The sequence below is a fragment of the Bradyrhizobium sp. SPXBL-02 genome, assembly GCF_051853065.1.
In the GTDB taxonomy this organism is placed as follows: domain Bacteria; phylum Pseudomonadota; class Alphaproteobacteria; order Rhizobiales; family Xanthobacteraceae; genus Bradyrhizobium.
In genome coordinates this window covers 57,068-168,428 of sequence record NZ_CP182474.1, presented here as the reverse complement: position 1 = coordinate 168,428, position 111,361 = coordinate 57,068, and the positions used below count along the sequence as shown (strand labels likewise).

Annotated in this window: 103 protein-coding genes, 3 tRNA genes, 1 pseudogene and 1 riboswitch (2 of these 108 cut by a window edge); of the genes and pseudogenes, 52 read left to right on the top strand and 55 right to left on the bottom strand. The window is 65.1% G+C overall.

What is annotated here, in order from left to right:
* A protein-coding gene (gene leuS, locus ACNJYD_RS00775) for a leucine--tRNA ligase (RefSeq protein ID WP_439365074.1) crosses the window boundary here: on the bottom strand, window positions 1-1,957 show its 5' portion. It extends 683 nt beyond the left edge of the window; only the first 1,957 of its 2,640 coding nucleotides appear in the window; its start codon is at window positions 1,955-1,957; the stop codon falls past the left edge of the window.
* Window positions 1,958-2,145: 188 nt separating this feature from the next.
* Between leuS and ACNJYD_RS00770 the strand changes: the two genes are divergently transcribed.
* The gene (locus tag ACNJYD_RS00770; protein ID WP_172787834.1) at window positions 2,146-3,192 is read left to right on the top strand and encodes a GGDEF domain-containing protein; all 1,047 of its coding nucleotides are present in this window, start codon (window positions 2,146-2,148) and stop codon (window positions 3,190-3,192) included.
* A gap of 84 nt (window positions 3,193-3,276) precedes the next feature.
* On the opposite strand, the gene ACNJYD_RS00765 is transcribed toward ACNJYD_RS00770, so the two are convergent.
* A complete protein-coding gene (locus tag ACNJYD_RS00765) occupies window positions 3,277-4,980 on the bottom strand; it encodes a diguanylate cyclase domain-containing protein (RefSeq protein ID WP_439365073.1) in 1,704 nt (567 codons plus the stop codon).
* Between the two features lie 108 nt (window positions 4,981-5,088).
* Here ACNJYD_RS00765 and ACNJYD_RS00760 point away from each other — a divergent pair, with 108 nt between their 5' ends.
* A complete protein-coding gene (locus ACNJYD_RS00760; RefSeq protein WP_212257859.1) occupies window positions 5,089-5,778 on the top strand; it encodes a YggS family pyridoxal phosphate-dependent enzyme in 690 nt (229 codons plus the stop codon).
* A 169-nt stretch (window positions 5,779-5,947) separates the two neighbouring features.
* On the opposite strand, the gene ACNJYD_RS00755 is transcribed toward ACNJYD_RS00760, so the two are convergent.
* A complete protein-coding gene (locus ACNJYD_RS00755; protein WP_439365072.1) occupies window positions 5,948-6,517 on the bottom strand; it encodes a L,D-transpeptidase family protein in 570 nt (189 codons plus the stop codon).
* Between the two features lie 201 nt (window positions 6,518-6,718).
* Here ACNJYD_RS00755 and ACNJYD_RS00750 point away from each other — a divergent pair, with 201 nt between their 5' ends.
* Both ACNJYD_RS00750 and ACNJYD_RS00745 read left to right on the top strand, forming a co-directional pair.
* Window positions 6,719-7,405, top strand: coding sequence for a response regulator transcription factor (locus tag ACNJYD_RS00750; protein WP_008142830.1), 687 nt, complete (start codon window positions 6,719-6,721; stop codon window positions 7,403-7,405).
* Window positions 7,406-7,463: 58 nt separating this feature from the next.
* Window positions 7,464-7,907 (top strand): cyclic nucleotide-binding domain-containing protein, encoded by a 444-nt coding sequence (locus tag ACNJYD_RS00745; protein ID WP_018646009.1) that lies wholly within the window; start codon window positions 7,464-7,466, stop codon window positions 7,905-7,907.
* Between the two features lie 124 nt (window positions 7,908-8,031).
* On the opposite strand, the gene xth is transcribed toward ACNJYD_RS00745, so the two are convergent.
* The 9 genes from xth to ACNJYD_RS00700 form a co-directional block, all read right to left on the bottom strand.
* Complete coding sequence (xth, locus tag ACNJYD_RS00740) at window positions 8,032-8,847, bottom strand: exodeoxyribonuclease III (protein ID WP_439365071.1); 816 nt, start codon at window positions 8,845-8,847, stop codon at window positions 8,032-8,034.
* Between the two features lie 164 nt (window positions 8,848-9,011).
* Window positions 9,012-9,770 carry an outer membrane lipoprotein carrier protein LolA gene (locus ACNJYD_RS00735; RefSeq protein WP_172787899.1) on the bottom strand — a complete coding sequence of 253 codons (759 nt, stop codon included), beginning with the start codon at window positions 9,768-9,770 and terminating at the stop codon, window positions 9,012-9,014.
* Window positions 9,771-9,922: 152 nt separating this feature from the next.
* The gene (locus tag ACNJYD_RS00730) at window positions 9,923-12,403 is read right to left on the bottom strand and encodes a DNA translocase FtsK (protein ID WP_439365070.1); all 2,481 of its coding nucleotides are present in this window, start codon (window positions 12,401-12,403) and stop codon (window positions 9,923-9,925) included.
* 9 nt (window positions 12,404-12,412) lie between these two features.
* A complete protein-coding gene (locus tag ACNJYD_RS00725) occupies window positions 12,413-13,627 on the bottom strand; it encodes an aminotransferase class I/II-fold pyridoxal phosphate-dependent enzyme (RefSeq protein ID WP_212257863.1) in 1,215 nt (404 codons plus the stop codon).
* A gap of 232 nt (window positions 13,628-13,859) precedes the next feature.
* Window positions 13,860-14,264 carry a GFA family protein gene (locus ACNJYD_RS00720; protein WP_172787841.1) on the bottom strand — a complete coding sequence of 135 codons (405 nt, stop codon included), beginning with the start codon at window positions 14,262-14,264 and terminating at the stop codon, window positions 13,860-13,862.
* A 204-nt stretch (window positions 14,265-14,468) separates the two neighbouring features.
* Window positions 14,469-15,917, bottom strand: coding sequence for an ammonium transporter (locus ACNJYD_RS00715; RefSeq protein WP_212257864.1), 1,449 nt, complete (start codon window positions 15,915-15,917; stop codon window positions 14,469-14,471).
* Window positions 15,918-15,954: 37 nt separating this feature from the next.
* A complete protein-coding gene (locus tag ACNJYD_RS00710) occupies window positions 15,955-16,293 on the bottom strand; it encodes a P-II family nitrogen regulator (protein ID WP_008142813.1) in 339 nt (112 codons plus the stop codon).
* Window positions 16,294-16,603: 310 nt separating this feature from the next.
* Entirely contained in the window at window positions 16,604-17,905 is a 1,302-nt protein-coding gene (locus tag ACNJYD_RS00705) for an ammonium transporter (RefSeq protein ID WP_172787843.1), read from the bottom strand.
* A gap of 134 nt (window positions 17,906-18,039) precedes the next feature.
* On the bottom strand, window positions 18,040-18,378 hold the full coding sequence (locus tag ACNJYD_RS00700; RefSeq protein WP_008142802.1) for a P-II family nitrogen regulator: 339 nt from the start codon (window positions 18,376-18,378) through the stop codon (window positions 18,040-18,042).
* A 248-nt stretch (window positions 18,379-18,626) separates the two neighbouring features.
* Between ACNJYD_RS00700 and ACNJYD_RS00695 the strand changes: the two genes are divergently transcribed.
* Window positions 18,627-19,517 (top strand): DUF4339 domain-containing protein, encoded by an 891-nt coding sequence (locus ACNJYD_RS00695; RefSeq protein WP_439365069.1) that lies wholly within the window; start codon window positions 18,627-18,629, stop codon window positions 19,515-19,517.
* Window positions 19,518-19,548: 31 nt separating this feature from the next.
* Window positions 19,549-20,412 (top strand): DUF4339 domain-containing protein, encoded by an 864-nt coding sequence (locus ACNJYD_RS00690; RefSeq protein ID WP_439365068.1) that lies wholly within the window; start codon window positions 19,549-19,551, stop codon window positions 20,410-20,412.
* On the opposite strand, the gene tesB is transcribed toward ACNJYD_RS00690, so the two are convergent.
* Window positions 20,409-21,272 (bottom strand): acyl-CoA thioesterase II, encoded by an 864-nt coding sequence (gene tesB / locus ACNJYD_RS00685; RefSeq protein WP_439365067.1) that lies wholly within the window; start codon window positions 21,270-21,272, stop codon window positions 20,409-20,411. The two genes, ACNJYD_RS00690 and tesB, sit on opposite strands and share 4 nt — an antisense overlap.
* A 149-nt stretch (window positions 21,273-21,421) precedes the next feature.
* Between tesB and ACNJYD_RS00680 the strand changes: the two genes are divergently transcribed.
* Window positions 21,422-22,642, top strand: a complete 1,221-nt coding sequence (locus tag ACNJYD_RS00680) for a ubiquinone biosynthesis hydroxylase (protein ID WP_439365066.1) — start codon at window positions 21,422-21,424, stop codon at window positions 22,640-22,642.
* Window positions 22,643-22,838: 196 nt separating this feature from the next.
* On the opposite strand, the gene ACNJYD_RS00675 is transcribed toward ACNJYD_RS00680, so the two are convergent.
* The gene (locus tag ACNJYD_RS00675) at window positions 22,839-23,036 is read right to left on the bottom strand and encodes a Trm112 family protein (RefSeq protein ID WP_027535355.1); all 198 of its coding nucleotides are present in this window, start codon (window positions 23,034-23,036) and stop codon (window positions 22,839-22,841) included.
* Between the two features lie 120 nt (window positions 23,037-23,156).
* The gene (locus ACNJYD_RS00670; RefSeq protein ID WP_212257866.1) at window positions 23,157-23,687 is read right to left on the bottom strand and encodes a TetR/AcrR family transcriptional regulator; all 531 of its coding nucleotides are present in this window, start codon (window positions 23,685-23,687) and stop codon (window positions 23,157-23,159) included.
* A 90-nt stretch (window positions 23,688-23,777) separates the two neighbouring features.
* On the opposite strand from ACNJYD_RS00670, the gene ACNJYD_RS00665 reads away from it, so the two are divergent.
* The 4 genes from ACNJYD_RS00665 to ACNJYD_RS00650 all read left to right on the top strand — a co-directional run bounded on the left by ACNJYD_RS00665 (window position 23,778) and on the right by ACNJYD_RS00650 (window position 27,976).
* Window positions 23,778-24,128 (top strand): hypothetical protein, encoded by a 351-nt coding sequence (locus tag ACNJYD_RS00665; protein ID WP_172787848.1) that lies wholly within the window; start codon window positions 23,778-23,780, stop codon window positions 24,126-24,128.
* A 223-nt stretch (window positions 24,129-24,351) separates the two neighbouring features.
* The gene (locus ACNJYD_RS00660) at window positions 24,352-24,630 is read left to right on the top strand and encodes a PepSY domain-containing protein (protein ID WP_197953526.1); all 279 of its coding nucleotides are present in this window, start codon (window positions 24,352-24,354) and stop codon (window positions 24,628-24,630) included.
* 62 nt (window positions 24,631-24,692) lie between these two features.
* Entirely contained in the window at window positions 24,693-25,286 is a 594-nt protein-coding gene (locus tag ACNJYD_RS00655) for a cytochrome b/b6 domain-containing protein (protein ID WP_172787849.1), read from the top strand.
* A 188-nt stretch (window positions 25,287-25,474) separates the two neighbouring features.
* Window positions 25,475-27,976 carry an EAL domain-containing protein gene (locus ACNJYD_RS00650; RefSeq protein ID WP_439365065.1) on the top strand — a complete coding sequence of 834 codons (2,502 nt, stop codon included), beginning with the start codon at window positions 25,475-25,477 and terminating at the stop codon, window positions 27,974-27,976.
* Window positions 27,977-27,989: 13 nt separating this feature from the next.
* Here the strand turns inward: ACNJYD_RS00650 and ACNJYD_RS00645 are convergent, their stop codons facing one another.
* Together ACNJYD_RS00645 and trxA are read right to left on the bottom strand one after the other, a co-directional pair.
* Window positions 27,990-28,667 (bottom strand): LON peptidase substrate-binding domain-containing protein, encoded by a 678-nt coding sequence (locus ACNJYD_RS00645; RefSeq protein ID WP_439365064.1) that lies wholly within the window; start codon window positions 28,665-28,667, stop codon window positions 27,990-27,992.
* Between the two features lie 81 nt (window positions 28,668-28,748).
* A complete protein-coding gene (gene trxA, locus ACNJYD_RS00640; protein WP_172787852.1) occupies window positions 28,749-29,672 on the bottom strand; it encodes a thioredoxin in 924 nt (307 codons plus the stop codon).
* 271 nt (window positions 29,673-29,943) lie between these two features.
* Between trxA and ACNJYD_RS00635 the strand changes: the two genes are divergently transcribed.
* From ACNJYD_RS00635 to ACNJYD_RS00620, 4 genes are all read left to right on the top strand, one after another.
* A tRNA-Gly gene (locus ACNJYD_RS00635) sits at window positions 29,944-30,018 on the top strand.
* Window positions 30,019-30,094: 76 nt separating this feature from the next.
* Window positions 30,095-31,081, top strand: a complete 987-nt coding sequence (locus ACNJYD_RS00630; protein ID WP_212257873.1) for an NAD-dependent epimerase/dehydratase family protein — start codon at window positions 30,095-30,097, stop codon at window positions 31,079-31,081.
* 384 nt (window positions 31,082-31,465) lie between these two features.
* A complete protein-coding gene (locus ACNJYD_RS00625; RefSeq protein ID WP_172787854.1) occupies window positions 31,466-32,740 on the top strand; it encodes a PQQ-dependent sugar dehydrogenase in 1,275 nt (424 codons plus the stop codon).
* A gap of 190 nt (window positions 32,741-32,930) precedes the next feature.
* The gene (locus tag ACNJYD_RS00620) at window positions 32,931-33,524 is read left to right on the top strand and encodes a c-type cytochrome (protein ID WP_439365063.1); all 594 of its coding nucleotides are present in this window, start codon (window positions 32,931-32,933) and stop codon (window positions 33,522-33,524) included.
* A 62-nt stretch (window positions 33,525-33,586) separates the two neighbouring features.
* Here the strand turns inward: ACNJYD_RS00620 and panE are convergent, their stop codons facing one another.
* The 4 genes from panE to ACNJYD_RS00600 all read right to left on the bottom strand — a co-directional run bounded on the left by panE (window position 33,587) and on the right by ACNJYD_RS00600 (window position 37,355).
* Complete coding sequence (gene panE, locus ACNJYD_RS00615) at window positions 33,587-34,510, bottom strand: 2-dehydropantoate 2-reductase (RefSeq protein ID WP_439365062.1); 924 nt, start codon at window positions 34,508-34,510, stop codon at window positions 33,587-33,589.
* Between the two features lie 113 nt (window positions 34,511-34,623).
* Entirely contained in the window at window positions 34,624-35,232 is a 609-nt protein-coding gene (locus ACNJYD_RS00610) for a 2-hydroxychromene-2-carboxylate isomerase (RefSeq protein ID WP_172787857.1), read from the bottom strand.
* Between the two features lie 102 nt (window positions 35,233-35,334).
* Window positions 35,335-36,684: an MATE family efflux transporter gene (locus ACNJYD_RS00605; protein WP_439365061.1), complete on the bottom strand. Its 1,350-nt coding sequence runs from the start codon at window positions 36,682-36,684 to the stop codon at window positions 35,335-35,337.
* A gap of 89 nt (window positions 36,685-36,773) precedes the next feature.
* The gene (locus tag ACNJYD_RS00600) at window positions 36,774-37,355 is read right to left on the bottom strand and encodes a DUF2239 family protein (protein WP_439365060.1); all 582 of its coding nucleotides are present in this window, start codon (window positions 37,353-37,355) and stop codon (window positions 36,774-36,776) included.
* A 184-nt stretch (window positions 37,356-37,539) separates the two neighbouring features.
* Here ACNJYD_RS00600 and ACNJYD_RS00595 point away from each other — a divergent pair, with 184 nt between their 5' ends.
* The gene (locus tag ACNJYD_RS00595; RefSeq protein WP_439365059.1) at window positions 37,540-38,205 is read left to right on the top strand and encodes a glutathione S-transferase family protein; all 666 of its coding nucleotides are present in this window, start codon (window positions 37,540-37,542) and stop codon (window positions 38,203-38,205) included.
* Between the two features lie 29 nt (window positions 38,206-38,234).
* On the opposite strand, the gene ggt is transcribed toward ACNJYD_RS00595, so the two are convergent.
* Window positions 38,235-39,986 carry a gamma-glutamyltransferase gene (gene ggt, locus ACNJYD_RS00590; protein ID WP_439365058.1) on the bottom strand — a complete coding sequence of 584 codons (1,752 nt, stop codon included), beginning with the start codon at window positions 39,984-39,986 and terminating at the stop codon, window positions 38,235-38,237.
* A 101-nt stretch (window positions 39,987-40,087) separates the two neighbouring features.
* Here ggt and ACNJYD_RS00585 point away from each other — a divergent pair, with 101 nt between their 5' ends.
* Window positions 40,088-41,473 carry an MFS transporter gene (locus ACNJYD_RS00585; protein WP_439365057.1) on the top strand — a complete coding sequence of 462 codons (1,386 nt, stop codon included), beginning with the start codon at window positions 40,088-40,090 and terminating at the stop codon, window positions 41,471-41,473.
* A gap of 193 nt (window positions 41,474-41,666) precedes the next feature.
* Here ACNJYD_RS00585 and purH read toward each other — a convergent pair whose 3' ends face one another.
* The 3 genes from purH to ACNJYD_RS00570 form a co-directional block, all read right to left on the bottom strand.
* Complete coding sequence (purH, locus tag ACNJYD_RS00580) at window positions 41,667-43,259, bottom strand: bifunctional phosphoribosylaminoimidazolecarboxamide formyltransferase/IMP cyclohydrolase (RefSeq protein ID WP_439365056.1); 1,593 nt, start codon at window positions 43,257-43,259, stop codon at window positions 41,667-41,669.
* A gap of 24 nt (window positions 43,260-43,283) precedes the next feature.
* Window positions 43,284-43,365: riboswitch (ZMP/ZTP riboswitch) on the bottom strand.
* Between the two features lie 59 nt (window positions 43,366-43,424).
* A complete protein-coding gene (locus ACNJYD_RS00575) occupies window positions 43,425-45,143 on the bottom strand; it encodes a heparinase II/III family protein (RefSeq protein WP_212257894.1) in 1,719 nt (572 codons plus the stop codon).
* Between the two features lie 157 nt (window positions 45,144-45,300).
* A complete protein-coding gene (locus ACNJYD_RS00570) occupies window positions 45,301-46,647 on the bottom strand; it encodes an RsmB/NOP family class I SAM-dependent RNA methyltransferase (RefSeq protein ID WP_439365055.1) in 1,347 nt (448 codons plus the stop codon).
* Between the two features lie 188 nt (window positions 46,648-46,835).
* Between ACNJYD_RS00570 and ACNJYD_RS00565 the strand changes: the two genes are divergently transcribed.
* Window positions 46,836-47,039 carry a DUF1674 domain-containing protein gene (locus tag ACNJYD_RS00565; protein ID WP_172787866.1) on the top strand — a complete coding sequence of 68 codons (204 nt, stop codon included), beginning with the start codon at window positions 46,836-46,838 and terminating at the stop codon, window positions 47,037-47,039.
* A 40-nt stretch (window positions 47,040-47,079) separates the two neighbouring features.
* On the opposite strand, the gene cysN is transcribed toward ACNJYD_RS00565, so the two are convergent.
* From cysN to ACNJYD_RS00545, 4 genes are all read right to left on the bottom strand, one after another.
* Window positions 47,080-48,975, bottom strand: a complete 1,896-nt coding sequence (gene cysN, locus ACNJYD_RS00560; RefSeq protein WP_439365054.1) for a sulfate adenylyltransferase subunit CysN — start codon at window positions 48,973-48,975, stop codon at window positions 47,080-47,082.
* Entirely contained in the window at window positions 48,975-49,937 is a 963-nt protein-coding gene (gene cysD, locus ACNJYD_RS00555; protein ID WP_439367561.1) for a sulfate adenylyltransferase subunit CysD, read from the bottom strand. The genes cysN and cysD overlap by 1 nt, the downstream gene beginning before the upstream one ends.
* A 5-nt stretch (window positions 49,938-49,942) precedes the next feature.
* Entirely contained in the window at window positions 49,943-50,962 is a 1,020-nt protein-coding gene (locus ACNJYD_RS00550) for a sulfotransferase family protein (protein WP_439365053.1), read from the bottom strand.
* A 153-nt stretch (window positions 50,963-51,115) separates the two neighbouring features.
* On the bottom strand, window positions 51,116-52,834 hold the full coding sequence (locus ACNJYD_RS00545) for a methyl-accepting chemotaxis protein (RefSeq protein ID WP_212257904.1): 1,719 nt from the start codon (window positions 52,832-52,834) through the stop codon (window positions 51,116-51,118).
* 226 nt (window positions 52,835-53,060) lie between these two features.
* On the opposite strand from ACNJYD_RS00545, the gene ACNJYD_RS00540 reads away from it, so the two are divergent.
* Complete coding sequence (locus tag ACNJYD_RS00540) at window positions 53,061-53,648, top strand: thermonuclease family protein (protein WP_212257906.1); 588 nt, start codon at window positions 53,061-53,063, stop codon at window positions 53,646-53,648.
* A gap of 54 nt (window positions 53,649-53,702) precedes the next feature.
* Here the strand turns inward: ACNJYD_RS00540 and ACNJYD_RS00535 are convergent, their stop codons facing one another.
* Entirely contained in the window at window positions 53,703-54,218 is a 516-nt protein-coding gene (locus tag ACNJYD_RS00535) for a L,D-transpeptidase (RefSeq protein ID WP_212257908.1), read from the bottom strand.
* 440 nt (window positions 54,219-54,658) lie between these two features.
* Window positions 54,659-56,605, bottom strand: a complete 1,947-nt coding sequence (gene acs / locus ACNJYD_RS00530) for an acetate--CoA ligase (protein WP_439365052.1) — start codon at window positions 56,603-56,605, stop codon at window positions 54,659-54,661.
* A 389-nt stretch (window positions 56,606-56,994) separates the two neighbouring features.
* On the opposite strand from acs, the gene ACNJYD_RS00525 reads away from it, so the two are divergent.
* Window positions 56,995-58,164 carry a DNA topoisomerase IB gene (locus ACNJYD_RS00525; RefSeq protein ID WP_172787874.1) on the top strand — a complete coding sequence of 390 codons (1,170 nt, stop codon included), beginning with the start codon at window positions 56,995-56,997 and terminating at the stop codon, window positions 58,162-58,164.
* A gap of 113 nt (window positions 58,165-58,277) precedes the next feature.
* Here the strand turns inward: ACNJYD_RS00525 and ACNJYD_RS00520 are convergent, their stop codons facing one another.
* Window positions 58,278-58,733 carry an SRPBCC family protein gene (locus ACNJYD_RS00520; RefSeq protein ID WP_172787875.1) on the bottom strand — a complete coding sequence of 152 codons (456 nt, stop codon included), beginning with the start codon at window positions 58,731-58,733 and terminating at the stop codon, window positions 58,278-58,280.
* A 101-nt stretch (window positions 58,734-58,834) separates the two neighbouring features.
* On the opposite strand from ACNJYD_RS00520, the pseudogene ACNJYD_RS00515 reads away from it, so the two are divergent.
* Window positions 58,835-59,913: pseudogene (locus ACNJYD_RS00515) on the top strand (adenylate/guanylate cyclase domain-containing protein).
* Between the two features lie 115 nt (window positions 59,914-60,028).
* Here the strand turns inward: ACNJYD_RS00515 and ACNJYD_RS00510 are convergent.
* Genes ACNJYD_RS00510 through tsaD form a run of 3 tightly spaced genes read right to left on the bottom strand, consistent with a single transcriptional unit; the run spans window position 60,029 to window position 62,501 of the window.
* Complete coding sequence (locus ACNJYD_RS00510; RefSeq protein ID WP_439365051.1) at window positions 60,029-60,442, bottom strand: EVE domain-containing protein; 414 nt, start codon at window positions 60,440-60,442, stop codon at window positions 60,029-60,031.
* A gap of 2 nt (window positions 60,443-60,444) precedes the next feature.
* Entirely contained in the window at window positions 60,445-61,425 is a 981-nt protein-coding gene (locus tag ACNJYD_RS00505) for an NAD(P)H-dependent glycerol-3-phosphate dehydrogenase (RefSeq protein ID WP_439365050.1), read from the bottom strand.
* A gap of 2 nt (window positions 61,426-61,427) precedes the next feature.
* The gene (tsaD, locus tag ACNJYD_RS00500; protein ID WP_439365049.1) at window positions 61,428-62,501 is read right to left on the bottom strand and encodes a tRNA (adenosine(37)-N6)-threonylcarbamoyltransferase complex transferase subunit TsaD; all 1,074 of its coding nucleotides are present in this window, start codon (window positions 62,499-62,501) and stop codon (window positions 61,428-61,430) included.
* Window positions 62,502-62,652: 151 nt separating this feature from the next.
* On the opposite strand from tsaD, the gene ACNJYD_RS00495 reads away from it, so the two are divergent.
* The 4 genes from ACNJYD_RS00495 (at window position 62,653) to ACNJYD_RS00480 (ending at window position 66,730) form a co-directional block, all read left to right on the top strand.
* Window positions 62,653-63,399, top strand: coding sequence for a uroporphyrinogen-III synthase (locus tag ACNJYD_RS00495; RefSeq protein WP_439365048.1), 747 nt, complete (start codon window positions 62,653-62,655; stop codon window positions 63,397-63,399).
* Window positions 63,400-63,462: 63 nt separating this feature from the next.
* Window positions 63,463-64,683: a COG4223 family protein gene (locus tag ACNJYD_RS00490; protein WP_439365047.1), complete on the top strand. Its 1,221-nt coding sequence runs from the start codon at window positions 63,463-63,465 to the stop codon at window positions 64,681-64,683.
* 36 nt (window positions 64,684-64,719) lie between these two features.
* Window positions 64,720-66,555, top strand: a complete 1,836-nt coding sequence (locus tag ACNJYD_RS00485) for a heme biosynthesis protein HemY (protein WP_439365046.1) — start codon at window positions 64,720-64,722, stop codon at window positions 66,553-66,555.
* A gap of 99 nt (window positions 66,556-66,654) precedes the next feature.
* A tRNA-Thr gene (locus ACNJYD_RS00480) sits at window positions 66,655-66,730 on the top strand.
* 128 nt (window positions 66,731-66,858) lie between these two features.
* On the opposite strand, the gene ACNJYD_RS00475 is transcribed toward ACNJYD_RS00480, so the two are convergent.
* Window positions 66,859-67,902: a polysaccharide deacetylase family protein gene (locus ACNJYD_RS00475; protein WP_439365045.1), complete on the bottom strand. Its 1,044-nt coding sequence runs from the start codon at window positions 67,900-67,902 to the stop codon at window positions 66,859-66,861.
* Between the two features lie 252 nt (window positions 67,903-68,154).
* Here ACNJYD_RS00475 and ACNJYD_RS00470 point away from each other — a divergent pair, with 252 nt between their 5' ends.
* A complete protein-coding gene (locus ACNJYD_RS00470; RefSeq protein ID WP_439365044.1) occupies window positions 68,155-68,448 on the top strand; it encodes a hypothetical protein in 294 nt (97 codons plus the stop codon).
* Between the two features lie 172 nt (window positions 68,449-68,620).
* Window positions 68,621-68,836: a cysteine rich repeat-containing protein gene (locus ACNJYD_RS00465; protein WP_172787883.1), complete on the top strand. Its 216-nt coding sequence runs from the start codon at window positions 68,621-68,623 to the stop codon at window positions 68,834-68,836.
* A gap of 118 nt (window positions 68,837-68,954) precedes the next feature.
* Here the strand turns inward: ACNJYD_RS00465 and ACNJYD_RS00460 are convergent, their stop codons facing one another.
* The gene (locus tag ACNJYD_RS00460) at window positions 68,955-70,637 is read right to left on the bottom strand and encodes an MFS transporter (RefSeq protein WP_172787884.1); all 1,683 of its coding nucleotides are present in this window, start codon (window positions 70,635-70,637) and stop codon (window positions 68,955-68,957) included.
* A gap of 135 nt (window positions 70,638-70,772) precedes the next feature.
* On the opposite strand from ACNJYD_RS00460, the gene ACNJYD_RS00455 reads away from it, so the two are divergent.
* The 7 genes from ACNJYD_RS00455 (at window position 70,773) to ACNJYD_RS00425 (ending at window position 78,675) form a co-directional block, all read left to right on the top strand.
* Window positions 70,773-72,146 carry a hydrolase gene (locus ACNJYD_RS00455; RefSeq protein ID WP_439365043.1) on the top strand — a complete coding sequence of 458 codons (1,374 nt, stop codon included), beginning with the start codon at window positions 70,773-70,775 and terminating at the stop codon, window positions 72,144-72,146.
* Between the two features lie 35 nt (window positions 72,147-72,181).
* On the top strand, window positions 72,182-73,552 hold the full coding sequence (locus ACNJYD_RS00450) for a cytochrome P450 (protein ID WP_439365042.1): 1,371 nt from the start codon (window positions 72,182-72,184) through the stop codon (window positions 73,550-73,552).
* A 50-nt stretch (window positions 73,553-73,602) separates the two neighbouring features.
* Window positions 73,603-75,012, top strand: a complete 1,410-nt coding sequence (locus ACNJYD_RS00445) for an adenylate/guanylate cyclase domain-containing protein (RefSeq protein ID WP_172787887.1) — start codon at window positions 73,603-73,605, stop codon at window positions 75,010-75,012.
* Window positions 75,013-75,353: 341 nt separating this feature from the next.
* Complete coding sequence (locus tag ACNJYD_RS00440; RefSeq protein ID WP_439365041.1) at window positions 75,354-75,875, top strand: TerB family tellurite resistance protein; 522 nt, start codon at window positions 75,354-75,356, stop codon at window positions 75,873-75,875.
* 185 nt (window positions 75,876-76,060) lie between these two features.
* Entirely contained in the window at window positions 76,061-76,840 is a 780-nt protein-coding gene (locus tag ACNJYD_RS00435) for an SDR family NAD(P)-dependent oxidoreductase (protein ID WP_260381426.1), read from the top strand.
* 129 nt (window positions 76,841-76,969) lie between these two features.
* The gene (locus ACNJYD_RS00430) at window positions 76,970-77,764 is read left to right on the top strand and encodes a glutamine amidotransferase (protein ID WP_439365040.1); all 795 of its coding nucleotides are present in this window, start codon (window positions 76,970-76,972) and stop codon (window positions 77,762-77,764) included.
* Window positions 77,765-77,862: 98 nt separating this feature from the next.
* Window positions 77,863-78,675, top strand: a complete 813-nt coding sequence (locus tag ACNJYD_RS00425) for an enoyl-CoA hydratase (RefSeq protein WP_212260385.1) — start codon at window positions 77,863-77,865, stop codon at window positions 78,673-78,675.
* A 110-nt stretch (window positions 78,676-78,785) separates the two neighbouring features.
* Here ACNJYD_RS00425 and ACNJYD_RS00420 read toward each other — a convergent pair.
* Window positions 78,786-78,861: transfer RNA gene (locus tag ACNJYD_RS00420), tRNA-Ala, on the bottom strand.
* Window positions 78,862-79,065: 204 nt separating this feature from the next.
* Between ACNJYD_RS00420 and ACNJYD_RS00415 the strand changes: the two genes are divergently transcribed.
* The 3 genes from ACNJYD_RS00415 to folD are packed head-to-tail and all read left to right on the top strand — an operon-like array spanning window position 79,066 to window position 80,602.
* On the top strand, window positions 79,066-79,356 hold the full coding sequence (locus tag ACNJYD_RS00415) for a YggT family protein (protein ID WP_018645113.1): 291 nt from the start codon (window positions 79,066-79,068) through the stop codon (window positions 79,354-79,356).
* Between the two features lie 15 nt (window positions 79,357-79,371).
* Entirely contained in the window at window positions 79,372-79,707 is a 336-nt protein-coding gene (locus ACNJYD_RS00410) for a DUF167 domain-containing protein (protein WP_439365039.1), read from the top strand.
* A gap of 10 nt (window positions 79,708-79,717) precedes the next feature.
* Window positions 79,718-80,602 (top strand): bifunctional methylenetetrahydrofolate dehydrogenase/methenyltetrahydrofolate cyclohydrolase FolD, encoded by an 885-nt coding sequence (gene folD, locus ACNJYD_RS00405; RefSeq protein ID WP_260381424.1) that lies wholly within the window; start codon window positions 79,718-79,720, stop codon window positions 80,600-80,602.
* Between the two features lie 134 nt (window positions 80,603-80,736).
* Here the strand turns inward: folD and ppa are convergent, their stop codons facing one another.
* The gene (gene ppa / locus ACNJYD_RS00400; protein WP_027573074.1) at window positions 80,737-81,273 is read right to left on the bottom strand and encodes an inorganic diphosphatase; all 537 of its coding nucleotides are present in this window, start codon (window positions 81,271-81,273) and stop codon (window positions 80,737-80,739) included.
* Between the two features lie 179 nt (window positions 81,274-81,452).
* Window positions 81,453-81,962, bottom strand: coding sequence for a GNAT family N-acetyltransferase (locus ACNJYD_RS00395; protein WP_024338772.1), 510 nt, complete (start codon window positions 81,960-81,962; stop codon window positions 81,453-81,455).
* A gap of 266 nt (window positions 81,963-82,228) precedes the next feature.
* Between ACNJYD_RS00395 and ACNJYD_RS00390 the strand changes: the two genes are divergently transcribed.
* Genes ACNJYD_RS00390 through ACNJYD_RS00375 form a run of 4 tightly spaced genes read left to right on the top strand, consistent with a single transcriptional unit; the run spans window position 82,229 to window position 85,388 of the window.
* Window positions 82,229-83,128 carry an alpha/beta hydrolase family protein gene (locus ACNJYD_RS00390; protein WP_439365038.1) on the top strand — a complete coding sequence of 300 codons (900 nt, stop codon included), beginning with the start codon at window positions 82,229-82,231 and terminating at the stop codon, window positions 83,126-83,128.
* Window positions 83,125-83,592 carry a DUF2269 family protein gene (locus tag ACNJYD_RS00385; protein WP_439365037.1) on the top strand — a complete coding sequence of 156 codons (468 nt, stop codon included), beginning with the start codon at window positions 83,125-83,127 and terminating at the stop codon, window positions 83,590-83,592. Before ACNJYD_RS00390 ends, ACNJYD_RS00385 begins: the two co-directional genes overlap by 4 nt.
* An 8-nt stretch (window positions 83,593-83,600) precedes the next feature.
* Window positions 83,601-84,920, top strand: coding sequence for an SDR family oxidoreductase (locus tag ACNJYD_RS00380; protein ID WP_439365036.1), 1,320 nt, complete (start codon window positions 83,601-83,603; stop codon window positions 84,918-84,920).
* 60 nt (window positions 84,921-84,980) lie between these two features.
* Window positions 84,981-85,388 (top strand): thiol-disulfide oxidoreductase DCC family protein, encoded by a 408-nt coding sequence (locus tag ACNJYD_RS00375; RefSeq protein ID WP_439365035.1) that lies wholly within the window; start codon window positions 84,981-84,983, stop codon window positions 85,386-85,388.
* A gap of 93 nt (window positions 85,389-85,481) precedes the next feature.
* On the opposite strand, the gene ACNJYD_RS00370 is transcribed toward ACNJYD_RS00375, so the two are convergent.
* From ACNJYD_RS00370 to ACNJYD_RS00340, 7 genes are all read right to left on the bottom strand, one after another.
* A complete protein-coding gene (locus tag ACNJYD_RS00370; protein ID WP_212260392.1) occupies window positions 85,482-86,729 on the bottom strand; it encodes a flavin monoamine oxidase family protein in 1,248 nt (415 codons plus the stop codon).
* A 307-nt stretch (window positions 86,730-87,036) separates the two neighbouring features.
* Window positions 87,037-88,863 carry a translational GTPase TypA gene (gene typA, locus ACNJYD_RS00365; RefSeq protein ID WP_212260393.1) on the bottom strand — a complete coding sequence of 609 codons (1,827 nt, stop codon included), beginning with the start codon at window positions 88,861-88,863 and terminating at the stop codon, window positions 87,037-87,039.
* A gap of 237 nt (window positions 88,864-89,100) precedes the next feature.
* Window positions 89,101-89,385 carry a hypothetical protein gene (locus ACNJYD_RS00360; protein WP_212260394.1) on the bottom strand — a complete coding sequence of 95 codons (285 nt, stop codon included), beginning with the start codon at window positions 89,383-89,385 and terminating at the stop codon, window positions 89,101-89,103.
* Window positions 89,382-89,603, bottom strand: coding sequence for a hypothetical protein (locus ACNJYD_RS00355; RefSeq protein ID WP_212260395.1), 222 nt, complete (start codon window positions 89,601-89,603; stop codon window positions 89,382-89,384). The genes ACNJYD_RS00360 and ACNJYD_RS00355 overlap by 4 nt, the downstream gene beginning before the upstream one ends.
* Window positions 89,600-91,045, bottom strand: a complete 1,446-nt coding sequence (locus ACNJYD_RS00350) for a radical SAM protein (protein ID WP_212260396.1) — start codon at window positions 91,043-91,045, stop codon at window positions 89,600-89,602. Before ACNJYD_RS00350 ends, ACNJYD_RS00355 begins: the two co-directional genes overlap by 4 nt.
* On the bottom strand, window positions 91,026-91,742 hold the full coding sequence (locus ACNJYD_RS00345) for a prolipoprotein diacylglyceryl transferase family protein (protein ID WP_212260397.1): 717 nt from the start codon (window positions 91,740-91,742) through the stop codon (window positions 91,026-91,028). The genes ACNJYD_RS00350 and ACNJYD_RS00345 overlap by 20 nt, the downstream gene beginning before the upstream one ends.
* A 75-nt stretch (window positions 91,743-91,817) precedes the next feature.
* A complete protein-coding gene (locus ACNJYD_RS00340) occupies window positions 91,818-92,582 on the bottom strand; it encodes a Crp/Fnr family transcriptional regulator (protein ID WP_212260398.1) in 765 nt (254 codons plus the stop codon).
* Window positions 92,583-92,761: 179 nt separating this feature from the next.
* Between ACNJYD_RS00340 and ACNJYD_RS00335 the strand changes: the two genes are divergently transcribed.
* The gene (locus ACNJYD_RS00335; protein WP_212260399.1) at window positions 92,762-93,145 is read left to right on the top strand and encodes a response regulator; all 384 of its coding nucleotides are present in this window, start codon (window positions 92,762-92,764) and stop codon (window positions 93,143-93,145) included.
* A gap of 3 nt (window positions 93,146-93,148) precedes the next feature.
* On the opposite strand, the gene ACNJYD_RS00330 is transcribed toward ACNJYD_RS00335, so the two are convergent.
* Window positions 93,149-94,690, bottom strand: a complete 1,542-nt coding sequence (locus ACNJYD_RS00330; protein ID WP_212260400.1) for an alkaline phosphatase D family protein — start codon at window positions 94,688-94,690, stop codon at window positions 93,149-93,151.
* A gap of 127 nt (window positions 94,691-94,817) precedes the next feature.
* Window positions 94,818-96,263 (bottom strand): TAXI family TRAP transporter solute-binding subunit, encoded by a 1,446-nt coding sequence (locus ACNJYD_RS00325; RefSeq protein ID WP_212260401.1) that lies wholly within the window; start codon window positions 96,261-96,263, stop codon window positions 94,818-94,820.
* 152 nt (window positions 96,264-96,415) lie between these two features.
* Here ACNJYD_RS00325 and ACNJYD_RS00320 point away from each other — a divergent pair, with 152 nt between their 5' ends.
* Together ACNJYD_RS00320 and ACNJYD_RS00315 are read left to right on the top strand one after the other, a co-directional pair.
* Window positions 96,416-96,715 (top strand): 4a-hydroxytetrahydrobiopterin dehydratase, encoded by a 300-nt coding sequence (locus ACNJYD_RS00320; RefSeq protein ID WP_172789510.1) that lies wholly within the window; start codon window positions 96,416-96,418, stop codon window positions 96,713-96,715.
* A gap of 103 nt (window positions 96,716-96,818) precedes the next feature.
* Window positions 96,819-97,205: a YkvA family protein gene (locus ACNJYD_RS00315; RefSeq protein WP_172789509.1), complete on the top strand. Its 387-nt coding sequence runs from the start codon at window positions 96,819-96,821 to the stop codon at window positions 97,203-97,205.
* A gap of 253 nt (window positions 97,206-97,458) precedes the next feature.
* Here ACNJYD_RS00315 and ACNJYD_RS00310 read toward each other — a convergent pair whose 3' ends face one another.
* The 4 genes from ACNJYD_RS00310 to ACNJYD_RS00295 form a co-directional block, all read right to left on the bottom strand.
* Window positions 97,459-98,613: a TAXI family TRAP transporter solute-binding subunit gene (locus ACNJYD_RS00310; RefSeq protein WP_212260402.1), complete on the bottom strand. Its 1,155-nt coding sequence runs from the start codon at window positions 98,611-98,613 to the stop codon at window positions 97,459-97,461.
* 20 nt (window positions 98,614-98,633) lie between these two features.
* The gene (locus ACNJYD_RS00305) at window positions 98,634-99,485 is read right to left on the bottom strand and encodes a hypothetical protein (RefSeq protein WP_212260403.1); all 852 of its coding nucleotides are present in this window, start codon (window positions 99,483-99,485) and stop codon (window positions 98,634-98,636) included.
* 162 nt (window positions 99,486-99,647) lie between these two features.
* Window positions 99,648-99,776: a hypothetical protein gene (locus ACNJYD_RS00300; protein ID WP_283813647.1), complete on the bottom strand. Its 129-nt coding sequence runs from the start codon at window positions 99,774-99,776 to the stop codon at window positions 99,648-99,650.
* A 202-nt stretch (window positions 99,777-99,978) separates the two neighbouring features.
* Window positions 99,979-100,953 (bottom strand): NADPH:quinone oxidoreductase family protein, encoded by a 975-nt coding sequence (locus tag ACNJYD_RS00295; protein WP_260381408.1) that lies wholly within the window; start codon window positions 100,951-100,953, stop codon window positions 99,979-99,981.
* 221 nt (window positions 100,954-101,174) lie between these two features.
* Here ACNJYD_RS00295 and ACNJYD_RS00290 point away from each other — a divergent pair, with 221 nt between their 5' ends.
* From ACNJYD_RS00290 to ACNJYD_RS00260, 7 genes are all read left to right on the top strand, one after another.
* On the top strand, window positions 101,175-102,014 hold the full coding sequence (locus ACNJYD_RS00290) for an SDR family oxidoreductase (RefSeq protein WP_172789505.1): 840 nt from the start codon (window positions 101,175-101,177) through the stop codon (window positions 102,012-102,014).
* 116 nt (window positions 102,015-102,130) lie between these two features.
* Window positions 102,131-102,799 carry an invasion associated locus B family protein gene (locus ACNJYD_RS00285; protein ID WP_172789504.1) on the top strand — a complete coding sequence of 223 codons (669 nt, stop codon included), beginning with the start codon at window positions 102,131-102,133 and terminating at the stop codon, window positions 102,797-102,799.
* A 192-nt stretch (window positions 102,800-102,991) separates the two neighbouring features.
* Entirely contained in the window at window positions 102,992-104,185 is a 1,194-nt protein-coding gene (rlmN, locus tag ACNJYD_RS00280; RefSeq protein WP_212260405.1) for a 23S rRNA (adenine(2503)-C(2))-methyltransferase RlmN, read from the top strand.
* 134 nt (window positions 104,186-104,319) lie between these two features.
* Window positions 104,320-104,808 (top strand): hypothetical protein, encoded by a 489-nt coding sequence (locus ACNJYD_RS00275; RefSeq protein WP_439365034.1) that lies wholly within the window; start codon window positions 104,320-104,322, stop codon window positions 104,806-104,808.
* A gap of 169 nt (window positions 104,809-104,977) precedes the next feature.
* Window positions 104,978-105,754, top strand: a complete 777-nt coding sequence (locus ACNJYD_RS00270) for a phosphatase PAP2 family protein (RefSeq protein WP_172789501.1) — start codon at window positions 104,978-104,980, stop codon at window positions 105,752-105,754.
* Window positions 105,755-105,845: 91 nt separating this feature from the next.
* Complete coding sequence (gene argG, locus ACNJYD_RS00265) at window positions 105,846-107,183, top strand: argininosuccinate synthase (RefSeq protein ID WP_212260407.1); 1,338 nt, start codon at window positions 105,846-105,848, stop codon at window positions 107,181-107,183.
* A gap of 275 nt (window positions 107,184-107,458) precedes the next feature.
* Window positions 107,459-109,216 carry an alkaline phosphatase gene (locus ACNJYD_RS00260; protein ID WP_212260408.1) on the top strand — a complete coding sequence of 586 codons (1,758 nt, stop codon included), beginning with the start codon at window positions 107,459-107,461 and terminating at the stop codon, window positions 109,214-109,216.
* A 93-nt stretch (window positions 109,217-109,309) separates the two neighbouring features.
* On the opposite strand, the gene ACNJYD_RS00255 is transcribed toward ACNJYD_RS00260, so the two are convergent.
* A complete protein-coding gene (locus tag ACNJYD_RS00255; protein WP_212260409.1) occupies window positions 109,310-109,930 on the bottom strand; it encodes a TetR/AcrR family transcriptional regulator in 621 nt (206 codons plus the stop codon).
* A gap of 231 nt (window positions 109,931-110,161) precedes the next feature.
* Here ACNJYD_RS00255 and ACNJYD_RS00250 point away from each other — a divergent pair, with 231 nt between their 5' ends.
* Window positions 110,162-111,118, top strand: a complete 957-nt coding sequence (locus ACNJYD_RS00250) for a homocysteine S-methyltransferase family protein (protein ID WP_212260410.1) — start codon at window positions 110,162-110,164, stop codon at window positions 111,116-111,118.
* 50 nt (window positions 111,119-111,168) lie between these two features.
* Here the strand turns inward: ACNJYD_RS00250 and ACNJYD_RS00245 are convergent, their stop codons facing one another.
* On the bottom strand, window positions 111,169-111,361 hold the 3' portion of the coding sequence (locus ACNJYD_RS00245; protein WP_439365030.1) for an OmpA family protein. Its footprint extends 1,985 nt past the window's final position; the window shows 193 of its 2,178 coding nt (coding positions 1,986-2,178); its start codon lies beyond the right edge, outside the window; it ends in the stop codon at window positions 111,169-111,171.

Genomic DNA, 111,361 nt, shown 5'->3' with positions numbered 1-111,361 from the left:
CGACGTCGGCGCCGTAGGTCTCGATGATGTCGTCGGGGTCGACCGTGTTCTTCTTCGACTTGGACATCTTCTCGATCGGGCCGATCGCGATGTCTTCGCCCGTCGTCAGCAGCGTGGCGCGCCGTCCGTTGCCGCCGACCTCGACCTTCACCTCGGCCGGCTGCACATAGGTGCCGTCGGCCTTCTGGTAGGTCTCGTGCACCACCATGCCTTGCGTGAACATCCCGGCGAACGGCTCGTCCAGCGCGATGTGCCCCGTCGCCTTCATCGCGCGGGTGAAGAAGCGGCTGTAGAGCAGATGCAGGATCGCGTGCTCGACGCCGCCGATATATTGGTCGACCGGCAGCATCCGGTTGGCGACATCCGGCGTCGTCGGCGAAGCCTCGTTCCAGGGATCGGTGAAGCGCGCGAAGTACCAGGACGAATCCACGAAGGTGTCCATGGTGTCGGTTTCGCGTTGGGCCTTGCCTCCGCATTGCGGGCAGGTGACGTGCTTCCAGGTCGGATGATGATCGAGCGCGTTGCCCGGTCTGTCGAAGGTCGCATCGTCGGGCAGCTTCACGGGCAGGTCGGCATCCGGCACCGGCACCACGTCGCACTTCGGACAGTGAATGATCGGAATCGGGCAGCCCCAATAGCGCTGGCGTGAAATGCCCCAGTCGCGCAGGCGGAAATTGACCTGACGCTCGCCGACCGGCGCGTTGCCGCGCAGCTCCGTCTCGAGACGCTTCGCCACCTCTTCCTTCGCCTGCTCGATGGTCATGCCGTCGAGGAAGCGCGAATTGATCATGCGGCCGTCACCGTCATAGGCGGTGTCGGTGATGACGAAGCTCTTCGGGTCCTGGCCTTCCGGGCATACGACGGGCGTGTTGCCGAGATTGTACTTGTTGACGAAGTCGAGGTCGCGCTGGTCGTGCGCGGGGCAGCCGAAGATGGCGCCGGTGCCGTATTCCATCAGCACGAAGTTGGCGACATAGACCGGCAGCTTCCAGGAGGGATCGAACGGGTGCACCGCGCGGATGCCGGTATCAAAACCCTGCTTCTCCGCGGTGTCGATGATCTCCTGCGCGGTGCCGATCTTCTTGATCTCGGCGATGAACTCGGCAAGCTTCGGGTTCTTGGCCGCTGCTGCCTGCGCCAGCGGATGATCCGCCGAGATCGCCATGAACTTGGCGCCGAACAGCGTGTCGGGGCGCGTCGTGAAGATCTTCAGCTCGCTCTCGCCCGCCGGCGTCGTTGCCGCATCCAGCGCGAAGCGGATCAGGAGGCCCTCCGAGCGGCCGATCCAGTTGCGCTGCATCAGCCGCACCTTGTCGGGCCAGCGGTCCAGCCCGTCGAGCGCCGACAGCAGCTCCTGCGAGTACTTCGTGATCTTGAAGACCCACTGGTTCATCTCGCGCTGCTCGACCACGGCGCCCGAACGCCAGCCGCGGCCGTCGATCACCTGCTCGTTGGCGAGCACGGTCATGTCGACGGGATCCCAGTTCACCTTGCGCTTCTCGCGCTCGGCAAGGCCGGCGCGCAGGAAGTCCAGAAACATCTTCTGCTGGTGCTTGTAATAGGAGGGATCGCAGGTCGCGATCTCCCTGGACCAGTCCAGCGACAGCCCGATCGAGCGGAGCTGCTTCTTCATCGCGGCGATGTTGTCGTAGGTCCAGGCCTTCGGCGCCACCTTGCGCTCGATCGCGGCGTTCTCGGCCGGCAGGCCGAAAGCGTCCCAACCCATCGGGTGCAGCACGTTGAACCCCTTGGCGCGCATGAAGCGGGCCAGCACGTCGCCGAGCGTGTAGTTCCGGACATGGCCGATATGGATGCGCCCGGACGGGTAGGGGAACATCTCGAGCACGTAATATTTCGGCCGCGGATCGTCGTTCTTGGAGACGAAGATCGCCTGCTCGTCCCAGAGGCGTTGCCAGCGCGGTTCGGCATCGCGGGCGTTATAGCGTTCGGAGGTCATGGAATCGTTGGGTTTTCGTGGGTTCGGCCGTCAAGACGGCGGACTAGGCCATAGAAGACCTCGGGGGGTCAATGGGTTGCCGCGTTTTGGAACTTTGACCACGCCTCCGCATAACTACGAGGGCCCGCGTTGGGGTGTGATTAAGGGGTCAATGCCAATTTGCGGCTCGACAAGGCCGCGTACCGCAAATGGATTCCAGCTTCGACGATCCCGATTACGACTATGCCGCGTCCATTGCTGGGCGGGCGATGCGGAGCATGGCCGAACAGCGGGTTGCGCCGACCCCGGCCAATTTTGCGGTCTGGTACCAATATTTCGCAGGCGGCCACGACGATCTGCGCAACGCAATCGATCTCCTGATCGATCACAATCGCCCGTTCGACGCCCAAACCAATCAGGATCTGTTCGAGACCTACGTCGCGCCCCAGGTGAGTGCCGTCGTGGTCGACACGTCCGAGCGGCTGCAGGCGCTGATGGGGACGGCGAAGGAGTTTCTGGCGACAGCGATCGCTGACAATCATTCGCAGATGCAGGTCATCAGCCAGGTGGCCGACCAGGGCAAGGCCGGCGTCGATCCAAAGCTGCTGGTCGCCCAGCTCATGAACGAGCTGGCGCGGGCCGCCACGCGGGCGACGCGGCTGGAGGCAGGCTTTGCGGAAAAGACCCGCGAGCTCGACGTGATCCGCGATTCGCTGTCGCGATCCGAGCAGCGCGCCCGGACCGACACGCTGACGGGGCTGGCGAACCGGCGGGCGCTCGATGAATTCCTGCGCAAGGCGCAGACGACGGCGGAATGGGGCGAGCCGCTCAGCGTGCTGCTGCTCGACATCGATCACTTCAAGTCCTTCAACGACAATTTCGGCCACGGTGTCGGCGACCAGGTGCTGCGCCTGATGGCCAAGGTGCTGCGCGAGAAGGTTCGCGCGCAGGATCTGCCGGCCCGCTATGGCGGCGAGGAGCTGATCGCGGTGCTGCCGGACGCCGATCTGGCCGCCTGCGCCGAGATCGCCGAACGCATCAGGCGCGCAATCGCCGAAGCCACCATCACGCGTCGTTCGACCGGCGAGATCCTGCCCGGCATCAGCGTGTCGATCGGCGTGGCGCAATACCGGGTCGGCGAGACGATCGCGGATCTGATCGAGCGTTGCGACCGCGCGCTCTATCTCGCCAAGGGCGGCGGTCGTAATCGTGTGGTGACGGAGAGCGAGCTCGAGCGGGCCGGGGCTGCGGGGTAAAGCACGATCAGGACAAGTGCGAAGCGGTTTTCCGGAAGGATCATGCGTAGACAACAAAAGGCGCGATGAATCTCGCCGCGATTTTTAGGCGCTCGCCACCATCATCATGCCGGCCGCGCTGGTCTCGATCGCCTGCACGCCGTGCTCGACGACGTTGTTGCGGCCGCGGTGCTTGGCGGCGTAGAGCGCGGCGTCGGCGGCTTCGATCAGGTCGCCTGGGCGCAGGGTCTCGTTCGGCTTGGTCGCAGCGACGCCGATCGAGACGGTGACGATCATGTGGTGCGAGGTGATGTGCGGCAGACAGAGCCTCAGCACGGCCGAACGCACCTGCTCGCCGATCTCGACGGCGCGCGTCACGTCGGTGTTCGGCAGCAGCAGGCAGAACTCCTCGCCGCCGTAACGGGCCGCGAAGCCCATCGTGTCGGCGGCGATGCCGGACAGCGATTCGCCGAGCCGCGTCAGGCAGGAATCGCCTTCGAGATGGCCGTAGGTGTCGTTGAACAGCTTGAAATGGTCGACGTCGATCATCAGAAGCGCGAGCTCGCTGCCATATTGCTGCGCGCGCATCCATTCGAAATCCAGCCGGCTCTGGAAACCGCGGCGATTGGCGAGGCCGGACAGCATGTCGATCGAAGCCATCACCGTCAGGCGGTCGTTGCTTGCGATCAGCTCGCGCTCGCGCTGGCTCAGCTGCGCGGCCATCGCGTTGAACGCGCGGGCCAGCGGCACGAACTCGGCGGGCAGGCGATTGCGCGCGGCGCGGGCCGAGAGATCGCCCTCGCCGAGACGCTTGGCCATGTCGGCGAGCATCTCGATTGGCTTGATCACGAGCTTTTCGGCGGCGATCAGCGCGCCGAGCAGGACGAACATGAGCACGAAGGCGAGCTGCAGATAGGCGGTGCGGATGTCGCGGCTGACCGCTGCGGACACCTTGTCCTCGTCGATGCTGGCGATCAGACGGGCATTGGTGCCGGCGATGCGGATATAGCTGACCGCGCGGCGGGAGCCGTCGGCGGCGAGGAAGGACAGCGAACCCTCATCCTGATCGGAGCGCAGCGCCTTGTCGGCGATCGCGGACATCAGCGGCATGTGGTCGAGCGGACGGCCGACCGCGCTGTGCTGATCGGCCGGCGCCGCCAGCACGGTGCCCGCGCTGTCGACCAGCACCGCGGTGATGCCGGCGCGACCGCCCAGATTGTTCATGACCTTCGACATCCAGTCGAGATTGACGGTGGCGAGCACGACGGCATCGGCCACACCGCTGAAGGCGGACACCGGATAAACCGCCATCACCGTCGGCGTGGGCACCGGCCGCGACATGATGAAGTCGCTCAGCACGAAGCGGCCGGTTTCCTGGGCCTGCTGGAAGTACGGCCGGTCGCTGAGATCGAGGCCGACATACATGTTGTTGGTGGCGCATTGGATGCGGCCGTCCTGGCCGGCGATCAGAAGCGTGCGGATCCAGGGGAGGCTCGACGGCAGGCTCGCCCGCAGCACGTCGCAGCTCTTGGTGATTCCGCCGGCGGAGGCGCGGATGAAGGCCTCCGATTTCAGGATGGTCTCGACCGACGAGATCACCTCGCGCTGTGCATCGGCGCTGTGCCTTGCCACAATGGTGAATTCAGCCGCAGCCTGCGCGATCTGCCGCGCGCGCGTGTCTTCGAGGGACCGGATGCGCTCGATCATCAGGGGCGTCACGAGAATCACCGCGAGCAACGCAAGCCGCGCCCGGATTCCGAGAACCTGCTTGAGTTTCGCGCGCTTGCGGTTGAGACTGACGCTTGCCATTTTCGCTACCCACCCCGCGGGCTAAGGTAAAGCGAAGGGTTCAAAAACTGTTTCTTGAACTCGGTAAAATTGGACCTAACGCGGGTTCGGTCACAGCCAAGAGACGTCATGACAGAAGCCAACGCCGCGCCGGTAACCGGCGATTCACCAAATGCGCTCGCCACAGTCGAAGCCGAAATTGCACGCGCCTGCAGGGACGCGCAGCGTGACCGCGCCTCGGTCACGCTGATCGCCGTGTCCAAGACTTTCGCGGCGGACGCAATTACTCCGGTTATCGCCGCCGGACAGCGCGTATTTGGCGAGAATCGGGTGCAGGAAGCCAAAGCCAAGTGGCCGGCATTAACGTCTGCTTACCCCGGTATCGCGCTGCATCTGATCGGGCCGCTGCAATCCAACAAGGCGAAAGAGGCGGTCGCGCTGTTCGACGCCATCCATTCGGTCGACCGTCCGAGCATTTGCCAAGCGTTAGCCAAGGAAATCGAATCCCAGAACAAGCACCCGCAGCTGTTCGTCCAGATCAACACCGGCGAGGAGCCGCAGAAGGCCGGCGTTGCGCCTGGCGAGGCCGATGCCTTCATTGCGAGCTGCCGCGACACCTACGGGCTGACGATCTCCGGGTTGATGTGCATCCCGCCGGTCGACGAGCCCCCTGCCGCGCACTTTGCGCTCACCGCCAAGATCGCCGCGCGCAATGGCTTGACGAATCTCTCGATGGGCATGAGCGCCGATTTCGCGACCGCGATCATGTTGGGCGCCACCCATGTGCGCGTCGGGAGCGCGATCTTCGGGCATCGGTGATAGCCGTAAGCCGGGTCAGGGAGCCATACACGTCCTCGATTTCGTCATTGCGAGCGAAGCGACTTGTCCGCCGAAGCCTTGGCGAAGGCGGAAGCAATCCAGAGTCCCTCCGCAGAAAGATTCTGGATTGCTTCGTCGCAAGGGCTCCTCGCAATGACGGCGGCGTGCCTCACCCGATGATGATCTTTGTTCGCGGGCCCAGGCGCCGCAGCAATTGCAGCATCGCGGATTTCGTCATGGAAACGCAGCCGGCGGTCGGGCCGAAATTGTCGCGGGCGAGGTGCAGGAACACCGCGCTGCCGCGGCCGGCGATGCGGGGGCGCGTGTTGTGGTCGATCTCGATGATGAAGTCGTAGAGATGATCGCCGCGCTCGAGGCGGTCGCCGCCCTGCCCCTCGCCGAGCCGGATGCTCTGGTTGTAATGGCGATCCCGCGGATCCTCGCACCAGGCGTCCTCGCCGGTGATGATCCGGGCCGGCAGGAATGTCCGGGGACGGCTGTGCCGGTCGCCCCGCCACCACAATTGCCTGGGCCGGAAGCTGCCTCTGGGGGTGCCGCCATCGCCCTCGCGCTTGTTGGCGAGGATGCCGCCTCGCCCCAGCGCAACCGGAATGGTCAGCGCTCCCATCGTCAGCCAACCCCGCCGCGGATTACCGGCAGCAGGCTTAACGCGGATCGCCGACAGCGGACCGGCGCTTCGATTCCTGGTGTAACCGACTGAAGCTGCTTTATTTTTCATGTGAACGCGCAATGTCGAATTCATTACAGGACATTCATCAAAACGGCCTGCTATTCTGAGTTAGAGTGCTTCTGGCTTGTGAATCGGTAACAGCCCACTACTTCAACACGAACAACAATAATAACGGCGACCTTAAACTTCCCTCGCGGCTGGGTGCGGCATGGATGCGCGCCGAGCCGGACCCTAAAAGGATGACCCCCCATGGCCAATGCCCGCAAGATCCTGATCGTGGATGACGATACCGATCTGCGCGATACGTTGGTGGAGCAATTATCGCTACACGAAGAATTCGAGGCCTCCGCCGTCGATACCGGCGCCAAGGGCGCCAGCGCCGCGAAGGCCAACTCCCCCGATCTGGTCCTGATGGATGTCGGCCTGCCCGACACCGATGGCCGCGAGGTCGTCCGCTCCCTGCGCAAGGGCGGCTTCAAGGCCCCGATCATCATGCTGACCGGGCACGACACCGATTCCGACACGATCTTGGGCCTGGAATCCGGCGCCAACGACTATGTGGCAAAGCCCTTCCGCTTCGCCGTGCTGCTGGCCCGCATCCGCGCCCAGCTCCGCCAGCACGAAGCCAGCGAGGACGCGGTGTTCTCGGTTGGCCCCTACTCCTTCCGTCCCGGCTCGAAGATGCTGACCGCGGCCAATGCCCGCAAGGTGCGGCTCACCGAGAAGGAAACCGCCATCCTCCGCTTCCTCTATCGGGCCGGCCAGATGCCGGTGTCGCGCGAGACCCTGCTCCAGGAGGTCTGGGGCTACAATTCCGGCGTCACCACCCACACGCTGGAAACCCACATCTACCGCCTGCGCCAGAAGATCGAGAAGGACGCGGCCAACCCGGAGATCCTGGTCACGGAAGCCGGTGGCTACAAGCTGGTGCCGTGATACGCTTCGACGGCCTGCGAATCGTTTTAGATCGCATGCCTTCGAGCCTCGGACCTGAATGTCAATCGACGATGATGTAGCGCTTCTCGAGCGTGTCCCGACACTGCGCCTGTTGGGAGACGCCTCGTTGCGCATGCTGGCGATCGGCTCCGAGCAGCGTGACTTCGTACGCGGCGACGTGCTGTTCAATCTCGGCGACGACGCCGATGCCGGTTTCGTGGTCCAGCGCGGCGCCTTCCGGGTCGAGGACGGCGCCGGCGCCGAAATGATCGCCGGCCCCGGTGCGCTGATCGGCGAGCTCGCGCTGGTGGTGCCGATGAAGCGGCCGTCGAGCGCGATCGCGCTGGAGCATTCCTCCGTCATCCGCGTCGCACGCAGCCTGTTCCAGCGCGTGCTCGAAAGCGATCCCGCCGCGGCGGTGCGCCTGCGCGACGAATTCGCGGTGCGCTCCAGCCAGATCGCGAGCGATATCCTGATGGCGGGTGCGAAGCTGACGAGCTGAGCTCTCTCCGCTCGTCATTCCGGGGCGCGACGAAGTCGCGAGCCCGGAATCCATTCATCCACCGTCTGTGTTGCAAGATGGATTCCGGGCTCGCGCTGCGCGCGCCCCGGAATGACAGGCGGGGCTAAACCTCCAGCGTCACCGTCACGGGGACATGGTCCGACGGACGCTCCCAGCTGCGGGCATCGCGCAGAATCCTGAAATCCTGCACCGCGTCCTTCAGCGCGCGCGAGACCCAGATATGGTCGAGCCTGCGGCCGCGATCGCCGACGGTCCAGTCGGCGGAGCGATAGCTCCACCACGTATAGACCTTCTCCGACATCGGAATGCGATCGCGCGCGACGTCGATCCATTCGCCGGCTTCGAGCGCCGCCTTCAGCTTCTCGGTTTCGATGGGCGTGTGCGAGACGACTTTCAGCAGCTGCTTGTGCGACCACACGTCGTTCTCGTGCGGGGCGACGTTGAGATCGCCGACCAGGATGTGGCGATCCTCACCGCGCGGATGCAGCGGCTCGCACGCCTTCAACTCGTCGAGGAAGCGGAGCTTGTGATCGAACTTCTCGTTCACAAGGGGATCGGGAACGTCGCCGCCCGCGGGCACGTAGAAATTATGCAGCACCAGCGGTCTTGCGATGCCCGCCTTGTCGCCGAACGACACCGAGATGTGGCGCGAATCCACCTTGTCGCAGAAGGTGCGGATGTCCTTTGATTCGAACGGGATCTTCGAGACGATGGCGACGCCGTGATAGCCCTTCTGCCCGTTCAGCGCGACGTGCTCGTAGCCGAGCCGCTTGAAGCGCTTCAGCGGAAAGGCATCGTCGATGCACTTGGTCTCCTGCAGGCAGAGCACCTCCGGCCGCGCGCTCTTGAGAAACTTCGCGACCAAATCGATGCGCAGCCGCACCGAATTGATGTTCCAGGTTGTCAGGGAAAGACGCATGGGGAATGCGTCTTAGCATGGATCGGCTTGGGCGAAATGCTTGTCCACAGGGACGGTGCCGTAGGGTGGGCAAAGCGAAAGCGTGCCCACCATATCTACCCCAAGGAGGAAAGGTCGTGGGCACGGCGCTTCGCGCCTTTGCCCACCCTACGGCAGCGGAGCGCTCAACCCGGCGACGGCGTGCTGTAATTGGTGAAATCGATCTTGAACATGTTGGGGTCGAGCCTCTTGCTCGAATCCAGATTGTAGACCGCGATCGTGGTGTCGTAGCCCTGCGGATCGGTGACGGTCCACTGCTTGAGCTGGCCGTCCTTGGCGCCGAACATCAGCAGGAGGCGGCTGGTGCCGACCAGGGCCTGCTTCTCCTCGATGGTGACGCTGACGAAGACGTCGTCCGCCGAGACGTTGACGACGTTGGTGTCCTTCATCAAGTCGATGCGATCGGAGAGCAGGAAACGCAGCGGCGTCTGCGACAGCGGATAGACGTCCTGGGTCGCGAGCTTGCGGTCGCGCACCACGAGCGAGGATCCGTCGGCGACGATGTCGATCGGGCTCGGCGCGTCATATTCGAAGCGCACCTTGCCGGGTTTCTGGATGTAGAAATCGCCCTGCGTCTTGCTGCCGTCGGGGCCGACCTGGACAAAATTCCCGACCAATGTCTGCAGCGACGACAGATAGGCGCTGACCTTGGCCGCCTGCGCCTTCTGGTTGGCGTCGAACGTCTGGAAGATGCTGCTCGGCACGTTGCGCCGCGGATCCGGGATCACCGGATTGGGCGGCGCCTGCGTCGCGCCGGTGACGGCCGGCCCGCCGGCGGACGCGCCACCGTCACGCCCCTTCGGCGCGGGTTTCGGCACCGGCACGGTCTGCGCGAACGACGCGGCGGTCACCATCGCGGCGGTGACGAGAAGCACGCCGGCCATGCGCGCGCTTCGTGCGGCGATGGTGGCAGTGAATCGAATGTCCGGATGTCTGATCAACGCGTCGTCCTGTATGGCTGGGCGCCCTTTTACCGTGATTTCGGGCAAAAGCAGATATCGAATTTGCGTGAAATGATGTTCAGAGGCTCCTCGCCTCACATATGGCTGTCTTCTTCCTCGACCAGAATCTCGCGCTTGCCGGCATGGTTGGCGGGACCGACGATGCCCTCCAGTTCCATGCGCTCCATCAACGATGCGGCGCGGTTATAGCCGATCTGCAGACGACGCTGGATGTAGCTGGTCGAGGCCTTGCGGTCGCGCTTGACGATCGCAACCGCCTGCTGGAAGAGATCGCCGCCGCCATCGCCGCCCATGCCGGTGGCGTCGAACACGGCACCGTCCTCGTCCTCGGTCGGCTCTTCGGCGGTGACGGCTTCGAGATATTCCGGCTGTCCCTGCGTCTTGAGGTGACGCACCACCTTCTCGACCTCCTCGTCGGAGGCGAAAGGTCCGTGCACGCGGCTGATCCGGCCACCGCCCGCCATGTAGAGCATGTCGCCCTGGCCGAGCAGCTGCTCGGCGCCCATCTCGCCCAGAATGGTGCGGCTGTCGATCTTGGACGTGACCTGGAAGGCGATGCGGGTCGGGAAGTTCGCCTTGATGGTGCCGGTGATGACGTCGACCGACGGACGCTGCGTCGCCAGGATCACGTGCAGGCCTGCGGCGCGTGCCATCTGCGCGAGACGCTGCACCGCGCCTTCGATGTCCTTGCCGGCGACCATCATCAGGTCGGCCATTTCGTCGACGATGATGACGATGTAGGGCAGCGGGTCGAGCGAGAGCTTCTCTTCCTCGTAGATCGCCTTGCCGGTTTCTTTGTCGAAGCCGGTGTGCACGGTCCGCGTCGGCTCCTCGCCCTTGGCCTTCAATTCGAGCAGGCGCGTGTTGTAGCCGTCAATGTTGCGCACACCGAGCTTGGCCATGTTCTTGTAGCGCTCCTCCATCTCGCGCACGGCCCATTTCAGCGCGACCACCGCCTTCTTCGGGTCGGTCACGACAGGCGTGAGCAGATGGGGAATGCCGTCATAGACGGAGAGCTCGAGCATCTTCGGATCGACCATGATCAGGCGGCACTGATCGGGGCGCAGCCTGTAGACGAGGCTGAGGATCATGGTGTTGATCGCGACCGACTTGCCCGAACCGGTGGTGCCGGCGATCAGCATATGCGGCGTGCGCGCGAGGTCGATGATGACAGGGTCGCCGCCGATGGTCTTGCCGAGGCAGAGCGGCAGCTTTGCCACCGTATCGGTCGCCTCCTTCGCCACCAGCAATTCGCGCAGGTAAACCTTTTCGCGATGCGCGTTCGGCAATTCGATGCCGATGGCGTTGCGGCCGGGCACGACCGCGACGCGCGCCGAGAGCGCGCTCATCGAGCGGGCGATGTCGTCGGCAAGGCCGATCACGCGCGAGGACTTGATGCCGGGCGCCGGTTCCAGCTCGTACAGCGTGACAACAGGGCCGGGATTGGCCTTCACGATCTCGCCGCGCACGCCGAAATCCTGCAATACGCCTTCGAGCGAACGGGAATTGTTCTCCAGCTCGGCTTTGCTGAGCGGCTGGCGATCGCCGGCCTTTGGCGCGGCCAGCATGGAGACGGAGGGAAGATCGAACTTGTCGGAGGATTTCTTGGAAGCGGCCTTCGGCGCAGCCTTCTTCTTTGTTGCGCGCGCGGCGGGCTCCTCCTCTTCCTCCTCCTCGTCTTCCACGTCCTCTTCGTGCTCGTCCTCGTCGTCCTCGTCGTGAGACTGCGGCGAGATAGACGGCGCTGAGCGGCCGCCGCCGAGATTGGGCTCCTGGCGGCTGAAGGCGACAGCCTTGGTCTTCGGACCGCTCGAGACCAGCGAGCGATAGGCAGCGCCTAGCAGCCAGATCAGCCGCGCCTTGGTGCTCATCAGCGCATGGAATAGCCAGCCCAGCGAGACCGAGCCGCGATCGCTCTCCTCGTCTTGGTCGAGCGGCTTGTCGTCTTCCTCGATCTCCGCGAGCTCGTCGTCATGCTCGCGTGCGCCGAGGCCGCAGGCGATCAGGAAAGTCGCGGTCATCGCGGCGAACAGGATCGTGCCCAGCACGATGCGATAGATCATGCCGGCCGGCCCGAAGATCACCGCAGGCGCGCGCACCAGGGCATCGCCGACCACGCCGCCGAGGCCGGTCGGCAGCGGCCAGGCGCCGCCGTGCTGAAAGCAACTGACGAAGCCTGCCGCGATCACCGTGCAGAGAACCCAGGAGCCGAGCCGCAACGCCTCTCGATCGAACGGGCGATGCGTCATCATGCGCCAGCCCCAGACCGCAACGGTCAGCACCAGCATGATCGCGCCGAGCCCCAGGATCTGCATCGCGAGATCGGCGCCGATCGCACCGGCATAGCCGAGGATGTTGCGGATCGGCCGCGAGGTCGCGTGGCTGAGGCTGGGATCCTGCACCGACCACGTCATCAGCGCCGCGGCGGCGACGCCCGCCAGCGCGATCAGGCCGAGGCCGGTGAGCTCGCGCACGCGCCGCGCCAGCCCCTCGCGGATCGAGGGCGGCAGATGGCCGACCAGAGGAATGACACGTTCGATTGCCGACATGCTCACGGGCCCCGCCTAACCCAGAGTCTCGACCAGCCGGTGCAGCGCCTGCGCCGTGGTCTCGCCGTCCTGCACCAGCGCAAGGCGGATATAGCCTGCGCCGGGATTGAATCCGTCAGGCTGCCGTCGCGCCAGGAAGCTGCCGGGCACCACGCGCACGCCGGCTTCCCTGAACAGCTTGAGCGTCACCGACACGTCGTCGCCGATCTCGGAGGTGTTGAGCCAGACGCAGAAGCCGGCATCGGGCCGGCGATAGCCGTAACGATTGCCGATGATCTGGTCGGCGAGATCGAACTTGATCCGGTACAGCCGCCGATTCTCCTCGACATGCGCCTCGTCGCCATAGGCGACAGTCGCGACATGCTGGAGCGGCACCGGCACCTGGGGTGCTGCGATGTTGCGCAGCTCGAGGAACATGCCGATGAATTTCTTGTCGCCGGCGGCGAAGCCGACGCGCAGGCCCGGCAGGTTGGAGCGCTTGGACAGCGACTGGAATGCAACCACGCGCGTGAAGTCGGGACCGGCGCATTCCAGTGCGCTGCCGGGAGCCTCGCGGGTGTAGATCTCGGAATAGCACTCGTCGCTGAGGATCACGAAGCCATAGCGGTCGGCGAGCTGCTTCAAGCGCTTGAAATAATCGGGCTTCGCGACCGAGCCCTGCGGATTGGCGGGCGAAGCCAGGTAGAACGCCACCGTGCGCGCCAGCGTCGCTTCGTCGATGGCGTCGAGATCGGGCAGGAAGCCGTTCTCGACGGTCGTCGGCAGATGGATCGGCTCGCAAGCGGCCGCAAGAGCGCCTGCGCCGTAGACCGGATAGAACGGGTTCGGCATCAGGATCGCGGGCTTGCCCGGACGCGGGCCGACATAGCGGGCGGCCGCGATCGCGGCGAGGAACAGCCCCTCGCGGCTGCCATTGAGGACGAGAATCTCGGTTTTGGGGTCGAGCGACCGCGGCAGCTTGAAGCGCGATGACAGCCAGGCGCCGGCGGCGTTGCGGAACGGCTCGGTGCCCTGGTTCATCGGGTAACGGCCGAAATCGGCGATGTGCTTGGCCAGCACCGGCCCGACGAAATCGGGCACGGGATGCTGGGGCTCGCCGACCGCAAGCGAAATCAAAGGCTTGCCCGGCTGGTGCGGGGCCAAGAGCTCATTCAGCCGGACGAAGGGCGAGCGTTCGGAATCGGAGCTTCCACTGGCCTGCGGCGCACGGGATGAAGCGGTCATGACCATTCTGGGCGCCAGTACTCTTGGAACGGCCGGTCGCACCAAGGCGCCGGCGGGAAGCGGTTCAGTTCACCATAGATAGGGCGAGGTTAAGACGCGATTAACCATCGGCCGCCGCCCGCGTCCAGAGCGGGAATAATCGGGCCGGACAACAACAGGATGGGAGCGACCGGGCGGGCTGGTTCCCCCACCTCTCCCGCTTGGCTTGCGGGAGAGGGAGCGCACCGTCATGGCGGCTTCAGCGCCCCGGCAGCTTCTCGAACGTCTTCATGCCCTCGGGGATCGTGTGGAATTCCTGCATGTCGCAGGTGTAGATCGCCATCTGCGGCTGGAACTGCGCCGGCTCGTCGAGCGTGCCGACCTTCAGGATCGCGGCGGGCAGCCCCGGAACCTTGGTCACGAGATGCGTGCCGCACTCGGCGCAGAATTCGCGCGTGACGGGGCGTTCGAGGTCCTTGCGCCGGAACTGCTTGGGTTGACCGGTGATGTAGGTGAAGCCGGCCGCCGGCATCGCGATGAAGGTGTTGGGCGCGCCGCCCGAGATGTACTGGCATTCGCGGCAATGACACTGCGCCTGCATCATCGCATCGCCCTCGGCCACGTAGCGCACCTCGCCGCAATAGCATCCGCCTTCCAAACGCATGACGACCTCCCGTTTGTTATCTTTGTGGTCGATATTTCTGCGCCGCCCGCGCGGAATGGCAATCCTTTTCTTCAACGCCCCGGTCAAAAGAAAGGGGCTCCAGCTTGCGCCGGAGCCCCTCAACGGTCAGGGCATTGCCGGGTATGTGCCCGAACCGTAGTTGTGGACGCGGTCTCCGAAGAGACCGCGCCCGGGAGGAGAGGGTTACATGTTGTAGGCGCGCTCGGTGTGCTCGGTGATGTCGAGCCCTTCACGCTCGCTCTCGACATTGGCGCGGAGGCCAACGATCACATCGACGACCTTGTAGAGGATCGCCGAACCGACGCCCGACCACACCAGCGTGGTGGCGACAGCCTTGAGCTGAGCGAGCACCTGAACCGCGAAGTCGTAGTCGGCGACCTTCGGCGGGATCGCGGTGTAGTCGATGATGCCGGCGCCGCCGAGGGCGGGGTTGACGAGAATGCCGGTGCCGATGGCGCCGACGATGCCGCCGATGCAGTGCACGCCGAACACGTCGAGCGAGTCATCGTAGCCGAGCGCGTTCTTCACGACGGTGCAGAAGAACAGGCAGACCACGCCGACCACGAGGCCGAGGACGATCGCGCCCATGACGCCGGCGAAGCCAGCGGCAGGCGTGACGGCCACGAGGCCCGCGACGGCGCCGGAGATGACGCCGAGCACCGAGGGATGGCCCTTGATGATCCACTCCGCGAACATCCACGACAGCGCAGCGGCCGCGGTGGCGACGAAGGAGTTGGTCATGGCGAGCGCAGCGCCACCGCTGGCCTCGAGGTTGGAGCCGGCGTTGAAGCCGAACCAGCCGACCCAGAGCAGCGAGGCGCCGATCATCGACATGGTCAGCGAGTGCGGAGCCATCAGCTCCTTGCCGTAGCCGACGCGCTTGCCGATCAGGAGAGCGCCGACGAGGCCTGCGATGCCGGCGTTGATGTGCACCACGGTGCCGCCCGCGAAGTCGATGGCGCCCATCTTGAAGATCCAGCCGGCGTCGGCGTTGATCTCGTCGAGCTTGGCCTGTGCCGCGGTCTTCGCCGCCGCATCACCCGCCGCAGCGAGCGCCTTGGCAGCGTCCTGGATCATGTCCGGGCCGGGCCAGTACCAGACCATGTGCGCGATCGGGAAGTAGATCAGCGTGACCCAGAGCGGAATGAAGAGCGCGATCGCCGAGAACTTCATGCGCTCGGCGAAGGCGCCGACGATGAGGGCGGGCGTGATCGCCGCGAAGGTCATCTGGAAGCACATGTAGATGAGCTCCGAGATGTTGGCGTCGACCGAGAAGGTCGCGGCCTTCGAATCGGTGGTGACGCCCATCATGAAGGCCTTGGAGAAGCCGCCGATGAAGTCGGAGCCGCCGGTGAAGGCGAGGCTGTAGCCGTACACGGCCCAGATCACGGTGACGACGCAGACGGTGTAGAACACCTGCATCAGGACCGAGAGCATGTTCTTGGAACGGACGAGACCGCCGTAGAACAGTGCGAGGCCGGGGATCGTCATCAACAGCACGAGCACTGTCGATGTCAGCATCCAGGCGTTGTCTCCCTTGTTGACCGTTGGCTCGGCGTAGGCTGCGGTCGCAGCGAACAGGCCGACTGCGAGAGCCGCCAATCCCGCGCCATGGGGACGCTTGAACGTCATATTATTTACTCCTGCTTGGATAAGGTTGAGCGCGAAATCAGAGGGCCGCGGCATCGGCCTCGCCGGTGCGGATGCGCACGGCGTGGTCGAGGTTGATGACGAAGATCTTGCCGTCGCCGATCTGTCCGGTTTTCGCGGCGGACGTGATGGCGTCGATGGTCTTGTCGACCTGGTCGGAGGCGACAGCGACCTCGATCTTGATCTTGGGCAGGAAGCTCACGGCATATTCAGCGCCGCGATAGATTTCCGTATGGCCCTTCTGGCGGCCATACCCCTTGACTTCCGTCACCGTGAGACCGTGAACGCCGATGGCGGTCAGGGCGTCACGGACTTCTTCAAGCTTGAATGGCTTGATGATCGCCATAACAATTTTCATGGGTCCTATCCCCGCTTGGGCCCGGTCCGGACGTGGCCGGGCGTTCTCGACTGGTTCGCCACGAGGGAGAAGTTTCACTACGCGGGCACAGCCGGGACCCCTAGAATCAAATGCCGTGCCAGATCAGGCGTGTTGCCTAACGGACTATGAAGACGGGCGTTTTCGCGTTTGACGGGTGCTGCAATGTAGTGCGCTATTACGTCGCGCTTAAAAGGTGATCACACCTGCTCAAAATGAGGGCAGGACAGCCTCCCGACACAATGTTGCTCACGTGTCGGGCAGCAGGAAGGTAATTACGTAGTAGCAGCGCCTATTGCAGGGCTTCACCGTGCTGCGAAATATCCAGTCCCTCGAGCTCGTGCTCACGGGATACGCGCAACGGCACGAACAGGCCGACCAGCTTGAGCAGGATGAAGCTGACGCCCGCCGACCAGACGAAGGTCACGGCGACGCCGTAAAACTGGATCAGGAGCTGCTGCGGATGGCCCTCCAGCAGGCCAGCGGTGCCGCCGATGGCGCTGGTGGCGAACACGCCGCCGAGCAGGGTCCCGGTCAGGCCGCCGATGCCGTGGACACCGAAGACGTCGAGCGAATCGTCGTAGTCGAAGCGGTGCTTCAGCCAGGTACAGGCCCAGTAGCAGACCGCACCGGCAATGATGCCGATGACGATGCCGTGCCATGGCGCGACGAAGCCGGAGGCCGGCGTGATGGTGCCGAGACCTGCGACCGCGCCGGAGATCATGCCGAGCACCGAGGGCTTGCGCCGCGTCGACCACTCGATCGCGCCCCAGGTCAGCGCGCCCGCGCAGGCGGCAAGATGGGTCGCGATGATCGCCATCACTGCGCGCGAATTGGCCGCGCCCGCCGAGCCGCCGTTGAAGCCGAACCAGCCGACCCACAACAGGCCGGTGCCCATCACCGCGAGCGACAGATCGAACGGCGAGAGATTCTCGGTGCCGTAGCCGTGACGGCGTCCCATCACCTTGGCCGCAACGAGGCCGCCGGTGCCGGCCGACAGATGCACGACGAGACCGCCGGCGAAATCGAGAACGCCCATGCTGTTGAGGAAGCCGCCGCCCCACACCCAGTGCGCCAGCGGAATGTAGACGAAGATGAACCAGGCGACGGAAAACAGGAGATACGCCGAGAACCGCATGCGGTCGGCGACCGAGCCTGCGACCAGCGCCACCGTGATGATGGCAAATGTCATCTGGTACAGCATGAACAGCGCTTCCGGGATCGTCTTGGCCGCAGGGTTGACGCTGTCCAAGGTCATGCCGGCGAGAAACCAGCGATCGAGCGTGCCGATCCAGGGGCCGTCGCCGACGAAGCACAGCGAATAGCCGAACGCCACCCAGAGAATGGAGATCAGCGTCACCGCGGCGAGGCTCTGCGCCATGGTGGCGAGCACGTTCTTCTTGCGCACCATGCCGGAATAGAACAGCGCGAGCCCGGGGATCGTCATCATCAGCACCAGCGCGGTCGCGACGATCATCCAGGCCGTGTCGGCGGTGTTGATCTCATTGGCCGCCGCGTGCGCCGGCGAAGCTACGACGGACACAAATCCGATTGGCGCAGCCATAGCAGCTGCGCGGCGCAACAATCCCGCCATGTCATTCCCCCCGGCATCAATTGGCGTCGCACGCTGTGGCGTCGTTGCCCGGTGCGATCGAAGCAGTCGTGTCAGAGCGTTTTCGAGCGAAGTGGATACCGGTTCGCGTGAAGAAAACGCGTCAAAACAAAAAGTCAGAGCGCGTCGCTGTCGGTCTCGCCGGTGCGGATGCGCAGCGCGTGGTCGATCGGCGTGACGAAGATCTTGCCGTCGCCGATCTGCCCGGTGCGCGCCGTCGCGGTGATCACGGCGACCGCCTTGTCGGCGACGTCGGAGGCGACCGCGATCTCGATGCGCAGCTTCGGCAGGAAGTTCACGACATATTCGGCGCCGCGATAGATCTCGGTGTGGCCCTTCTGCCGGCCATAGCCCTTCACTTCGGTCACGGTCATGCCGTGCACGCCGATTGCCGTCAGGGCCTGGCGGACCTCATCGAGCTTGAAGGGTTTGATGATCGCGACGACGAGTTTCATGGTCTGGCCTATTCCCCGGGATGCGCCGCGCCGTATGTCCCCGGCGCTGCGTCAATCTGGCATCTTTCCGGGCAAATGGCACAAAAAAGTTGCAGATTGAAGCGGAAAAACGTTTGGCCAAGGGTGGTCATGTGAACGGCCGCCTCTGTACAGGGCAGCTGTTCATCCTTCACAATGCATTTTTGGCATGGATGCGGTGAACCCAGGCGTCCCGGCCGGTACATACGTAAGTTCGAGGGGGACGTTCCATGGCGAGTTGGTTCTACGCATCCGAGGGCAAGCAGCAGGGGCCCTTTCCGGAAGGGCAATTCCGCGATCTCGTCGCCCAGGGCGTGGTGCGTCCGGACACGCTGGTGTGGACCGAGGGCATGGCCGGCTGGCAGAAGGCCGCCGAAATTCCCGGCCTGATTGGTGGCGGCGCGCCGCCGATGGTCCCAGGCGGCGGGCCCCCGATGATGGGTGGCGGTGGTTATGGCGGCGCAGTGCGCGGCGGATCACTCGGCGTCGATTTCGGCATCTGGGACTTCACCTGGCGCACGCTCGTGCTCGCGATCGGCTCGTGCTTCATTATCCCGGTGCCGTGGCTGTTCGTCTGGTACACGAAATGGATCGTGCCCTGCATCAAGGTCCCCGGGCGCCCCAATCTCAGCTTCACCGGCAGCGCGATGACGCTGGTGCCCTGGTTTTTCGGCTTCATCGTTCTGGCGATCGCGCTCGGCTTCGTCGGCAGCCAATTGCTGAGCAATCTGCTGTTCATCGTCCAGATCGTGCTCTACTGGCTGCTGATCAAATGGATGATCGCGAACCTCGCCTCCAACGGGCAGCCGCTGGGCTTGAGCTTCACCGGTTCGGTCTGGGCCTATGTCGGCTGGAATCTGCTGTTCGCGATTTCCATCATCACCATCATCGGCTGGGCCTGGGTGGCCGCGGCCCAGATGCGCTGGTTCTGCCGCAGCATCGAGGGTACGCGGCGCGAGATCGTTTTCAAGGGCTCGGGTCTCGACATTCTCTGGCGCGGCATCGTGGCTGCGATCCTGTGCAGCCTCATCATCCCGATCCCGTGGGTGTATCGCTGGATCATGAACTGGTTCGCCTCGCAGACCGAGCTCGCGCCGCGCGGCTCGCAGGCAGCCATGTGACGCCGCTGGCTTTCGCTAGCGAGCAGACGAGATGTCGAATCGCATCTGGTTTCACGCATCCGGCGGCAAGCAGAATGGTCCGTTTCCGGAGGCGCAATTTCGCGACCTCATCGCCCAGGGCGCAGTGACCGCCGATACGCTGGTCTGGGCTGAAGGGATGGCGGGCTGGCAGAAGGCCGGCGAGGTGCCGGGGCTCATTCCCGGCGCCGCGCCGTCGTCCTTGCCGGTCGATGGCGGTTCGGGCGGTGCCAGCGGTGGTCCGCTATCGGTGGACCTTCCCGTCTGGTCGTTCCTGGGATGGTGGATTCTGCTGATCCTAGGTAGTCTCCTTGTGATCCCGTCGCCCTGGACCGGGACAGGCTATTATCGCTGGCTCTTCCCGCGCATGCACGTTCCGCGGCGGCCGAACCTTGCCTTTACCGGCCAGGTTGGAGACCTCTGGTACGTCTTCATCGGGATGGCGCTGGCGGCCTATTTGGGCCATATCGACAGCACCCTTCAGATCCTGACGCTACCGATTCAGGCGATCTTGTCCTGGGTGCTCATACGCTGGGTGGTCGCCAATATCAGCTCGAACGGTCAGATGCTGCCGATGACGTTCACCGGCAGCGTCTGGAGTTTCCTTGGCTGGCAGATCCTCATGATCCTCGCCGTGTTCACGATCGTCGGCTGGGCCTGGGTCCTGGCCGCGTGGACGCGGTGGATCTGCCGTCACGTCAGCGGAACGCGGCGCGAGATGATCTTCGCCGCCAGCGGTCTTCAGCTGCTTTGGCGCACCCTCGCGCTTTTTCTCGGATGCCTTTTCATCATTCCGATCCCGTGGCTGCTGCGCTGGTATTTTGCCTGGGGCACGACACAGTTCGTGCTCGTCGAGCGCACGAGGGCAACGATCTAAGACTTCCGCTCGCGCACGGAGCCTTCCTGCGCGACGGAGGCGACCAGGGTGCCGTCCGGCTTGAAGATCGAGCCGCGGGTCAGGCCGCGGCCGGATTGCGCGCTCGGCGAATCCTGCGCATAGAGCAGCCATTCGTCGGCACGGAACGGGCGGTGAAACCACATCGCGTGGTCGAGACTCGCCGGCATCATGCGCTTGTCGAACAGCGTGCGGCCATAGCGCGCCATGATCGCATCGAGCAGCGAGAAGTCCGAGGCATAGGCGAGCGCGCACATGTGCAGCGCCGGATCGTCAGGCAGCTTCGCGGCGGTCCTGATCCAGACGTGGATGCGGCCGTCGTCGATCTTCTGGCCGAAATAGCGGCCGAGCTCGACCGGACGCAGCTCGATCGGCCGATCGGATTCGTAGTAGCGGCGGATGAAGTCCGGCATCTCCTTGAACATCGGCTGCTTCGCCACCTCCTCCGCCGTCAGCTTTTCCGGCGGCGGCACATCAGGCATCTTGTCCTGGTGGTCGAACGCAGTCTCCTCCTCGGCGTGGAAGGACACCATGATCGAGAAGATCGCGTTGCCGTGCTGGATCGCGGTGACGCGGCGGGTCGAGTAGCTCTTGCCGTCGCGCAGACGCTCGACCTGGTAGATGATCGGGATCTGCGGATCGCCCGGCAGGATGAAGTAACAATGCAGCGAATGCGGCAGCCGGCCCTCGACGGTGCGGCAGGCCGCGACCATCGCCTGCCCGATCACCTGGCCGCCGAACACCCGCTGCCAGCTCGTCTTCGGGCTGTTGCCGCGGAACAGGTTCACCTCGAGCTGCTCGAGGTCGAGGATCGCGATCAGGTCGATCAGGCCTTTGGACATGAACACAGCTCTCTGAAGTCGTCATTCCGGGCTCGCGACTTTGTCGCGCCCCGGAATGACACAATGGGGCTAGCCGCCCTCGTTTCACCGCACTGTTTCGCCCAGCTCAAGTCTGCTAGCAAGACCGAGAATTGACCGGGAAGCTTGGTATGTCGGTACAGGGTAGCATTGTCATTGGTGGCGGCGCGTTTGCCGGCCTCGCGCTGGCCTTGGCGCTGCGTCAGGGGCTCGGGCCCGAGATCCCCGTCGTCGTCGCCGATCCCGCGCTCGGCACGCGGCCGAGCCGCGACCCACGCGCCACCGCGATCGTCGCCGCCTGCCGCCGCCTGTTCGAGACCATCGGCGCCTGGGGCGACGTCCGGGGCGAGGCCCAGCCGATCCTCGACATGGTCGTCACCGATTCCAAACTGGAGGACGCCACCCGTCCGGTGTTCCTGAACTTTGCCGGCGACGTCGCGCCGGGCGAGCCCTTCGCGCATATGGTCGAGAACCGTCGGCTGATCGATGCGCTGGTGGTGCGTGCGGAGGCCGAAGGCATCGATCTCCGCGCCACCCCGGTCGCGTCTTACGATGCGCGCTCCGACGGCATCGAGGTGACGCTCGGCGACGGCAGCGTGATCGCGGCGAGCCTCTTGGTCGCCGCCGATGGCGCGCGCTCGAAATTGCGCGAGCGCGCCGGCATCGCCACCCATGGCTGGGAGTACGACCAATCCGGCATCGTCGTCACCGTCGGCCATGAGCGCGATCATGAGGGCCGCGCCGAAGAACACTTTCTGCCGGCCGGTCCCTTCGCGATCCTGCCGCTCACCGGCAAACGCTCCTCGCTGGTGTGGACCGAGCGCCGCACGGAGGCCGCGCGCATCATCGCCCTCAGCGACGAGGAATTCCATGCGGAGCTCGAGCAGCGCTTCGGCCTGCATCTCGGGGAGGTCAAGGTGCTCGACAAGCCGCGGGCCTTTCCGCTGTCTTATTTCGTCGCGCGCTCCTTCATCGCCGAGCGCCTTGCGCTGGTCGGCGATGCCGCCCATGTCATCCATCCGATCGCGGGTCAGGGCCTCAACATGGGCCTGAAGGACGTCGCCGCGCTGGCCGAAGTGGTGGTCGATGCCGCGCGGCTGGGTATGGATATCGGCGGGGCGGACGTGCTCGAACGCTACCAGCGCTGGCGCCGCTTCGACACGATGGCGATGGGCGTCGCCACCAACTCGCTGAATTTCCTGTTCTCCAACCAGTCGACGCTGTTGCGCACGGTGCGCGACATCGGCCTCGGCCTCGTCGACCGCGCCCCGCCGCTGAAGAACCTCTTCATCCGCCAGGCCGCCGGCCTCACCGGCGAGGTGCCGCGGCTGTTGAAGGGCGAGGCGTTGTAGCCGCAACCTCTCCTGTCATCCCGGGGCGCGCGTAGCGCGAGCCCGGGATCCATAGCCACAGGATGTAGTTTGGCGAAGACCCGGAGTTACCAGCTCGCGTCATAACCACTCCCTGTGGTTATGGGTCCCGGGCTCGCCTCGCGCCCCGGGACGACAGCGAGAGTGTTGCTGGCCGTCGTGCGATACGGCCATCCCCTCAATCGATCTTGCGCGCCTCTTCCGGCAGCATGATCGGGATGCCGTCCCGGATCGGATAAGCGAGCTTGGCGCTGCGCGAGATCAGCTCCTGCTTTGCGGAATCGAATTCCAGCGGGCCCTTGGTCAGCGGGCAGACCAGGATCTCCAGCAGTTTTGGATCGACGCTGGGTTCGGGACGTTCGGTGGGCGCGTTCATGGGAGTCTCCGGCACTCGCCTGCCTTTACCATAGAAATTCGCACCCGCCATCACGGCCTCAGGTTGTTGTTTACGCATGATCTTTCCGGAGAACCGCTTCGCACTTTTCCGGATCATGCTTTAGGCGCAGACCATCGCCAGGAGCTCGTCGAGCATGGCCTGCAGCCGCGCGGCCGTGATTGACGGGCCCGACAGGGCGAAACCGAGAAATGTCCAGTACAGGATCTGCGCGCGGGCCACCGCCGTTGCCGGGGCCTGCCCACGCTTTTGCAGCAGCTCTTCGATGTAGTCGAGCCTGCGGCGGTCGATTGCGCGCACCGCCCCTTGCGCGCTCGCATCGAACGCCGCCCAATTGCGCACGGCGCGCTCGAGGTCGAGCCGCGCGCCGAAGGATCTCCGCAGCAGCATCCTGAGCGGCTCGTCGCTGGCCGCTTCGACGTCGGCGATGATCTGCTCGGCCGCGATCTCGCGCCAGCGCTTCAGCACCGCGGCGTGAAACGCGGCCAGATCGGCGAAATGCCAATAGAAGCTGCCGCGCGACACCCCCATGGCCTTGGCGAGCGGATCGGCCTTCAGCGCCGTGAAGCCGCTTCTGGCCAGTGCCTTGAGGCCCTGGCTGGTCCAGTCGTCGGCGGAGAGCTGTTGGTTCATGTCACTTCCAGGAATCGTACCATACATTAGTGTATTGACAGGCGACTGGCCAGGCGCTATCGATCCATACATCAGTGTATGGAGGCGTTGATGCGTGATCTGCTGCTCCAGTGCGCCGGCGTCGTGACCATCGCCTCGGCCCTCATCCACGGCTACCTCGGCGAGGCCAAGGTCTTCGCCCGCGTGCGCATCGAGCCGGAGCGGCTCCGCACCCTGATCCGGCTGGTGTGGCAGACCTCGACCGTAGCCTGGATCGGCGGTGGCATGCTGCTGATTGCGGTGCCGTGGATGCAATCGGAGCCGGCTCGCCACTGGATCGTCGCCACCATGGCCTGTGTGCTCGGCCTTTCCGCCCTCGCCAACGCCTGGGCGACGCGCGGCCGGCATTTCGGGTGGATGGCGCTCAGTGCGGTCGTCGTGATGTCGGTTGCCGGGTACTAGCTGCGCTTCCACCGATGAGGCGTAAGGCCGCAGCGGTGGCGCAAGATCCGCATTCTCCGCAGGAAGCCCTCACATTGTGGCTCATGTTAGAACCAGTCTAAACTCTACAATAGAACTTATCTAAAGCGGACCAAGCCCCTCATTGTTGACTTCACCCCCCTCTTTGCTTCCTTCGGTGTGCTCCGCGGCTCCGCGCAGCGCCCACGACAGAGAGGAGAAGTTCGTGAAGGTCATTCGAGTTGTTGCCATTGCACTGACGGTCGGGATTGGCGCGGGATCGACGGCCATGGCCGACGGTTTCAAGAATTGCACCAAGCTCGACAAGGCGTCGTGGAAGCCCGCCAGCGAAGCCGAAGCCAAGGCCAAGGCACTGGGCTATGAGGTGCGGCGCTCCAAGGTCGAAGGCTCCTGCTACGAGGTCTACGGCGTCAAGGAAGGCAAGCTCTACGAGCTGTTCTACAGCCCCGAAGATCTCAGCCTGAAGCACACGATCGCCAAGTAGGTTGCTATAGGTCGGCTGCGCGACGCGTTCTGCGCAAAGCAGGGCTCGAGGATGGTCTTTGCTTGATTGAAGAAGCGATGCCAGAAGCTCGCGGGGTGTCCGACCGGACCCCCGCCGAGCGAGCCGCGCCGCGGACGATCGCTGTCTGGGACCTGCCGCTGCGCCTCTGGCACTGGGCTCTCGCGGCCGGCGTTCTGGCCGCGTGGTTCACGCCGACCGTCTATGACGGCCTTCACCGCATGGTCGGCTATACCGTGCTGGGGCTTCTCGCGTTTCGCCTGGTCTGGGGCGTCTGGGGAAGCCGCTATTCGCGCTTCCGCATGGTCGGCGTCCGGCTGCGCGCCTCGCCCCGCTATCTCTGGAATCTGCGCCGCGGCATCACCGGCCGCTACATCGGGCTCAATCCCGCCGGCACGCTGATGCTGGTCGCGCTGCTGGCCTCGCTCGCCGTTTCGACCATCACGGGAGCGATGTCGGTGACCGTCACGTTCTTCGGCGTGTGGTGGGTCGAAGACGCTCACCATTATTCATCGGATGCCGTCATCGTTCTGGTCGTGCTCCACGTCGTTGGCGTGATGCTGATGGGAATCCTGCAGCGCGAGAACCTGATCCGCGCAATGATCACCGGACGCAAGCGCATCCGCGGCCACCTTTAGAGCATGAGCCGGAAACGCGCATAGCGGTTTCCCCGCGCGACAAGCGCGAAGCGCGTTAGCCCGACAGATCAAATTTTACGGACGACGTTAGCATGCCGCTAAGCGTGCAATCAGGCGCGGCACAAAATTAACGCGAATGGCGATTAGCCGGTCCAGCATCGACAATATCGACGATGAGGCGAGACTGGATGTTCCGCGTTTTCTCCTGCCTTACGACCGAGCACGATTGGCGGCTCGTCGTACTCGCTGCCCTGGTCTGCTTCGTTGCCAGCATCGTCGCGGTCAGCATCTTTCACCGCGCGATCGCGACGCGCGCGAGAACCCGGTGGATCTGGATCGCCATTGCCGGCGCGGCCATCGGATACGGCATCTGGGCCACGCATTTCGTCGCGATGCTCGCCTACGAGCCCGGCGTCACGACGGGCTACGGCATCGTGTTGACCGCGTCCTCTCTCGCAGCGGCAATGCTGCTGACCTCAGTCGGCTTCGGCGTCGCGGTCGTCACGTCCGGCCGCTGGCGCGCGGCGGCTGGCGGCATCATCATCGGCGGCGGCATTGCCAGCATGCACTATATCGGGATGTGGGCTCTTGAAGTGCCGGGCCGAGTCTCCTGGTCCGTCGACCTCGTCCTCCTCTCCATCGTTCTGGGCATGTGCCTCGGCTACGCTGCGCTGGCGGTCGCGCTCACCCGCCAGGGTTATCGGGGCACGCTCGCCGCGGCCGTCCTGCTGACGCTCGCCATCGTCTCGCATCACTTCACGGCCATGGGCGCCGTGCAGATCACACCGGATCCGGCGCGCGCGACCGATACGCTTTCGCTTTCTCCGGCCTTCCTCGCGCTCGCCATCGCCGGTGTCGCATTGTCCGTGCTGGGGATGAGCCTGATCGGCGTGCTTGCCGATCGTCGTCTGGCGACCAGAACCGCCAGGTTCGAGGAGATCATCAGCCAGCTTTCCATCGCACGGCAGCAGCTCGAAGGGTCGCAGAACGACCTCAAGGAACAGAAGCTGAGGCTGGACACGGCCATCAACCACATGGTCGAGGGCCTTTGCATGTTCGACGCCGAGAAGCGGCTCGTCATCTGCAACGAGCGTTACGCCCGGCTGTACCGGCTGCCGTCGGAATTGCTGCGCGCGGGAACTCCGCACCGCGATATCATCAGACATCGCGTCACCAGCGGCATACTCGAAGGCGAGGCCAGCGATTTCGCCGCCGAACGGCAGATCGCCAAGCTCGATGCACTGCCGATCCATGCCGTGTCGAGCCGCATCGACGCGTTCGCCGATGGCCGGCTGATCTGCGTGACGCGGCAGCCGATGGCCGGCGGCGGCTGGGTGGCCACGCACCTGGATGTCACCGAGCAACGCCGGTCCGAAGCCAAGATCACCTACATGGCGCAACATGATGCGCTGACGGAGCTGCCGAACCGCGTGCTGCTCAAGGCGCGTCTGGAGCCCGCTCTTGCCGATACGCGTGGCGGAAACCTCCATTTGGCGGTTCTCTTGCTCGATCTCGACCGCTTCAAGGAGGTCAACGACACGCTCGGACATCCGGCGGGTGACCTGCTGCTGCGTTCGGTCGCCACGCGCTTGCTGGATTGCGTCAGGGAGACGACGTTCGTCGCCCGATTGGGCGGCGACGAATTCGCAATCGTCGATTACGTGACCAATCCGGCCGCGGACGCGGCCTCTCTCGCCGAGGCGATCCATGCCGCGCTCAGCGCGCCGTTCGATCTCGGCGATCATCAGGTCATCGTGGGCACCAGCATCGGCATCGCCCTTGCACCCCAGGACGGCGCCGATTCCGACACGATCCTCAGGAGCGCGGATCTGGCCCTCTACTCGGCGAAGAGCGCCGGACGTGGCGCATTCCGCTTCTTCGAGCCGGAGCTGGACCAGCTCCTGCGTGCGCGCCGCAACCTGGAGCGGGATCTGCGGAAGGCGCTTGCGAGAAGCGAATTCGAGCTCCACTACCAGCCGTTCGTCAATTTGAACAGCGGCGAGACCTGTGGCTTCGAGGCGTTGCTGCGTTGGCATCACCCCGAGCGCGGTCTTGTCTCGCCAGGCGAATTCATTCCGGTCGCGGAGGAAACCGGCTTGATCCTGCCGCTGGGGGAATGGGTCTTGAGAACCGCCTGCGCCGAAGCGGCAAAATGGCGTTCCGACCTGAAGATCGCGGTCAACCTGTCTCCAGCGCAATTCAGGAGCAGGGAGCTCGTGTCGACGATCGTGGGCGCATTGGCGGCTTCGGGGATTGCGTCAGACCGGCTCGAGCTCGAGGTCACCGAAACCGTCATCATGCACGACAGCGGGACCGTATTCGCAGCACTCAGCCAGCTGCGCGAGCTCGGGGTGCGGATTGCCCTCGACGATTTCGGCACCGGCTATTCGTCGCTCAGCTTTCTGCAGAAGTTTCCGTTCGACAAGATCAAGATCGATCGCAGCTTCGTCAGCGAGCTGTCCAGTCCGATGGAGGAGCCTCATCGGATCGCGCGGGCCGTGGTCCAATTCGCCACGAGCCTCGGCAAGACGTCCACCGCCGAAGGCGTCGAAACCGCCGAGCAACTGGACATCCTGCGCCAAGAGGGCTGCGTCGAGGCGCAGGGCTTCTATCTCAGCCCGCCGATGCGGGCCTCGACGATCGCGCGGCTGGTGGACCGAAAGGCCGAGGCGGGCGAGTTTGCCGCTTAGGCGGGCGGGACCTTCACTGCAGCGGCGGATCGCCGCTGGTGCGCTTCTTGGCGAGGTCCATCTCGGTGACGGCGATCAGGATCTCGGCGCGGGTCTTCAGGTCGGGCGCCTCCAGCATCGCCTGCTTCTCCGCGGGGCCATAGGGCGACATCATCGCCAGCGCGTTGACCAGCGCCTCGTTGGGCGCGCTCTCGACGCCTTCCCAGTCGACCTTGAGATTGTTGGCCTTCAGGAAGTCCGCCAGCACCGCCAGCAGCGCCTCGCGGTCGACATCCTCCTCGCCCATGCGCGCGGTGAAGTCGTCGACGAAGGCGAAGAAGTCCACCTTGCACTGCCGATAGGGGGTGAGCACCTCGAGCTCCTCGACCACCTTGAAGCGCGAAACGCCGGTGAGCTCGAGGATGTACCGGCCGTCGCCGGATTCGGCGAGCTGGGTGATGCGGCCGACGCAGCCGACGCGGAACAGCGCCGGCTTGTCGGAATCCTTCCGTGAATGCGCAACGTCGGGCTGGATCATGCCGATCAGGCGATGCCCGTCGCGGAAGGAATCGTCGACCATCGCGAGGTAGCGCGGCTCGAAGATGTTGAGCGGCATCTGGCCGCGGGGCAGCAGCAGCGCGCCCGGCAGCGGAAAGACCGGGATGATCTCCGGGAGGTCGGCGGGCCCGCGATATTCGATGTTGATCGGCATCTGCCCGGTCCCACTGGCGTTGCTAGCGCATGATCCGGAAAAGTGTGGAGCGGTTTTCCGGATCATGCTCAAAAAAGGCCGTTACGAAAACAGGATCGTCGACAAACGTTTGCGGCCTTCGACGGTTGCATCATCCGTGCCGCCCCAGGCCTCGAAGAACTGCACCAGCTGCTTGCGGGCGCCGTCGTCGTTCCATTTGCGGTCGCGCTTGACGATCTCGAGCAGCTGCTCGGTCGCCGCCGCGCGGTTGCCTTGGGCGTTGAGAGCGGTGGCAAGGTCGAAACGGGCCTGATGATCGAGCGGATTTGCGGCGACTTTCTGTTCCAGCTCGGCGACCGGTCCGAGCGATTTCGCCTGCTCGGCGAGATCGATCGCGGTCTGCACGGCCTTCACGGCCGGGTCGTTGCGCTTGGATTCCGGCACCATGGCCAGCGTCTGCTTGGCCTGCTCCATCGCGCCGGAGACGGCGTAGCACTTCGCGAGGCCCGCAAGCGCCGCGATGTTGGTCGAATCATGCTGCAGCGCCTCGGCATAGATCTGCGCGGCCGCCGCCGCGTCGCCCTCGGCGAGCACCGCGTCGGCCTCCTGCACGATCTCGGCGACGTTGACCTCGCCCGGCGCGGTGACGCCCTTGGTCAGCCGCTCGATGAAGGCGTTGACCTGGCTCTCCGGCACCGCGCCCATGAAGCCGTCGGCCGGCTGGCCGTTGACGAAGGCGATCACGGCCGGGATCGACTGGATGCCCATCTGGCCCGGGATCGCCGGATGGTGGTCGATGTTCATCTTGACCAGCTTGACCTTGCCCTTGGCCGCCTTCACCGCCTTCTCCAGGACGGGGGTGAGCTGCTTGCAGGGGCCGCACCATTCCGCCCAGAAATCGATCAGCACGGGCTGGCGCTTCGATTCCTCGATGACATCCTTCACGAAGGTCTGGGTGGTGGTGTCCTTGATCAGGTCGGCCGCAGCCGGGCCCGCCGCTCCGTTACCCTGGTCGATGATCGTCACGGGATTCCCTCGTCATGTCTGGAATGGCGGCTCTTTAGCACGCCGCCGCGTCATATGCTTGTGGTCGGCTCCTAAATTGGGCCGAATGGGCCGAATTTCAATCCAGGCCGCGCAATTCCCCGGTTCCGGGACGTTTCCGGTCGATTCGGCCAGCTTCGGGGCCCACATAGGGCCTCAAATGCGAATTGATGTCGCCGGTAGCTGTTGCATTCCCCTCCCGCTTTTGGCATACGACAGCCGTTGCCGGCGCGTCACGCGACCGACACAGGATGCGGGTGTAGCTCAGTGGTAGAGCACGACCTTGCCAAGGTCGGGGTCGAGGGTTCGAGCCCCTTCGCCCGCTCCAATTTTCTCCAAAGCATCCAGCCGAACCGGATCGGGCCGCGGTTTTCCGCGCGACTGGCGGCTGTTTCGAGTCCCACATGACAATTCTGGTCACCGGCAGCGCGGGTCACCTTGGGGAAGCGATTCTGCGAACCCTCCGCGGGCGCGGCTCATCCGCCCGCGGGCTCGATCTCAAGCCCTCCCCCTTCACCGACGCCGTCGGCTCGATCGTCGATCCCGCCTTCGTACGGGAGCAGATGAACGGCGTCACCGCCGTGATCCACACCGCGACGCTGCACAAGCCGCATGTGGCGACCCATTCCAAGCAGGACTTTGTCGACACCAACGTGTCAGGCACGCTGAACCTGCTCGAAGCGGCAGTCGCGGCCGGCGTGAAGAGTTTTGTCTTCACCAGCACCACCAGCGCGTTCGGCTCGCAGCTGCTGCCCGAGGCGGGACAGGCCGCGGTGTGGGTCACCGAGGAGCTGCCCTCGGTGCCGAAGAACATCTACGGAACGACCAAGCTGATGGCCGAGAACCTCTGCGAGTTGTTCTTTCGCGAGCGCGCCCTGCCCGTCGTTACCTTGCGGACCTCGCGCTTCTTTCCGGAGGACGACGACGATCCGGCGATGCGGTCGGCCTACGCGCTGGAGAACGCGCAGGCCAATGAGCTGCTCTATCGCCGGCTGGATATCGCGGACGCGGTGAGCGCGCATCTGCTGGCCGTCGAGCGCGCGCCCGGCATTGGCTTCGCCCGCTACATCGTCTCGGCGACGAGCCCGTTCGAGCAACGTCATCTCGGATCGCTGGCGCGCGATGCCGCCGCTGTCGTGCGCGAGCTCTATCCGGAGTGTGCGCAGCTCTATGCAGCGCGCGGCTGGCGACTCTTCCCCGCGATCGACAGGGTCTATGTCAACGAGCGCGCGCGGCGGGAGCTCGGCTGGCGGCCCGAATTCGACTTCGCGCATGTGCTGCGCGGCCTGCGCGATGGTCGCGATGTCCGCAGCACGCTGGCACGCGAGGTCGGATCGAAAGGCTATCACGACACGCTGTTTGACGACGGACCCTACCCCGTCGCCTCGTAAGCGCCGCAATTGCTATTTTGCTCGACGCTTCAAATGACTGTCCGGCGCCACCGGGTGCGGATCAACTTGCGTCGTTTCTACGGTGCATGGGGTTGTTTTCGCACTTTTGTATGTCCACCCCGGCGGAGCGCCTGACGACGATGCGCGTGCGCGCTTGATTCCGCGTTGCAGCGGGAACGCGGTCGTCGCAGCGTTCATCCGTTCATTCACATTCCGTCTCAATTTTTGATGGGCGCAGCCGCGCTGCATCCGGCGCGCTTCTCACGATGGGCAGATGTGCTAACCTTTTTGCGTCTGTCGTCCCGACGGGCTCAAAACTTCGCCTCTCGACTAGCAAAACAAAATAACGCGCAGCCCTCACGGCTGCCTTAGGGGAGTGATGCGATGATATCGATGTTCCATCGATCCGTGTTGGCGCTTGCGGCCGTGGCCCTTCTCGCGGGGACCGGTGCCGGCAACGCGCAACAACAGGACAAGAACAAGCCGCTGAAGAAATACGAATCCGGCACCAAGGAATTCTGGACCCATCCGCCGGACGATTGGTTCCTCGGCGACGAGACCGAGGCGCAGAAGGGACTCGCGCCGCCTTCGGGCCCGCCGACCGGCGCCTCCGACGCCGAACTCGCAAACATCGTCAAGAAGATCAAACTGCCGTCGGGTTTCAAAATCGAGGTCTACGCCTCGGGCGTGCTGGCCGCGCGGCAGATGGCCTGGGGTGACAAGGGCACGTTGTTCGTCGGCTCGTTCGGTCTCGGCAACGTCTATGCCATCAAGGACAACAACGGAAAGAAGGAGGTCAAGACCGTCCTCAAGGGCCTGAACATGCCCACCGGTCTCGCCTTCAAGGATGGCGCGCTCTATGTCATCGCGGTCGACAAGCTGATCCGCTACGACGATGCCGAAAACAAGCTCGACAATCTCGGCGAAGGCAAGGTCGTCTATGACGACATGCCGTCCTATGCCGCGCATGGCTGGAAGTACATCGCGGTCGACAAGGAAGGCTGGTTCTTCCTGCCGTTCGGACCGCCCTTCAACATCGGCATTCCGCCGACCAGCGTGTCGCAGATCCGGCGCGTCGATCCCAAGACCGGCAACGCCGAAATCTGGGCGCTCGGCGTCCGCAACTCGGTCGGCGCCGACGTCGACCCGCGCACCGGCAAGCTCTGGTTCACCGAGAATGCCCGCGACTGGATCAGCGATGATCTGCCCTCGGACAAGCTGAACATGATCAACAGGATCGGCGAGCATTTCGGCTATCCCTATTGCCATCAGGGCAATCTTCCCGACGACAAGTTCGCGATGGGCCACAAATGCTCCGAGTTCACGCCGCCCGTGCTGAATCTCGGTGCCCATGTCGCGCCGCTCGGCATGAAGTTCTACACCGGCGACCAATTCCCCGCCGACTACAAGAACAACATCCTGATCGCCGAGCACGGCTCCTGGAATCGCCACAAGTACCAGGGCGCGCGCATCGTGCGCGTGATCGTCGGGCCCGACGGCAAAAACCCGAAGCAGGAGATCTTCGCTTCTGGCTGGCTCGAGGGCGACCAGGGCTATCTCGGCCGTCCCAACGACATCATCCTTGCCAAGGACGGATCGATCCTCGTTGCCGACGATTGGGCCGGCGCGATCTATCGCATCAGCTACAGCAAGAAGTAGCGACCTGAGAGAGGCTGCGACCGGGTAACGGCCGCAGCCTCTTTCATTTTGAAGCCTCACGCTGTCGTTCCGGACTGCGCGCCACTTGCGCGCAAGTCCGGAACCCATAACCACGAACGTGGATTATGGATTCGGGCGCGCGCCAAGTGACGCGCCCTGGAATGACGCAGTACAGAACGGATCTCCAATCATGCGCCGTCAGTTCTCTTGGTCCGCAATCGGCGCGCTATCGCTCGCATTGATCGCCTTCATCCCAGCCGAGGCCGCTGACAATGCCGCGATCAAGGAGAAGGCCGCCGCCTGCGCCGGCTGCCACGGTGAAAACGGCATCTCGCAGACCGAGAACATCCCCTCGCTCGCCGGCCAGCCCGATCAATTCCTGCAATGGCAGCTCGTGTTCTTCCGCGCCGGCTCGCGCAAGAACGATCAGATGCAGCCGATCGTCGAAGAGATCACCAACGAGGACATCCGCAATTTCGGTGCCTACTTCGCCTCGCTGACGCCGCCGAAGGGAGCCGAGGACGGGGATCCCGACCTGTCGAAAAAGGGCGCGCAGGTTGCGACCGGCCGGCGCTGCGCTTCATGCCATACGGACAGCTATGCCGGCACCAAGGCGGTGGCGCGGCTCGCCGGCCAGCGCGAGGAATATCTCGTCAAGGCGCTGCATGACTACAAAGCCGGCCAGCGTGTCGGCGGCGGCGTCGCCGCGATGGCCGACGTCGCCTATCACATGAGCGACGAGGAGATCACCGCCGTCTCGCACTATCTCGCGCATTTGAAATAGCTCGGAGCTGTTTCGGAAAACAATGCTCGTCGCGTCCCGGGACGACGGCGGTGTATGACGCCCTACCCCGCCCGCTGCCTCTCATACGCCTTCAGATGCGTATACGCGATGCGCAGCTTCGGCACCGGCACCTTGGCGGCGTCGGCGCGCGCGATGAGGTCGCCGATGACGTGATCGGCTTCGACAGGCAGGCCCGCCTTGATGTCGCGGAACATCGACGCCGTCAGCGGCGAGCCCTCGGTGGTGAGATTGCCTTTGACGCGCTCGAAGAACGGCCCGCCCGGCGGGTAGCCCGATGCAGCAGCGACCGAGCTGGTCTCATCCAGCATGCCGAGCAGGAAATCCCGGCCGCCGGGCGCGGCGAGGATATTGCCGACGGACGTCCGCATCAGGCTGGTGCTTGCCGCGAGCGAAGACAGGAACACCCACTTCTCCCACATGTCCTGCATGATGTTCTGGCTGGCGCTGGCGCCATTGATGCCGCTCCTGAAGGCCTCGTCGATCGCCTTCACCCGGTCCGACATCGCGCCGTCGCGCTCGCCGTAAGTGATCGACTGCATCGGCTGGAGCTGCACCACCTCGCGCTTTTCGTTCAACGTCGCCGCGATGGCACAGAGGCCGCCGAGCACGCGCTCCTTGCCGAACCTGGCATCCAGCGTGTCGAGATGCTTCATGCCGTTGAGCATCGGGATGATCGCGGTGTTGGGCCCCACCGCCGGGGCGAACGAGTTGATGGCATCGTCGAGGTCGAACGCCTTGCAACTGAGCAGCACGACGTCGAACTTGTCCTTGATCGCGTCGGCCTGAACCGTCGGCGGGTTCTTCAAGGTCACATCGCCGTTCGGGCTCTTGATGACGAGGCCGGCGCTCGCGAGCTCGCCGGCGCGGCGCGGCCGGACCAGGAAGGTGACGCCGCGGCCGGCCTGCAACAGCCTGCCACCAAAATAGCCGCCGATGGCGCCGGCGCCGACCACGAGGATACGCATGAGACAAGCTCCGTTATTGTCGTTCTTCGGACAATGGCGAATGGCGAATAGGGACTAGCGAATAGGATAGCAGATGACGAAACGCGAGTAACGTTTCCACTACTCGCCATTCCCTACTCGCCCTTCACCATCTCCTCGACCTCGCGCAGCTGCTCCTTGCCGAAGAACATTTCATTGCCGACGAAGAAGGTCGGCGAGCCGAAGGCGCCGCGGGCGACCGCCTCCTCGGTATTCTTGATCAGTCTGCCCTTGACCTCGGGTTCCTGGCTGCGGGCAAACAACTTTTGCGCATCGAGGCCGGATGAGGTCAGCGCCTTCGCCGCGATCTCGGGATCGTCCATCTTCTTCGGCTCGCGCCACATGTGGTGGAAGGCGGCCTCGACATATTTTTCGAAGACTCCCTCGAGCTGCGCCGCGATCGCCGCGCGCATCAAATTCAGCGTGTTGACGGGAAAGTGCGGATTCCAGACATAGGGCTGGACATGGAAGCGCTTGATGAAGCGCTCGGTCTCGATCTGCTGGAACTCGCGCTTGTTCTTGATGCCGGCGAGCGTCTCGGCCGGCGACTTGTTGTTGGTCGACTTGAAGATGCCGCCGAGCAGGATCGGCACATATTCGAACTTGACGCCGATCCGCTGTTCGATGGCCGGTATCGCCAGATGGCTGAGATAGGCGTTGGGGCTACCGAAATCGAACAGGAATTGCGGGGCGGTGCGGGTCAAGATCATTCTCCCTGGCCTGGCTTTTTGAGTTGGCTTTTCCTCATTGTGGCGCAGGGCGCGCCACAGGTCCATCGTTTAATGACGGTCATAATACTTTGACGGTCAGATCAGGCGCGGGATCGCCCGCTTGCGCCACACCAGGTGGTAATAGCCCATCTGCAGAATCAACATGGCGCAGAACACGATGGGATAGGCAGCCCACACGCCGGTCAGGCCGACGGCATGGCTGAGGATGATTGCGGCCGGCAGCTCGATTGCGGCAATCGCGAAGATCGACAGCAGCATCGGCGTCAACGCGACGCCGGCGCCGCGCATCGCGCCCGAGAACACGGTGGCGAGCCCGAACGGCACCGAGCTCCACAAGGCGATGTTGAGCAATCCCTTCGCCAGGTCCAGCACGGCGCCGTCGGTGATGAAGATGCCGAGCACCGCGCGCGGCGCAAGGTAGATCAGCGCCACCAGCCCGCCGGTCAGGACGATGTTGAACGCAAGGCCCATCCGCACGATGCCGTCGACCCGGGCCCGGTCGCCGCCGCCGACGGCCTGGGCGCCGAGGATCGAGACCGCGATCGAGATCGACATCGCCGTGAACTGCGCATAGCCCATCACCTGGTTGACGGCGCCATAGGCCGCGGTGGCATTCGAGCCGAAGCCGTTGACGAGGCCGAGCAGCACAAGCTCGGCAATCGCCATCACCACCATGCCGATCGCGCTCGGCAGGCCGATGCCGAGAATTTTGCCGAACACGGCGCCGCTCAGCCGCAGGTGACGCAGCAGCGTCGCGTCCGGCGCGAGCGCGTGCTTTTTCCGCAGCAGATAGACGGCGAGTACGATCAGCGTCAGCGCGTTGGCGGTCGTAGCCGCCCAGGCAGGACTGGTGATGCCGACCGGCGGCAATCCGAACGTGCCGTGGATCAGCATCGGCGTCAGGATCAGGCCGATCGCCGTCGACAAGGCCAGCGCCAGCAGCGGCGTCAGTCCGTCGCCGACCCCGCGGATCATCGCCGTCATCAGCAGGAAGACGAAGCCGAGCGGCATGGTCAACAGCATGATGCGCGCATAGGCGCTGGCCTCATCGAGAATGTCCGCGGGCGTCGCGAGCATCACCATCAAGTGCCGGCTGAAGAGCCCGCCGACGAGTGCAATCGCGATCGAGAGCAGCAGGCCGGCGGCGAGCGTGGTGCCGACGATGATCTTGATCTGGCCATGCTCGCCGGCGCCGAAGGCCTGGCCGATCAGCACGGTGGCGCCGGTGCTCAGGCCCATGACGAAGGCGAACAGGAAGAACATCACCGGGAAGAACGCCGAGACCGCGGCGAGCGCGTCGACGCCGATCATCTGGCCGAGATAGACGTTGCTGACGGTGCCGAACAGCGATTGCAGGGCGTTGCCCAGCATCAGGGGGACGAGGAAGCGGAGGAATGTGGTCCAGAGCGGTTTTGCGGCAGACATGGCATTGGCCTTTCATCAGGGCGTGCGAAGCCGTTGCCGCGCAATGCGCGGCTCGGCCGTCGATGGGGTTGTGAAGAGCGATGCGCGGTTTAAGCGCGGTCGCTGTAGGCGAGCTTGACGATGTGGTCGCGGATATCGGCCGGCCAGTCGGCGATCAGCCCGGTGAAGCGCCGCCGGTCGCCTGCGAACAGCGCGCGCGAAGCTTCCTCGAACTGCGGCAGGTTGCCGGCCATGGTCGACATGAAGTGGTAGGCCGCATCGCGCGCCTGACGCTCACGGTCCTTGTCGCCGCTGGCGCGCCTCGCCTCGTCGACGAGCTTGCGCAGCGCGACCGAAGCACCGCCGGCCTGCGCGTTGAGCCACTCCCAGTGCCGCGGCAGCAAGGTCACCTCGCGCGCGACCACGCCGAGCTTCGGCCGGCCGCGTCCGCGCGGCTCTGCGGGCGCTTCCGTCGCCTCAGCCGACGGCGGGGCAAGCTTCGCAAGCCGGGCCAGCACCTCGCGGTCGTCACCGCGCAGGTCGAAATCGATCGACCGGCCCGTGCCGTCGTCGAAGATGATGATCGGCTGGTCCAGCGGCTGCGTGGCCCGTTTGACGGCAAGCGCGACATCGCCCGCCGTGCCGGAGGCCAGCCGGCGCTGGCCGGCGAAAGCTGTGTAGGTCCCTTGCATTGGAATCATTACCATATTGACCGAGCTGCCGGTTTAATACCCGGGTAAATTCGCCGCGTCAATATACCCGGGTGAAAATATCTGCAGCGACGGCTCGACAATGTGTTCCCGGGCTGGCACCAACGGCGCGGGACCACGCCCACGTCCAAGTTTAAGCCTAAGTCCAAGCCTTGAGGACCCCGCGATGCTGACCGTTCACCACCTCAACAACTCCCGCTCGCAGCGCGTGCTGTGGCTGCTCGAGGAGCTGGGCGTGCCTTACGAGATCGTGCGCTATCAGCGCCAGCCGGACATGCGTGCGCCGAAGGAGCTGCACGCCATCCACCCGCTCGGCAAGTCGCCCGTCATCACCGACAACGGCAACACCATCGCCGAGTCCGGCGCGATCATCGAATATCTCATCGCGACCTATGGCAACGGACGGCTGATCCCCCCGGCGAACACGCCGGAGCGGTTGCGCTACACCTATTGGCTGCACTATGCGGAAGGATCCGCGATGCAGCCTCTGCTGTTGAAGCTGCTGTTCACGCTGATGCCGAAGCGCGCGCCGGCGCTGCTGCGCCCGCTGGTGCGCAAGGTCTGCAACCAGGCGCTGACCGCGCTGGTCAATCCGCAGATCAAGCAGCACATGGATTATTGGGAAGGCGAGCTTGCGAAGAGCGAGTGGTTCGCCGGCAGCGAGTTCACCGCGGCCGACATCCAGATGAGCTTTCCGCTCGAAGCCGCCCAAGCCCGCGGCGGGCTCGAGCAGGGCCATCCCAAGGCGATGGCGTTCCTGGAGCGCATCCACGCCCGGCCTGCGTACAACCGCGCGCTTGAGAAGGGCGGGCCGTATCAGGTCGGGCGGTAAAGTCCCTCACCCCGTCATTCCGGAAGCAGTTACTGCCCCGCCGCCTCCGCGCCGCGCGTGCGCAGATCGGCTGCGCCGAGTGGCCCGTTTGGCGTCACCAGAATCGAGTTGGCCGATGTCTGCCCCATCGGCTCGACGACGAGGTGCCCCATCGCCTTCAGCTCGAGCAGCACGCCCTCGGGAAAGCCGCGCTCGAGGCGCACTTCATCCGGCAGCCATTGATGGTGCAGCCGCGGCGTTGCCACGGCGGCCGCAACATCCATCTTGTAGTCGAGCACGTTCACGATCACCTGGAGCACGGTGGAGATGATGCGGCTGCCGCCGGGCGAGCCCGTCACCAGCACCGGCTTGCCGTCCTTCAGCACGATGGTCGGTGACATCGACGACAGCGGCCGCTTACCGGGTCCGGGCAAATTCGCTTCGAAGCCGACGAGTCCATAGGCATTGGAGGCGCCGACTGCCGCGGTGAAATCGTCAAGCTCGTTGTTCAGCAGCACGCCGGTGCCGTCGGCGACCAGGCCGACGCCGTAGCTGAAGTTCAGCGTGTAAGTGTTGCTGACGGCGTTGCCACGCGCATCGACGACGGAAAAATGCGTGGTGTTGCTGCCCTCACGCGGCGTGGCAGAAGCGGCCACGAGCTCCTTCGAGGGCGTAGCGCGTTCGGGGGAAATACCCGCGCGCAGCTTGGCGGCGTAGTCCTTCGCAATGAGGGTCTCGATCGGCGCGTTGACGAAGGCGGGATCGCCGAGATGGCGGGCGCGGTCGGCATAGGCGCGCTTCATGGCTTCGATCAAGAGATGCAGCGACGCCGCCGATCCCTGCTTCAGATCGGCAATAGGAAAGCCTTCGAGGATGTTGAGCGTCTCCATCAGCACGACGCCGCCGGACGAAGGCAGCGGCATCGAGACGATGTCATAGCCGCGATAGCTGCCGCGCACCGGCGTGCGGACGACCGGCTGATAGGCCTTGAGGTCGGCCGGCGTCATGATGCCGCCGGCATCGGTCACGGCCTTCGCGAGTTTATCGGCGACCGGCCCCTCGTAGAATCCGCGCGGCCCCTGCGCGGCGACGGCTGCCAGCGTTTCGGCGAGATCGCCCTGCACCAGCCGATCGCCTTCGCCCAGCGGCGTGCCATCCGGACGCGAGAATAGCTTGGCCGAGGAAGGCCAGCGCGCCAGCCGCGGGTGCCAGCTCGGCAGCGTATCGGCCATGTCGTCGCTGACGATGAAGCCGTCGCGTGCGAGCGCGATCGCGGGCGCCAGCAGTTGCGCCAGCGTGAACTGACCCGAGCCGTATTTGTCGAGCGCGAGGGCGAAGCCCGCGACGGTGCCGGGCACGCCGATGCCGAGCGCGGAATCCCGTGACTTCGTCGTGTCAGGCTTGCCGTCGGCGCCGAGGAAGATCTGCGGCGTGGTCGCGGCCGGCGCGGTCTCGCGATAGTCGAGCGTGATGTCTTCATTGCGGTCGGCGGAATGGATCACCATGAAGCCGCCGCCGCCGATATTGCCGGCGCGCGGATAGGTCACCGCCATCGCAAAGCCGGTGGCGACCGCGGCGTCGATCGCATTGCCGCCGCGCCGCAGGATGTCGGCGCCGATCTGCGCGGAGATCTTCTCCTGCGCCACCACCATGCCGTGCTCGGCGGCGACGGCCCGCACCGCATCGCGTGCCGGCGGGACATAGCCCGACCGCGCGTCCTGAGCGGCCGCCGGCGTGAGAGCGAACGCCAGACTGGCGACGATCGCGAAAAAGGTTCGCCGTGTTGTATATGACGACATCATCGAAATTACCGTCGCACGCTCGACCCGGTTCACAGCTGTCTCGGTAATGCTATACGGTTTGCGCCGAGAGAGACAAAACTGTTCGTGATGAGGACTGCGTCATGACGACGATCGCCCCGGATCTGCGTATGGCTGGCGCGCCGCGGTCCTACCCGCCGCGCGCTGCCGTCGTCAGCTGGATCTTCTTCGATTGGGCTGCGCAGCCCTATTTCACGCTGATCACGACCTTCGTGTTCGCGCCCTATTTCGCGACCAGCGTGGCACCAAATCCCGCCACCGGGCAGTCGCTGTGGGGCTTTGCGATGGCTGCGGCGGGCCTTGCGATCGCGCTGCTGTCGCCGGTGCTGGGAGCGATCGCCGACGCCGCCGGCCGCAGGAAACCGTGGATCGCGGGGTTCGGTGCGGTTCTGGTGCTGGCGTCCTGCACGCTGTGGATCGGCAAGCCGGGCGATGCCGCCGTCATTCCCCCGCTGCTCACTGCGGTGGCGCTCGCCAGCATCGGTGCAGAATTCGCCACCGTCTTCAACAATGCGATGATGCCGACCCTGGTGCCACCGGAGCGGATCGGCCGGCTCTCCGGCACCGGCTGGGCCACGGGCTACATCGGCGGCATCGTCAGCCTGATTATCGTGCTCGGCTTCCTCGCTGCCAATCCCGAGACCGGCCGCACGCTGCTCGGCTTCACGCCGTTGTTCGGGCTCGATCCCGTCACGCATCAGGGCGACCGTGCCGCCGGCCCGCTGACCGCGCTGTGGTTCATCATCTTCGTGACGCCGATGTTCCTGTTCACGCCGGATTACCCGGCGAAGCGGCCGTTGCGCGAGGCGCTACGCGAGGGTCTGTCGGAACTGAAGCAGTCGATCGAGAGTCTGCCGAGGCAGAAATCGCTCGCGGCATTCCTGCTCGCCAACATGATCTACACCGATGGTCTGGTGTCGCTGTTCGCCTTCGGCGGCATCTATGCCGCCGGCACCTTCGGCTGGCATACGATCCAGATCGGGACGTTCGGCATCATGCTCGCGATTGCCGGCGCGTTGGGCGCCTGGCTCGGCGGCAAGCTGGATGATCGTCTCGGGCCGAAGCGCGTCATCGCCGGCAGCCTGCTGGTCCTGCTGCTGTCGGTGGCCGCGATTCTTCTGGTCGACAAGGACAGTGTCCTGTTCGTCAAGACGGCGCCGCCGCAAGCAGGCGCTCCCCTGTTCTCGAGTGCGGCCGAGCGCGCCTATCTCGTGCTGGGCTGCCTGATCGGTGCAGCTGGCGGCCCGCTCCAGGCCGCTTCCCGCACGTTGCTGATCCACCTCGCACCGAAGGACCGCATCGCGCAGTATTTCGGCCTGTTCGCGCTGACCGGGAAGGTGACGTCCTTCATCGGCCCGCTCCTGATCGGCATGGTCACCGCGCTGACCGCCAGCCAGAAGGCCGGCATGGCCGTGCTGGTCGTGTTCTTCGTCGCGGGTCTCGGGCTGTTGATGCGGGTGCGGGATTAGCCACACTACGCGATCTCACCCCCTGTCATTGCGAGGAGCGAAGCGACGAAGCAATCCAGACTTCCTCTGCGGAAAGATTCTAGATTGCTTCGCGGAGCCTGTCATCGGGCCGCGCTTCGCGCGGACCCGTTGGCTCGCAATGACGAGATCGACAGGATCGTCGTAGCTCTTGCAGCCCGCTCGGCAGATCGTGTCAATGCCTGAAGTGCCGCGTTCCCGTGAACACCATGGCGATGCCGTGCTCGTCGGCGGCCTTGATCACCTCGTCGTCGCGCATGGAGCCGCCAGGCTGCACCACGGCGGTGGCGCCGGCTTCGATGCAGGCGAGCATCCCGTCGGCGAACGGGAAGAACGCATCCGAGGCGACCACCGAACCCTTGGTGAGCGGCTCGGCGAGCTTCAGCTCGCTAGCAGCATCCTGCGCCTTGCGCGCCGCGATCCGCGCGGAATCCACCCGGCTCATCTGGCCCGCGCCGATACCGACGGTGGCGAGATCCTTGGCATAGATGATGGTGTTGGACTTGACGTGCTTTGCGACCCGGAACGCGAACTTCAGGTCGCGCATCTCTGCGTCGGTCGGCGCGCGCTTGGTCACCACCTTGAACGTCATGTCGTCGACGACCGCGTTGTCACGGCTCTGCACCAGCAGACCGCCGGCCACCGTCTTGGCGGTCAGGCCCTGCGCTCGCGGATCGGGCAGGCTGCCGGCAAGCAGCAGGCGGAGGTTCTTCTTGCCGCCGATGATGGCGATCGCTTCGTCGCTGGCATCGGGCGCGATGATGACCTCGGTGAAGATCTTGGTGATCTCGCGCGCGGTGTCGGCATCGAGCGGACGGTTCATCGCGATGATGCCGCCGAACGCGGACGTCGAATCGCAGGCCAGCGCGCGGCGATAGGCCTCGACGAGGTTCGGTCCTTCGGCGACGCCACAGGGATTGGCGTGCTTGACGATGACGCAGGCCGCGGTGCGCTTGGCGTCGAACTCGCCGATGCATTCATAGGCCGCATCGGTGTCGTTGATGTTGTTGTAGGAGAGCTCCTTGCCCTGGAGCTGCCGCGCGGTGGAGACGCCCGGGCGCCTGTCCGGGGTCGCATAGAATGCGGCACTCTGGTGCGGATTCTCGCCGTAGCGCAGCGACTGGATCAGCCGGCCGCCGAAAGCGCGGAAGTCGGGCGCGTCGATCTCGAGCTGACGGTTGAACCAGTTGGAGATTGCGGCGTCATAGGCCGCGGTGCGCGCATAGGCCTTTGCGGCCAGCCGACGGCGCAAGCCCAGCGTGGTCGCACCCTTGTTGGCGGCGAGCTCGTCGAGCACGGCCTGATAGTCCTGCGCCTCGACCACGACGGCGACGTCGTCATGGTTCTTCGCAGCGGCGCGGATCATCGCGGGGCCGCCGATGTCGATGTTCTCGATGCAATCCTCGAAGCCCGCGCCTTTGTCGACGGTCGCTTCGAACGGATAGAGATTGACGACGAGCAGGTCGATCGGCGCGATGCCGTGCGCCTTCATCGCCTCCGCATGGTCCTTGTTGTCGCGGATCGCGAGCAGGCCGCCATGCACCTTCGGATGCAGCGTCTTGACGCGGCCGTCCATCATCTCGGGAAAGCCGGTCAGCTCGGAGACGTCCTTCACCTTGAGGCCGGCCGCGGCGATCGCTTTGGCGGTGCCGCCGGTCGAGACCAGCTCGACATCGTGCGCGGCAAGCGCCTTGGCGAACTCGATCAGGCCGGTCTTGTCGGAGACGGAAAGGAGAGCGCGGGTGACGCGGCGGGGATGATCAGTCATGAGCAAGATCCTCTGTTCAGGGAGTGTCTATGCCCAGGCGCGCGGCGGATACGTCCCGCGCTTCCCGATGGTGCTCCATCCAAGGTCGCCAGTCGCGCGAGCGAGCGCTCGATAGCAGCTTTTGGCCTCGCTCTCAACGGGTAGATGGGGCCGGATCGCGCCTGTTTACAACGGAAGTTCCGGCTCGCGCCGGGCGTTGCGGCGGGCATTGGTTACCGCGGGCGAGGCGGTGGAGCGGACAAAGCTCCAGCGGATCGAGGGGGCCTGGCGGGCGTTCTGACGGATCACGATCTGGGCGGTGCGGCGCGGGCCGTCATTGCCGGCCAGGAATACGCTGTCCTCGAGATCGACCTTGTCGTCCAATGCCTCGAAGGTCCAGACGTCGCGGTTCGGCAGCACCAGCATGACGCCGCGCGCATCCGACAGCCGGCTCGCCTTCACCGCCGGATGCAGATGGAAGCGCAGCGCGAAATCGGCATCGGCGCCTTTGAAGCGTCCGCCCTGCGGCGGCGACAGCGTGTCCTCGCCGTCGATGCGCGCCCCGTCATTGGCGATCATCAGCACGCGGCGGTGGATCGCGCCGAACTTGCCGAGATAGCCGTCATGCGAGGTCGTGAGCAGCGTGCCGTTCTGCACGACCTCGCGATAGCTCTCGACCTCGACCGGGCCGCTGGTGACGGGCGCGCCGTGCAGGAGCCGCTTCATCGCCGACATCTCGACGAACTGGCATGACGACGTCTCGTGATAGGTCAGCGTCGAATGCGCCGCCGTGCTGCGCGCGAAGGGCCGCCAATTGTCGCGGCCCGTGGTCGGCATGCCGCAATTGGTGACGATGCGGCTGATGCCGGAGGACAGCTCGAACGACAGACAGCCGGCATGGGCGTCGTGGCTGACGCCCGCCGGCGGCGGCGGGCCGGTGTCGATGATGACGGTGGTCTGGCCGGCATCGAGGCGCTGAAAGCCGGTATGCGGCATGTTCGCCATCGGCGCGCCGTGGGTGTCGTCATAGGCGAGCAGCGTCGCGAGCAGGTCCGAAGACGTCGCGCTCATGCCGTTGAACAGGGCGAAATTGCCGTCGCCGTGCCGGAAAAAGCGCAGCATCGGCATCATGCGGTCGATCGCATTGAGCAGCGCCGGCGGCGGCGCGATGTTGCGCGCAGCAAAAGTCTGCCGCAGCGGCAAGAGGTCGATCAGGAGTTCGATCAGCGCGCCCGGATTACGCGAGATGTGGCCGCCATCGGGAAGGATCTGCCGCTGCAATTCGTCGGACAGCTTCTTCGAGGCGGTGCGGATATGACGTGTCTGGTTGGCGAGGCACAGGGACGCATAGCACAGCGCGATCAGCACCTGCAGCTTCGGCACCCCGTCCGGAATGTCGACCATGGTGTAGCGCAGGAAGCGGATCTCGCGCGCGAGGGCGCGCAAGTAGCGGCGGTAGAACTTGTTGTCGGTCTCGTTCAGCACCAGCGGCGCCTGCGACAGCAGCGAGATCACGCGCCGCGCCAGCACATCGGCGCGGCGTGCGACGGGACGGCGCTTGTTGGCGGGGTTGCCGATCCAGTCCTCGATGAGTGCGCGCGCATTCGCCCGCGTCAGCGCCGTGTCGGCGGCGCGCAAATGCCGCAGCCAGCCGAAGCCGAGCAGCGCAACCTCCCAATCCTCGGACGGCGGCTCGAGATCGAAGATCGAGCGGCCGTGGCAATTGACGATCTTGCCGGCGAAGACGAAGCGGCCGGCATAGATCTCGGCGGCTCGGGTCGCGTCCGCGGTGCGCAGGTCATGCGGAGCGATGATCAGCCGGTCGGTGCGGCCGGGCCAGACCCGCGACAGCGCAACGGAACCGCCGCTCGCGCGCGCGAGCATGTTCCGCGCGAAGCGGTTCATGACCAGCGTCGAGATACGTCTGCGTTGAGCGACCGACACGCCTTGCCTTGATGGGGGAGAGGATCAGTGACGAATCCTTATTAATCCCAAAATCGGACGTCTGACACCACCTTGAACGGCGCGAATCAGCGTCGTGGTCGCAAAATCCAGTGCAAAATCAGGATTTAACGAGCCGGGCCGCGAAAAATCCGTCGAGCCCGCCGAGCCTGGGATCGGCGTTCGGGAGATGGCAGGGCAGGGTACGCAGATCGCCGTCCCGGTTGAGGATTTCGCCGAGGTCCGCAACCTCCGAGGCCATGATTGGGGCGCGGCGAAGCGCGGGCTCGGCGGCGAGCAGCGCCGCCACCGCCTGCTCGCCCTCCTCGGGTTCCAGTGAACAGGTGCAATAGACCAGTGTCCCGCCCGGCTTGAGCAGCGAGACGGATTTCTTCAGCAGCCGCTGCTGGAGCGCGGCCAGGGGGGCGATGTCGGATTCCTGCCGCAGCCATGCGACGTCGGGATGCCGGCGGATCGTGCCGGTGGAGGTGCAGGGCGCATCGATCAGAATACCGTCGAATGCCTCGGCCGGGCCGGCCCATTCGACGGCGTCAGCGACGACGGTCTCGGCCTGCAGCGACAGCCGCGTCAGGTTTTCGCGCAAACGCGCCACCCGCGCGGGCGAGCGGTCGATCGCCGTCACATGCGCGCCTGATAGCGCCAGCTGCGCGGTCTTGCCGCCGGGGGCGGCGCAGAGATCGGCAATGGACTTGCCCTTGACGTCGCCGAACAGCCGCGCCGGTAGCGCGGCGGCGGCGTCCTGCACCCACCATTGTCCTTCGGCGAAGCCGGGCAGCATGGTCACCGCACCGTGCAGCAGCATCCGCACCGTTCCCGTCGGCAGCGTCTCGCCATGCAGGCGGCTCGCCCATTGCGCGGGATCCGATTTCACCGTGAGATCGAGCGAAGGCTCGTGGCCGAGCGCGGATGCCATGTCGCGTGCGGTCGCCTCGCCATAATGCGCGCTCCAGCGCGCGAGCAGCCATGGCGGCAGATCCAGCGATTGCGTCGCGACCTCCTCGACCAGCGCCTTGCCCTCGCGCGCGCAGCGGCGCAGCACGGCATTGACGAGGCCGGCATAGCGCGCGGCGCGGCGGTCGGATTGCACGAGGCGAACGGAGAGGTCGACCGCGGCGTGATCCGGCACGTCCATCCAAAGGATTTGCGCGGCTCCGATCAGAAGTGCGCTCTGCGCCCGCGGCGCTTCGGAGGGGATGCCCTTGTCGAGCAGGCGGGACAGCACATGGCCGAGCGTGCCGAGCCGGCGCAGCACGGTGGCGACCAGGCGCCGCATCAGCGCGCGGTCGCGGTCGGCCAGCGTCTTCAGTCCGGGATGGGCACCGCCGCCGTCGAGCTGGTCGTCGAGCGTGCGGTGCTTGTGCAGCACGCCGTCGACGATGTCGGCGGCAATCCGTCGCGCCGCAAGGCCGGGCACTTCGGACGGAGGGACGAAACGTTGAGATGGCATGCGGAAGCAAGGTTCTGAACGAGCGGCAGTTCCGCCGCAATGGGCGCATGCCTTGAGAACTCGATCTCTGACACGCGAATATGCCAAATGTAAGAATCGCTTGCGGGTTTTTCAGCGCTCCGAGCCGATTTCAGGAATGCGTTATTGGGCATCGCGTTACGCCCGGTCCTGCGCTAGAACGCGCGGCGATGAGTGACCCCGTTCCCGATCGCAAGCCGCTGTCGCCGGCCGCCCAGCGTGCGCTGGCCGAGGCCGAGGCGCGCCGGCAGGCTGCGGCCGCCCAGGCCAAGAACGAGGCCGAGGTCAAGGCGAAGGAGTTGCAGGGTCCGCAGGGGCCCGAGCCCACCCGCTACGGCGATTGGGAGCGCAAGGGCATCGCTTCCGACTTCTGAACTTGCGGTCGGATAACGCCGGCATGGCTCGTCCCGGTCGTCACAGGTAATTGTGCTCTCGCAAGTAGCGGATGATGCGTTCGCAGGCCGCCTCGCTCGACAGCTCCGAGGTGTCGAGGGTGATGTCCGGTGCCAGCGGCGCTTCGTAGGGATGATCGATGCCGGTGAATGCCGGCAGCTCGCCCGCCCGGGCCTTGCGATAGAGCCCCTTGGGATCGCGGCGCTCGCATTCGGCAAGCGGCGTCGCGACGTGGATCTCGATGAACTCACCCGCCTCGAGCCGCTGGCGGGCCAGCTCGCGCTCACTGCGAAACGGCGAGATCAGCGCCACCAGCGCGATCAAGCCGGCATCGACGAACAGTGCCGCGATCTCCGCGACGCGCCTGACGTTCTCCGTTCTCTCCGCATTGGAAAAGCCGAGGTCGCGGTTGATGCCGTGACGAAGATTGTCGCCATCGAGCAACGCGGCATGGCGCCCGAGCTCGGCAAGCCGGCTGTCGACGAGATTGGCGATGGTCGATTTGCCGGCGCCGCTCAGCCCCGTGAACCAGAGCACGCAGGGCCGTTGCTGCTTCAGCCGGGCTCGCACGGATTTGTCGACCGCAAGCCGCTGCCAATGAACGTTGGTGGCGTGGCGGAGCGACATGTCGATCATTCCAGCCGCGGCGGTGCGATGGCTGATCGGGTCGATCAGGATGAAGCTGCCCATGTCGCGGTTGTCGCGATAGGCCTCGAACACCAGCGGCCGGTCGAGATCGAGATGGACATAGCCGATCTCGTTGACGTCGAGCGTGGTGGCGCCTTCCCGCGCCCTGGTGTCGATGGCGACCCGGTGCTTGAGCGTCGTGATCACCGCGCCGGTCGAGGCGGCGCCGCACCGGAGCAGATAGCGCCGGCCGGCGACCATGGCTTCGTCATCGAACCAGACGAGATGGGCCGCGAGCTGGTCCGACACCGGCGCGGCAGATCCGGCGGTCAGCACGTCGCCGCGACTGACGTCGATCTCGTCGGCGAGCGTGAGGGTGATGGACTCGCCCGGCCCTGCGTGATTGTGTTCGCCGGCGGGCGTGAGAATGCGTGCGATGCGGGTCTGGTGTCCCGACGGCTGCGCGCGGACTGCATCGCCCACCGCGATCGTCCCGCTCGCGATCCGTCCGCAGAAGCCGCGAAAATCCGCATGCGGCCGGCTCACCCATTGCACCGGCAGCCGGAACGGCTGCTGCGAGGCGTCCCCGGCCGCGTCCACGGATTCCAGATAGGCCGTAATGGTCGGCCCCGTGTACCAGGGCATGCGCGTGCTCGCGGCGACGATGTTGTCGCCGTCGGGCGCCACGACCGGGATGCACTGGACCTGGGAGATCCCGAGCTGGCCGGCCAAAGTCAGGTATTCGGCGGTGATGGAAGCGAAGCGATCACCGTCGAATCCGATCAGGTCCATCTTGTTCACGGCGAGCACGACGTGGCGGATGCCGAGCAGCGACAGGATGTGGCTGTGGCGCCGCGTCTGCGTGATCACGCCCTTGCGCGCGTCGACCAGCACCACGGCGAGGTCGGCATTGGAGGCACCGGTCGCCATGTTGCGGGTATATTGCGCATGTCCCGGCGTGTCGGCGACGATGAAGCGGCGCAGCTTCGTGGCGAAGAAGCGGTAGGCCACGTCGATGGTGATGCCCTGCTCGCGCTCGGCCTGCAACCCGTCGACCAGCAGCGCGAAGTCGAGGTCGCCGCCGGTGGTTCCGGCGGTCTTGCTCTCCGAGGCGAGCGCGTCGAGCTGGTCGTCGAGCAGCGTCTTCGAATCGTAGAGCAGCCGGCCGACCAGCGTGCTCTTGCCGTCGTCGACGCTGCCGCAGGTGACGAAACGCAGAGTCGGCCGATCGTCATGCTCGAGCCGCGGCGCATCGGTCGCGGCGATCGTCGGTGCCTCGTGATAGGACATCAGAAATAACCTTCCGCCTTCTTGCGCTCCATCGATGCGGGACTGTCCCGGTCGATCATGCGTCCCTGTCGTTCGGAGGTGCGCGATGCCATCATCTCCTGCACGATCTCGGGCAGCGTTGCCGCCGTTGAGCTCGTTGCGCCGGTGAGGGGATAGCAGCCGAGGGTGCGAAACCTGACGGAGCGCCATTGCGGCTCTTCGCCAGGCTGGAGCGGCATCCGGTCGTCGTCCACCATGATCAACGCGCCGTCGCGCTCGACCACGGGGCGCGAAGCTGCGAGATAGAGCGGAACGATCGGGATGTCCTCGAGCAGGATGTAGTCCCACACGTCGATCTCGGTCCAGTTCGACAGTGGAAACACCCGCATGCTCTCGCCGGGCGCGAGCCTCGTGTTGTACAGGCCCCACAGCTCCGGCCGCTGGTTCTTCGGATCCCAGCGATGCGCAGCGCTGCGGTGCGAGAACACGCGCTCCTTGGCGCGCGACTTCTCCTCGTCGCGCCGCGCGCCTCCGATCGCGGCGTCGAAGCCGTGGAGGTCCAGCGCCTGTCGCAGCGCTTGCGTCTTCATGACGTCGGTGTAGCGGGCCGAGCCGTGGGTGAAAGGGTCGATGCCCTGGCTCAATCCGTCAGCGTTGGTATGGACGATCAGGTCGAGGCCGAGCTCGCGCGCGCGTCGGTCCCGAAACGCGATCATCTCGCGAAACTTCCACGTCGTATCGACATGCAGCAGCGGAAACGGCGGCTTGCCGGGATCAAAGGCCTTCATCGCCAGATGCAGCAGCACCGACGAATCCTTCCCGATCGAATACAGCATGACCGGCTTGCGGAACTCGGCCGCCGTCTCTCGCAGGATGTGGATGCTTTCCGCCTCCAGCCGTCGGAGATGGCTTGTGACGTGAAGCTGCTTGCCGCCGGCCCTTTCAGGGAGGGCGGATCTGGCGGTCGTGGAGATGTCCAGCATGCTCATCAAGCGGCCGCAGCAAACCAATCGCCGAACAGTCGCGCCGACATCGCCGTATTCAGGCCGAGATCGCGAGCGCAGGCCGCAACGGAGGTGCGATAGGATTCATTGACCCCACAGCGCTCGAGAGTTTCGAGCTGAGCTTCGCTGAGAGAGGCCGTCGCGCGGCGCTGGTAGCGATAGGCGCTGTCGGAGGTGTGCAGATTGGGCACCTTGTAGATCGCCGCTTCGCTCGGGAAGATGACGCGCGCGTTGTTCGCCTCCATTTGTCCGGGCTCCCGCCACGACGTCACGGCATTCTCGGTAAAGCTGCCGGACAGTCCGAGGCGGTCGAACAAGACGCGCACGGACGACAAAGCCTCCTTGCTCACCTCGTAGACGTAGTGAGTGACGGGAACGCCCTGCCGCTCGGCGTAGCTAGAGATCCGAGCCGCGCTGAGCGCTGCGACCACATAGTGCCGCAGCAACACGTCTGCTGGCGCGCGCGAGATCAGCTTGTCGAGCCACGACGCCAGCGAACTCGCCGGCTCCCGATCAAGCATGATGAGATGGAGCCGGTGCCGCGGATAGCCCGCTTCGATCAAGAGCTGCAACGGATTGAACAGGCTCTCGGCAAGCACGTAGGGCCCGATCGTTTCCTTGCTGAAGATGTGCGGCTCGTCGGTGGCTGATGGAACGATCCAGGGCGTCAGCGGGCGGCCGACGAGCGTGTCGCGCAAGATCGCCTTCAGCGGCTGGTAATATGACGGCATCCCCGTCATGCCGAACAGATTGCTCAGAGCCGTCGAGCCGACACGAGCCTTGCCGCATGCAAAATAAAGCATCGGGAAGTCTTGCGCCGGGCGATGCCGGAAATTCTCCGCAAGGCACCCGGTGACCTCGCGCATCAAGCTCTCAAGCGTGACGGTCCTGGTCTGGAATTCGCCGACCGGCGAAAGCGGCAAAGTATCGAGGGAGCCGTGCTGTTGCCGAATCAGATCGGCGATTCGTTGGAGCGAATCGGGGAAAGTCCCGTCGATGTTCATATGGGGGAGCTCACTCTAGTGGTTCCGCAAACGAGGTTGCTTGCGGCATCACATGCAGGCTATAGTTGTGGGATGGCTGTCGTCAAACCCGGAGAATCCCGGGGTGCCGCCCACGCCCGCGAGCACTGCGAATGCTCGCCGACGTTTTGCGGATCAGGCCGCGCGCACGGTCTTGAGGAACTTCTCGAGCTCTGTCTTCAAGAGGCTGCTTTCGCTCGACAGCGAGCGCGCCGATGCCAGCACCTGTCCCGATGCCGCGCCGGTGGCGCTGGCGCCTTGACTGACCTGCGCGATCTTATTCGTAACTTCGACGGTGCCCTTGGCGGCTTCGCTGACGTTGCGCGCAATCTCGGCCGTCGCCGCGCCCTGCTCCTCGATGGTCGCAGCGATCGTCGTCGAGATGTCCGAGATGCGGGCGATGGTTGCGCCGATCTCCTTGATCGCGCCGACGGAATCCTCGGTCGCCGCCTGCATGCCGGCGATCTGTGCGCTGATCTCCTCGGTCGCACGCGCGGTTTGTGCTGCGAGCGCCTTGACCTCGCTGGCGACGACCGCGAAGCCGCGGCCGGATTCGCCCGCCCGCGCCGCCTCGATCGTTGCGTTCAGGGCCAGGAGATTGGTCTGTTCGGCTATCGCGGTGATCAGCTTGACGACGTCGCCAATGCGGCCCGCAGCCTTGAGCAGCTCATTGATCCTGACGTCGGTGCGCTCGGCCTGCTTGACCGCGTCGCTAGCGATGCGGCTGGAATCGTGCACTTGGCGGCCGATCTCGACGACCGACGTGCTCATTTCCTCGGCTGCGGACGCCACGGCTCCGACGTTGGTGGAGGCTTCTTCCGAAGCGGCGGCGACCATTCCCGAGAGCTGCTGGGTCTGTTCCGCCGTGCCGGACAGTGTGCCGGCGGCGGATTCGAGTTGGTGGGAGGCCGCCGACACGGAGTCGATGATACCGCCAACCGCAGTTTCGAATGCGCTCGCGAGCCGCGTCATCTCCTGCTTGCGCTGAGCGGCCGCGGCGATTTCCTGATTCTTCGTCTCGGCTTCCATCTGCTCGATGCGGATCAGATTTTCCTTGAAGGTCTGGGCGGCGCGAGCGTTGTCGCCGACTTCATCGCCGCGGCCCGTGTAGGGAATCTCGATCGCCTTGTTGCCGCCCGCGAGTTGCAGCAGCACGTCGCCGATGCGACGGACCGGCCTGGCGATACTCATCACGGAAAACACCGCGGACCCGACCAACGTCAGAACGACGAATACACCGACGATCAATGCGAAATTGGCGACCCGGTCCAGCTCGGTGAGCATCTCGCCCTTGCGGCGCGCGGCGAATTCGTTGGCGACGCCGACGAGGTCGTCGATGCGTTTGCTGACTTCCAGAGCGGCCGGACGCATGTGCTCTGCGAGAATGCTTGCCTTCGCCGATTCCGCTGCAATCCTGGCACCACCGGCAGGAGCGGCAATGAGGGCCTTTTGCGCCCCCGCCAGCTCGATGCCACTGGTCAGATACGCTTCGACGAATTTTTTGGTCTCACGGTAGGCGTCCTGGGTGACCTTCCGGGTCGCCCGCTCGGTCGCGGCATCGATTTCCGACCCGGCCTCGCCCCCTCGGGTGCGGAGAAGCTCGAGGAGCCTGTCGACCTCTCCGGCTGTCGGCGCCGAGCCGAGTTCGAGAGCGGCGAGCTGCGCCCGTGCCATCGCCGTCTGCGCTGCCTGCGCATTGCCCTTGTTGAGGTAGTTGATCGTGACCAGGCGATTGGATTCGGCGATCGAACGGTTACCGAGCATCTGGTTGATCAGCATGCCGCCGACCAATACGACACTTATGCCCGTCACGATGCCGAGCTTGGTTCCGATGCGAAACCTGAATGTCCCCACCTCTGCCTCCTTGGATCGTCACCCTACAGCAATCGTATTCGCAACCAAAGATTGAAAATTGGGTAACATTCGATAGTGACCGTAGAAGTACGGCCGATTAGCCCGTGCAACTACAGGGGGTCACCGCCGGAGAGCGCTTGGAACAGCGATAGCGACGCAGTCGGCATTGAAGTGCGTGGAAGGCACGCGCTTGCGAGGTTGCCCGACTCAGCTCTAGCGTGGAACGATGCGTTCCCCCGGTCGTATCAATCCTCATCGGTCGTCGTTCAGCGGTTCTCCGTTCCGCCGCCAATTCTCGGGCCTGCTGCCATGGATGTTCGTGGTCGGCGTGGCGGTGGCGATCGTGATCACCTTTCGTCACGGAACAAACTGGCCGCAGCCGCATGCGACTGACGACCAGGGGCAGAATGCCGAAATTATCCTACAGCAGACCGGCAATGCCGACCTCCGTCCGGTCGAGGTCATCCGCACCGTCGATGGCGACACTTTTCTCGCGCGCCTGCGCCACCGTGACGGCCGCGGTCTCGTTGCGCGGGTTCGGCTGCGCGGCATCGATGCGCCTGAATTGAAGGCGTCCTGCCAGGAGGAGCTGGACAAGGCCGAAGCTGCGACCCGCGCATTGCGCGATCTGCTGGGCCAGGGCGGCGTCACGATCGGCAATCTCGGCGCCGACAAGTACGGGCGCGTCCTCGCCGATGTTGCGACCAGACGGACCGCCGACGTCGCGGCCGCGCTGCTCGCGGGCGGCTACGTGCGCAGCTACAATGGCGGCCATCGCGACGGCTGGTGCGCGCGGGGCTGGCGCTTCTGGTAGCAAAAAGCCGCGTCGAGCGACGCGGCTTTGACGGTCTTCTCGCGAGCTCCTCGATCAGCGCGTCACGACCACCGTCGTGCCGACGGAGACGCGGCCATAGAGATCGGTGATGTCGTCGTTGAGCATGCGGATGCAGCCATAGGAGACGAAGCCGCCGATCGAGCCCGGCACGTTGGTGCCGTGGATCGCATATTCACCGCCGGCGAGCGTCATCGCCGCAACGCCCATCGGGTTGCGCGGCGAGCCGCCCGGAATGACGTCGGGCATGTTCGGCTTGTCGCGCTTCACCTCGGCGGGCGGCGCCCAGGCCGGATTGAGATATTTGCCGTCGATCCGCGTCGTGCCGGCCCACTGCTTGCCGGCCTTGCCGACGCCGACCGGATAGCGCACGGCCTGGCCGTTGCCGAGGATGAGATAAAGCCGCCGCTCGCTGGTTTTGACCACGATGGTGCCCGGCGAATAGTCGGCCAGGTGTGACCCCACCATTTCCGGCCGCGCCTGCGCCGTCGTCGACGTCAAGGCCCCTGCCGCGATGGTGGCGGCCAGCGCCACCGCAATCCTCATCGACATCGATGCTTCCCCTTAACCCCAAACGGATCGTCCAAAATGACGCAGAACCCGGCAATCGCCGCCGCACTAAGCCCTCGTCGATGCTCATTCTTAACCGCGCCCGTTAACCCAATGGTTTCCACGCGCGGCTGCCGAGGGCCGGCCAGCAGGGGGAACAAAGGAAATGTTCGAAATAAAGTAAATGACCTGAAAACAACACTCGGCGGGAAAGATACCGGCGCACCACCGCGCCCGCTGACAAGAGCGTGAGGGTGTGAATGGCTGTTGTCTTTTGGGGGCTGACGCGAAAACTAGTCTCGTGTCCCGGACGCGCTGCAGCGTGAAACGCTGCTGCGCAGAGCCGGGACCCAGCAAGCCACACGCTTTGTCGTTAGATGGGCCCCGGCTCAGCAGCTCACCGCTGAAGAAGCGCTGCGCTGCGTCCGGGCCACGAGCTTGCCTTACGCTGACTTCTTGTTCTGCCGGTTCTTGACGAGATCGTCGACGACGGCGGGATCGGCGAGTGTCGAGGTGTCGCCGAGGCTCCCCGGCTCGTCCTCGGCGATCTTGCGCAGGATGCGGCGCATGATCTTGCCGGAGCGGGTTTTTGGCAGGCCCGGGGCGAACTGGATCTGGTCGGGCGAGGCGATCGGACCGATCTCCTTGCGCACCCAGGTCACGAGCTCCTTGCGCAGCTCGTCGGTCGGCTGCACGCCGGCCATCAGGGTGACATAGGCGTAGATGCCCTGACCCTTGATGTCGTGCGGGAAGCCGACGACGGCCGCTTCCGACACCTTCTCATGCGCCACCAGCGCGCTTTCGACTTCGGCGGTGCCCATGCGGTGGCCGGAGACGTTGATGACGTCGTCGACGCGGCCGGTGATCCAGTAATAGCCGTCGGCGTCGCGCCGGCAGCCGTCGCCCGTAAAATACTTGCCCTTGTAGGTCGAGAAATAGGTCTGCTCGAAGCGAGCGTGATCGCCATAGACCGTGCGCATCTGGCCCGGCCAGGACCGCGTCAGGCAGAGGTTGCCGGTGGTCTCGCCTTCCAGCACCTTGCCGTCGGCATCGACGATTTCGGGCATCACGCCGAAGAACGGTTGCGTTGCCGAGCCCGGCTTCAGCTTGGTGGCGCCCGGCAGCGGCGTGATCAGGATGCCGCCGGTCTCGGTCTGCCACCACGTATCGACGATCGGGCAGCGGTCGTCGCCGACGACGCGGTGATACCATTCCCAGGCTTCGGGATTGATGGGCTCGCCGACCGAGCCGAGCAGGCGGAGCGAGGCGCGCGAGGTCTTCTTCACCGGCTCATCGCCGCTCTGCATCAGCGCGCGGATCGCGGTCGGCGCGGTGTAGAAGATGTTGACCTTGTGCTTGTCGATGACGTTCCAGAACCGCGAATTATCCGGATAATTCGGCACGCCCTCGAACATCAGCGTCGTCGCCCCGTTCGCCAGCGGTCCGTAGAGAATGTAGCTGTGGCCGGTGACCCAGCCGACGTCGGCGGTGCACCAGTAGATGTCGCCGTCGTGATAGTCGAAGACGTATTGATGCGTCATCGAGGCAAACACGAGATAGCCGCCGGAGGTGTGCAGCACGCCCTTGGGCTGGCCGGTCGAGCCCGACGTGTAGAGGATGAACAGCGGGTCCTCGGCGTGCATGTGCTCGACCGGGCATTCCGTGGTCACCATCGCCGCGGCCTCGTGGTACCAGAGGTCGCGCGTCGGGTTCATGTCCACCTTGGCGCCGGTGCGCTTGACCACGACGACCCAGTCGACGCCGTCGGCTTTACTGAGCGCGGCATCGACATTGGCCTTCAGCGGCACCTTCTTGCCGCCGCGCAGGCCTTCGTCCGCGGTGATGATGACCTTGGACTGGCAATCGTTGATGCGCTGAGCAAGGCTGTCGGGCGAGAAGCCCGCGAACACCACGGAGTGGATCGCGCCGATCCGCGCGCAGGCCAACATCGCATAGGCGGCCTCGGGGATCATCGGCAGGTAGATGGTGACGCGGTCGCCCTTCTTGACGTTGCGGGTGCGCAGGATGTTGGCCATCCGGCAGACCTCGTCGTGCAGCTCCTTGTACGTGATGTGGCGGGACTGCGAGGGATCGTCGCCTTCCCAGATGATCGCGGTCTGGTGGGCGCGCGTGTGGAGATGCCGGTCGATGCAGTTATGGGCGACGTTGAGGATTCCGTCCTCGAACCATTTGATCGAGATGTTGCCGGGCGCGAAGGAGACGTTCTCGATCTCCGTCGGCGCCTTCATCCAGTCGATGCGCTTGGCCTGCTCCGCCCAGAAGCCGTTCGGGTCCGAGATCGAGCGGGCGTACATCTCCTTGTACTTGGCCTGGTCGACCCAGGCGCGCTTCGCCCACTCCGCGGGGACGTCGTAGATCTTCTCGGACATGCTTCCCTCCACATGCGGCAAGCTCAGGCAATGCCGACAGCATCGTTTGACGGATTATGCGTCGGGCTAACCGGACCCGACAAGGAGCACAAGCTGGACCTTCGGCGGGCAGCAAGCCATGCGGAGGATCAAGGTCCGGAAGGCTCGCTGTCGCAATTCTGAAACAGGCCGACAGGCGCCTTTCGGCTCTTGGCCCAAACCGCCAGAAGGGACGCCGCAGAGCCCTATGCGCTGGTCGGAGGTATTTAGAAACCTCATCACACTGATTCGGGACTCGCAATAGCGTTCGGAACCCCCTAAATGGCCAACCCGGGTCCAAAGAGACCCTTCGGAACAAAAATCAGAACAGCGGCATTGATCGATAACAGACAGGGCTAAGGCGTAAGACCATGATGGATCAGCAGAATCTCGGGACGATGCGGCCCGCTTCAGCCGATCCTGCAGCCATTGCCCTGGCCAAGGCCCTCGGACAATGGCCGAAACCGACCGGTTTCAGGCGCCCGAGCCCGAAGAAGACCTACGACACGGCGCCTGCGGCGACGGTCGAGGCCCTCGCCAAGGAGCTGGGCTTGCGGCTCGGCGACCAGAACGAGCTGACCATCCGCCGTATCAAGCGCGGCAAGGGCTATTCCTTCGTCCGTCCCAACGGCGCGCATATCCGCGACGCCCGCACCATCCGCCGGCTGCACGCCATGGCGGTGCCGCCGGCCTATCGCGAGGTGCGCTACTCCGCCGATCCCAACTCGCACCTTCAGGCGGTGGGCCGCGATGCCGCGGGCCGGCTGCAATATCGCTATCACGCCGATTGGGAGAAGGTCCGCGAGCAGCGCAAGGCGCATCGCCTGGCAAAGCTCGTCGGCGCGCTGCCGAAAATCCGGCGCAAGGTCTCGGCGTTCCTGTCCGGTGACGAGCCAACACGCGAGTTCGCGCTCTCGGCCGTGATCGAGCTGATCGCGCGTACCGCGATCCGTCCCGGCAATGAATCCTACGCCCGCCTCAACGGCACCCGCGGCGCCACCACGCTGCTGAAGTCCAACGTCACGCTGGAAGACGATTGCTTCGTGCTGACCTTCAAGGCCAAGGGCGGCAAGGCGGTGCGCAAGGAGTGCGACGCCGCCAAGCTGGTGCGCGCCATCGGCATTTTGCAGAGCGTTCCCGGCAAGCGCATGTTCCAGTATCGCGATGCCTACGGCATCGTGCGCGCGGTCAACACCACCCAGGTGAACGCGTTTCTGCGCGAGATCGCCGGCATCAAGATTTCGCTGAAGGATTTCCGTACGCTGATGGCGTCCGCCGTCGTGGTGGAATCGCTGTCGCGGATCACGCCGGCGAGCAGCCAGCGCGGCCGCAAGAAGCAGGTGCTGGACGCGATCCGCGCCGCCGCCGACCAGCTCTCCAACACGCCGGCGATCTGCCGCAAGAGCTACGTCCACGATACCATCGTCACCGCCTTCGAGGAGGGCATCCTCGAGCGCTTCGCCGCGACCATGAAGGGCCAGCGCTCGCAGGCGAGGCGTGAACAGCTGCTGGCGCAGGTGGTGGCGACCGCAGCGGTGTAACGGCGCGCCGCACTCTCGTAGGGTGGGCAAAGCGAAGCGTGCCCACCATTTGCTCATGGTGAAAGGTGGTGGGCACGGCGCGAAGGGCGCGCCTTTGCCCACCCTACCGAGCGCTACTTCTTTTCTGACACACCCTTGTCCGGACCGGGATCGCCGCCCGCGGCTGCGATCGTGAGCCGCTCCAGATAGTGTGCCCATCCCGTCGCATGCGCGGCGGCCTGCGCTTCGTTCGGCAGGCCGCTATGGGTCATGCGCAGCAGCGTGCCGCCGTCCTGCTCGATCAGGTCGATCTCGATCAGGCTCGAGCCGGGCGGAACTTCCTGGCCGCCCTCCCAGCCGAACGTGTAGGCCAGACGATGCACCGGCACGACCTCGCGGAAGACACCGCGGGCGACACCGCCGCGCGGGCTGACGCCCTTGAGCAAATAGAGCCCGCCGGGATACGGCTCGGTGGTCGCATCCGAGCCCATCCAGCTCAGGATCTTTTCGGGGTCGGTGAGATAGGCGAAGACGGTGGCGCGCGGGGCCGCGATCTGGGTCTCGCGTCGCACTATGAACGGCTCGGGCATCGGCGATCATCCCTGGTCTGACGATGGGACATGGCGGCGGCCCGGCGCTCCGTCAAGGATTGCCCGTGACAAAGACGGCCCGGCTTCGTCATCATCGGGCCATGCACCTCTCTTCGACCCTCGCCTGGCTCCTCGATGCCGCCTCGGATTGTCCCGGGGCCGACCGCCTGCTCGCGGAACTCGGCGCGCATCTGGTCGCCGACGGCGTGCCGCTCGCGGCAGGCGCCTTGACGCTGGCGGTGCCGCATCCCCTGATCGCGAAACGGACCTGGCTGTGGCGTGCCGATAGCGGCCAGGTGATCGAAGCGCTCGGCTTCGCGCCCGGCGGCCTCGCGCCCGATCCCCCCGACGACGCCGGCCGTCGCTGGCTGCGCGACAGCGCGCGCGGGCAGGTGCATGAAGATGTCGCCGGACGGCCCGATGGGCCGCTGCTCGGCTGGATCGGGCCGCGTCCGTTCACGGCGGATGAGATCGAGCACCTACGTCAGGCCGCGCGCTTCGCCGCGACGCCGCTTGCCGTGCTCGCCGCGCGCGCCACCTTGCGGGCGACGCTCGATGCTTACCTCGGCACGCGCAGCGCGGAGCGGGTGCTCGCGGCGCCTCTGCGCCGCGATCTCGGCGAGACCATCCAGGCCGCGCTGCTCTATGCGGATTTGCGCAATTTCACGAGCCTGTCGGAGACCACACCGCCGGCCGACGTCATCGCGGCGCTCGACGCCTGGTTCGATCGCATCGCCGGCGCGGTTCACGCCTTCGGCGGCGAGGTGCTGAAATTCATCGGCGACGGCGTGCTGGCGATCTTTCCGGTGCTCGAGGCGTCGCCGCGCCGGCCTGTGACGCTGCTCTGCGTGCTGCAGGCGCAGCCGAGGCCGGGATGGCGTATCTCAACAAGGAGCGCCGCGCGCAAGGATTGCCGCCGCTGTCGTTTGGCGCCGCGCTCCATCTCGGCGAGATGCTCTGGGGCAATATTGGCGCCGCCAACCGGCTCGACTTCACCGCGATCGGCCCCGCGGTCAATCTCGCCAGCCGCCTGGAGGGATTGTGCAAGCCGCTGGGCCGGACCGTGCTGGTCTCGGGCGCACTCGCCGCCGAAACGGAGATGCCGCTCGTTGCGCTCGGGACGCATGCGCTGCGCGGCATTGCCGCGCCGTGCGAGGTGTTTGCGTTACCGGATCTGTAGGGTGGGCAAAGGCGCGCTCTACGCGCGCCGTGCCCGCCATTCCACCGCGAGCTTTCATCCTGAATGGTGGGCACGCTGCGCTTTGCCCACCCTACAGATCCAGGGCAAGATGCGACTAAACCCCGCCCATCTTGCAGACGAGCTTCCATTCCTCCGCCGTCACCGGCTGCACCGAGAGGCGCGAATATTTCACCAGCGCCATGTCCGCGAGCTTCTTGTCGGCCTTGATTGCGGCCATCGTCACCGGCGTCTTCAGGGGCTTGTCGGCCTTGATGTCGACGCAGACGAATTTACCGGTCTTGTCGGTTGGATCGGGATAGGCCTCCTTGATGATCTCGGCGATGCCGACGATCTCCTTGCCCTCGTTGGAATGATAGAAGAACGCCTTGTCGCCCTTCTTCATGTTCACGAGGTTTTGGCGCGCGGTGAAATTGCGCACGCCGGTCCAGGCCTCGCCCTTGGCGCCCTTCGCAACCTGCTGCTCCCAGGACCACACCGACGGTTCGGATTTCACGAGCCAGTACGCCATGCTTATTCCTCTGCCTTGAAGGGGCGCGTCATCAGCCCCGAGATCGCGGCATCGATCGTGCTCCGGCCGCTCAGGATGGATGCGACCGCCTCCGATACCGGCAACTCGATGTTTTGCGAAGCCGCGAGCTCGATCAGCACGGGGGCGGTGAACTCGCCCTCGGCGAGCTTGCCGGCGGGAGGCTGCTCGCCGCGCCCGAGCGCGAGGCCGAGGGCGAAGTTGCGCGATTGCGGGCTCGAGCAGGTCAGAATGAGATCACCCAGGCCAGAGAGGCCGGTGAGCGTCTCCCTGCGTGCGCCGAGCGCGCGGCCGAGGCGCGTCAGCTCGGCAAAGCCGCGGGTCGTGAGCGCCGCCTGCGCGGAGGCGCCGAGCTTGCGTCCGACCGCGATGCCGACCGCGATCGCCAGCACGTTCTTGGCGGCGCCGCCGATCTCGACGCCGCGGATGTCGGTGGAGTGATAGGGGCGGAATGTCGGCGAGCCCAGCGCCTGCACCAGGCTGCTGGCCAGCGCCTCATCGCTTGCCGCCAGGGTCACTGCCGTCGGCAGGCCACGTGCGACGTCGTCGGCAAAGCTCGGCCCCGACAGGATCGCCGGCTGCGCGTGCGGCGCGGCCTCGGCGATCACGTCGGTCATGAACTTGTGGGTGCCGTGCTCGATGCCCTTGGCGCAGGCGACGATCGGCATTGGCTTCGTGATGTGCGAGGCCAGCATGTTGACCGCGCCGCGCAAATGTTGCGCCGGTGTTGCGATCAGCAGCATGTCCGCACGCGCGGCAAGCGACAGATCGCTCGTGACGACGATCTCAGGCGCGATCCGCACGCCGGGCAGCCGCGGATTGTCGCGCGTCGATGCGATCCGCGCGGCATGCTCGGCATTGCGTGCCCACAGCGTCACGTTTCGCCCGGCTCGCGCCGCCACCGTCGCCAGCGCCGTGCCCCAGGCGCCCGCGCCGATTACTGCGACGGATTGCGGCGCGGTCATCGCTAATATCCCGCCCGCGTCTTGCCGTAGCCGGCGGGCGCCGTTGCGTTGGCGTCGAGCAGCCAGCGTGCGCGCGGCTGCGCGTCCATCGTGTCGGTCAGGCCGAGCGCGAGGCGCTCGGCGCCGGCCCAGGCGATCATGGCGCCGTTGTCGGTGCAAAGCGCGGGCGGCGGCATGATCAGCTGCGTCCCGGCCTGCCTTGCGACATCATCAAGGGCGCCGCGGATCGCCTGATTGGCGGCGACGCCGCCGGCGGCGACCAGCGCGCGCGGTGCGCCGAACTGCTCGCTGAAAAGCCTGAGGCCGACGCTCAGCCGGTCGGCCGTCGAATCCAGCACGGCGGCCTGGAAGCTCGCGCAGAGATCGCTGATGTCCTGCGGCGTGAGCTCGGTCAGCCGGCTCGCTTCGGTGCGCACCGCCGTCTTCAGTCCCGACAGCGAGAAATTGGCATCCGGGCGTCCCTGCATCGGCCGCGGAAACGCAAAGCGCGTGGCATCGCCGCCTGCCGCCGCGCGCTCGACCTGCGGGCCGCCGGGATAGGGCAGGCCCAGCATCTTCGCGACCTTGTCGAAGGCCTCGCCGATGGCGTCGTCGACCGTGGTGCCGAGCCGCACATATTGGCCGACGCCGGTGACCGCGACGATCTGGGTATGGCCGCCGGAGGCGAGGAAGAGGCAATAGGGAAATTCGATACCGTCGGTGAGGCGCGGCGTCAGCGCATGCGCTTCGAGATGGTTCACGGCAACCAGCGGCGTGTCGTGCACCATCGCGATCGCCTTCGCGGTGGTGAGCCCGACGATGACGCCACCGATCAGCCCTGGCCCCGCGGCCGCCGCGACGCCGTCGAGCTGGGCATAATCGATGCCGGCCTCGTCCATGGCACGGTCGATGATCCCGTCGAGCACGTCGACATGTGCGCGCGCGGCGATCTCCGGCACCACGCCGCCGAAGCGGGCATGCTCCTCGATCTGCGACCGCACGATGTTGGACAGGATCTTGCCGCTGCCGTCGGCCGCGCGTTCGATCACGGCCGCAGCGGTCTCGTCGCAGGTGGTTTCGATGCCCAGCACCAGCATTGGCGAATTGTTATCCAATTTGCGCCCTTGCGCTCATCCGTAAAGCAGAGTTCTGGTACGTCCGGTAGCATCCCGGGGTCGGCTTGCGCAATCGTCACGCGCAGCCGTTCTGGTCAATGCGTCACCGCCAAATGGTCCGGGAACACCAGCGATGTCCATTCTCGTCACACGGCCGCATCCCGACAACGAGGCGACGGCGGACAATCTGCGCGCGCGCGGGCATGCGGTGCTGCTTGCGCCGGCGCTCAAGCTCGAGCCGGTCGCCTTCCAAGGCGAGAGTGACGTTTCTTACGATGCCGTTCTCGTCACCTCGGCCAACGCGATCCGCGCCCTGGTGCTGCAATTGCCGGACCTCGGTCTGTTGCAGCTGCCTTTGTTCGCGGTCGGCGAGCATACGGCTGCTGCGGCGCGCGAGGCCGGTTTTGCCGAGGTGATCGTCGCCGGCGGCGATGCCGCGTCCTTGCGCGACAAGGTGATGCAGAGCGCGCGCGACAAGGTGCTGAAGAAAAAGAGCACGCTGCTGTATCTCGCCGGCGGGGATCTGTCGCGCGACCTCGGCGGCGAGCTCGGTGCGGAAGGTTTCCGCGTGGTGACGCGGACGACCTATCGCATGGCGCCGGTGAAGCATTTGCCGCGCGAGGTCTGCGAAGGCTTTGCCGCCCATGGGATCGAGGCGGTGCTGCACTACTCCCGGCGTAGCGCGCGTGCGTTCCTCGATGCGGCGCGGGACGAAGGTGTTGAAATTTCGGCGCTGGCGATTCCGCATTGCTGCCTGTCCGAGACCGTTGCGGGCGTGCTGCGCGAGGCCGGCGCGTCGCAGGTTCTGGTGGCCGCAACGCCGGACGAAACTGCCTTATTCGACTCCTTGGAGCGTGCGTTGCGCACCCGTTTGGCGTAAAGGTCGGGCCGAATCCGACGCAATCTGATCCACCCTGGTATGGAAGTGTGAGGAACCGTCACGATGGCCGACGACAAGCCTGAAGACGCTGGATTGGCGCCCGATCCGGGTCGTGCCAAGCGCACCCCGCCCACCATCGACCTCGAGGCGACGGAAGTCTCGACCCAGCCGCAGCAGGTCGCCGGCGAGCCCGAGCCGGCCGAGCATGTCGCGCAGGAGCAGGCCAGGGTGGAAGAGCCCGGCTCGGAAGAGCTCAAGGCCGAGCCTCAGCCCGAATCGGCAGAGCAGCAGGCGTCCGCGGCGGCGCCCGTATCGGCGCCGATCTCCCCCTGGGTCGTTGCACCGTTCTCCGGCGCGGTCGCAGCTGCGGTCGTGATCGCGGTCGGCTGGATGCTGGGCTGGCCGGCGGTACAGGCCCCGCCGGCCGCGCCGCAGGTCACCAGTGCGACCGTCGATGCGCTGAGCGGACGCGTTGCCGCGGTCGAAGCCAAGGCCGTCAAGCTCGCGGCCGATCCGGCCCAAGTGGCGCGAATCGATGCGTTGGAGAAAGCGGCGAGCGCCCTGCGCGGTGACATCGCCAATTTGCGCGCGCAGTTCGACAAGACGGCGAGCGCGCTGAACGATACGAAATCCGCGCCGCCGACTGCCGCGCCCGATCTTACCGCGCTCACCGACCGCATCGCTCAGCTCGAGCGCGCCAGCAAGACCGAGCGGGCCGAGCTCGCGCAGCAGGGCGAGAAGATCGCCGAGGCCAAGACGATGGACGACAAGCCGCTCCGTTATGTGGTGGCGGCGTCGCTGCTCGACGTTGCCGTTCGCCACGGCGATCCCTATCAATCGCAATTGGCCGCGGCGCGGTCGCTGACGGCCAAACCCGACATGCTCAAGCCGCTCGAGGCGTTTGCATCGTCCGGCATCCCGACATCGGCTGCGCTGAGCCGCGAGCTCCTCAACATCGTGCCGAAGCTGTCGCCGCCGGCTGAAGCTCCGTCGAGCGAGGCCGGCATTGTCGAGCGTCTCCAGGCCGGCGCCTCAAAGCTCGTGCGGATCGAGCGCACCGACGGCGTCGGCAACGATCGCGGCGCCATCGTGTCGCGCGTGACGGCGGCGGCGCTCCGCAGCGATTTCGCCGAGGCGCGGCGCGAGCTGAAGACGCTGCCCGTGGCAGATCGCGCCGCGGCACAGGCCTGGCTCGACAAGGCCGACGCCCGCGACGCCGCGCTCGCCGCGTCCCGCAAATTCGCCGACGATGCCATGGCGGATCTCGCCAAATCTACTCAATAAGATTCGCGCAACAATCGGCGCGTATAGGGATCGACCATGCTTCGCATCGTCCTCTTTCTCGTCTTGATCGCACTGGCGGCGGCCGGCGCGGCCTGGGTTGCCGACCAGCCCGGCGATCTCGTCCTGACCGCGGGCAGCTTCCGCATCTCGACGACGCTGCCGAGGTTCGTGTTCCTGCTCGGGCTCTTTGCCGCTTCCGTCGTGCTGGTCTGGAGCGTCCTGACGATGGTCTGGCGCATGCCAGGGCGCCTGCGCCGCCGGCGTCATGACAAGCGCCATGCCCGCGGCCGTCACGCCATCACCCATGGCCTGCTCGCGATCGGCCATGGCGATCCCGCGCTCGCGCGCCGGCACGCCGAGGCGGCACGGCGGCATGCACCGAACGATCCGCTCGCGCTGCTGCTGCACGCGCAGTCGGCGCAGCTCGAAGGCAATCGCGACGAGGCGCAGCGCGTCTTCCGCGTCATGGCCGAGCGCGAGGATACGCGGCTTCTCGGCCTGCGCGGCCTGTTCATCGAGGCGCAGCGCGCCGATGATGCGGTCGGCGCCGTGATGATCGCGGAGGAGGCGATCAAGCTGTCGCCGTCCGCGACCTGGGCCTCGCACGCGGTGCTCGGCTTCCGCTGCGCGCGCGGCGACTGGAGCGGCGCGCTCGCGATCCTCGATTCGAATCTCTCCGCGGGCCTGATCGACAAGCAGACCTATCGCCGGCAGCGCGGCGTGCTGCTCACCGCGCGTGCGCTGGAGCTGGAAACGATGGACCGCGACGTCGCGCGGGAGAGCGCGATGGAAGCGGTCAAGCTCGCCCCGACCCTGGTGCCGGCGGCCGTGCTCGCGGCAAAATTCGAGAGCGAGGCGCATCAGGTGCGCCGCGCCATGAAGATGGTGGAAGCCGCCTGGCTCGCCAATCCGCATCCCGATCTTGCGGAAGCCTATGCGCATGTGAAGCTCGGCGATACCGCATGGCACCGCTTGCAGCGGGTGGAGACTCTCGCCGCGAAGACCCCCGCCGACAAGCCCGGTTATGTCGAAGGGCAGCTCGCCATCGCGCGCGCTGCGATCGAGGCCTCGGAGTTCGCCCGCGCGCGCGAGGTGCTCGCGCCTTATCTCAAGGATCCGACCCAGCGCGTCGCGCTGCTGATGGCCGAGCTCGAGCGCACCGAGCATGGTGACGGCGGCCGAGCCCGCGCCTGGACCTTGCGCGCGGTGCGCGCCCGCCTCGATCCCGCCTGGACCGCGGACGGCTATGTCAGCGACCGCTGGCGTCCGGTCTCCCCGGTCACCGGCCGCCTCGATGCGTTCCAATGGCAGACGCCGGTCGCGAGCCTGCCCTCGGACAGGGGCCCCACGCTCGAATCCTCGGCCTTCGAGGAAGCCATGCTGGCCGCTCCGCCGCCGAAGCGGGTGACTGCGGTTCCCAGCGAGGCCTCGGTGGAACCGCCGGAGGTGGCCCCGGTGCCGGCACCGGCCGCGCAGGACAATTCACCCCCTCCGGCCAAGGAGGCCGCGAAGGAGGTTGTCAAGGAAGCTGCCAAGGAAGCTCCCAAGGAAACCGCGGAGCAAGCTGCGAAGGAAACTGCGGAGGTCGACGAGCCGGCCGTCACACCCGCTGAGCCGGCGAATCCGGCTCCACCGCCCGCCGAATCATCGCCTCCGGCGGCAACGCCCGTCTTCCGGACCCGGGCCGACCTCAGTAAGCCCGCCTCGGCGCCGATCCAGACCGTCATTCCGATCGTCCGTGCACCCGACGATCCCGGGATCGACGACGAGGGCCCAAGCGATGAATTTACGGAACAAATCGGCACGCCCAAAGCCCACGCAAAGGCGCAGGCGGGCGGCTGGCGCGGATTCTGGTCCCGCTGGGGCGCGTGAGCCGCATTTCGCCCCCGGCTTGTCCTTGCCAATTCGGGCCATGCCCGATATCAGGAGCGCGCGTATCGGGGCCGGCATTGCTTCGGTCTCGGCAGGTTCGCCGCAATAGCTCAGTCGGTAGAGCACGTCATTCGTAATGACGGGGTCGGGGGTTCGAATCCCTCTTGCGGCACCAGCGCCCGATTCGGATCCCGCAATCTTGCTGTCATGCCTGGGCTTGGGCATCCACGTCTTCGCCTGATCCAGACACGCAAATGGCCGGGACAAGCCCGGCCATGACGCAAGAGTTTGGATTGATCGCGCTTACTGCGACACCGTCTGCACCACGCTCGCGATCGGGCGTGTGTTGGTGCCCGCGGTCGGCACCTTCATGTCCTTCATCAGCGCCTCGTCGTATTCCGGCAGCGTCTGGAGGCTCGCCTTGGCCTTCATCTGCACGACCTTGTAGCCACCGGCCTTCAGCCGCGCGAGCAGCGTTGGCAGGGCGAGGCCCGTGTTCTTCTGGAAGTCGTGCATCAGGATGATGCCCTTGCCGAGCTTGTCCAGCCTCGTCATCACGGTCTCGACGATCTTCTCCGGCGTCGCGCCCTTCCTGAAGTCGAAGGAGTCGATTTCGGTCGAGAACATCGCGACGTTGCGGGTGCCGAAATAGCTCACCATCGCGGGATTGTGCTGCAGCTGCGGAAAGCGGAAGAACGGCGCCGGATTGGTGCCGAGCGCGAATTTCACCGCGCTGAAGCCCTTCTCGACCTCGTCCTTGACTTGGCTCTCGGTCAACTTCTTGCTGTTCAGATTGACATGCGACCAGGTGTGCGTGCCGACCGTGTGGCCCTGGGCCAGCACCTGCTTCAGGATCTCCGGATGGTAGGTCGCGTGCTTGCCGACGGAGAAGAACAGGCCCTTGGTGCATTCGTCCGCGAGCGCCTTCAGCACCGTAGGCGTGTTGACCGGCCACGGTCCGTCGTCGAAGGTCAGCACGACCTCCTTCTCGGTCAGGAAGTCGAACTGCTTGAAATGCTCGAAGCCGAAGCCGGGGCCGCCCGTCGTGTCGATCTCGACGACGCGGGACACACCCAGCGCGTTCGGATTGGCGCAGACCTGTTTCGGCTGCATCGGCATGACCGGCGCAGGTGCCGGAGCGGCTGGCTTGGCCGCGACGGTCGCGGTGGTCTCGACGTCGTCCTTCGCGGCGAGCTTCGCCTGTGCCGGCAATGGGTCGGCGACACGGGCGGCAACTGTCTTCGGAGCGCCCTGGTCGGCGCGCGTGGAGTAATAAAACCAACCGCCGGCGGCGATCACGACCGCCGCAACTACACTGGCCAGCATCAGGCCCAACGCATTACGCATCGCTAATCTTTCCAATTACGCAACCAAACCGGCGGAATTTCCCGCGCGACGAGCCATTAATGCGAACCAAGAGTTAACGTGACACCAACACGACAGCGGTTGCGGTGGAATTTCAGTAGGGTGCGCCAAAGTGACCGAGATCACAGAGAGTGGGTCTCCCGTGACTGTCATCACAGTGGAAACGGTTTTGCCGGAGCATCGTAGCTCCCATCGATAACGGGCCCGCTGAGGCGGTGCCAATGGGAGCTTCAAATGATCAAGTCGTTTACCAGCAAGATCCGCGACACCAGCTTGGCTCTGGGCTTTGCCGCCCTCGTCTCGATCGCTTCGACGAGCGCGAGCTTCGCCTTCACGGCTGAGGCGCAGCAGATGTGCACGGGCGATGCCTTCCGTCTCTGCTCGGCGGAGATCCCCAACATCCCGAAGATCACGGCGTGCATGATCAAGCATCGCTCGGACCTCAGCGCCGGCTGCCGCGCGGTGATGGACAAGGACCTCGCCAAGGGCGCCTCGCGCAAGGTCGCTGACGCCCGGGACAGCCAGTAAGAGCGCACGCAACAACGATCGTCGCGCTGGTCAGCTCCCCCTCGCGATGTGCCCCGGTGTCACGCCGGGGCCACGCGGTGGCTTGCCTCCAACCCGGCAATAAAGCCGTTGCAGCCTCCGGATCGTCGCACTAGCTTCGCCCGCACTTTCTTCCGGGTAGAGGCATTACGCGATGACCAGATTTCTTTTCATTCTTCCTTTGCTCTTGTGCGCATCGGCAGCATCAGCGCAACAGCAGCCCGGCCATGATGCCTGCGCGCGCGATGTCAGCCGCTTCTGCCGCGCCGTGATGAACAATGGCGACGGCGCCGTGCTCGCCTGCCTGAAGCAGAACCGCACCCGGCTCAGCAAGGGCTGCGACAAGGTGCTGACGGATCACGGGCAGTAAACACATCCTCGTCATTCCGGGGCGCGCCGTAAGGCGCGAGCCCGGAATCCATTTCTCCACGCTCATGCTGCTCGATGGATTCCGGGTTCGCGCTTCGCGCGCCCCGGAATGACCAGAGTTACGTACTGCTCCCGGCCGCGACCACCGGCAGCACCTCGCTGTTGGCGCGGTCCGGCGTCTCGTCCTTCCAGCGCACCGAGCCGAATGGACGCTCCAGCATGCGGCGGATCCGCACCGGCTCGGGGCCGATGTGGAAATCGATCGCCTGCTGATGCAGCGCGCGTTCGGACTGGGTCGAACGGTTGCGCTGACGCAAATAGTCGAGCCAAGTCGGGCAGTGATAGCGCTCCGTCCACAGCTCGGGGTCGGCGATATCGCGCGCGATCGACCAGCCATAGGCGCCGTTGCGCTGGCGGGAGAGCTGCACGTCCTGCATGACGTTGTGGAACGCGCGCGCATTCTCTTGCGCGACCCGGTATTCGATCTCGACCACCAGCGGTCCGCTGCGTCCGGTCAGCGACAGCTTCACCTCGGGATCGGCCAGCACGTCCGCATCCTCGTTGCGCGCGCCGACGCGTGGCATCGCTAGCCAGATGCCGAGCAGCGGCGAGACCAGCATCAGGCCTGCCGCGGTCAGCAGCGCGATCTCGACGCCGGCATAATCGGTGAGATGACCCCAGCCCCAGGCGCCGATCGCAATGCCGCCGGAGATCGAGGCCTGGAACGCGGCGAGCGAGCGGCCCGCGACCCAGCGCGGCGCCGAGAGCTGCACGCCGATGTTGAACAGCGCGATCGCAGCCATCCAGACCGCGCCGGCCAGGACCAGCGCGGTTGCCGTCAGCACCGGCTCCGTGCTCAAAGCGAGGGCGGCCATGGCGAAGGCCATCGAGATGGTGCAGGCGCGGATCGCGGCCTCGCCGCTCATGCGCTTGCGCAATTCGTGGATATTGAGCGCGCCGATCACTGCGCCCATGCCGAAGGCGCCCAGCATGATGCCGTAGGTCTGTGCGCCGCCATGCAGGAGGTCGCGCGCGACCAGCGGCATCAGCGCCATCACCGCGCCGCCGATCAGGCCCATCACCAGCGTGCGCAACAACACGATCTTGATCGGCGGCGAATTCGTGATGTAACGCACGCCCGAGACCATGGCGCGGTTGAGCTTTTCCCGCGGCAGGCGCGACGGCTCGTTGCTGCGGCGCCAGAGCAGCAGCACCACAAGCAGCGGCAGATAGAGAATCGCATTGCAGGCGAACGCGGCCACCGCGCCGAGTGCAGCGACGATGACGCCGCCGACCGCCGGACCGAAGCTGCGCGCGATGTTGTAGCTGATGCCGTTGAGCGCCACCGCGGACGCCAATGCCTCGGGCGGCACCTGTTCGCTGACCGAGGACTGCCAAGCCGGGCCGAACAGCGCATTGCCGCTGCCGACGACGAAGCAGAAGGCGAGCAGCAATTCGGGGGTGATCAGGTTGAAGCCGGCCAGCACGGTGAGCGCGCTCGCGCCGATCAACGCGACCGACAGCGAAATCACGCTGACGATGCGACGGTCATACATGTCGGCGATGGCGCCGGCGGGCATCGAGATCAGCATGATCGGCAGCATCAAGGCGGTCTGCACCAGGGCCACCTTGTCTGCCGACGCCGCCATCTGCGTCATCGCCCAGGCCGCGCCCACGCCCTGGATCAGGAGGCCGAGATTGGAGAGCAGGCTGGCGAGCCAGATCCGCCGGAACACGGTGTACCGCAGGGGCGCAGTGATGCCGTCGGCGGCCATTTTCGGGCGGTTCGGCTGCTCGGTCATATCCCCTTCCATGTCGGATGGCAGAAGTGGTCGTGGTGATTCCGGCCAATTCAGTGATGCCCGCGAAAGTCCTTCGCTGTCCAGTGCTTAGGCCGCTATAAGCAGTGCAAAGAGGCGGGCTGCCGGGAGGAACAGATGAAGCTGTCGCGACGGACGATTTTGCAAGGGGCTGCGAGCGTGCCTTTCGCACTTGCGAGCTTGCGGACGGACGCGCTTGCCCAGACCGCGCCCGCCGCCGCGGCGGGCACCGAGCTGCCGCCGATTCTGTTCGTCCACGGCAATGGCGATTACGGCGCGCTCTGGATGACCACCTTGTGGCGGATGGAGTCGAATGGCGTCGCACGCGATCGCATGATGGCGATCAATTTCACCGACCCCCTGGCGCGCAACGACGACAAGGTCGAGCAGGCGGGCCGCTCCTCGACCGAGGACCAGCGCCGTGAGCTTGCTGCCGCCATCGCTGAACTGAAGCGCCGCACCGGCGCGCCTCGCGTGGCGCTGGTCGGCAGCTCGCGCGGCGGCAACGCCATCCGCAACGTCATCAGGAACGGCGGCGCCGGCGATGTCAGCCATGCCGTGCTGTGCGGCACGCCCAATCACGGCGTGTTCGCGACCGACGACCAGCCCAACAACGAGTTCAACGGCCGCGGCACGTTCCTGCGCAGCCTGAACGAGGGCGAGAGCGAGGTGACGCCGGGCGTTGCTTTCCTCACGCTGCGCAGCGATGGCATGGACAAATATGCGCAGAGCGACGGCCGCTTCATCGGCAAGCCCGGCACGCCGACCAATGTCACCGCCGAAGGGCCGGAGCTGAAGGGCGCCACCAATCTCGTGCTCGGCGCGCTCGACCATCGCGAGGTGGCTTTCCACCCGCGCGCGTTCCGGGAGATCTACAAGTTCATCGCCGGCCGTGAGCCTGCGCGCATCGCGATCGCGCCGGAGGCCAGTGTGACATTGAGCGGCCTGGTCACCGGCACGCCCGGCGGCGCGCCGACCAATCGCCCGGTCGCGGGTGCAACCGTCGATGTCTTCCGTGTCGATCCTGATACCGGTGAGCGCAAAGCCGGTGCGCTGCACAGCTCGAAGACGGGCTCCGATGGCCGCTGGGGGCCGGCGCAGGTCGATCCCGCCTGGTCGCTCGAATTCGTGCTGACCTCGCCGGATGCGCCGACGACGCACATTTATCGCTCGCCCTTCCCGCGCTCGTCCGAGGTCGTGCATCTGCGGCCTGCGCGCCCGCTCGGGCCGGCCGACAAGGAGGCCGGCGCCGTCGTGATCATGTCGCGTCCGCGCGGCTATTTCGGCCTGCCGCGCGACGTGGTGCTGCTTGACGGCAAGGAGCCGGCCGACGTCAAGCCGGGCGTGCCCACGGATGCGGCAGCAACCCTGCGGCTTCCCGCCAGCGAGGTTGGCCGTAACATCGTCGCCCAATTCGGCGAAGAACGAATTGTGGCACGCGCCTGGCCTGCGTCCGAGAACCGGATTGCCATTGCCGAGCTGACTTACTAGCTATTTACCTGCGTCCCACCCTGCGGGAGAGAGCCATGAACATCGCCAGCGTGCGTCGGCCCATCATCCCTCCGGCTCCCCCGCGTGCGCCTGACGATATGTCGTTCTTCGGCCGGCTCGCGGTTATCAGGCAGAACATGATCGCGACCTGGGGACAGCGCGCCTATGAGGAAGAGGTCATCCCGGGCCGCTTCTTCTTTCGCAACAGCTTCATCCTGAACCAGCCGGACGCGATCCGGCACGTCCTGCTCAGCAATTACGAGAACTACACGCGCACGCCGGCCGGCATCCGCATGCTGCGCCCCGTGCTCGGCGACGGCCTTCTGATCGCGGAAGGTCATTCCTGGACCTTCCAGCGCCGCACACTCGCGCCGGCCTTCACGCCGCGCGCGACCGCGAACCTCGTTCCGCATATGACGGCGGTGCTCGACGAGACCATCGCCAGGCTGGACGCGAAAACCGGGGAGCCGGTCGACCTGCGCCAGATCATGCAGCGCATGACGCTGGAGATCGCCGGGCGCACGATGTTCTCGTTCGGCATGGACCAGCACGGCGCGACGCTGCGCGACTTCATCATGGAATATGCCGCGCGGTTGGGACGTCCCTATTTCCTCGACATGGTGCTGCCGGTGTCCTGGCCGAGCCCGATGGATTTTGCCCGCGCCCGTTTCCGCAAGCGCTGGACCGAGTTCGTGGCCATGCTGATCGCCGAGCGGCGTAAGGCCGGCAAGAAGGACGGCGCGCCACCGCGCGACCTGTTCGATCTCATGGACGAGGCACGCGATCCCGAAACGGGCAAGGGCTTCTCGGACGAGCAGCTCGTCGACGAGGTCGCGACCATGATCCTCGCCGGCCACGAGACCACGGCAACGGCGCTGTTCTGGGCGCTCTACCTGCTCGCGCTCGATCCTGAAACGCAGGAGGAGGTGGCGTCCGAGACCCGCGGCGAGCATCTCGACAGCATGGCCGACATCGATCGCCAGAAATTCACCCGCGCGGTGATCGACGAGACGATGCGGCTCTATCCGCCGGCCTTCCTGGTCGCGCGTGCCGCGCGCGACAAGGACAACGCGGCGGGCGTCGAGATCGGCAAGGGCGACATCATCATGATCGCGCCCTGGCTGTTGCACCGGCACGAGAAGCTGTGGGATCAGCCGAACGCCTTCATTCCAAAGCGCTTCATGTCGAAGGAGGCACCGGACCGTTTTGCTTACCTGCCGTTCGGCGCGGGTCCGCGCGTCTGCATCGGCGCGCCGTTCGCCCAGGCCGAATCCGTGCTGGCGCTGGCGCGGTTGATCGGCGCATTTCGTGTCGAGCTCGCCGACCCCGCGACCGCCGTGATCCCGCTTGGCGTCGTCACCACCCAGCCGGACCACTCACCCATGTTCCGCATCACGCGTCGGTGACAGGCGCGCGTCTGGCCGTTGGCGTGACCCACCCTAGATAGAGTTTCGCCATGAGCGACATCCAGGCCCAGTTCTCCGTTCTGAAGCAGACCGCCGATCCAGAGGTGGTCGATGCGATCGCGCAGCTGATCGCCAATGGTCATGATCGCGATCTCAACCGTATCAATGTGCTCGATTTTGCCGATCGTACCGGGCTCGATCAGGAGAAGGTCATTTCCGGATTCCTGCATGCCTCACGGCTCGGCCTGTTCGACATGAGCTGGAACGTGCTGTGTCCGGGCTGCGGTGGTGTCTTGGGCGCGCATGCAACGTTGAAATCGCTGAAGCACGAGGACTACAACTGCGCTCTCTGTGCGGCCGGATACGAGGCGTCCGTCGACGAGATGGTCGAAGTCGCCTTCACCGTCAGTCCGCGGGTCCGCCGCATCGGGGCTCACGATCCCGACACGCTGCCGATCTGGGAATATGTGCGACAGATGTTCTGGAGCTCGGGTGTCGACATCAACGAGGAATCGTTTTCACGCCTGATCAACGAAGTGACGCTTGAAGCGCTCGAACTGCCTGCGGGAGAAAAGGCGATCCTCTCGCTGAACCTGCCCAGCCAGTTCATCATCGTTTTCGAGCCGGTCACCCATTCCGCCCACTTCCTGGATGTCCAGGGTGAGCCGACCAGCGAACGCCAGCAGCTTTCGATCATGTTCAACAAGCTGGAGGCGCCCACGGGGACCACCGTGATGCGTCCCGGACCGCTGCGTCTCACGCTCGAGAACCAATCAGGCAATCGCGTGTTGCCGTCGGTCTGGATTGCCGCCGACGCGTTGCATGAGATGATCGGCAAGCGCAAGCCGATCCTGACCGCCAAGCGGATGCTTTCCAATCAGACCTTCCGTGACGTCTTCAAGGCCGACAATCTCAACGTCGACCAGCGGCTGAAGATCACGTCCCTGACGTTCCTGTTCACCGACCTGAAGGGCTCGACGGCCTTGTACGAGCGCGTCGGCGATCTCAGTGCCTTCGATCTCGTGCGAGCGCATTTCCGTGCGCTGCTGGAGATCATCGCGGCCGAGAAGGGCGCGGTGGTGAAGACGATCGGCGATGCCGTCATGGCGACCTTCGTCAGGCCCGAGCACGCCATCACCGCGGGACTGCACATGCGTGCAGCCATGGACGAATTGAACAAGCAACGCGGCGCCAACGATCTCATTCTCAAGATCGGCATCCATGAAGGCCCCTGCCTTGCGGTGATGCTCAACGAGCGGCAGGATTATTTCGGCCAGACCGTCAACATCGCCGCCCGCGTGCAGAGCCTGTCGACCGCGCAGGAGATCCACATCACCGGCCCGGTGCTCGACGTGCCGGCGGTTGCCGAAATCCTTCAACAGCGCGAGATCAAGCCGATTCAGAAACAGGCCGCGCTCCGCGGCATCGCCGACAAGATGGTGGTGTACGAGATACCGTGAGACCAGCGGAATTTGCCACCATCTCCGTCATTGCGAGGAGCTCGCGACAAAATTGCGAAGCAATTTTGCGCTGATGCGACGAAGCAATCCAGGCTGTCTCCGCGGAAAGAGTTCTGGATTGCTTCGCTGCGCTCGCAATGACGCTGTAGACGCAGATGGGTGATACATCCTCCATCGTCGTGGCCGGGTCGGCCCATGTCATGAGGCCTAAGGCCCCTCCCAGATTGCCGAAACGTAATGCGCGCGCGGAACTGACGCACGTTGCGGCGGTTGAGTTTCCCGCTCATATAATGCTGGTAACGGCCGCGCTCCTTGCGGCGTCATCGATCTCGGTAGGACCTATGCTCGACGGCTTGCGTCAATTCATCGCCGACATTGTCGGCCCCCAAGCCCAGGACCGCGCCTTCGGCGACAGCGATTATCGGCTGGCCGCGACCGCGCTGCTGGTCCATGTGGTCTCGCTGGACGGCCAGCCCAGCGCGGCCGAGCAGCGCAAGCTGCACAGCCTGATCGAAAGCCATTTCGGGCTCGACCGTGGCACCGCTGACCGTCTGATCGCGGATGCCATCCAGGTCGAGGGTGAGGCCGTCGACCTCTATCACTTCACCAGCGTCATCATGCGCTCGCTCGACGAAGCGGGCCGCAAGCGGATCGTGCAGATGATGTGGGAGCTGGTCTATGCCGACGGAGAGGTCAGCGAGTTCGAGGACAATGTGGTCTGGCGCGCGTCCGATCTGCTCGGCATTTCCCAGCGCGACCGCATCGAGCTGAAGCACGCCGTTGCGGAGCGTGCCGGTGGCCAGGTCAAGGATCGCGCTGTCGGACCTGTCCCCGGCGGATTGCCTGGCCTGCGCGCCACATGACGAAACTTTAATGTAAGCCGGGCGGCCCCGCTTTTGCGGATTCGGCTGCAAATACCGGTCTTTGCTGATCCCCTGTCGCCTTCTCAAGCAGCCATGCTGCCTGCGCCGCTTGCATGGCGCGCACGGCCTATGCTCTCGTTCAGCCATTGCCGGGGCCACAGACTTCAATTCAAGAGACTTCGATCGTGACTGAGCGGGTAACGTTGATCACCGGTGCCTCGGCGGGCATCGGGATGGAGCTGGCGCGTGTGTTTGCCGCCAATGGACATCGCCTCGCATTGACCGCGAGACGGGTGGATCGGCTCGAAGCGCTCGCGAGCGAGCTCACCGCCAGGGGCGGCAAGAAGCCGATCGTGATCGCCTGCGACCTCGAGGACGCGGATGCCGGCGAGAGGATCGCCGCAGCACTTGCCGCCGAGGGCGTCGAGCTCGATCATCTCGTCAACAATGCCGGCTTCGGCGTGTTCGGCGATGCCATCGAGCGCGATCACGACACGCAGCTTGGCATCGTCGACGTCAACGTCCGGGCCCTGACGGATCTGTCGCTGCGCTTCGCCGATCAACTCGTCCGGAACAAGGGCGGTCTTCTCAACGTCGGCTCGGTTGCAGGCTTCCTGCCCGGCCCCGGCATGGCCGTCTACTACGCGTCCAAGGCCTATGTGATCTCCTTCACCGAAGCATTGCGGGCGGAGCTCGCGCCACGCGGCGTCCGCGTCACCGTGCTCTGCCCGGGCCCGGTGCCCACGGAATTCCAGGCCCGCGCTGGTGTTGGCTCGCAACATGATACGGCCATGCTCAACGTTTCTGCCGCCGAAGTTGCGCGGGAGGCGTATCGCGGCCTGATGGCCAACAAACGGGCAGTGCTGCCGGGTTTTGGCATCAAGATTGTGCCGTTCGCGCTGCGCTTCTTTCCGCGCGGCTTCATCCTGGCCGCCACCAGCCGGTTCCAGAGGCAGCGGCGCTGAACAACGCCGCCCGCGTCCGTAGTGGCCCGGAGCTTGCTTCAAGCACGCGGCGTGTGTGCGCAAACTCACACGATGTTAACTATCGCTTAGCTATGCTGGCGGTCTGAACCGATAGCACTCGCAGAGGCCATGTCGTTCCGGACGGACAGGTTTAGAGGCGCAGAGGTGGTCGCCTTCCCACAGAGGGCGCCGCGCGCCGCCGCCGCTGAAACCCGGCTGCCGGTTCTGATCGTCCTGCATCAGGAGTGCTCGACGCCCGGCCGCGTCGGCAATGCGCTGCGCGCGCTCGGCCATCGCCTCGACATCCGCCGTCCCCGCTTCGGCGATCCCCTGCCCGAGACGCTCGATCAGCACGCCGGCGCCGTGATCTTCGGCGGCCCGATGAGCGCCAACGATCCCGACGATTACATCCGTCGCGAGATCGACTGGATCGAAATTCCGCTCCGCGAACAGCGGCCGTTGCTCGGCATTTGCCTCGGTGCGCAGATGTTGGCGATGCAGCTCGGGGCCCGTGTCGCGCCGCATGCGCAGGCGCTGACGCAGATCGGCTACTATCCGATCAGGCCGACCGCCGCAGGCCGCGCGCTCTGCCCGCATTGGCCGGCGCAGGTCTATCATTGGCATCGCGAGGGCTTTGAGCTGCCGCTCGGTGCCGACTTGCTCGCCGAAGGCGATGATTTCCCGGTGCAGGCGTTCCGCGCCGGCAATGCTTTCGGTGTGCAGTTCCACCCCGATGTGACCTTCGCGATGATGTGCCGCTGGACAACGCGCGGCTACGACGGCTTCAGCGCGCCTGGGGCGCGGCAGCGGCATCATCATTTCGCGGATCGTGCCGTCTACGATGTCGCCGAACGCGCCTGGCTCGATCATTTCATCGACGGCTGGCTGGAGCGCCGGCCGGTGCTGGCGCAAGCCGCCGAGTGATCGCGCCTTCGCGCAAGTCCTTGCCTCTTCCCTGGATATGCTAGGCTCTCTGCAAACGATCGCGCACCAATGCGTGCCGGCAAGCAAGGGAGAGCGCCGTGGCCTACGAACACATTCTCTATGAGGTGAGCGACAAGATCGCGACCATCACGCTCAATCGCCCCGATCGAATGAATGCATGGACGCCGATCATGGAGCGCGACGTGCGCCACGCGATGGAGGCGTCGAACGCCGACGACAATGTCCGCGTCATCGTCCTCACCGGCGCGGGCCGCGCCTTCTGCGCCGGCGCCGACATGGATGCGCTGAAGGGCCTCGATCCCAACGACGTCAGGCGTGCCTCGAATCTGCCGCCGTTCGACATGAATCGCCGGCCGGACTGGCAGGCGCGGTACGGCTACTATCCTTCGATCAAGAAGCCGGTCATCGCGATGCTGAATGGCGCCACGGCCGGCATCGGGCTCGTGCATGCGCTCTATTGCGACCTGCGCTTTGCCGCCGACAACACCGTGTTCACCACCGCCTTCGCGCGGCGCGGCCTGATCGCCGAGCACGGCATCAGCTGGATGCTGCCGCGCATCGTCGGCCACGCCAATGCGCTGGATCTGTTGCTCTCGGCGCGGCGCGTCTCCAGCGATGAGGCGTTGCGGATGGGCTTGGTCAACCGGCTGTGTTCGCCGGAGAAGCTGCGCGAGGAAACCTATGCTTACGCGCGCGATCTCGCCGATTTCGTTTCGCCGAGCGCGATGGCCGTGATCAAGCGCCAGCTCTACGAGGTGCCGTTCCAGACGCTGGCCGAGGCGACGATCGAGGCCAACCGCGAGATGATGGTGGCGTTGAACGGGAGCGATTTCCGCGAGGGTGTAGCGAGCTTCATCGAGAAGCGGCCGCCGAGGTTTACGGGGAGGTAGGGGGAGCAGTCTGGAAAGTCCGTCTTCGCCCTTTGGGCTACGCCGGACACCACGCTTCGTCCTTCGGGCTTGGACGTGGCTGCGCCACGCGTAGCCCGAAGGGCGAAGCGTGGTGGAGCCAGGCGGGATCGAACCGCCGACCTCGTCATTGCGAACGACGCGCTCTCCCAGCTGAGCTATGGCCCCTTTGCTGGCCGCTCTGGTGAACGCGGCCGACAACCGGGCGCCATTTAAGTCCCCGCCAAGGTCAAGTCAAGGACGCGTGTAACCGGGTTTTAGCCATCCGGGCGCCGACTTCCCTTGTTTGGGCCGGGGGGAACCGATATCTAGCAAACGGGGCGTCAATCCCGACCGAGCCAGAGTTTTCAAAAGCCAGAGGCCTCAAAAGCCATGCGTGCCGTTCTCGACATCGTCATCATCGTGCTCGATCTCTACGTCTGGCTGCTGATCGCCTCCGCGATCCTGTCCTGGCTGATCGCCTTCAACGTGGTCAACACCCGCAACCAGTTCGTCTCGGCAGTGGCGGAGTTCCTGTACCGGATCACCGAGCCCCTGCTTGCGCCGATTCGCAATTTTCTGCCCAGTCTCGGTGGTCTCGACATCTCGCCGATCATCCTGATCCTGATCATCATGTTCATCGAGCGGGTGATTCTGTACTACATCTACCCGAACGTGATCTAAGCGGGCGGGAGCGCCTTGGTTGCCAACAAGGAGCCTTGGCGCTACTCGGCCGCAGGGATCAGCATTGCGCTGCGGGTGACGCCGCGCGGCGGCCGCGACGACATCGACGGGATCGAGCAACTTTCGGATGGCCGCAGCGTGCTCAAGGTGCGGGTGCGCGCCATCGCCGATGGCGGCGAGGCCAACAAGGCCGTTCTGCTGCTGCTGGCGAAATCACTCGACGTGCCCAAGGCCAGCGTGAAATTGCTATCCGGAGCCACGTCGCGGCTGAAGCAGATCGCGGTCGACGGCGATCCGGCGCGGCTCGGCGAAGCCCTGCGCCAGCTTGTATCGGCCAAATCGAAGGACTGAGGGAACTGACATGACCGCTGAGATCATCGATGGAAAAGTCATTGCGGCAGAACTCCGTGGCCGCGTCACTGAGGAGGTCGCTCGCGTCAAGCGCGAGCACAACCTGGTACCGGGCCTTGCAGTGGTCCTGGTCGGCAATGACCCCGCCAGCGAGGTCTATGTCCGCTCAAAACACACCCAGACTCAGGCCGCGGGCATGGCCTCGTTCGAGCACAAGCTGCCGGCCGACGTCTCGCAGGCAGATCTGCTGGCGCTGGTCGCAAAGCTCAACCGCGATCCCGCCGTGCACGGCATTCTCGTGCAATTGCCGTTGCCGAAGGGATTGAACACCGAGGCCGTCATCAACGCCATCGATCCCGGCAAGGACGTCGACGGGCTGCATCCGAACAATGCTGGCCGGCTCGCCGGCGGCTTCGATGCGCTGTCGCCCTGCACGCCGCTCGGCTGCATTATCTTGACCAAGAGCGTGCATGCCTCGCTGGAGGGCATGAACGCGATCGTCATCGGCCGCTCGAACCTGGTCGGCCGCCCGCTTGTGCAATTGCTGCTGAACGAGAACGCCACGGTGACGATCGCGCATTCGCGCTCGCGCGATCTGCCCGGCCTCGTGAAGAAAGCGGACCTCGTCTATGCCGCGGTTGGAAGACCAGAGATGGTGCGCGGCGACTGGCTGAAGCCGGGCGCGACCGTGATCGATGTCGGCATCAACCGCATTCCGAAGGAGGATGGCAAGACGCGCCTCGTCGGCGACGTCGCCTATCAGGAAGCGCTTGCCGTTGCCGGCGCGATCACGCCGGTGCCGGGCGGTGTCGGCCAGATGACGGTGGCGTGCCTCCTGGTGAACACGCTGCGCGCGGCGTGCGCCATCGCAGGGCTGCCGAAGCCGGCGGTGTAAGCAAGCTCTCGCGTCCCGGACGCGGCGCGGCATAAAATGACGCGACGCTGAGCCGGGACCCATGGCGCCACCGTACTGGGCCCCGGCTCAGCAGCGCATCGTTTCACGCTGCGCTGCGTCCGGGGCACGGAAGCCTAGCCCTTCTTCTTCTTCTCGCGCTCGATGCCTTCGAGGATCAGCTTGTGCGCCTCCTCCGGGCCGCCCCAGCGCAGGATCTTCACCCACTTGCCCTTCTCGAGATCCTTGTAGTGCTCGAAGAAGTGCTGGATCTGCTGCAGCGTGATGTCGGGCAGGTCGGAGTACGATTTCACCTTGTCATAGCGCTGCGTCAGCTTGGACGACGGCACCGCCAGGATCTTCTCGTCGCCGCCGGCTTCGTCTTCCATGAACAGCACCCCGACCGGGCGCACGCTCATGACGGCGCCGGGGATGATGGCGCGGGTGTTGATGATCAGCACGTCGCAAGGGTCGCCGTCATCCGACAACGTGTGCGGGATGAAACCGTAATTACCGGGGTAACGCATCGGCGTATAGAGGAAGCGGTCGACCACCAGCGTGCCGGCCTCCTTGTCCATCTCGTACTTGATCGGTTCGCCGCCCACGGGGACCTCGATGATGACGTTGACATCGTGGGGGACGTTTTTTCCGATCGAGACCGCATCGATACGCATTCAAGGCTCCGTTGTTGCCGAGGATAAATCGCGCCCGGCAGCGATTTTGGCGCTGTCATACGCGGGCTTGGCCCGCTGATCCATCGCGTTTTTGTGAAATAATGAATCCTGCGATCACCGGCTCGAGCGGCCGGCGGTATCGACGGATGGGAACGCTGCCCGGTTAGGGTTTCAGCAGCTCAATTGGTCCAAGCGAAGGCAACCTTGTCGAGCGCCTTCGGCCCGAACCGCTCCGACGAGCGTGCCACCATGCGGCCACCCAAGGCCCGGTAGAACTCGGTGGCGGGGTCGTTGTCCGAGAGCGCCCACACCACCATGCTCTTCAGGCCGCTCTGCATGAGGTCGCGGCGGGCGGCGGCGAACAGGCGGCGGCCGAAGCCGAGGCCCTGAAATTCGGGCCGCAGATACAGCTCGTAGATCTCGCCGTCGAAATGCAGGCTGCGGGCCCGGTTGCGACCGTAATTGGCGTAGCCTGCGATCTTGTCGCCGAACACCAGCACGCTGACGCGGCTGCCTTTGCGGATCGCGCTGTCCCACCACTGCGGACCGCGGCGGTTGATCAGCTTCTCCAGCTCGGCCCCGGGAATGATGCCCTGATAGGCCGAACGCCAGGCTTCGTCATGGGTCGACGCCACCGCAGTTGCATCTGCGGCTTTGGCCGGCCGGACCTCGATCAGGGTTGTGCTCATGGACGCGATCAAACCAAGTCGCCGCGTCGGCGGCAAGACCTATCGTTAATTATCGGTTAACCTGTGGACTTTCTGCATCAGTATTTCAGCCATGTTGTGCCGAAAAAGGACAAGCCGCCATGTCAAACGCCAACCGCAGGGCCGGCGTCGGTGCAAAACTACGTCGCGGCAACGAGGGGACGGCAATGGCACCGCAGAAAGTCGGCCGATAATGATTCGTTCCTACTAATCTGGCTGTCGCTGTTCGCGCTCGCTCTCGGCAATTCATGCGGCTCCTCAACATCATCGCGCTCCTGCCTCTGCTGGCTTTGCTGACTGCGCCGCCTCTGTGTGCGCAGGTCAGGTTTGGTCCATCGGGAGAGGAGGGCGCGCCGTTGCGCCGGCAGGACTGGCGCGTGCCCACGCCGGATACCGACCTTGCCGCGCATGCCGTGCTGTTTCGCCCCTCCGGCCCAGGTCCGTTCCGGCTCGCGGTGATCGCCCACGCCTCGACGCAGAACACGTTGCGTCGGGCGCAAATGCCGCAGCCGGAATACCGTCCGCTTGCCGCCTATCTCGTCGCGCGCGGCTTTGCCGTGCTGGTGCCGGAGCGGCCCGGCCATGGTGCAACCGGCGGCCGCTACCTCGAGGATCAGGGCGGTTGCGACGAAGCCGATTACGCACGCTCGGGCCGCGCAACGGCCGACGCAATCTCGCGGGCGCTGGTTCATCTGCAAAAGCAGGATTTCATCCGCAAGGATGGCGCGATCGTGATCGGCCATTCCGCCGGCGGATGGGGTGCGCTGGCGCTCGCCAATGCCGATCCAAAGGTGATTTCCGCCATCACAATGTTTGCTCCGGGACGCGGCGGCCATGCCAATGATGAGCCGAACAGAATCTGCGCGCCGCATACGCTGCTCGCCGCGGCAGCGGAGTTCGGCAAGACCGCCCGCATTCCCGTCACCTGGCTTGTTGCGCGCAATGACAGCTATTTCGCGCCTGCATTCTCGCACAAACTCGTCGATGCGTTTCGCGGCACTGGCGGCAAGGCCGAGTTTCGCCCGCTGCCGGCCGTCGGCAGCGAAGGCCATTGGCTGATCGAAACCGAAGCCGGCGTCAAAGCCGCCGGCAGCGAGCTCGCGCGCGTGCTGAACCCGCCCAAGCCTGTGGCGACCAAGAAGCCATGACGCTGTATTTCCTGGTCAAATTTGTTCACGTGCTCGGCGCCATCGTCATTCTCGGCACCGGGACCGGCATCGCCTTCTTCATGCTGATGGCGCATCGCACGCAGGATCCGGAGTTCATCGCCCGTACCGCTTCGGTCGTCGTCATCGCGGACGCGATCTTCACGCTGTCGGCCGTGATCCTCCAGCCGGTCAGCGGCGGCGTGCTGATGATGCTGTCGGCGACGTCGGTCGCGGAGCGCTGGCTGCTGGCCTCACTCGCGCTCTATGCGATTGCCGGGTTGTTCTGGGTGCCGGTGGTGTTCATGCAGATCGAGATGCGCGACCTCGCGCGCAAGGCTGCTGCGCAGCGCAGTGCGCTGCCACAGCGCTATTTCGTGCTGTTCCGCCGCTGGTTCGCGTTCGGCTTCCCCGGCTTCGGGGCGACGATGGCCATCCTGTGGCTGATGATCGCGAAACCGTTTTGAGACACGTGATGAAGCAGCGCACCATTCTCGTGCTCGGCGCCTCCGGCCTGATCGGCCGCTTCGTCACCGACGATCTGCGCACGCGGGGCTTTCGCGTCGTCGGCGTGGCGCGGAGCCTGTCGCCGGCGCAGAGGATGAGCGCGCTGGACATCGAGCTGCCGATCCTCATCCTCAACGCGGACGCGCTGATGCGTTTCCTCAGCGAGCATGCGGTGGACGTCGTCGTGAACTGCCTCGGCGTGCTCCAGGATGGCCCCGGCAGCAACACGAGCGCGGTGCATCGCGATTTCGTCGCGCGGCTGCTTCATGCGATCGGCGGCTGCGGCCGCGCAATCCGACTGGTGCACATCTCGATCCCCGGCGCCGCGGAGGCGGATCGCACCGCCTTCGCCACGACCAAGCGCGAGGCCGAGCGCCTGATCGGGGCTAGCGGCATTCCCCATGCCATCCTGCGGCCCGGCTTCGTGGTCGCACCCTCAGCCTATGGCGGCAGCGCCATGCTCCGCACGCTTGCTGCCTTTCCGATCGATTTGCCGGCCAAGGAAATGGCAACGCCATTCCAGCCCGTGGCGATCGAGGATATTTCTGTGACCATCGCCTGGCTCGCGGCATGCGACATCGACGGTGCCTCGTTAAGGGCGGTGAGCTGGGACCTGATGGCGGCCGAACCGGTCACCATGGCCGGCGTCATCAAGCCGTTTCGCCTTGCATTCGGCACGGCCGGCTGGCCGCGCATCGCGATGCCGCGCCTCATGCTCGATCTCGGCGCGAAACTCGGTGATATCGCCAGCCATCTCGGCTGGATGCCGCCGATGCGCTCCACCGCCATTGCCGAGCTCCGTCGCGGCGTGACGGGCGATCCGTCAGCGTGGATCGCCGCGACGGGCATCGCGCCGAAGACGCTGCCTGAGACGATCGGACGCCATCCTGCCAGCATCCAGGACAAATGGTTCGCGCGCCTGTTTCTGGTCAAGGCACTGATCTTCGCAAGCCTGGTCGCGTTCTGGGTCGTCTCCGGTTTCATCGCCTTGTTCGTGTCCTATCCTGCCGCCGCCGGCATCTTGAGCGCGCACAATTTTCCGCCCGCGCTGGTCGATCCCATCACCATCGGAACCAGCCTGATGGACATGAGCATCGGCGTATTGATCGCCTTCCGCCGCACCGCGGCGGTCGGGCTCGTCACGGGAATCGTCGCCTCGCTCGGGTATATGGTGGGCGCGGCGATCCTGACGCCCGACCTGTGGATCGAACCGCTCGGCGCGCTGGTGAAAACCGGGCCGGCGATCGTGCTGATGCTCGTTGCGTTGCTCATCCTGGATAATCGATAGCGTTCTCGAGCGAAGTGGATTCCGGTTCGCATGAAGAAAACGCGTCAAAAAGAGAGTCTGATGCCAAAATGGCCCGACGATGACGTTATCCTGTTCGACGACATCTGCATCTTCTGCTCGCGCTGGGTGCGGTTCGTTGCGGCGCGCGATGAGGCGAGGCGCTTTCGCTTCACGCCGATCCAGTCGGACTATGGGGCGCGGTTGGCGCGCACGTTCGGTATCGACCCCGATGATCCCGATACCAATGCGGTGATCCATGGCGGCGAAGTGTTCATGAAGTCGGATGCTGCGCTGACGGTGCTGTCGCAGCTCCCCGGCTGGGGCTGGGTGCGTGGGCTGTTCGCCGTGCCGAAGCCGCTGCGGGACCTCGTGTACAGCCTCGTCGCGCGCAACCGCTATCGCATCTTCGGCAAGTACGATGCCTGCTTCGTGCCCGACGCGGATTTGCGGGCGCGGGTGATCGAATAATTCGTCATTGCGAGCGCAGCGAAGCAATCCAGAATCTCTCCGCGGTGGCAGTCTGGATTGCTTCGCTACGCTCGCAATGACGGAAGTGTGGAGCTACGACTTGCCCAGAGTCGCGAGCACTTCCCCCGCCGCCCGCTCGCCACTGTCCCGCGCGCCATGCGCCGTCGTGAAGAACGTTGGGGACGTCGCTTCCCCCGCAAAAAATAATCGCCCATCCACCGGCGCGGCCAGCACAGCGCGATCTCCGGCATGCCCCGGCAGCGCATGCGAATACGACCCCCGCGCAAAGGGATCGCGAGCCCAGCGGGACTCGCAGAGCGGCTTCAGCTTGCGCCGGATATCGTTGCCGAGGAAACCCGCGATCTCGTTGATAGCTTGCGCGGCGATGGCGCCGTCACCGGCATCTTCCAGTTCGCGGGCAAAGCTGCCGCCGAAAAAGCCCTCGATGCAGGGCTGGCCGAACGGGCGGATGTGGTAGGTGCCCATGTCGGTGCGCATGGTGGCGCCGCGCAGGTTGCCCTCCTTCGGGAAAGCCTCGGCGTCGTCGAGCCCCAGCGTCACCTTGTCGTCGACGCCGAGCGGCAGGCCGGCCGCTGCGTTCACCTTTGCGGGGAGCGGCGGTGAGAAGCGGATCGCTTCATCGGCGATCAGATTGGTCGGCACGGTGACGATCACCTTGTCCGCGGTCAGCGTGCCCTGGGACGTCTCGATGCGGATGCGCTTGTCCGAGTGATCGATCAGCGTGACGTTGCAGTTCAGCGCCACCGGGCAGGGCGCACCATAGGCCGCAATCAGCGCGCCATAGCCGCGGCGAACGCGCCAATTGAAGTTCGTATCCTCATAAGCGTCCCAGTCCAGCGTCGACATATCCTTCAGCTCGCAGCCGTTGATATAGGTCGAGATCGCGTCGATCATCGGATTCCAGCGATTGCCAGGCTCCAAATGCGAGCTCGTGGGCTCGTCCTTGCCCGTTTGCGCGGCCTTCCACACGCGCTGGTAAAAGGCGTCCATCGCACGCATGAAATCGTCGCGCTCGCTTTCCGGAAAGGCGTTGCCATAGGCACGCTCGCGCCAGGGCGGCAGGTCCTTGTTCAGCTCGAAACCGAGCTGTCGCGCGATCGGCACGAAGGAGTTCTTGTCCGCCGAATGCAGCCAGCCGCAGCCGACGTCGAAGGTCACCTCGGGCGAGGCTTGCACCGTCCAGGCCCGGCCGCCGAGCCGGTCACGGGCCTCCAGCACGATGACGGAGAGGCCGGAGCCGTGCAACGCATGGGCTGCGCCGAGACCGGCGGCACCAGCGCCGATGATCGCAACGTCGACGGAGGAGGGGAGAGAGGTCATGGACGGGCTCTAGCACGTTCGCCGGGTGTGCTGAAGCCGCCACAAGTCGGCTGTCATCACCCGCGCAGGCGGGTGATCCAGTATTCCAGAGGCAGTCGTTATAGAGCCGAGAAGCCGCGGCGTACTGGATGCCCCGGTCAAGCCGGGGCATGACAGTCGTTGGGTTTCGTAGGGTGGGCAAAGGCGCCCTTGCGCCGTGCCCACCATTGCCTATGGGGATCTCGATTGGTGGGCACGCTTGCGCTTTGCCCACCCTACGGCACTGGATTCCCCGCCTTCGCGGGGAATGACAGTTGGAGCGGCGGCCTTACGCCACCGCTTCCTTGGCCTTTTCCGCGCGCTTGCGCTCGTTCGGGTCGAGGTGCTTCTTGCGCAGACGGATCGACTTGGGGGTGACCTCGACCAGCTCGTCGTCCTCGATATAGGCGAGCGCCTTTTCCAGCGTCATGCGGATCGGCGGGGTCAGGCGCACCGCTTCGTCCTTCGAGGTCGTGCGGATGTTGGTGAGCTGCTTGCCCTTGAGCACGTTGATCTCGAGATCGTTGTCGCGGGTGTGCTCGCCGACGATCATGCCGCGATAGACCTTCCAGCCCGGCTCGATCATCATCGGGCCGCGGTCTTCCAGCTTGAACATGGCATAGGCCACCGCCTCGCCCTGGTCGTTGGAGATCAAGACGCCGTTGCGGCGGCCCTGGATCTCGCCCTTGTACGGGGCATAGCCGTGGAACAGGCGGTTCATGATCGCCGTGCCGCGGGTGTCGGTGAGCAGTTCGCCCTGGTAGCCGATCAGGCCGCGGGTCGGCGCGTAGAACACCAGGCGCTGGCGGTTGCCGCCCGAGGGCTTCATCTCGATCAGCTCGGATTTACGCTCGCTCATCTTCTGCACGACGACGCCGGAATGCTCCTCGTCGACGTCGATCACGACCTCCTCGATCGGCTCCATGGTGGCGCCGGTCGCTTCGTCCTTCTGGTAGACGACGCGCGGACGCGACACCGAGAGCTCAAAACCCTCGCGGCGCATGGTCTCGATCAGGATTGCGAGCTGGAGTTCGCCACGGCCCGACACTTCCATCGCGTCCTTGTCGGCGGATTCGACGACGCGCAGCGCGACATTGCCCTCGGCCTCGCGGAGCAGACGGTCGCGGATCATGCGGCTCGTCACCTTGTCGCCTTCGGTGCCGGCGAGCGGGGAGTTGTTGACGATGAACGACATCGACACGGTCGGCGGGTCGATCGGCTGCGCCGGCAGCGGCACCTCGACGGTCGGATCGCAGAAGGTGTCGGCGACGGTGCCCTTGGTCAGGCCCGCAATCGCAACGATGTCGCCGGCTTCGGCTTCGTCGAGCGGGGTGCGCTCGAGGCCGCGGAACGCCAGGATCTTGGTGATGCGCCCGGACTCGACCAGCTTGCCGTCGGCATGCAGCACCTTGACCTGCTGGTTCGGCTTGAGCACGCCCGATGAGATGCGGCCGGTGATGATGCGGCCGAGATAGGGGTTGGCCTCGAGAATGGTGCCGATCATCCGGAACGGACCTTCCTCGACCTTCGGCGGGGCGACGTGGCGCAGGATCAGGTCGAACAGCGGCTCCATGCCCTTGTCCTGTGGACCTTCGGGGCTGTCCGCCATCCAGCCCTGCTTGGCCGACCCGTAGAGGATCGGGAAATCGAGCTGCTCCTCGCTGGCATCGAGCGCAGCGAACAGGTCGAACACCTCGTTGATGACTTCGGTCGGGCGCGCGTCGGGGCGGTCGACCTTGTTGATGACGACGATCGGCTTGAGGCCGACCTTGAGCGCCTTGGAGACCACGAATTTGGTCTGCGGCAGCGGGCCTTCGGCGGCGTCGACCAGCACCAGGGCGCCGTCCACCATGTTCAGGATGCGCTCGACCTCACCGCCGAAATCGGCGTGGCCAGGGGTGTCGACGATGTTGATGCGGGTGTCCTTCCACTGCACCGAGGCCGCCTTGGCCAGGATGGTGATGCCGCGCTCGCGCTCCAGATCGTTGGAGTCCATGGCGCGATCGGTCACCTTCTGGTTCTCGCGGAACGTGCCGGACTGCTGCAGGAGTTTGTCGACCAGGGTCGTCTTGCCGTGGTCGACGTGGGCGATGATGGCGACGTTACGAAGATTCATGAGTGAGCTTCTTTGCGGTCGAACAATGGGTTAAGCGCGATCTCGCCGGTCGGACCGGGACCTCTTCTCGAAACAACGCTGGAAGACTGGAAACGGGGCGCTTTGCGCCCAAAAAGGAAGCCCGGCCATCGGACCGGGCGCCCTGCGCGTTGCGGCGCAATATATGCAAAAACGGCCAAAAAACAATGTGTTCTTTGGCCGTTGGTTGACTGAATTTTGTCCGGGAATCCCCGGGGCTTAGGGCTGGTTCGGGGGATGGGCGGGGGCCTTGCGCCCCTTGATCGCCGCCCAGATCATGGCGACCCCGCCGATGCCGATGACTAGTCCCAAAAAGACCAGCGACGCGATGTCGGAGGGGATCTTGCCGTCCTCGACCACCGACATTCCGCCGAACAGCAGTGCGCAGAGGCCCGGTAGCAGCATGAAGATCCCGGCGATCGCCATCAGGGCGGTGAGGCAGCCGCCGCGCTGTTGCGGGGCCTGCGGAGGCACTGCAGGTGGGTTGGCGCTGGAATCGCTCATGATTTCTTTCTCGCGGCCCCAATCAGCAACACGCCGGCGAATGCCGCCAGTAGTGCAAGGACGAGGACGGGGATGAAACGGCTATCGACGTGGAACGACGAGTCGGCGACGAAAATCAAGGCGCAGATGCCCGGCAACAGCAGAATCACCCCGAACATCACCATGAGCGCGGTGGCGCATCCGCTTCGCGACGGTGGAGGTGACGACGTCTCGCTCAACGAGGCATCTCCTCGCTCTGCCTGGCGTCTCGATAAGTGTGGCCGGCCAGCGCGGCACGGATGCCGTCGATCTGCCCGTTGCGGTAGAACAGATTGTAGGTGTCGAACGGAATGATCGCGCCTTGCTCGGTCACGAAATGGATGCAGCTGCGCTTGACGTTGCCGACGCAGAAATTGAAGCGGTCGAGAAACTGCACGATGGTGACGCGGAAGACGTTCTCGTAGGTGAGCCCGTCCGGCACCTGAAAGCTCGGCAGGCAGCACAACAATTCGCAGACGCGCTCGGACGTGTTGAGGGGGCCTGAGGACAGCGAGAACAGGTCGATGAACTTTTCCCGCAGCATCGGATATTTTTCCGGGCTGATGGTGTTGGGCATCACCGCCACCAGCTGCTCCTGCGGGATCAGCGACGTCAGCGGCAGCACCTTCTCGCCGTTGCGCAGGCCATAGCCTATCGAGATGCTCTCGGGGTTGCAGGGCAGCGGGATCATGTCCTTGTCGCCGAACACGCCGGTTTCGACGACGCGCTTGCGGATCTCCGACAGCATGATGCGGTCGGTATTCTTGTCGAAACTCTCGTTGCGGCCGGCATCCTGGACCGGCTGAAGGGTCACGCCGCGCACGCATGTCCAGGTCAGTGCGTGGCGCACGATGTCGCCGATCTCGGCATCGTTGACGCCGCGCTTGATGGTCGCGACCAGCGTGGTCGAGATGCCGTAATGCTCGAGATTCTCCAGCGCCTGCTGGCGGATTTTTCGCAAGTCGGCGCCGCGGAGGTTGATCAGCGCATCGCGCTGCAGCGAATCGAACTGGAGGTAGACCTCCAGCCCGCGCCTGTTCTCGGCAAGCCGTGCCACGAAATCCTTCTCGCGGGCGATGCGCAGGCCGTTGGTGTTGATCATGACATGGCGAATCGGGCGGGCGCGTACCGCGTCCAGGATCTCGAAGAAGTCAGGATGCAGCGTCGGCTCGCCGCCGGAAATCTGCACGAGATCGGGCTCGCCTTCGCTCGCAACCAGCGCGTCGAGCATCTTCTCGACCGTCGCGAGCGGCGTGAATTTCGTTCGTGCCGGCGAGGATTCGGCGAAGCAGACCGGGCAGGTGAGATTGCAGTGCTCGGTGATCTCGATCAGCGCCAGGCAGGAATGCTGCTCGTGGTCGGGACAGAGGCCGCAATCATAGGGGCAGCCGAATTGGGTGCGCTCCTGGAATTGCAGCGGCCGGTCGCCCGGCTTGATGAAATCCTTGCACAGCCGCCAATAGGCGGCATCCGTCGACACCAGCGTCGATTGCACGCCGTGCTCCCGGCAGCGCTTTTCGTACCAGACCTCGTTGTCCTGGATCTGGATCTTGGTCGGCACCAGCTTCAGGCAGGTCTCGCACAGGGATTGGGTCTGGCCCCAGAAGATGTAGGGACGCGACTTACGCAACGGCGCGTTCATGCACGGGTCTCGCTTTGGGTGCCGTCGCCAGCATGAAAGCGGCGTAGAGCAGGATCGACAGCGACAGCAGGTGAAACAGGGTCAGGGGCCCGACCAGCGTGCCATAGGGCTTGAGGAATTCCCATAGGAAGCGTTGCGCTCCGTAATAGGCGAGCACCAGGTAGAAACCATTGGTGATCGCGAACGCGTTCCGGTTCAAAACCGCCAGCGCATAGACGAGCGCGAACAGAGCCATGGCCGCGCTCTCGTAGAGCTGCACGGGATGGCGGCGAACGCCATCGCCGAAATCATGGCCGAAGGGCAGGGCCGTCGGCGTGCCATAGGTGAAATCGTCGAGACCCGCGAGGTAACAGCCGATCCGGCCGATCGCGATGCCGAGCGCCAGCGGCAACGCGAACCGCGCGCCGGTTCGCACCGTGATCCCTGCGGACCATTTGTAGAGCTCGATTGCCACGATGCCGCCGGCCAGCGCGCCCTCGACCGAGCGCGCAATGCCGTTTTGCCCTGACAGCCACAGATTGGCGGAGCCGAACAGATAGGCGCCAAGGCCTGCGCCAAACACCAGCGCGGCGACATAGGGCAGCACGAAGGATTGCGCCGGAAACTGCAAGCCCCGTCGCGACAGCCAATAGACGGCGGCCGCCGCCGCCAGCCAGGCCAGGATGTCGAAGAGAGTGTGAAGGAAAGCCCCGCTCATGCGGGGGCAGTATAGCACGACCGCGGTTAGAACGGCGCGCCGCGCATTATCGCGCCACAAGGGAGAAGCAAGAAGCTACCCGGCCTCCCGCTCCTCGGTCGGATAAACCCCGCGCAGCACCTCCTCGAAATGCATCTTCACGGCATCGTTGCACAGGCAGGCGCGCAGCCTCAGGCCGTCGCGGCTGCGGACCAGGATCGAGCCGCGCCTCGTGTCGAGCACGCCTTCGGCCTTGAACGACTGAAGCACGCGGCTGGCATAGGAGCGGCCCACCCCGAGCAGCGTCGCGAGCTGTTCATGGGTCAGCGGCACGCTGGTCTCGTCGCCGGTCCGCTCCATCGCAGCCAAAATCCATTTGGCGGTGCGCTGCTCGATCGAATGGATCGCGTTGCAGGCGGTCGACTGGAAGATCTGGGCCAGCATGCAATCGGCATAGCGGGCGAAGACGTTGCGCAGTGATGCCGAGCGCAGCTTGGCTGCTTCCAGCTTGGCGACGTGAATGCGCGCAAACGGTCCGCCGAATTTCACGCAGATCCGGGTATAGGCCGGCAGAAACCCCTCGCTGACGATGCCGCCGACCGCGCCTTCGCGGCCGACCAGAATGGTTTCGACGTCGCGGCCGTCCTCGTTGGGGACGAGGAAAGTCGCGAGCGACGGGCCGCAGGGGAAGTGGACGACCTGCACGTCATCGCCGGGATTGTAGAGCAAGTGGCCTGCTGCAGACTCCTCGACGGTCACGTGCGGTGCCAGGAGGCCGTAATCGACCTGGCTCAAGCGCCGCAGCAGATTGTTGGCCGGCCGGCTCTCAACCTCGGTGACCTTGCCGATACGCGCATCCATCCTGAACTCCTACCCTTCAATTCACCTTAGCGAGTTCCATCCGTTTCCTGTGTGCACAAGTGGACAGACCAGAGAACGACGATGTGGTGAGTTTCGTTCCGGGAACCCTCCGATGCGCTGGGCGCAGGCATCGTGTCGCGGCAGTCCTGATCCAAAAACCCCCAAACCAAGATGCGATCATGGCACCCGCACCCTCCAATGGCACAGGCTTGCCGGCCGATGTTCTAATCGTCGAGGACGATCCGATCATCGCGATCGATTTCGAGGATCGCCTGCTCGGATTTGGTGTGGCTGCCGTGCGGACCGTGGGTTCGGTGACGCAGGCGCTAAACGCCATCGCGAAACGGACACCCGATTTCGCGCTGCTCGATGTCGAGCTGATCCGGGAGACGAGCTTTGCGATCGCCGAGCGGCTGATCGCGCTGAAGATTCCGTTCGTCTTCGTCACCGGCTACGGCGCCGAAGCGCGTATTCCGTCCGAATTGGCGGGCCGGCCGCGGCTGCAGAAGCCGTGCTCCAGCGAGGCGCTGGAAGCGGCGCTTCAGGCGCGCGCCGCCGATTAGCGGTCAGCTCTGCTTCGGGTCGAGCGTGGTCGACCACAGCGCGACGTCGGCGCGGTCGCGCAGGGTCACCGTCATCTGGCCGGAGGCGCCGTCGATCTTGACGTGGCCGAAGAACTGCATGCCCGCTGACGGCGGCAGGTTCTGGCTGTCTTTGCCCGGCGCCTTGACGAAGCGCACCTCGGGGCCAAAGGTGTTGTCGAGCGCGTTCGGACCGAACGTGCCGGCATGCAGCGGGCCCGAGACGAATTCCCAGAACGGCTCGAACTCCTGGAATTGCGCCTTGTTCGGATCGTAATAGTGCGCGGCGGCGTAATGCACGTCTGCCGTCAGCCACACCGTGTTGCTGATCGGCGCCATCTTGATGAAGCACAGGATGTCGGCGAGCTCGAGCTCGCGGCCGCGCACCGGGCCGTCGCCCTGCGCAACGGCTTCCGAGCCGCCGTTCGGCGTGTCCGAGACGATCAGGCTGATCGGCATGTCGGACGCGATCACCTTCCAAGTCGCGCGCGAGTTCAGCAGGCCGCGCTTGAGCCAGGCAATCTGGTCCGGGCCGAGGAAATAGCTGGCAGGGCCATAGGCGGTTTCGAGATTGGCGCCGTTCGGCCCGCGATAGCTGCGCTCGTCGAGCACGAACACGTCGAGATGCGGGCCGTAGGAGATCTGGCGATAGACGCGACCGGGCTCGGTGATGCTCTCCCGCAGCGGGTACATCTCGTGGAAGGCGCGGCCTGCGCGGGCCGCGAGCAGCGAGATGTCGCGCACTTTGTAGGCGGCCGGCAAGTCTTTCGACAGCGACCAGTTGTTGGTGACCTCGTGGTCGTCCCACTGCACGAAGATCGGCACCTCGGCATTGAAGGCGCGGAGATTGTCGTCGGTGAGATTGTATTTGTGCGCCGCGCGGAACTCGTCCAGCGTCTCGGCGACCTTGGCCTTCTCCGGGATGGTGAGGTTCTTCCAGATCTTGCCGTCGGCGAGCTTCACCTCGGGTTGGATCGGGCCATCGGCATAGATCGTGTCACCCGAATGCAGGAAGAAGTCCGGCCGGTGCTTGCGCATGGTTGAGAAGGTGAACATGCCGCCGTCGTCGGGATTGATGCCCCAGCCCTGCCCTGCGACGTCGCCGCTCCAGACGAAGCTGACGTCGCGGCGGTCGGCGGGCGCGGTGCGGAAGCGGCCGGTCACCGGCTCGCCCTCGATCGCGCTGTGGGAGAAATCGCGAAAGCGGACGCGGTAAAAGATGTCCTGGCCGGCCGGACAATTTTCGACCAGCAGCTTCGCGGTGAAGTCGCTCTCGGGCAGCGCCGCGATCGGCGGCAGCGCGCGGGCATCCTTGAACGACTCGGTGGTCGCCACCTCGACCAGCATCTGCGATGGACGGTCGGCGCGCGCCCACACCACGCCGCCGTCCACGGTGACGTCGCCCGATTGCACGCCGTGGGTGACCACCGGCCGGTCGGCCGCGCGGGAAAGATATGGCATCGCCATCGTGCCGAGTGCACCCGCGCCGGTGGCGAGGAAGCGGCGGCGGGAGAACCTAATGTTCATGAAGATGGCTCCGAACCCGAGCTTGCAGGAAGGCACCTCATTCCGGGGTTCGCGCGTTACGCGCCCGGGACGACGGGGCAAGCTATATTGAGACAATGTGACGCAGCAATAACGCGCAAGCGCAGGCTCAGGCGTTGCCGGCGGCCCGGAATTGCGCGCCGGCGCGCTGCAGGTTCTGCGGCAGGCTCATCAGCAGGGCCTTGCGGTCGGCGACCGCCGAATGAAACTGGTCGAGGGCAATGTTGAAGGCGGTGAGCGCGCCTTCCTCGATCGCGCCGTGATCGTAACAGCGCAGCGTATCGCGCAGGATGTCGTCGGCTTCGGTCTGCATCTGGTCGAGCTCTTCGGTGGTCTCGCACTTGCGCGCGGCCGCGATCATGTCCAACAGCCGATCACGCAGATGGTTGTTGTTGTCGCGCTCGTCCTTCTTCAGATAGCCCGCAAACCACGCGCCGATCGAGCCCATGGCGGACAGCGCCATCAAGCCCCACCAGATGTAATCGCTGTATTTGTCGAGGAAGGTCTTCTCCTCGCCGTCGACGAAGGCGGCTGCACCGGGATGCACCGGGATCACGGCGTCCTTGTCGGTATCGGGCGTTTCGATCTTTGCCGCCAGCGGGAATTCCGTCACCAATTGCTGCCGCACGGCGAACAGCTGGCGCGTGAACGCCGCGATGGTGGTCTCGGACACGCCTTTGCGCGCCACGATGTGATGCGAAAAGCTGATGGTCTTGACCTCGTCCTCGGGTCGGGCGGGCGAGCCGCCATAGGTGCCGGCAGGGATCTCCGAGGCTTCGTAGACCGGGTGGTTCTGTGCGATTGCGTCCGCCGAATCGATCTCGAGGAAGGTCGGCGTGCCGCCTTCCTTGATAGATGCCGCGATCGCGTCGGCCGTGATCTTGCTGTTGACCGGGCCGGCCGCGAGATAGACGTCGGCCTTCTGCGCCTTGATCGCGTCGGCAACCTCGTTCGCTGGGAATTGCACGATCTCGACCTTGGCGGAATCGACGCCGTATTGCTGCAGGATCACCTTGAGGAGGTTGACGTTGGCTTGGGTGCGGCCGACGACGCCGATGCGATGGCCGGCGAGCTGCGCGATCTTGGTGATCTTCGCGCCCTTCTTCTTGCCCTTGGCGGGCACGGACCACAGCACCACGACGTTCTTGCGCAGGGTCGCGACCGCCTGTGCGTTCTTCGGCACCTCGAGGTCGCCGCGCACGATGGCGAGGTCGACCTTGCCGTCCGCGAGCGCACTGGCGCTGGCGATGGCACTGTCGGTCTGGATCGGGCGCAGCCGCACCTGGCTCTTGTGTTGCGCGAAGCCTTGCGTCAGCGTCTGCACGACCTTGACGTCGTCGCTGTTGGCAGGGCCGACCGCGATCCTCAGCGTCACCGGTCGCATCGCGAAATAGTAGCCGCCGGCTAGCGCGCCGATGATCGCGAGCACCAGGGCCAGAGACACGAGGGCCGTCTTCCGCGCCGCGGATCGCGGCGAAGGCGGAGGGGGCGCTTCGGCCAGGTCCAATCCCCCGGTCATAGATCTCCCAAACAGGCGCTTCAGGCTCAGTTTCATCTTGGCCGGCGATTTACGCCCGCAATTGTAGCAAATTTCTTGTCCGGCGGGGTTACATCTCCGTCATGGTTAGCGGATCGAGGAAATCCCCGTGTGAACCCGGGCGTCAGCGCGGTGCTAGGGTAAAGTTCCCCTGAAGGACGGAGATGGTCATGTCAGAACGGCTCTCGGCAGAGGCGCGCAGGCAGGCGCTGGGCGGACTACCCGGCTGGACCGACGTCCAAGGCCGCGACGCCATCGGGAAAACCTTTGTCTTCAAGGATTTCAACGAGGCGTTCGGCTTCATGAGCCGCGCCGCGCTGGTCGCCGAGAAGATGGACCATCACCCCGAATGGCGTAACGTCTACAAGACCGTGGAGGTGGTGCTGTCGACCCATGATGCCGGCGGCGTCACGGCGCGCGACATCGAGCTCGCCAAGGCGATGAACGCCATCGCCAAGCCGACGGCTTAGCTGACACCTAGCTGACATCTTGCAGCGCCCGGCCGCATCCCCATCTTGTGATCAGCAGGGCATGCGGCGATCCGCCGCCCCTTGCTGAACGGGGAGTTGCAGCATGGCTGCCGAGCACAGTGTTGGCTTTGAGCCGGCCGATCGGCTTGCGGAAGATCGCGAGAGCGTGCGCCGCCGCTTCTGGCGCAAGCTGAAGCGCGTCGCCGCACAACTGCCGTTCGCCGAGGATCTGCTTGCGGCCTATTACTGCGCGTTCGACCGGCAGACGCCGCGCCACGTCCAGGCCTCGCTGTTAGGCGCGATCGCCTATTTCATCCTGCCGTTCGACTTCGTCGCCGACGTCATGCCGATGCTCGGCTTCGCCGATGACGCCGCCGTGCTCGCCACCGCCATCCGCATGGTTGCCGGCCACATCACGAACGAGCACCGCGAAGCCGCCCGCGCCGCGCTGAAGCGCGGGGTGAGCGAGGCGGACGTGGAAGCGGCGTAGTCAAGGCGGATTCAACCACACGTTCCGCTGTCATGCCCCGGCTTGACCGGGGCATCCAGTACGCTGCGGCCTCTCGATTCAATCACTGACGTCACGGAGTACTGGATCGCCCGGTCGAGCCGGGCGATGACAGTGAGTGTGTGGCTGCTGCTGCCGCGAGCATCGTCATTGCGAGCGAAGCGAAGCAATCCAGACTCTTTCCGCGGAGGGATTCTGGATTGCTTCGTCGCTCCGCTCCTCGCAATGACGGCCGCTATTTCTTCTCCGCCCGCGCCTTCTCCGCGTCCCACGCCTGGAATTGCCTGAACAGCGTCTCCTTGTCCGCATCAGACACGGTTGCTGCCGCAGGGCTCTGCTTCAAGAACGCCTCGAAGCGCTGCCGTGTCACCGGCTCGATGCCGTGCTTGTCGAGCCATTGCTGCGCCACCGGCAATCTGTTCCAGCCGGAAAGCGGCGCCGCCAGCGAGACCTCCTTCCACTTGGGATGGAAGGGCGGGTTCTGCAGTGCCGTGAATTTCGTGAAGAACGCGTCCACGAACAGTGCGAGCTTGCGATAACGCTCGGTGTTGGGCGCCCAATTGTAGGCCGCGAGCACCGCGGGCACCGCGATCGTGTCGACGCTCTCACCCTCCTTGATGAGATTCGGGTAGTCCTTGGCGGTCAGGGTTGCCGGCAGATAGTCGCTCTGCAGCGGCTTTGCATAGTCCACCTTCGCGAGATGGAAGCGGCCGTCATTGCCGAAGGTCGAGACCGATTTGTACGGCTTGCCTCCGACCACGATGACGGCATCGATCTGCCCGGCCTTCAGCTTCTCCATCGCGATGCGTTGCTCGACATAGACGAAGTTCGCCTTGATCCCGAGCCGCTCGAACACCGTCAGTGCGGTGACGAAGGTCCCGCCATTGGGCAGATCGACGCTGACCTTCTTGCCCTCGAGGTCCTTCAGCGTTGCGATCGATTTCGGCGCGATGACCTGCATCTCTTCATTGTAGAGCTTGGTCACGTAAGTGAACTGTTTCTTGATGTCCTTGGCGAAGCCCTTGCGCTCGAGATAGTCGAGCGTGTCTGCGCGCACGATGCCGAGATCGACGCCCTGCAGGAACAGGATGTCGGCGACGCTCTGCACCGAGCCGCGGCCGACGATCGGCAGCACGCGGATCTTGTTGCCGTCGTCGAGCACCGAGGCGAGGTCGGCGCCGAACTGCACATAAGTCCCGCCGATCGTGCCCGTGATCAGCGTGACGGTGTTGGCGTTCAGCGCCTGCTTGGTCGAGTTCGAGCCGAACTGGAAGATGGCCTTCAGGCTGTCCGAGACCTTGGCCGGATCATATTCGGCCTGCTCGGCGTGGGCGGCGAAGGCACAGATGGTCGTGATGGCGGCAAGCGCCATTTTCAAAGTATTACGCATGATGTCCCCTCTGAATTGGCCTAATTCGAGAATTGGGCGAGGCGCTGGCGCGCTTCCGCCGATCCGAGACTGGCAGCCTTTTGATACCAGTCGCGCGCGGCGGTCGCGTCAGCGGCGATGCGCCGCGAGTCGCTGGTGCCAAGCACGGCCGGGTCATAACTCTGCGCCAGCAGAAACGCAGCCGTGGCATCCTGTGCATTGGCCGCGCGTTCAAGCAGCAGGCGGGCAGCAACAATATCGCCGACGCCCAACAGGCTCTTCGCGCGCGTCATCAGCGCGGCCAGCGTGTCAGCATCGAGCGTCTTCGCGGGCGCAGGCGGTGCGGGCGGCGCCGCGACGGGCGCGGGCGCTGGTTGGGTTTGTTCTTGGGCTTGCAGCGCGGTCTGATAGGCGGTCGCGATTGCCTCTCGGCTCGGTGTGGCAGGTGCAGAGAGAGCCTGCATGTCGGCGCTCGCCAGCCTCGTGTCGCTCACGCGAGCCGCATCCTTGGGCGGGATCTGCGGTGTGGTCGGTGCGCTGGCCGACGCCATAGCTGGGTCCGCCATGATGCGGACCCAGCTATCGGCATGAGTGGCGAAGAGGCCGCGCAAGTCGGACTGAAACAGTGTGACCAGAACTGCCAGAGTGGATGCCGCCAGAACGGCCGCGAGCACACTTGGGACCATTCTGGAGCGCAATGTCACCGGTGCATATTCGCTCGGGTCCGGCGCACCGAGCGGATCGGACAGAAACAGTGGAATTGGATCGTCCTGCGCGAGCTCGGCGCGCTTGGCGCGTGCACGGATATAGGACGCGATGGGCGGATGTGATGCCGATCGATCGGAATCGTGCGCGTGCGATTCCTTCGACAGACGGTAGGCCGTCGTCTCCATGGTGTGATGCTCCCCTTTACTGACGCAACGCAGGGGCAGTCCCGGCTTCAGTCTTCTTGTTGTTGTCCAGAGGTCCCCGCTAACTGGAACCGGTAAATCGCCGTCCGATTCAGCCCAAAAAACGACGGCGGTTTGCGCGAATCTGGAAATATTTGGGTTTGATTACGGCGGCGCGGCGGAATGCACCGCAATTTTGCTCGCGATGGTTGAGAGGATTTTACGATGCGGCGGCAGGCGCAGCTTTGCGATGTCGCGGTCGTCGACGCTGCCCGTCTCGCCCGCCGCTGTCATTCCCCGCGACCCGGCTACGCCAAGGCTTCGCCGAGGTTTCGGTCTTGGGCACGCCGAAGCTTGAGCGTAGGCGGCAAGCGGGGAATCCAGTACACCGCGGCGTCTCGGCTAGATCACTAACGTCTCTGGAATAATGGATCGCCCGGTCGAGCCGGGCGATGACAGCTGTGGATGTTGAAACAGCGTCGCGATGACATCGCGATCACGGATGCAGGATCACCTTGCCCATAGCCTGACGGCCCGCGAGCACCTTCAACGCATCCGCGGTCTGGGCCAGCGGGAAGGTGCGGTCGACATGCGATGAGATCTTGCCTTCCGCGGTCCACTTCACCAGCTTCTCGAGATTGGCGCGATTTTTCGCCGGGTTGAGCCGCGTCCAGGCGCCCCAGAACACGCCGCGGATGTCGCAGCCCTTCAGCAGCGCGAGGTTCAGCGGCATCTTGGGAATGTCGCCGGCCGCAAAGCCGATGACGAGGAAGCGGCCTTCCCATGCGATCGAGCGCAGCGCCTGTTCGGCGTAAGCACCACCCACCGGATCGAAGATGATGTCGACGCCCTTGCCATTGGTGAGCTTGCGCAGGCCTTCCTTCAGATCTTCCTTGGCGTAGTTCAGCGTCAGCTCGGCGCCATGCGCTTTGGCGAATTCGAGCTTCTCGTCCGACGAGGCGCAGGCGATCACCTTCAAGCCCATCAGCTTGCCGAGCTCGCAGGCCGCAAGGCCGGTGCCGCCAGCTGCACCCAGCACGGCGAGCGTCTCGCCCGGCTTGGGGCTGGCGCGATCCTCCAGCGCGTGCAGCGCGGTGCCGTAGATGATGATGATGCCGGCCGCGCGGTCGTAGTCGAGACTGTCGGGGATCTTCACGATCGATGCCGCCGGCAGCGCGATCTTCTCGCGGGCGCCGTTGTGGCCGCAGGAGGCGACGACGCGGTCGCCGACCTTGAGGTCAGTGACGCCGGCGCCGATGCTCTCGATCACCCCGGCAACTTCCGCCGCCGGCGAGAACGGGAATGGCGGCTTGATCTGGTACTTGCCCTGGATCATCAGGATGTCGAAGAAATTCAGCGCCGCCGCCTTGATCGCGATGACGGCTTCGCCGGGCCCTGCCACCGGATCCGGCACCTCAGTCAGAACGAGGTCGTCGGGCTGGCAATATTGCGAGCAGAGGATGGCTTTCATGGCGGCACCTTGAGAGCGTTTCGAGTGGAATTATAGTTGGGTCGTTTCTGCCGGATTTACTGCGGCCGGACAATCCGGATTCTTTGTCTCGGACCACGCGACGGCCTAACCTCCCGTCATTGCGAGCGCAGCGAAGCAATCCAGAGTCCGCACCGCGGAAATAGTCTGGATTGCTTCGCTGCGCTCGCAATGACGAAATTCGCGGAGAAAGGATTCAAACGATGTTTGAAACAAGCCTGCTCGAGACCAAGCGCATCCTCATCACCGGCGGCGGCTCGGGCCTGGGCGCCGCGATGGGCCGCCGCTTCCTCGCGCTCGGCGCCGAGCTCGTGATCTGCGGCCGCAAGCTCGATCGCCTCGAGGCAACGGCGCGCGAGATGCGCGAAGAGACCGGCGGCAGGGTCACCGCGATCGCCTGCGATATCCGCGACGGTGCGGCCGTCGACAACATGATGGATGCGATCTGGCGCGAGGCGCCGCTCGACATTCTCGTCAACAATGCCGCTGCCACCTTCATCGCACAAAGCGAGCATCTCTCCTTCCGCGCCGCGGATGCGATCCTGGCGCCGACGCTGCACGGCGCGATGTATTGCACGCTCGCCGCCGGCCGGCGCTGGATCGAGGCCAAGCATGCCGGCGTCGTGCTGTCGATCCTGTCGACCTCCACCATCACCGGCCGCGCCTTCACGGTTCCCTCGGCAATGGCGAAGTCGGCGCTGCTGGCGATGACCAGGAGCCTTGCGGTGGAATGGGGCCCGAAGCGCATCCGCACCGTCGCGATCGCGCCGGGCCCGTTTCCGACCGCAGGGGCCACCGGGCAGCTCCGTCCCGAAGGCCGCGACGAGGGCTGGTCCTCGCGCAACCCGCTTGGGCGCACCGGCGAGCACAGCGAGCTGGCCGATCTCGCCAGCTTTCTGGTCTCGGACCGTGCCGCCTACATCAATGGCGAGATGGTGGTGATCGACGGCGGCGCGCATTTGCGCAGTTCCGGTGCCGAGGATCTGCTCGGCTGGACCGAGGCGCAATGGGCCGCTCAACGCGCCGCCAGATCCAAGGCGTAACCGCCGCCGATACCGCTAACTGCCTTCCCAAATTGGACTTTCCCGGCTATCCCTGGCCGGGGACAACGCGCGCTCGGGCCATCTTCCAGTCACAATATTGAGGGAACCACTGCGGCATGTGGCGGGTGCTGATTTTAGCTTTGACGACTGGCGTGGCGGCCGGGGGAATCGCCGTTTCTGCGCGGGCGCAGACGGCGCAACCGGCGCCCAAGTCCGGTTCTGCTCCGAAAGAGGCGACCCCCAAGCCGGCGGCGCCGCCGGCCAACACCAACGCAAAGGCGACCCCGAAGCCCGAGAGCAAACCGGCGGCCCCGGCTGCGGCAGTTGCGGGGGGCGCGGAGCCGACCCTGATCGGGCAGTTCGGCACCTGGGGCGCCTATTCGGCGACGCCGAACGGCAAGAAGGTCTGCTTCGCGCTGGCCAAGCCGTCGTCGTCGAAAACCAACCCGCCGAACCGGCCGCGCGATCCCGCCTATGCCTTCGTCTCGACCCGGCCGGCCGAGAAGGTCAACAACGAAGTCTCGGTCATGATCGGCTATGCGCTGAAGCCCGGCTCGGAATCGACCGTCGAGGTCGGCGGCGCCTCCTTCGCCATGTACACGCAGGGCGACGGGCTCTGGATCAAGAACGCGGCCGAGGAGGAGCGGATGGTCGAAGCCATGCGCAAATCCGCCGATCTCGTCGTCAAGGGCGTCTCGGCCAAGGGCACCGAGACGACCGACACGTTTTCGCTGAAGGGCCTCGCCCAGGCGCTCGACAAGATCGCGCAGGACTGCAGGCGTTAAGACTGCGGGCGTTAAGTCTGCTGGCGATAAGGTCGCAATCGGCGGTTCCGGTTGCTATATAGGGGTATCCCAAAGGTGCTGCCGTCATGGCCGGGCTTGTCCCGGCCATCCACGCGCTGGTTCCGGCGGGGAGAACGTGGATGCCCGGGACAAGCCCGGGCATGACGAGACAGCAGCAATCTCAGGCAACCGATGACCGAGCCGCACAACGCCATCCTGGTGGAGAAGACTCCGCTCGAAACCTATGTGCCGCCGGCAAAACCGTCGCTGATCGGCCTGTCGCGCGCCGAGCTTGCCGATCGCCTCGGCGAGATCGGCGTCGCACCGGCCCAGCGCAAGATGCGGGTGCAGCAGCTGTGGCACTGGATCTATTTCCGCGGCGCCCAGAGCTTCGATGACATGACCTCGATCTCGAAGGGCATCCGCGCCGATCTCGCCCAGCATTTCACCGTGGACCGGCCCGAGGTCGTGGCCGAGCAGATCTCCAACGATGGCACCCGCAAATGGCTGCTGCGTCTGCCGAGCGGCGACAATGTTCAAAAGGCGCACGAAGTCGAATGCGTCTACATCCCCGAGACCGACCGCGGCACGCTGTGCGTCTCCTCGCAGGTGGGGTGCACGCTGAACTGCGCCTTCTGCCACACCGGCACCCAGCGCCTGGTGCGCAATCTCACCGCCGGCGAGATCGTAGGCCAGGTGATGGTCGCGCGCGATCGCCTCAACGACTGGGCCGATCGCGAGGACGGCACGCGCCGCGTCACCAACATCGTGATGATGGGCATGGGCGAGCCGCTCTACAATTTCGACGCGGTGCGCGATGCGCTTCTGATCGTCGGCGACAACGAAGGCATCGGCATCTCCCGCCGCCGCATCACGCTGTCGACCTCGGGCGTGGTGCCGAACATCGTGCGCGCCGGCGAGGAGATCGGCGTCATGCTCGCGATCTCGCTGCACGCGGTGCGCGACGAGCTGCGCAACGAGCTGGTGCCGCTCAACCGCAAATATCCGATCAAGGAGCTGCTGCAGGCCTGCCGCGACTATCCCGGCGCCTCCAACGCGCGCCGCATCACCTTCGAATATGTCATGCTCAAGGGCGTCAACGATTCGCTCGACGATGCCAAGCTGCTGGTGAAGATGCTCAAGGGCATTCCGGCCAAGATCAATCTGATCCCGTTCAATCCCTGGCCCGGCACCGCCTATGAATGCTCGGACTGGGACCAGATCGAAAGGTTCTCCGAATACATCTTCAACGCCGGCTATTCCTCGCCCGTGCGCACCCCGCGCGGCCGCGACATCCTCGCCGCCTGCGGCCAGCTCAAGTCGGAGACCGAAAAGCTCTCGGCGCGCGAACGCCAGGCGCTGCGCGCCATGGCGATGACGGATTGAGTTGTTCATGCCGTCGCTCTCGCATTCCTGTCATTGCGAGCGCAGCGAAGCAATCCAGACTGTCTCCGCGGCGGCAGTCTGGATTGCTTCGTCGCTGCGCTCCTCGCAATGACGACTGAGTTGGCATTTTCGTCATGTCCCTGATCGGCCGCCTCGTCGTCATCTTCATCGGCTTTCTCGCCGCCTGTTTCGTCGGCGGCATGATCGTCGTCGTCGCGCTGCTGTTTCCGGAATTCGCCGATCTCGGCGCCGGTCCGGTCGATCAGGGCACGATCGACATCCTGCTCGGCTTCGGCTTCATCTTCGTCTCCGGCTTCGCGCTGGTGCCGGCGGCGGTGATCGTCGCGATCACCGAAGCGCTCTACATCCGCAGTGCGATCGCCTATGCCGTCGGCGGGGGCCTCGTCGGGCTCGCCTGCTATCTCGGCCTTATTCCCTTCCACGCCGACACGCTGCAGTTCGAGGGCATCGTGCGGCGTCACCTGGAAATCATGACGGGTGCCGGCATCGTTGCCGGCGTGGTCTACTGGCTGATCGCCGGCCGCAATGCCGGCGCCTGGCGCATCCCGCCGCCCCCGCGCAAACCGCCGCCGCCATTGCCGTCGAATTCGCGGCCGGATTGAGACGCCGTCATTGCGAGGAGCGAAGCGACGAAGCAATCCAGGGTCCTCTGCGGAAAGATTCTGGATTGCTTCGCTTCTGCCTTCGCTCTTCGAGCTACGGCGGACAAGTCGCTCGCAATGACGGATTCCGGGGTTTCCATCCCCTTCCCACTCCGCTAAACCGCGCGCCATGAACCGGACTGGACTCTTCATTGCCCTGGCGCTGTGGCTCGTCATCGGCGTCGCCTTCGGCCTTTATCCCGAGCTCGACCTCAAGCTCGCTTCGCTGTTCTTCGACCCCGAGACCAGGACTTTTCCGCTCAAGCTGAACGAGTGGGCCGGCTTTGCGCGCGATGCGGCGATGTGGATCGCCTGGGCGTTCGCCCTTCCCTCGATCGTCGCGCTCGTGGTCAAGATGGTCCGGCCCGACCGGCCGCTGATGGTGCCCGGGCGCACGATCATTTTCCTGCTGGTCACGCTGATCATGTCGGCCGGCATTTTGACCAACCTGACGTTCAAGACTTATTGGGGCCGCCCGCGCCCGGTGGTGGTGACCGAGTTCGCGGGCGACCAGCAATTCGTGCCGTGGTGGGATCCGCGCGGCGGCTGCGGGCGCAATTGCTCGTTCTTCTCCGGCGAAGGGGCAACGGCATTCTGGACGCTGGCGCCGGCCGCGCTGGCGCCGCCGGCGTGGCGGCCGCTCGCCTATGCTGCCGCCGTGGTGTTCGGTGCCGTCACCAGCACCCTGCGCATGGCCTTCGGCGGGCACTTCTTTACCGATGTCTCGATCGCCGGCCTCGTCACCTTCGTCGTGATCTGGTTCGCCTACGCGCTGATTTACCGCTGGCCGCGGACGCGGTTCTCGGACGAGGCGGTGGATGCCGCCTTGACCCGGCTGAACATGCCCGCCTACCGGCTCCGCCAGCGCCTGTTCGGCCGCAAGACCGGCCCCGAACCCTCGGTTTGAGCCATTAAAGGGGTGCCGAGCCCCGCGAAATTTGATATTCGCGCGGTCAAACCCGCCTGTCACCTCAGCTTGAGACCCGATTGGAAGCCCCATGACCACGATCCTGAAAAGCCTGCCCAAGGGTGAGAAAGTCGGCATCGCTTTTTCGGGCGGCCTCGACACCTCTGCGGCGCTGCTCTGGATGAAGCAGAAGGGCGCGCGCTGCTACGCCTACACCGCCAATCTCGGCCAGCCCGACGAGGCCGACTACAACGAGATCCCGCGCAAGGCGATGGAGTTCGGCGCCGAGAAGGCGCGCCTGGTCGACTGCCGCACGCAGCTGGTCCATGAAGGCATCGCCGCGATCCAGTCCGGCGCCTTCCATATCTCGACCGGCGGCATCACCTATTTCAACACCACGCCGCTCGGCCGCGCCGTGACCGGCACGATGCTGGTCGCGGCCATGAAGGAGGACGGCGTCAACATCTGGGGCGACGGCTCGACCTTCAAGGGTAACGACATCGAGCGCTTCTACCGCTACGGCCTGCTCACCAATCCCGGCCTGAAGATCTACAAGCCCTGGCTCGACCAGCAGTTCATCGACGAGCTCGGCGGCCGCGCCGAGATGTCGGCGTTCATGACCGCGCAGGGCTTCGCCTACAAGATGAGCGCCGAAAAGGCGTATTCGACCGACAGCAATCTGCTCGGCGCCACGCACGAGGCCAAGGATCTCGAAAGCCTCGACAGCGGCATCAAGATCGTCAACCCGATCATGGGCGTGCCGTTCTGGCGCGACGATTGCGCCGTCAAGGCCGAGAAGGTTGTGGTGCGCTTCGAGGAAGGTCAGCCGACGGCTCTCAACGGCCAGACCTTCTCCGATCCAGTCGCGCTGTTCCTCGAAGCCAATGCGATCGGCGGCCGCCACGGCCTCGGCATGAGCGACCAGATCGAGAACCGCATCATCGAGGCCAAGAGCCGCGGCATCTATGAGGCGCCCGGCATGGCGCTGCTGCACATCGCCTATGAGCGCCTCGTCACCGGCATCCACAACGAGGACACGATCGAGCAGTACCGCATCAGCGGCATGCGCCTGGGCCGCCTGCTCTATCAGGGCCGCTGGTTCGATTCGCAGGCCCTGATGCTGCGCGAAACCGCGCAGCGCTGGGTTGCCCGCGCCGTCACCGGCGAGGTGACGCTGGAGCTGCGCCGCGGCAACGATTATTCGATCCTCAACACCGAGAGCCCCAACCTCACCTATGCGCCGGAGCGGCTCAGCATGGAGAAGGTCGAGGACGCCGCCTTCACGCCGGCCGACCGCATCGGCCAGCTCACCATGCGCAACCTCGACATCGCCGACACCCGCACCAAGCTCGGTCTCTATTCGAAGACCGGCCTGTTGTCGGGCACTGAAGGCTCGCAGATATTCCGGCTCGAGAGCGACAAGGGCTGACGCTCTCGCTGTCGTAGGCTGGGCAAAGCGAAAGCGTGCCCACCATCTTTCCGCAACCGAGATAGTGGTGGGCACGGCGCTCTCGCGCCTTTGCCACCCTACGATTACTGACGTCCCGTAGCCCGGATCGAGCGAAGCGAAATCCGGGGCCGCTGCCAAGCCGATGAGATTCCCGGATTGCGCTTCGATCGATCCGGGCTACGGGCTTAATGACGGTGTCATGCTCGATCGCTAGCTTCCTGTGTCCATCGGAACGGAATTGCGGAGCATCAAACATGGTCACGAGATCGGCACTCGCCTCTCTCATCGTCCTTTGCTGGACATCGTCGCTGCAGGCGCAGACGATCTATCCGATCGATCGTGCCGAGATCCTCACTGGAGCCAAATTCGACTTCAAGGTCGAGCTTCCCGGTCTGGTCGATCCCGCCAAGTTGAAGGTGACGGTGAACGGCGCGGATTATGCGGCCGCGTTCGGCCGTTCCGGGAGCTTCATCGAGCGCGAGGACGGCAAGGAGCAGTCGGCCCTGATCCTGCGCGACGTCACGCTGACCAAGCCCGGCAGCATCGTGGTCGACGTGAACGACGGCACGCGCCAGCGCAGCGTCACATGGACGGTCTACGACACCGGCGCGCGCAAGGCGAAGAACGTCATCCTGTTCATCGGCGACGGCATGTCGCCGGCGCATCGGGTCGCCGCGCGAATCCTGTCCAAGGGGATTTCGGAAGGCAAGAGCCGCGGCAAGCTCGCCATCGACGACATGCCGCATATGGCGCTGGTGGCAACCGCCGGCTCGGACTCGATCATCACGGATTCCGCCAACTCGGCGAGCGCCTATGCGACCGGGCACAAGAGCGCCGTCAATGCCCTCGGCGTCTATGCCGACCGCACCGCAAGCCCGCTCGACGATCCCAAGGTCGAAACCATCACGAGCCTTGCCAAAAGGCAGCTCGGCATGGCGATCGGTATCGTCACCAATACCGAGATCGAAGACGCGACGCCGGCGGCGATGGTCGCGCACACCCGTCGGCGCGCCGCCTATGACGACATCGTCGAGCAGTTCTTCGCGGCGAAGCCGGATGTGATGATGGGCGGCGGCAGCGCGAATTTTCTGCCGAAGTCGGCTACCGGCTCCAAGCGCAAGGACGAGACCGACTACATCGCGAAGTTTCGCGATGCCGGCTATCAGATGGCGACCACCGCGGGCGAGCTCAGCGCCGCTGCCGCAAAACAGGAGACGAGCCGGCTGCTCGGCCTGTTCGCCACCGGCAACATGGACGGTGTGCTCGACCGCAAATTCCTGAAGGGCGGCGGCGTCAGGAAATTCCCCGAGCAGCCAGACCTGACCGAGCAGGTGCAGGCGGCGCTGAAGATCCTCGCGAAGAACGAGAGCGGCTTTTTCCTGATGGTCGAATCCGGAATGATCGACAAATACGCGCATTTGCTCGACATGGAGCGCGCCGTCTACGACACGATCATGCTCGACAACGCCGTGCGTCAGACGCGCGAATGGGCGCGCGCACGCGGCGACGATACTCTCATCCTGGTGCTGGCCGATCATAATCATCCCAACAGCCTCGTCGGCACGGTGAATGACGACATGGGCACGACGCCCAACGTGCCCTTGCGCGAGCGCGTCGGAGTCTACGATCAGGCCGGATTTCCCAACTATCCCGCGCCGGATGCGGAAGGTTATCCGTCACGCGTCGACGTGAGCCGGCGGCTTGCCATCTTCTCGGCGAGCCTGCCCGACCACTACGAGACGTTCCGTCCGAAGCTCGACAATCCCAACGAGCCGACCGTCAAGGCCGGCGACGACGGCACCTACAAGGCCAACGACAAATACAAGGAGGTCCCGGGCGCGGTGCTGCGCCCCGGCAATCTGTCGGCGCTGGTCGGCGCCAGCGTGCATTCGGGCGAGGACGTCATCCTGACCGCGACCGGACCGGGCAGCGAGCGCGTGCACGGCTCGATGGACAATACCGACGTGTTCCGTGTCATGGCCGATGCGCTGGGATTGGCTGCGCGACAATGATGACGGGTCGACTGCCAATCTGGGCACAACTACATGCCTGCCGCACGCGAGCGCGGCAGGGCGGCCGCCCTGGTTCGCTCACGCTCTATGAATTTACGACGAGTGAGGCGGCGTGAAGACCAGCTTCACAAAGCTGCGGAAGAGCAGGATCTGTCGCTCCAGCCGCTTCGGGTCGTTGAGCGTCTTCGACATGATGATTGCGCCGTCGACCACGCACGAGATCATCTCCGCGAGATCGTCAAGGTCCATCGGCTCGCGGGGCGGATAGACGGCGGCGATCCCGTCGAGAATTTCGCGGAAGTGCGCATTCCAGCTCCGGACCGATTGCGCGGTCAGATTGCGAACATCGCGGTCGAACAAGCGCTCCTGATAGCAGATGCTGGCGATCAGGCAGCCGGGATGGCCGTTCGGCAGATCGGCCATGACTTCGGCGAGCAGTTTCAGCGAGATCAGGAACGACTGCAGCGGGTCGTCGGAGAGCTCACGTCCGCGCCTGAAGATCTCGTCGAACAGGCGATCATTCGTATCCACGTAGCGGCGCAGCATCTCCCGTGCGAGCGCGTTCTTGTCCTTGAAGTGATAGAAGAAGCCGCTCTTGGTCAGTCCGGCCTCGGCAATGACCTCCTCGATCGAGGTGGCGCCGAAGCCCTTTGCGAGCACCGCCGCTTCCGCGATTTCGAGAATGCGCTCGCGCGTCGCATCGCCCTTTCCCATCGATGTCTCCAGAACTGTACCGACGGTGCGGAAATTGGCCCTTGGGACCAAGCACCTCTCCGAGTGACTCGTGCAAATCTTTGATTTGTCTACGCTTGCCGGTGGAAGTTCAGCCGCACCACGGGGCTTCTAGAGCGACGCGACATTATGCGGCACCAAATGCCGCGACCGAACACGGGCATGGCGCGACCGAATGAAGAGAGCGGGCCCGTCCAAATGATGGAGCGATCAATGGCCAGATACAGGCATGGTCTGCCGCAGCGCGGCGGCGGCATTTTCCTGACCGACGGCGGCATGGAAACAACCCTTATCTTTCACCACGGGCTGGAGCTGCCCCACTTTGCGGCATTCGTGCTGCTCGACAGCGCGGATGGCCGCGCGCACTTGAGGCAGTACTACGAAGCCTATCTGCGTATCGCGCGGCAGCATGGGCTCGGCTTCGTGCTCGACAGTCCGACTTGGCGCGCCAACCCTGATTGGGGCGCCAAGCTCGGCTATGATGCGGCCAGGCTCGAGGCCATCAACATGCGCGCCATCCGCTTCCTCGACGAATTGCGCGGTGCTTGGGAGGCCCCCGGCACGCCTTGCGTCATCAACGGCGCGATCGGTCCGCGAGGCGACGGCTACAAGGCCGGCAACATGGACGCGGCGGAGGCGGAAGCCTACCACTTGGGCCAGATCGCGGCCTTTGCCGAGGCCGGCGCCGACATGGTGACTGCATTCACGCTGAACAGCATCAACGAAGCCGTGGGCGTGGTCCGTGCAGCCCAGAGACAGAACATTCCGGTCGCGATCTCTTTCACGGTCGAAACCGATGGCCGCCTCGTCCGGGGAGAGTCGCTGCGCGAGGCGATCGAGGCGGTCGACGACGCAACGGAGCGGGCTTGCGAATACTTCCTGATCAATTGCGCACACCCAACGCACTTCGAGAGTGCACTCGCTACAGGCGAGGCTTGGGTCCAGCGCATCCACGGCATTAGAGCCAATGCATCGGTCAAGAGCCACGCCGAGCTCGATGAATCGGAGGCGCTAGACAGTGGTGATCCCGCAGATCTCGGCCGCCGCTACCATTTGCTCAGGCGCGCATTCCCCGGCATGCGCATTCTCGGCGGCTGTTGCGGCACTGATCACCGGCATGTTGCCGCGGTTTGTGAGGCATGTCTGCCGTCGGAAGCAATGACGGCGTGATAAGAAAAATGGCCGGGATTGCTCCCGGCCATTTTCTTTTTGCGAAGGTCCTACTGGCGCGGCGGAGGCGCCGCATTGGCCTGGCCGCCGTTGAGCAACGGCGTGATACGTCGGACGGTGACGCGCCGGTTGATCAGGCTCGGCCCCTGCGTCTGCTCCTTCAGGTATTGCTCGCCATAGCCCTGCGACGTCAGGTTTTCCGCGGGCACATTGAACTGCTGCGTCAGCAATTCGGCTGCGGCC

Bases quoted from the DNA above. Each gene is read 5' to 3' on its own strand.
- ACNJYD_RS00310 (WP_212260402.1), bottom strand. From the start codon at position 98,613: ATGCGTAATACTTTGAAAATGGCGCTTGCCGCCATCACGACCATCTGT.
- ACNJYD_RS00680 (WP_439365066.1), top strand. From the start codon at position 21,422: ATGTCGGTACAGGGTAGCATTGTCATTGGTGGCGGCGCGTTTGCCGGC.
- argG (WP_212260407.1), top strand. From the start codon at position 105,846: ATGACCACGATCCTGAAAAGCCTGCCCAAGGGTGAGAAAGTCGGCATC.
- ACNJYD_RS00395 (WP_024338772.1), bottom strand. From the start codon at position 81,962: ATGAGCACAACCCTGATCGAGGTCCGGCCGGCCAAAGCCGCAGATGCA.
- ACNJYD_RS00710 (WP_008142813.1), bottom strand. From the start codon at position 16,293: ATGAAAATTGTTATGGCGATCATCAAGCCATTCAAGCTTGAAGAAGTC.
- ACNJYD_RS00700 (WP_008142802.1), bottom strand. From the start codon at position 18,378: ATGAAACTCGTCGTCGCGATCATCAAACCCTTCAAGCTCGATGAGGTC.
- ACNJYD_RS00540 (WP_212257906.1), top strand. From the start codon at position 53,061: ATGCGTTCCCCCGGTCGTATCAATCCTCATCGGTCGTCGTTCAGCGGT.
- ACNJYD_RS00390 (WP_439365038.1), top strand. From the start codon at position 82,229: ATGCGGCTCCTCAACATCATCGCGCTCCTGCCTCTGCTGGCTTTGCTG.
- ACNJYD_RS00720 (WP_172787841.1), bottom strand. From the start codon at position 14,264: ATGCGTTTGGAAGGCGGATGCTATTGCGGCGAGGTGCGCTACGTGGCC.
- ACNJYD_RS00525 (WP_172787874.1), top strand. From the start codon at position 56,995: ATGATGGATCAGCAGAATCTCGGGACGATGCGGCCCGCTTCAGCCGAT.
- ACNJYD_RS00595 (WP_439365059.1), top strand. From the start codon at position 37,540: ATGCTGACCGTTCACCACCTCAACAACTCCCGCTCGCAGCGCGTGCTG.
- ACNJYD_RS00605 (WP_439365061.1), bottom strand. From the start codon at position 36,684: ATGTCTGCCGCAAAACCGCTCTGGACCACATTCCTCCGCTTCCTCGTC.
- ACNJYD_RS00755 (WP_439365072.1), bottom strand. From the start codon at position 6,517: ATGAAAAATAAAGCAGCTTCAGTCGGTTACACCAGGAATCGAAGCGCC.
- ACNJYD_RS00705 (WP_172787843.1), bottom strand. From the start codon at position 17,905: ATGGCGGGATTGTTGCGCCGCGCAGCTGCTATGGCTGCGCCAATCGGA.
- ACNJYD_RS00725 (WP_212257863.1), bottom strand. From the start codon at position 13,627: ATGGTCATGACCGCTTCATCCCGTGCGCCGCAGGCCAGTGGAAGCTCC.
- ACNJYD_RS00305 (WP_212260403.1), bottom strand. From the start codon at position 99,485: ATGGAGACGACGGCCTACCGTCTGTCGAAGGAATCGCACGCGCACGAT.
- ACNJYD_RS00460 (WP_172787884.1), bottom strand. From the start codon at position 70,637: ATGACCGAGCAGCCGAACCGCCCGAAAATGGCCGCCGACGGCATCACT.
- cysN (WP_439365054.1), bottom strand. From the start codon at position 48,975: ATGTCCTATCACGAGGCACCGACGATCGCCGCGACCGATGCGCCGCGG.
- tesB (WP_439365067.1), bottom strand. From the start codon at position 21,272: ATGTCCAAAGGCCTGATCGACCTGATCGCGATCCTCGACCTCGAGCAG.
- ACNJYD_RS00645 (WP_439365064.1), bottom strand. From the start codon at position 28,667: ATGCCGATCAACATCGAATATCGCGGGCCCGCCGACCTCCCGGAGATC.
- ACNJYD_RS00630 (WP_212257873.1), top strand. From the start codon at position 30,095: ATGACAATTCTGGTCACCGGCAGCGCGGGTCACCTTGGGGAAGCGATT.
- ACNJYD_RS00415 (WP_018645113.1), top strand. From the start codon at position 79,066: ATGCGTGCCGTTCTCGACATCGTCATCATCGTGCTCGATCTCTACGTC.
- ACNJYD_RS00370 (WP_212260392.1), bottom strand. From the start codon at position 86,729: ATGACCTCTCTCCCCTCCTCCGTCGACGTTGCGATCATCGGCGCTGGT.
- ACNJYD_RS00340 (WP_212260398.1), bottom strand. From the start codon at position 92,582: ATGGATGCGCGTATCGGCAAGGTCACCGAGGTTGAGAGCCGGCCGGCC.
- ACNJYD_RS00735 (WP_172787899.1), bottom strand. From the start codon at position 9,770: ATGGCCGGCGTGCTTCTCGTCACCGCCGCGATGGTGACCGCCGCGTCG.
- ACNJYD_RS00550 (WP_439365053.1), bottom strand. From the start codon at position 50,962: ATGAACATCGACGGGACTTTCCCCGATTCGCTCCAACGAATCGCCGAT.
- ACNJYD_RS00465 (WP_172787883.1), top strand. From the start codon at position 68,621: ATGACCAGATTTCTTTTCATTCTTCCTTTGCTCTTGTGCGCATCGGCA.
- ACNJYD_RS00275 (WP_439365034.1), top strand. From the start codon at position 104,320: ATGTCCCTGATCGGCCGCCTCGTCGTCATCTTCATCGGCTTTCTCGCC.
- typA (WP_212260393.1), bottom strand. From the start codon at position 88,863: ATGAATCTTCGTAACGTCGCCATCATCGCCCACGTCGACCACGGCAAG.
- ACNJYD_RS00520 (WP_172787875.1), bottom strand. From the start codon at position 58,733: ATGCCCGAGCCGTTCATAGTGCGACGCGAGACCCAGATCGCGGCCCCG.
- ACNJYD_RS00470 (WP_439365044.1), top strand. From the start codon at position 68,155: ATGATCAAGTCGTTTACCAGCAAGATCCGCGACACCAGCTTGGCTCTG.
- ACNJYD_RS00695 (WP_439365069.1), top strand. From the start codon at position 18,627: ATGGCGAGTTGGTTCTACGCATCCGAGGGCAAGCAGCAGGGGCCCTTT.
- ACNJYD_RS00360 (WP_212260394.1), bottom strand. From the start codon at position 89,385: ATGAGCGATTCCAGCGCCAACCCACCTGCAGTGCCTCCGCAGGCCCCG.
- xth (WP_439365071.1), bottom strand. From the start codon at position 8,847: ATGCGTCTTTCCCTGACAACCTGGAACATCAATTCGGTGCGGCTGCGC.
- ACNJYD_RS00665 (WP_172787848.1), top strand. From the start codon at position 23,778: ATGCGTGATCTGCTGCTCCAGTGCGCCGGCGTCGTGACCATCGCCTCG.
- ACNJYD_RS00770 (WP_172787834.1), top strand. From the start codon at position 2,146: ATGGATTCCAGCTTCGACGATCCCGATTACGACTATGCCGCGTCCATT.
- ppa (WP_027573074.1), bottom strand. From the start codon at position 81,273: ATGCGTATCGATGCGGTCTCGATCGGAAAAAACGTCCCCCACGATGTC.
- ACNJYD_RS00745 (WP_018646009.1), top strand. From the start codon at position 7,464: ATGTCAATCGACGATGATGTAGCGCTTCTCGAGCGTGTCCCGACACTG.
- ACNJYD_RS00475 (WP_439365045.1), bottom strand. From the start codon at position 67,902: ATGCGTAATGCGTTGGGCCTGATGCTGGCCAGTGTAGTTGCGGCGGTC.
- ACNJYD_RS00295 (WP_260381408.1), bottom strand. From the start codon at position 100,953: ATGAAAGCCATCCTCTGCTCGCAATATTGCCAGCCCGACGACCTCGTT.
- ACNJYD_RS00320 (WP_172789510.1), top strand. From the start codon at position 96,416: ATGTCAGAACGGCTCTCGGCAGAGGCGCGCAGGCAGGCGCTGGGCGGA.
- ACNJYD_RS00575 (WP_212257894.1), bottom strand. From the start codon at position 45,143: ATGAACCGCTTCGCGCGGAACATGCTCGCGCGCGCGAGCGGCGGTTCC.
- ACNJYD_RS00650 (WP_439365065.1), top strand. From the start codon at position 25,475: ATGTTCCGCGTTTTCTCCTGCCTTACGACCGAGCACGATTGGCGGCTC.
- ACNJYD_RS00490 (WP_439365047.1), top strand. From the start codon at position 63,463: ATGGCCGACGACAAGCCTGAAGACGCTGGATTGGCGCCCGATCCGGGT.
- ACNJYD_RS00625 (WP_172787854.1), top strand. From the start codon at position 31,466: ATGATATCGATGTTCCATCGATCCGTGTTGGCGCTTGCGGCCGTGGCC.
- ACNJYD_RS00495 (WP_439365048.1), top strand. From the start codon at position 62,653: ATGTCCATTCTCGTCACACGGCCGCATCCCGACAACGAGGCGACGGCG.
- ACNJYD_RS00765 (WP_439365073.1), bottom strand. From the start codon at position 4,980: ATGGCAAGCGTCAGTCTCAACCGCAAGCGCGCGAAACTCAAGCAGGTT.
- ACNJYD_RS00760 (WP_212257859.1), top strand. From the start codon at position 5,089: ATGACAGAAGCCAACGCCGCGCCGGTAACCGGCGATTCACCAAATGCG.
- ACNJYD_RS00585 (WP_439365057.1), top strand. From the start codon at position 40,088: ATGACGACGATCGCCCCGGATCTGCGTATGGCTGGCGCGCCGCGGTCC.
- ACNJYD_RS00350 (WP_212260396.1), bottom strand. From the start codon at position 91,045: ATGAACGCGCCGTTGCGTAAGTCGCGTCCCTACATCTTCTGGGGCCAG.
- acs (WP_439365052.1), bottom strand. From the start codon at position 56,605: ATGTCCGAGAAGATCTACGACGTCCCCGCGGAGTGGGCGAAGCGCGCC.
- ACNJYD_RS00270 (WP_172789501.1), top strand. From the start codon at position 104,978: ATGAACCGGACTGGACTCTTCATTGCCCTGGCGCTGTGGCTCGTCATC.
- ACNJYD_RS00385 (WP_439365037.1), top strand. From the start codon at position 83,125: ATGACGCTGTATTTCCTGGTCAAATTTGTTCACGTGCTCGGCGCCATC.
- ACNJYD_RS00485 (WP_439365046.1), top strand. From the start codon at position 64,720: ATGCTTCGCATCGTCCTCTTTCTCGTCTTGATCGCACTGGCGGCGGCC.
- ACNJYD_RS00750 (WP_008142830.1), top strand. From the start codon at position 6,719: ATGGCCAATGCCCGCAAGATCCTGATCGTGGATGACGATACCGATCTG.
- ACNJYD_RS00250 (WP_212260410.1), top strand. From the start codon at position 110,162: ATGGCCAGATACAGGCATGGTCTGCCGCAGCGCGGCGGCGGCATTTTC.
- folD (WP_260381424.1), top strand. From the start codon at position 79,718: ATGACCGCTGAGATCATCGATGGAAAAGTCATTGCGGCAGAACTCCGT.
- ACNJYD_RS00620 (WP_439365063.1), top strand. From the start codon at position 32,931: ATGCGCCGTCAGTTCTCTTGGTCCGCAATCGGCGCGCTATCGCTCGCA.
- ACNJYD_RS00535 (WP_212257908.1), bottom strand. From the start codon at position 54,218: ATGTCGATGAGGATTGCGGTGGCGCTGGCCGCCACCATCGCGGCAGGG.
- ACNJYD_RS00315 (WP_172789509.1), top strand. From the start codon at position 96,819: ATGGCTGCCGAGCACAGTGTTGGCTTTGAGCCGGCCGATCGGCTTGCG.
- ACNJYD_RS00565 (WP_172787866.1), top strand. From the start codon at position 46,836: ATGAGTGACCCCGTTCCCGATCGCAAGCCGCTGTCGCCGGCCGCCCAG.
- ACNJYD_RS00260 (WP_212260408.1), top strand. From the start codon at position 107,459: ATGGTCACGAGATCGGCACTCGCCTCTCTCATCGTCCTTTGCTGGACA.
- rlmN (WP_212260405.1), top strand. From the start codon at position 102,992: ATGACCGAGCCGCACAACGCCATCCTGGTGGAGAAGACTCCGCTCGAA.
- ACNJYD_RS00450 (WP_439365042.1), top strand. From the start codon at position 72,182: ATGAACATCGCCAGCGTGCGTCGGCCCATCATCCCTCCGGCTCCCCCG.
- ACNJYD_RS00510 (WP_439365051.1), bottom strand. From the start codon at position 60,442: ATGGCGTACTGGCTCGTGAAATCCGAACCGTCGGTGTGGTCCTGGGAG.
- ACNJYD_RS00380 (WP_439365036.1), top strand. From the start codon at position 83,601: ATGAAGCAGCGCACCATTCTCGTGCTCGGCGCCTCCGGCCTGATCGGC.
- ACNJYD_RS00430 (WP_439365040.1), top strand. From the start codon at position 76,970: ATGTCGTTCCGGACGGACAGGTTTAGAGGCGCAGAGGTGGTCGCCTTC.
- ACNJYD_RS00375 (WP_439365035.1), top strand. From the start codon at position 84,981: ATGCCAAAATGGCCCGACGATGACGTTATCCTGTTCGACGACATCTGC.
- ACNJYD_RS00675 (WP_027535355.1), bottom strand. From the start codon at position 23,036: ATGAACGCGCCCACCGAACGTCCCGAACCCAGCGTCGATCCAAAACTG.
- ACNJYD_RS00570 (WP_439365055.1), bottom strand. From the start codon at position 46,647: ATGCCATCTCAACGTTTCGTCCCTCCGTCCGAAGTGCCCGGCCTTGCG.
- ACNJYD_RS00285 (WP_172789504.1), top strand. From the start codon at position 102,131: ATGTGGCGGGTGCTGATTTTAGCTTTGACGACTGGCGTGGCGGCCGGG.
- panE (WP_439365062.1), bottom strand. From the start codon at position 34,510: ATGCGTATCCTCGTGGTCGGCGCCGGCGCCATCGGCGGCTATTTTGGT.
- ACNJYD_RS00255 (WP_212260409.1), bottom strand. From the start codon at position 109,930: ATGGGAAAGGGCGATGCGACGCGCGAGCGCATTCTCGAAATCGCGGAA.
- ACNJYD_RS00345 (WP_212260397.1), bottom strand. From the start codon at position 91,742: ATGAGCGGGGCTTTCCTTCACACTCTCTTCGACATCCTGGCCTGGCTG.
- ggt (WP_439365058.1), bottom strand. From the start codon at position 39,986: ATGATGTCGTCATATACAACACGGCGAACCTTTTTCGCGATCGTCGCC.
- ACNJYD_RS00445 (WP_172787887.1), top strand. From the start codon at position 73,603: ATGAGCGACATCCAGGCCCAGTTCTCCGTTCTGAAGCAGACCGCCGAT.
- tsaD (WP_439365049.1), bottom strand. From the start codon at position 62,501: ATGCTGGTGCTGGGCATCGAAACCACCTGCGACGAGACCGCTGCGGCC.
- ACNJYD_RS00335 (WP_212260399.1), top strand. From the start codon at position 92,762: ATGGCACCCGCACCCTCCAATGGCACAGGCTTGCCGGCCGATGTTCTA.
- ACNJYD_RS00690 (WP_439365068.1), top strand. From the start codon at position 19,549: ATGTCGAATCGCATCTGGTTTCACGCATCCGGCGGCAAGCAGAATGGT.
- cysD (WP_439367561.1), bottom strand. From the start codon at position 49,937: ATGCTGGACATCTCCACGACCGCCAGATCCGCCCTCCCTGAAAGGGCC.
- purH (WP_439365056.1), bottom strand. From the start codon at position 43,259: ATGACTGATCATCCCCGCCGCGTCACCCGCGCTCTCCTTTCCGTCTCC.
- ACNJYD_RS00670 (WP_212257866.1), bottom strand. From the start codon at position 23,687: ATGAACCAACAGCTCTCCGCCGACGACTGGACCAGCCAGGGCCTCAAG.
- ACNJYD_RS00715 (WP_212257864.1), bottom strand. From the start codon at position 15,917: ATGACGTTCAAGCGTCCCCATGGCGCGGGATTGGCGGCTCTCGCAGTC.
- ACNJYD_RS00290 (WP_172789505.1), top strand. From the start codon at position 101,175: ATGTTTGAAACAAGCCTGCTCGAGACCAAGCGCATCCTCATCACCGGC.
- ACNJYD_RS00330 (WP_212260400.1), bottom strand. From the start codon at position 94,690: ATGAACATTAGGTTCTCCCGCCGCCGCTTCCTCGCCACCGGCGCGGGT.
- ACNJYD_RS00455 (WP_439365043.1), top strand. From the start codon at position 70,773: ATGAAGCTGTCGCGACGGACGATTTTGCAAGGGGCTGCGAGCGTGCCT.
- ACNJYD_RS00325 (WP_212260401.1), bottom strand. From the start codon at position 96,263: ATGAAACTGAGCCTGAAGCGCCTGTTTGGGAGATCTATGACCGGGGGA.
- ACNJYD_RS00600 (WP_439365060.1), bottom strand. From the start codon at position 37,355: ATGCAAGGGACCTACACAGCTTTCGCCGGCCAGCGCCGGCTGGCCTCC.
- ACNJYD_RS00505 (WP_439365050.1), bottom strand. From the start codon at position 61,425: ATGACCGCGCCGCAATCCGTCGCAGTAATCGGCGCGGGCGCCTGGGGC.
- ACNJYD_RS00440 (WP_439365041.1), top strand. From the start codon at position 75,354: ATGCTCGACGGCTTGCGTCAATTCATCGCCGACATTGTCGGCCCCCAA.
- ACNJYD_RS00300 (WP_283813647.1), bottom strand. From the start codon at position 99,776: ATGACAGCGGCGGGCGAGACGGGCAGCGTCGACGACCGCGACATCGCA.